The organism is Kribbella sp. VKM Ac-2568, assembly GCF_004345365.1.
Classification (GTDB): domain Bacteria; phylum Actinomycetota; class Actinomycetes; order Propionibacteriales; family Kribbellaceae; genus Kribbella; species Kribbella orskensis.
The window spans coordinates 114,164-228,579 of sequence record NZ_SLVF01000010.1; the positions used below are offsets into that span (position 1 = coordinate 114,164).

The window sequence follows — 114,416 nt, forward strand, 5'->3', positions numbered from 1 at the left end:
GCCGCGCGACGCCATGATCGTCTTCACCGGGCTGTCCGGGTCCGGCAAGTCCAGCCTGGCATTCGACACGATCTTCGCCGAGGGCCAGCGGCGCTACGTCGAGTCGCTCTCGGCGTACGCGCGCCAGTTCCTCGGCCAGATGGACAAACCGGACGTCGACTTCATCGAGGGCCTGTCGCCCGCGGTCTCGATCGACCAGAAGTCCACCTCGAAGAACCCGCGCTCGACCGTCGGCACGATCACCGAGGTCTACGACTACCTCCGGCTGCTGTTCGCCCGCGCGGGCCGGCCGCACTGTCCCGAGTGCGGCGAGCCGATCAGCCGGCAGACCCCGCAGCAGATCGTGGACCGCGTCCTCGATCTGGACGAGGGCACCCGGTTCCAGGTGCTCGCTCCGGTCATCCGCGGCCGCAAGGGGGAGTACCTCGACCTCTTCCGGCAGCTGACCGGTCAGGGCTTCTCCCGCGCCCGGGTGGACGGCGAGACCATCCAGCTGACCGAGCCGCCGAAGCTGGACAAGCAGAAGAAGCACACCATCGACGTCGTGGTCGACCGGCTCGCGGTCAAGGGTTCCGCGAAGCAGCGGCTGACCGACTCGGTGGAGACCGCGCTCAGCCTGTCCGGTGGCATCGTCACGCTCGACTTCGTGGACCTGCCGGAGGACGACCCGCACCGCGAGCGCCGGTTCTCCGAGAAGCTCTCCTGCCCGAACGACCACCCCCTGGCGATCGACGAGCTGGAGCCGCGCTCGTTCTCGTTCAACTCGCCGTACGGCGCCTGCCCGGTGTGCTCCGGGCTCGGCACCCGGATGGAGGTGGACCCGGAGCTGCTGGTCCCGGACCCGTCGAAGTCCCTCGACGAGGGTGCGATCCAGCCGTGGTCGGGGCAGAACGTCTCGCAGTACTTCGAGCGGTTGCTCGGCGCGCTGGCCAAGGACCTCAAGATCAAGACGAGCACGCCGTTCGGCGAGCTCCCGGCCAAGGCGAAGAAGTCGCTGCTGACCGGGCACGACCGCCAGGTGCACGTCTCGTACCAGAACCGCTACGGCCGCGAGCGCTCGTACTACACCACCTTCGAGGGTGTGATCCCGTACGTCGAGCGCCGGCACGCGGAGTCGTCCAGTGACACCAGCCGGGAGCGCTTCGAGGGCTACATGCGCGAGGTTCCGTGCCTCGCCTGCAACGGCGCAAGGCTGAAGCCGATCTCGCTCGCGGTCACGATGGGCGGCAAGAACATCGCCGAGGTCAGCGCGATGTCGATCGACGAGGTGCACGCGTTCCTCGCCGACATGGAGCTGAGCCCGCGGGAGAAGCAGATCGCCGAGCGGGTGGTCAAGGAGATCGGCGAGCGGCTGCGGTTCCTGCTCGACGTGGGCCTGGACTACCTGGCGCTGAATCGCCCGGCCGGCTCGCTGTCCGGCGGTGAGGCGCAGCGGATCCGGCTCGCCACGCAGATCGGCTCCGGACTGGTGGGCGTGCTCTACGTGCTGGACGAGCCGTCGATCGGTCTGCACCAGCGGGACAACCGCCGGCTGATCGACACGCTGGTCCGGCTGAAGGACCTGGGCAACACGCTGATCGTGGTCGAGCACGACGAGGACACCATCGACCACGCCGACTGGGTGGTCGACATCGGCCCCGGTGCCGGCGAGCACGGCGGCCAGGTCGTCGTCTCCGGCACGGTCGAGGACCTGCGCAACCACCCGGACTCGATCACCGGTGCCTACATCTCCGGCCGTCGCGAGATCCCGATCCCGCCGGTGCGGCGGCCGTTGACGGAGGGCCGCGAGCTCACCGTGTACGGCGCGCGCGAGCACAACCTGCAGGACATCGACGTGACGATCCCGCTCGGGGTCTTCGTCGCGGTCACCGGTGTGTCCGGCTCCGGCAAGTCGACGCTCGTGAACGACATCCTCTACACGTCGCTCGCGCGGCAGATCTACGGCGCCCGGACGATCCCCGGCCGGCACACGAAGATCTCGGGGATGGAGCTCGTCGACAAGGTGATCCACGTCGACCAGTCACCGATCGGCCGTACGCCGAGGTCGAACCCGGCGACGTACACGGGAGTCTGGGACCACGTCCGCAAGCTGTTCGCGGAGACGCCGGAGGCGAAGGTCCGGGGCTACCAGCAGGGCCGGTTCTCGTTCAACGTCAAGGGCGGCCGCTGCGAGGCCTGCTCGGGTGACGGCACGCTGAAGATCGAGATGAACTTCCTGCCCGACGTCTACGTGCCCTGCGAGGTGTGCCACGGCGCCCGGTACAACCGGGAGACGCTCGAGGTGCACTACAAGGGCAAGACGGTCGCGGACATCCTGGACATGCCGATCGAGGAGGCCGCCGACTTCTTCGCGGCGATCCCGGCGATCTCCCGGCACCTGACCACGCTGAACGAGGTCGGTCTGGGGTATGTGCGGCTCGGTCAGCCCGCACCGACCCTGTCCGGCGGTGAGGCCCAGCGGGTCAAGCTGGCGTCGGAGCTGCAGAAGCGGTCGACCGGGCGCACGGTCTACGTGCTGGACGAGCCGACCACCGGTCTGCACTTCGAGGACATCCGCAAGCTGCTGGGCGTGCTCGGCAGCCTGGTGGACAAGGGCAACTCGGTGCTGGTCATCGAGCACAACCTCGACGTGATCAAGACCGCGGACTGGATCGTCGACCTCGGCCCGGACGGCGGCCGCCGCGGTGGAACGCTCGTCGCGGAAGGCACTCCCGAGGAGGTCGCGGCGAACCCGAATTCCTACACGGGTGAGTTCCTCGCGGAGATCCTGCACGGTCGTGCCGCCAAGCCGAGCGCGAAGAAGCTCGCGGCCGCGGCGAAGTCCGGCGGCACCACGACGACCGCCCAGAAGACCGCGAACGGCACTGCCACGAAGACGGCCAACGGTGCGGCCAAGAAGGCGGCCAACGGTGCGGTGAAGAAGGTCGCGACCGGGGCTGCGAAGAAGGTGGCGACGAAGACCGCCGCCAAGAAGGCTCCGGCGAAGAAGACCGCCGCCGCCAAGCGCGTGGCGCGCTAGCGGTACAGGTTCACGCGCTAGCAGTACAGGGATCAACCGTCGGCCAGGAGCGTCATGCTCCTGGCCGGCGTTGCATTTATGGCCGATGGTGCAGTCCTGGCGAACCCTTCACCGTCTAGATTTGGGCGCGCATTGTGTTCGGTCCGGATGAAGGGGAGTACGTGTCGCGCCAGTACGACACGCAGCTGATCGAGTCGGTGGCGGTGCGCCGCAGGCGTCGGCGGGAAGCCTGGCTGTTCGGTTCGGCCCGATCGCGGAACACCCTCGACGAGGGTGTCACCAAGCTGTTCGCGAGCGCGGCGGTGGCCACCGGCGCCGTACCAGCAGCAGTACCCTCAACCGCCGACGCAGCAGGCCCGCCGCGGCAGCAGCCCGCGCAGTGGGAGCAGCCACCCGCAGGTGACGGGAGTTGGAACGCGCCGCCGCAGCAGGCGAGCTCGTGGGACAACCCGGCGCCTGACGGGGGACCGGACGCGCACGCGTACGCGTACCAGGATCCGCTGGCCGGGCCGTTGCCGGTGGCAACTGGTTCGGTCGGGCTGCAGCACGAGGACCGGACCGGGCGGCTTCCTGCGCCGGATCGGCCGGTTCGCCGCGGAGGCGGCCTACATCGCCGGCGCCTCGGGCCGGATGCAACGCGACGTGGAGAACATCGCGATCATCCGCCGCCCGATCGGAATCGGCCGGATGATCGGCGTGATCGGCGCGGTGCCGCTGAGCGGGACGTCGATCGTCACCGCGCTGCTCGCCGACGCGCTCGCCTCGCAGCGGACCGACATCGTGCTGGCTGTCGACGCGTTCCCGCGCGAGGGCAAGCTGACCCACCGGCTCGACCAGGGCTGGTCCAGAAGGGCCTGGTGATCATCGCCGAAGGCCAGCTGAACGACCCGGAGCCGGTGCGCTGGCTGCAGTCGGCGATGTCCGACCGCGGTCTCGGCTACGTCGTCCTCCCGTACGACGAGCATCTCGGCCACGCCTGGCCACTGCGTCCCGAGCAGCTCGAACCGGCCACCCGCCGGGCCGTCCTCGAGTTCGCCGCCCGCCTGGTGGAGCGCGGCCACCCACTGACTTTCCGCAATTTTCGGCATCGTGATGAACCGTTGTGCCGATCCGCTCGTTCGTCGAGGTATGGCCTGGTTTGGTCAGGTCGGGTAGAAAGCAAAGAAGCAGAGCGTTCAACTACTTTCCCAGCAGGCTCTTGGAGGTTCAGATTCATGAGCGACGAAAGAACGGCCGAACTCGCCAAGGCGATCGACACACTGCGTGACCGGCGGGCGGTGCTCCGGGGTGCCGCGGTGGCCGGTCTCGCCGGCGTCAGTGTGCCGCTCCTCGCCGGGTGCGGTGGCGGCGACGAGGCGGGCAGTACGCCGTCGAGCACCGGCTCCAGCTCGGCCCCGACCTCGGCCCCGACGTCGGCACCGTCTTCGGCGCCTTCCTCGGCCGGTACTCCGAGCAGCGGTGGCGGGGGAGCGGTGCTCGGTCCGGTGTCGGACGTCCCGGTGGGCGGCGGGATGGTCTTCCAGGACGCGAAGATCGTGGTCACCCAGCCGACAGCCGGCCAGTACAAGGGGTTCACAGCGGTCTGCACGCACGGGGGCTGCATCGTCCGGACGGTGGAGAACAACACCATCAACTGCCCGTGCCACGGCAGCAAGTACAACGCCACCGACGGCAGCGTCGTCGCCGGTCCGGCCCCGGCGCCGCTCGCGGCGGTCCCGGTGGCGGTCGACGGCTCGAACATCGTCGCGTCCGCCTGACAGACCGTCCTCTGATCGGCTGTAGGGGACCGGTCGAGGATCTGCGAAAGGCCCGGTCAGGTGGCCGGGCCTTTCGCGTTCAGCTAGGGGGACTCCGCTGGATCAGCTCTGGGTCGGGTCGACCGCGCCGACGAAGAGGAGCTTGTTCGGCGAGCCGGTGCCCGGGTCACCGACCTTGTCCGGAGTCGCCGCGCCGACCAGAGCGGTGGCCACGTCCGCCGGGGTGGCGTCGGGGTGCGCGCTCAGGTAGAGGGCGATGCCACCCGCCACGTGTGGGGTCGCCATCGACGTCCCGCTCATCTTGGCCGTCGAGTCCGGCGCTGTGATGTCGACCGACTCGACGTCGACGCCAGGCGCGAACAAGTCGACGCAGGTGCCCCAGTCGGAGAAGGTCGCCTTGGCGTCCTGGTCGTCGGTCGCGCCGACGGTGATCGCGGAGGGCTCCTTCGACGGCGAACCACCGCAGGCGTCGGAGCTGTCGTTGCCGGCAGCAACCGCGTAGGTGACACCGGAGTCGACGGAGGCCTTCACCGCGGCGTCCAGAGCCTCGTCGGCGCCACCGCCGAGGCTCATGTTCGCGACGGCCGGTTTCTTCGCGTTGGCCGTCACCCACTCGATGCCCGCGACAACACTCTCGGTCGACCCCGAACCGCTGCAGTCGAGCACCCGGACACCGAAGACCTTCGCGCCCTTGGCCAGACCGAAGTCCGTGCCCGCGATGGTGCCCGCGACGTGGCTGCCGTGGCCCATGCAGTCGACGCCGTTCTGCCCGTCGCCGACGGTGTCCGTGCCGACCGAAGCGCGGCCGCCGAAGTCGTTGTGCGCGGCATAGATCCCGGTGTCGATGACGTACACGTTGACGTTGTCGGCCGTTGCCGAGGGCTCGAACTTCTGGTCCAGCGGCAGGTCGCGCTGGTCGGTCCGGTCCAGGCCCCACGGCGGGTTGTCCTGGTTCGCGGCGAATTTCTGGTTCTGCTGGACGAACGCGACCCGCTCGTCAGCGGCCATCTTCTGGGCCTGCTCGGGCGTCATCCTCGCCGAGAATCCCTTGATGCTCGCGTTGAACTGCTTGCGCACCTTCGCGTCGTACGACGTCGCGAGGCTCTGCGTGGTGGCGCGGGTCGCCGCGGGCGAGCGATTGCCGGACAGGACGACCACGTAGCTGCCGGGGATCGCGGTCGGGCTGTCCGCGCCGCGGACGGTGGCGGTGTCGCTGGATGGGGCTGTCTGGCTGGCGTCGCTGCCGGCCGCGGTGGCGACCAGACCGGTGACGGCGAGTGCGGCCGCGGCGGTCGCACCGATCGCGGTCCTCAACCGACGTGGTGTTGTCACTGGGGACATGGGCGGAACTCCCTCGAGTCAAGCGCGGGCCCGTTGCCTCACGCTCAGGTCCTGCGCATCTACCCTGAGCTACAAGTTACGGACGGCGCCCATCCCAATCGGGGGTCAGACGTGCGGTATGACGCAAGCCGCAACACGATCTCCGCGCGATCGCAAACATGACAGCGCCGGCGCCGTGGTGACGGCCGTCCGGCGGTGCCGCGGTGGGGCTGTCGGCGGGGCGAACTAGGCTGGCTCGGTGGCTGATCCTTCCTCCTATCGCCCTGCCCCGGGGTCGATTCCCGATTCCCCTGGCGTGTACCGCTTCAGCGATGCCGCCGGGCGGGTGATCTACGTCGGCAAGGCGAAGAATCTGCGCGCCCGGCTGTCGTCGTACTTCCAGGACCTGGTCAACCTGCACCCGCGGACCCAGTCGATGGTGACGACCGCGGCGAAGGTCGACTGGACGGTGGTGGCCAACGAGGTCGAGTCTCTGCAACTGGAGTACTCCTGGATCAAGGAGTACGACCCGCGCTTCAACGTGAAGTACCGCGACGACAAGTCCTACCCGTGGCTGGCCATCACGCTGAACGAGGACTACCCGCGGGTGATGGTCGGCCGCGGCCAGAAGAAGAAGGGCGTCCGGTACTTCGGTCCGTACAGCCACGCCTGGGCGATCCGCGAGACGGTCGACCTGCTGCTCCGGGTGTTCCCGATGCGCTCGTGCAGCAAGGGCGTCTTCAACCGGCACCGCCAGATCGGCCGGCCCTGCCTGCTCGGCTACATCGGCAAGTGCGCCGCGCCGTGCACCGGCCAGGTCAGCCAGGAGGAACACCGCAAGATCGTCGACGACTTCTCGGCCTTCCTGTCCGGCCAGACCGCGACGTACGTGCGCCGCCTGGAGCGGGAGATGAAGGCGGCAGCGATCGAGCTCGAGTACGAGAAGGCCGCCAAGATCCGCGACGACCTCAGCGCGCTGGACAAGGCGCTGGCGAAGAACGCGGTGGTTCTCGGCGACGGCACCGACACGGACGTGATCGCGTTGTCGGAGGACCCGCTGGAGGTCGCGGTACAGATCTTCTACGTGCGCGGCGGGCGGATTCGCGGTCAGCGTGGCTGGATCGCCGACAAGGCGGACGGTGACGCGACGACGGCCGACCTGGTCGAGCGGTTCATCCAGCAGACGTACGCGGGGGAGACCTCGGACGCCATCCCGCGGGAGATCCTGGTGCCGACGGTGCCCGAGGGGGAGGAGGCCCTGGTCGAGTGGCTCTCCGAACTGCGCGGCTCCCGGGTCGCGATCCGGGTCCCGCAGCGGGGCGACAAGAAGGACCTGATGGCGACCGTCGAGCGCAACGCGCTGCAGACGCTGACCATGCACAAGACGAAGCGGGCCAGCGACCTGACCACCCGCAACCTGGCGCTCGAGGAGATCCAGGCGGCGCTCGATCTGCCGGAGGCGCCGCTGCGGATGGAGTGTTACGACGTCTCGAACCTGCAGGGCACCGAGGTGGTCGCCTCGATGGTCGTGTTCGAGGACGGCCTGCCGCGCAAGAGCGAGTACCGGCGGTTCGTGATCAAGGGCGTCGAGGGCCAGAACGACGTCGCGTCGATCGCCGAGGTGCTGACCCGGCGGTTCAAGCGGCTGCTGGAGGACCGCGCGGACATCCCGGAGGGGGAGGACCCGACGGCGTACCTGGTCGATCCGGAGACCGGCCGGGCGAAGAAGTTCGCCTACACGCCGGGCCTGGTCGTCGTCGACGGCGGTCCGCCGCAGGTCGCGGCGGCCCGCCAGGCGATGGACGAGCTCGGCCTCGGCGACATCCCGGTCTGCGGTCTGGCCAAGCGGCTCGAGGAGGTCTGGCTGCCCGACGACGAGGACCCGGTCATCTTCTCCCGTACTTCGGAGGGGCTGTACCTGCTGCAGCGGCTTCGCGACGAGGCGCACCGGTTCGCCATCACCCACCACCGCAACCGGCGGTCCAAGTCGATGGTCGAGAGCGTGCTGGACGATGTCGCCGGGCTCGGCGAGGTCCGCCGCAAGACGCTGCTGAAACACTTCGGCTCGTTGAAGAAGTTGCGCCAGGCGAGTGTCGACGAGGTCGCCGCGCTGCCCGGTTTCGGGCGCCGGACCGCCGAGTCCGTCGTACTGGCAGTGAACTCCGCGGCAACGAAGGCCGACACGTCCCGGGCACCGTCGGTCAACACCGCCACGGGCGAGATACTGGACGACGACGGGCCGGAGCTTGCCGGTCTGCCTGACGGGGACCTGAACGGGGAGAACTGAGAACTGATGGACGAGTCGAGCGGCAACCTCATCATCGTGTCCGGCATGTCCGGCGCGGGACGGAGTTCGGTCGCGGACGTGCTGGAGGACCTCGGCTGGTTCGTGGTGGACAACCTGCCGCCGATGTTCCTCACCACGATCGTGGAGCAGGTGGTCGGGACCGGCGCTTCGCCCCGGCTGGCGGTGGTCGTGGACGTGCGGACCGGGATGTTCTTCGACGAGCTCGGCTCGGCGATCCAGGACCTGCGGACCAAGGGGTACCGGCCGGTCACGCTGTTCCTGGAGGCCTCCGACGACGTGATCGTGCGGCGGCAGGAGAGCGTCCGGCGACCGCACCCGCTGCAGGGTGAGGGCCGGCTGCTGACCGGGATCCAGCGCGAGCGCGAGCTGCTCGGTGACATCCGGGCCGGCGCGGACATGGTGATCGACACCTCCAACCTGAACATCCACCAGCTCGCCGCGAAGATCGTGAACGCCTTCGGCGAGGAGGAGAACGCCGAGCTGCGCGCGACCGTGGTCTCCTTCGGGTTCAAGTACGGCATCCCGGTGGACGCCGACGTGGTGGCGGACATGCGCTTCGTGCCGAACCCGTACTGGCAGCCCGATCTGCGCCCGATGACGGGCCAGGACAAACCTGTGTCAGACTTCGTGCTCGGTCATCCGCTGGCCCAGCAGTTCCTGCAGAACTACGTGGACGTGCTGGACACCCTGCGGACCGGTTATCTGAACGAGGGCAAGCGGTTCGTCACGGTCGCGATCGGCTGCACCGGTGGGAAGCACCGGAGCGTCGCGATGGCCGAGGAGATCGCTCGCAGGCTGCGGGAGAAGGGGTCACCCACCTTGGTCGTGCACAGGGATCTGGGGCGGGAGTGACGGCGTAGTGTCACGGTCCCCCCGCGTTGTCGCACTGGGTGGCGGGCACGGCCTCGCCGCCTCCCTGTCCGCGCTCCGGCAGGTCACCGACCAGCTGACCGCGGTCGTGACGGTCGCCGACAACGGCGGCTCGTCCGGCCGGTTGCGCAGTGAGCTCGGCGTGCTGCCACCGGGGGACCTCCGGATGGCGCTGGCCGCGTTGTGCCGCGACGACGAGTGGGGCCGCACCTGGGCGGACGTGCTGCAACATCGCTTCCGCAGCGACGGCGCCCTGCACGACCACGCGGTGGGCAACCTGCTCATCGTGGCCCTGTGGGAGTTGCTGGGCGAGGCCGTCGACGGACTCGACTGGGTGGCCAGACTGCTCGGCGCCCAGGGCCGCGTGCTGCCGATGTCCGCCGTACCGCTTGACATCACCGCGCGCGTGCTCGGGCTGGATCCCGCGCATCCCGAGGCGATCACGGAGATCCGCGGCCAGACCGAGGTGGCGACCACCGAGGGACACGTGGTGGACGTCGCGCTCGACCCGGCCGACCCGCCGGCCTGCCCCGAGGCGCTGGTCGCGATCGCGGAGGCCGACTGGGTCGTCGTGGGTCCGGGATCGTGGTTCACCTCGGTGATCCCGAACCTGCTCGTCCCGGCCTTGTCCCGCGGCCTGCAGGAGACGAGCGCCCGCCGGCTGCTGACGTTGAACCTGGGCGAGCAGAAGGGCGAGACCGCCGGGTTCTCGCCGGAGACGCACCTCGAAGTACTGGCCGCGCATGCGCCCGACCTGCGGATCGACGTCGTACTGGCGGATGAGGGGCACGTGCCGGACCCGGCGTCGCTGCAACGTACTGCGGACTCGCTCGGCGCGCACCTGGTGATCGCCGACATCGCCGACGAGGAGCGCCACCTGCACCACGACCCCGGCAAACTCGCGAAGATCTACCGCGAGATCTTCGAGTGAGTCACTCGGGGTAAACAGGTTTCCGGTCCGCGTTGTACCCCTGCCAGGGGTTGTAGACGTTCGAGTCGAACCGGGCGAGCTCCCGGCCGTTCGCGTCGTAGTAGATCGCCCAGATGGGCTTGTCCCGCACCTCGTTGGGGGTCAGCTCGGCGTACCAGAGCAGGAAGCCGTTCTTCACCGTCGCCGGACTGACGATGCCGTCGACCTCGAAGTCGACCGCGGCGACGTTCTTCGGCACGGTTCCTTCCGCGCCGTCGCGGTCGGTCCACACCACGAAGTCCTGCTGCCACTTGAGGTCTTCGCGCAGGTAGTTGTCGCGAGGAGCGCCGGTGCCGGCGTTGTCCTGGCAGAACGCCCAGCTCTTGCGGTCGGGAGACACCAGGATCGCGCGGAACCAGGTGCCCTTCGCCTGGTTGACCGCGATCTTCCAGCCGGTGAGCGATCCCGTGCCACCCCCGGCTTTGCGACTGCCGCGCTGCCACTGCTTGTCCTGCGGCTCGCACCGCTTGATGATCTGCGCGTCGGTGAGGCTGCTGGGTGGCGGCTGGAGCGGTAGGAGCTTCCCGGTCGCCGGGGGACCGGCCGGCTGGACGCCATTGAGAGGGTTGCCGCTCCCATCCGACCAGGTGGTGACGCCGGCGACGACGGCCCCGGCGGTGATCGCCCCGGCCGCGATCACGCCTGCTCGACGCAGTCGCAGGCCGCGCCGTCCCCGGCGTACGACGTCGTCGATGGAGTGGTGCAGCGGCTGAGCGGTGTCGTCGGCAGCCCCGGCCAGCAGGTCCTTGATCTCGGTCGTCATGACAAGACCTCTTCCCGGTCGTCGACGGGCTCTTCCAGCTCTGGACGATCCAGCACTTCGCGGAGGGTGGCGAGGCCGCGTGAACTTTGGCTCTTGACGGCTCCGACACCGATGCCGAGCACGCTCGCGGTCTCCTCGAGGCTGAGGTCCGCGTAGTACCGCAGTACGACGCACGCACGTTGGCGCGGCGGTAGTTCCGCCAGCGCCTGGATCACCAGCAGGCGGTCATCGATCGTTCCGGCCGGGTCCGCGAGCGCCTGGTCGGCCGGCTGGTCGACCGGCCGGCCGACGACGTGCTCGCGGCGCCACGGTCGCTTGGCCTGGTCGAGCACGACCGACACGACGGCCTTGTGGGCATAGGTGTTCAGGCCCGCCCGGTGGTCCAGCCGGTGCCACGCCTTGTACACGCGGACCAGTGCGTCCTGGGCAGCATCCTCGGCCCGGTGCCAGTCCCCGCACATCAGATACGCCGTACGGCGCAACCGGCGTACGGCCGCGGTCGCGAACTCGGTGAAGTCCACCTCGTCCCGTCTTCGCATCGGCCGCTCCTCTCGTTTGTCGGGGAAGGAACGACGCCGGCCACCGGAAAGGTTGCTGCCGCGAATTCTGCAGCCACCCCATCACCTGCGTCAGGTCAGCCGTAACGGGGTAGGGGTGTGGGTAGTTGGACCGGTGGTGACGCGAGGGTCTTTGACAGCAGTGGGAGGATTCCCTACATGGCGATGACAGCACAGGTGAAGTCCGAGCTGACCAGCATCCAGGTCACGAAACCCTGTTGCCGCAAGGCCGAGGTGTCCTCCGTCCTGCGCTTCGCGGGCGGCCTGCACCTCGTGTCCGGCCGGATCGTGGTGGAGGCCGAGCTCGACAGCGGCGCCGCCGCCCGCCGGTTGCGCAAGGACATCGCCGAGATCTTCGGTCACCCGTCGGACGTCGTGGTGATCTCCCCGTCCGGAATCCGGAAGCAGACCAAGTACGTCGTCCGCGTCGTCCGCGACGGCGACGCCCTGGCGCGGCAGACGGGCCTCGTGGACAACCGTGGCCGCCCGGTCCGCGGTCTTCCGCCGGCGGTCGTGTCAGGTGCCTCCTGCGACGCCGTGGCGGCCTGGCGCGGGGCTTTCCTGGCGCACGGCTCGCTGACGGAGCCCGGCCGCTCCTCGTCCCTCGAGGTGACCTGTCCCGGTCCGGAGGCCGCGCTGGCCCTGGTGGGTGCGGCTCGTCGCCTTGGGATCGGCTCCAAGGCCCGTGAGGTCCGCAACGTGGACCGAGTGGTGATCCGCGACGGCGACGCGATCGGCGCGCTGCTGACCCGTCTGGGCGCGCACGAGTCCGTGCTCGCGTGGGAGGAGCGGCGGATGCGTCGCGAGGTCCGCGCCACCGCGAACCGGCTCGCGAACTTCGACGACGCCAACCTGCGCAGGTCCGCCCGCGCGGCGGTGGCGGCCGGTGCCCGGGTCGAGCGGGCCCTGGAGATCCTCGGTGACGACGTCCCGGACCACCTGCAGGTGGCGGGCAAGCTGCGGCTGGAGCACAAGCAGGCCAGCCTCGAGGAGCTCGGCCAGCTGCACGAGCCGGCCCTGACCAAGGACGCCGTCGCGGGCCGGATCCGCCGCCTGCTGGCGATGGCCGACAAGCGCGCCGCCGACCTCAACATCCCGAACACCGAGGCCAACCTCACCCCCGACATGCTCGACCCGGCCTGACCCCGGCGGAACAACGTCCGAAGTACCGAGGCCTATGGCCCATAGTCCTTCGGACGTTGCGACCGTGTGCGTGGTCTGGTCCAGTTGCTACTCGCGGGTCACGGTGGTCTGATGTGGACGGTACCAGTGGGTCGAGTGGGCTGTTGGGCTAGTGTTTCGGGCATAGCGGCAGTGCTCAAAAGCTAGTTCTGAGGAGACGCAGTCCCGTGACCGTTCGCGTAGGTATCAACGGCTTCGGCCGGATCGGCCGTAACTTCTTCCGCGCCGTGCAGGCGGCCGGTGCCGACATCGAGGTCGTCGCCGTCAACGACTTGACCGACAACCAGACCCTGGCCCACTTGCTGAAGTACGACTCGATCCTGGGACGTTTCCCCGGCGACGTGTCCGCGACCGACACCGACATCAGCGTCGGTGGCCACACCTTCAAGGCGTTCGCCGAGCGCGACCCCGCGAACCTGAAGTGGTCTGATGTGGGCGCCGACGTGGTGATCGAGTCCACCGGCTTCTTCACCGACGCCACCAAGGCCAAGACGCACGCCGACAACGGCGCCAAGAAGGTCATCATCTCCGCCCCGGCGAAGAACGAGGACCTGACCGTGGTGATGGGCGTGAACCACGAGCTGTACGACGCCGAGAAGCACACCGTGATCTCGAACGCGTCCTGCACCACCAACTGCATCGCCCCGCTCGCCAAGGTCCTGAACGACGCGTTCACGATCGAGCGGGGTCTGATGACCACGATCCACGCGTACACCCAGGACCAGAACCTGCAGGACGGCCCGCACAAGGACCTGCGCCGCGCCCGCGCCGCCGCGCTGAACATCGTGCCGACCTCGACCGGTGCCGCGAAGGCGATCGGTCTGGTGCTGCCGGAGCTGAAGGGCAAGCTGGACGGCTACGCGCTGCGCGTTCCGGTGCCGACCGGCTCGGCCACCGACCTGACCGTCACCGTCGGCCGCGAGGTCACGGTCGACGAGGTCAAGGACGCCTACAAGGCGGCGGCCGCCGAGGGCGCGCTGAAGGGCTACCTGACCTACACCGAGGACGAGATCGTCTCGACCGACATCGTCACCGACCCGGCGTCCTGCATCTTCGACTCCGGCCTGACCAAGGTGATCGGCAACCAGGTCAAGGTCGTCGGCTGGTACGACAACGAGTGGGGCTACTCGAACCGCCTCGTCGACCTGGTCAACCACGTCGGCGCCTCGCTCTGACGTCTCCCCATTCGCCTTGCGTCCGAAGAACTGTGGCCTGGAGCGCACGGTTCTTCGGACGTCAGCGCCCCGACGAAGCAGCACTGCGTTGAAGGAAGCTGAACTGTGAAGACGATCGAAGACCTCGGGGACGTGGCCGGCCTGCGGGTGCTGGTGCGCTCCGACCTGAACGTGCCGATCGACGGCGACAAGATCGGCGACGACGGCCGCATCCGGGCCAGCGTGCCGACCCTGGTGAAGCTGGCCAAGGCCGGCGCCAAGGTGATCGTGACCGCCCACCTCGGCCGCCCCAAGGGCAAGGCGAACCCCGAGTTCACTCTCGCCCCGGTGGCCAAGCGGCTCGGCGAGCTGCTGGAGCCGGAGGGCATCAGGGTGCGCTTCGCCACCGACGTGACCGGCGACAGCGCCCAGGAAGCCGTCCAGGAGCTGGACGAGGGCGAGGTGCTGCTGCTGGAGAACGTCCGATACGACCCGCGCGAGGAGAGCAAGGACGAGGCCGAGCGGACAGCGCTGGCCGAGGAGCTCGCTGGTCTGGCCGACCTGTTCGTCAGCGACGGCTTCGGCGTAGTCCACCGCAAGCAGGCCAGCGTCTACGACGTCGCCCGGCAGCTTCCGCACGCGGCCGGCGGCCTGGTGCTCGCCGAGGTCGAGGTGCTGAAGAAGCTGACCGAGGACCCGGCCCGCCCGTACGTCGTCGTACTGGGTGGCGCGAAGGTGTCCGACAAGCTCGCGGTGATCGACAACCTGCTCGCCAAGGCGGACAAGCTGCTGATCGGTGGCGGCATGGTCTTCACCTTCCTCAAGGCCCAGGGCCATGAGGTCGGCAAGAGCCTGCTCGAGGAGGACCAGCTCGACACGGTGAAGGGCTACCTGGAGACCGCCAAGGCCAAGGGCGTCGAGATCGTGCTGCCGACCGACATCGTGGTCGCGCCCGAGTTCAAGGCCGACTCTCCCGCCACGGTCGTCGCCGCGGACGCGATCCCGGCCGACCAGCTCGGCCTCGACATCGGCCCGGACTCCGGCAAGGCCTTTGCCGCCGAGATCTCGTCGGCGAAGACGGTGTTCTGGAACGGCCCGATGGGCGTCTTCGAGATGGAGGCGTTCGCGGGCGGAACCAAGGCTGTCGCGCAGGCGTTGACCGAGGTGGACGGCCTCAGTGTGGTCGGCGGTGGCGACTCCGCCGCCGCAGTACGGCAGTTGGGCTTCGCCGACGACCAGTTCGGGCACATCTCGACCGGCGGCGGCGCGTCGCTGGAATACCTCGAGGGCAAGGAACTGCCCGGACTCGCTGTTCTGGAAGAGGAGTAACAAGGAATGGCTGGCTCTGAAGTTTCGGCTGCCCGTACGCCGTTGATGGCGGGCAACTGGAAGATGAACGTCAACCACGTGGAAGCCGTGCACCTGCTGCAGAAGCTGAGCTGGACGCTGCAGGACAAGAAGCACGACTTCGAGCGGGTCGAGGTCGCGGTGCTGCCGCCGTTCACCGACATCCGCAGCGTGCAGACGCTCGTCGACGGTGACCGGATGAAAATCGTGTACGGCGCGCAGGACGTGTCGCAGCACGACGCGGGCGCCTACACCGGGGACATCTCGGCGGCCATGCTCACCAAGCTCGGCTGCACCTACGTGCTGGCCGGGCACTCCGAGCGCCGCCAGTACCACCACGAGGACGACGCCCTGGTGAACGCGAAGGCCACCAAGGCGCTCGCGGCCGGGCTGGTCCCGATCGTCTGTGTCGGCGAGGGCCTCGAGGTCCGCAAGGCCGACGGGCACGTCGAGCACTGCCTGGGCCAGGTCGACGGTGCGCTGGCCGGGCTGAAGCCGGACGACGTCCGCAAGATCGTCATCGCGTACGAACCGGTCTGGGCGATCGGCACCGGCGAGGTGGCGACCCCCGAGGACGCGCAGGAGGTCTGTGCCGCGATCCGGGGCCGGCTGGAGGAGATCTCACCCGCGGTGGCCGACTCGGTACGCATTCTTTACGGGGGGTCGGTGAAGATGAGCAGCGCAGGTGGCATCATGGCCCAGCCGGATGTCGACGGCTGCCTGGTGGGCGGAGCTAGCCTGCAGGTGGACGAGTTCGCCGGTATCTGCCGTTACCTGGACCTTCAGTTAGGCTACTCCTCGTGATTCTCGCTTTCTCGATCGTCGTGATCATCTGCAGCCTGATCCTCACGCTGCTCGTGCTGCTGCACAAAGGCCGCGGTGGCGGTCTTTCGGACCTGTTCGGTGGCGGTGTCTCGTCCAGCCTGGGCGGGTCCTCGGTCGCCGAGCGGAACCTGGACCGGATCACGATCGGCGTCGGCCTGATCTGGTTCGCTGCTATCGTCGCGCTCGGCCTGCTGTACAAGCTCGGCTGAGAGGGGAGTAGCTCCCGTGGCTGGTGGTGGCAGCGCAATTCGTGGCAGCCGGGTCGGTGCCGGACCGATGGGTGAGGCGGAGCGCGGCGACACCGCGCCCCGGCAGCGCATCGTGTTCTTCTGTGCCAACGGGCACGAGACGGCGACGGTGTTCGCGGTCGAGGCAGCCATCCCGGAGGCGTGGGACTGTCCGAGGTGTGGTCTACCGACCAGCACCGACGTCAACAACCCTCCGCCGCCGCCGAAGATCGAGCCGTACAAGACCCATCTCGCCTACGTCAAGGAACGCCGCAGCGAGCAGGAAGCGGCCGAGATCCTCGACGAGGCACTCCAGAAGCTTCGCGCACGCCGCGCTCGCGGCGAAGTGATCTTCTGAGTTCCACCAGGACGAACGCACGCCCGGGCCGGTCCGCAAGGACCACCCGGGCGTCCGCGTTCCAGCACCCTGCGTTCCGGTGCCCTGCGTTCTAGTGCTTCGTCGCTGAGGCGTTCTTCGCGAACAGTTGGTTGAGCTCGGCCTGGGGGATCTGGTCGGCCGCGAAACCCAGCGTGCCCTGGGTCAGCAACTCCTGGGCGCTGCGGCGGATGAAGCCGAGGGCTGCCCGGGCGATGCTGCCGCCCAGGCTGATCCGGGTCACGCCAATCCCGAACACGTCCGGCAGGGTCAGCGTCGAGCTGCCGAGGCCGACGACGACGTTCAGCGGCCCGTCGATCTCCTTCACCAGCGTCTCCAGCGTGCTCAGGTCGTTGACGCCGGGGACGAAGAGGCAATCGGCGCCGGCCTCGCGGAACAAGTTGGCGCGACGGATCGAGTCCGCCAGGGGAGTGGGCTGCTTCAGCAGTTGCCCGTCAGTACGGGCAGTGAGCACGAAGTCAGCTCCACCCGCCTCCCGTGCCGCCACAACTCGCTCGACCGACAGCGCCTCGTCGTACAGGTCCCGGCCGTCGAAGTCCTCGATGTTGCCGCCCGCGAGCCCGGCGTCGAGCGCCAGCCGGATGGTCGAGGCCACCTCCTCCGGACGTTCGCCGTACCCGTCCTCGAGATCGCCGTTCACCGGGACCGAACTGGCGTCCGTGATCTGCCGGATCCGCTCGAACATCACCTCCCGTGACACCGATGGCGCTCCGTCGGGCAGGGTGTGGTCGCCGGCGCCGAGGGAGAAGGCGATCCCGGCGCTGGTGGTCGCGATCGCGGGGAATCCGGCGTCGGCGAGCAGGATCGCGCTGCCGGCGTCCCAGGCGTTCGGCATCACGAAGGATCCGTCGTGCAGGTCGCGGAAGGTCGTCATACGGTCATCCTGGCAGCGAAACACTTCGGCCACCGCCGAAGCGCCTCGCGACGCCGGGCCCCACGCAAAGAAGGATCAGGTGCGGGGTGCGCGGATCTCGTGGGGGATGTCGGTGGCGGCCGCTTCGTCGAGGAGCCAGAGGGTGCGGTTCAGGCCCTTTACTCCGGCGGCGGGAATCTGCAGCGGGCCGGTGCCGGACAGGGCGAGCCGTACCGCCTTCGCCTTGTCGTCGCCGGCGACCGCGAACCACGCCTCGTGCGCGCGGTTCAGTGCTGGGAAGCTGAGCGAGATCCGGGTCGGCGGTGGCTTCGGCGCTCCGTGTACCGCGACCGAAGACCGCTCCACCTCATGCAGTGTGGGGTGCTCGGGGAACAGCGAGGCGACATGCCCGTCCGGCCCGACACCCAGCATCAGTACGTCGAACGTGGGCACGCCGTCACGATCACCGGGTCCGGCTGCCGCGGCGAGGGTCGCGGCGTATTCATCCGCGGCCGCCTCGGGACCTTGGCCGGTGTCAGCCGGCATCGGGTGCACGAGTGCGGGGTCCACGTCGACGTGCGAGAGCAACGCGTCCCAGGCCTGGGTCTCGTTGCGCTCCGGGTCGCCTTCTGGCAGGAAGCGCTCGTCGCCCCACCAGAACTCGACCCGGCGCCAGTCGATCGCGCTGCGGGCAGGGGATTCCGCCACGGCCCGGTAGACCACCGCGGCGACGCGGCCGCCCGTCAGGACGACCTGCGCCACCTTGCCGCTGCTCTGCACGTCCACCAGGCGGGTGATGAGCCTGGCCGCGACGGCGTGGGCGAGGCCCTCGGCGTCGCGGTTGACCAGGATCGACGGTGAACTCATGAGCGGCCGGCCACCCTTTTGCTCGTGCTCTTCTTGGCCGTTCCGGACTTCTTCGCGGCCGATGTCTTGGTCGCCGTCTTCTTGGCCGCCGTCTTCTTGATCGTGGTCGACTTCCGCGTGGCGGTCTTCCGCGCTGCCGCCGTCTTCTTCGCCGCGGAAGTCTTCTTCGCGACGGACTTGCGGGCAGTCTTCTTCGCGGTAGCCTTCGCCTCGAGATCCGACGAGGCAGCCTTGCCGGCGACGCCCGAAGTATGGGCTGCTGCCTTCTCGGCAGCGGTCTGCGCGGACCGCCGATCGGCTGGGCTGACAATCTTGGCCTCGGCAGGCATGTTCTCCCGCTCGACCATGCAAGCGAGCGTCTTCGCGTACACGTCGTCCGGGTCCAGCCGGCGCAGCTCCTCGCTCAGCAACTCCGACGTCACCCGCCGCTTCAGCGCCACCGGCCGATCAGGCTGTCCCGGGATGCTGAACGTCGCCACCGCACCGTCCGGCCGCGTCAGCGCGATCGGCCCGGCCGCCGTGAACATCCGTACCGCGGTGATGCCCGGGCCACGGGAGTTCTTCTGCTCGACGGGGACCCCGAGGCGGCACTGCAGCCAGGCGGCCATCAGATCCGCACTCGCGTTGCCCCGGGCGGAGACGACCTCGGCACCGGTGACCTTCATCGGGTACTGGTCCAGGGCGGCGGCCATCAGGGCTCGCCACGGCGTCAGCCGGGTCCAGGCGAAGTCGGTGTCGCCGGGCATGTAGCCCTCGGCCCGCGCGATGAAGGCCTCGCGGGCGCGGCGGGTCTCGGCGGCGTCCGTGACGCGGCGGCGGCCGAGCTGACCCAGTGGATCCTCGTGGGGCACTTTCGGTCCGCCACCCGGCCACCAGACGATCACGGGGGAGTCCGGCAGCAGTAGTGGCGTGATGACAGACTCCGGCACCTTCGCGAGCTCGCCGTGCAGGCGGAGCAGCACCGCCTCGCCGGGAATCCCTTCGCCGACGCGGACCTCCGCGTCGAGGCCACCGGTGCCGCGGCCGGGCCGCAGGATCGCCACGAGCACCCGGGACGGGTGCTCCCGGCCGGCCTCGTTCGCGGCCTTCATCGCATCGTGGTGGGACGACTCGTCGACGACCACCACGACCGTGCCGACCATTCCCATCGCCGGGGAGCCGGCGTTGCGGCGGGCCTTCAGCAACGCCGAGGCGATCTCGCTCGACGTGGTGCTGGTGAGGTCGATGATCATGGCCGCCTCCAGGCGCGTCCGTCGCGGGCGAGCATCTCGTGGGCGGAGGCAGGACCCCAGCCACCGGACCCGTACTGCTCCGGCTTGCCGTGCTCGGCCCAGTACTCGATCACCGGGTCGAGGATCTTCCAGCTCAGCTCCACCTCGGTGTGCTGCGGGAAGAGCGGCGGATCGCCGAGCAGCACGTCCAGGATCAGCCGCTCGTACGCCTCGGGGGAGGACTCCGTGAACGACCCGCCGTAGGCGAAGTCCATGTTCACGTCGCGGATCTCCATCATCGTGCCGGGCACCTTCGCGCCGAAGCGCATGGTGACGCCCTCATCCGGCTGGATCCGCATCACCAGGGCGTTCTGACCGAGCTCTTCGGTCTCCGTCTTGGTGAACGGCAGGTGCGGCGCGCGCTTGAACATCACAGCCACCTCGGTGACGCGACGGCCGAGCCGCTTGCCGGTCCGCAGGTAGAACGGGACGCCGGCCCAGCGGCGGGTGTCCACGTCCACGCGCAGGGCGGCGAACGTCTCGGTCGCCGACGACGCGGGGATGCCGTCCTCCTGCAGATAGCCCTTGACCTTCGTGCCGCCCGCCCAGCCGGCGGCGTACTGGCCGCGAGCCGTGTGCAGGTCGAGGCGCTCCGGCAGCTTGACGGCCGCCAGCACCTTCTTCTTCTCCTGGCGCAGCGACCAGGCGTCGAAGCTCACCGGCTCCTCCATCGCGGTCAGCGCGAGCAGTTGGAGCAGGTGGTTCTGGATGACGTCGCGGGCGGCGCCGATGCCGTCGTAGTACCCGGCGCGACCGCCGATGCCGATGTCCTCGGCCATCGTGATCTGCACGTGGTCGACGTAGTTGCTGTTCCAGACCGGCTCGAACATCGAGTTGGCGAACCGGACCGCCAGCATGTTCTGGACGGTCTCCTTGCCCAGGTAGTGGTCGATCCGGAAGACCGCCTCGGGCGGGAAGACCGACTCGACCACCTGGTTGAGCTCACGAGCGCTCTTCAGGTCGTGCCCGAACGGCTTCTCGATCACCACCCGGCGCCACGAGCCCGGGACCTCGTCGGTCAGGCCGTGCTCGTTCAGCTGTTCCACCACCTGGGGGAACAGCCCTGGCGGGATCGACAGGTAGAACGCGTGGTTGCCGCCCGTACCGCGGTTGACGTCAAGCTCGTCCACGGTCTCCCGGAGCCGCTTGAACGCCTCGTCGTCGGTGAGATCGCCGGGAACGAACCGGAAGCCCTCCGCCAGTTGCTGCCAGACCTCCTCGCGGAACGGCGTCCGCGCGTGCTCCTTGACCGAGTCGTGCACGATCTGGGCGAAGTCCTGGTTGGTGAAATCCCGCCGGGCGAACCCGACCAGGGCGAACCCGGGCGGCAACAGGCCCCGGTTCGCCAGGTCGTACACGGCCGGCATCAGCTTCTTGCGGGCCAGGTCGCCGGTGACTCCGAAGATCACCAGGCTGCAGGGCCCGGCGATCCGCGGCAGCCGCCGGTCCTGCGGATCCCGTAGCGGGTTCACCGGACCGGTCGGCGGGTCAGCGTATTCCGCGGTCATGTGCCGCCGTCCTCCGACTTGTCGTGGGCGCCGAGCAGCGCGATGAGCTGCTCTACACCGGCCTCGGCGTCGGTGAGGTGCAGCCGCAGTACCGGCCGGCCGCGCTCGGCCAGCACGTTCGCGTCACCGGCGGCCTGGGCCGAGATCAGCGTGCCGAAGGTGAACGGCCGGTCCGGGATCTCGACGTCGCCCGTCTCGGCGCTGGTGACCTGCAGGAAGACGCCCTGCGGGTGGCCGCCCTTGTGGTACTGGCCGGTGGAGTGCAGGAAACGCGGGCCCCAGCCGAAGGTCACCGGCCGGTCGGTCCGCTGGGCCAGGGCCGGCCGGATCGCGACCAGGTTCTCGTCGCGCTCGGAGTCCAGGTACGCCATCACAGCGACGTAGCCGTCGTCGGCAAGCTGGCTCAGCAGCGAGTCGAGCGCGCCCTGAACCGAGTCGACGCCATCGAGCAGGCCCTCGGTCGCGCGGACCTCGACGGCACCGTCGGTGAAGGCCGCCGGCTCCGGCTCGGGCTGCGCGTCCAACAGACCGCGCGCGGCCTTCTTGGCGCTCTCCACATCGGGCTGGTCGAACGGGTTGATCCCCAGCAGGTAGCCCGCGACTGCTGTGGCCGTCTCCCACAGCAGTAACTGGCCGCCGAGCGACCCGGAGGTCAGACCGGTCGGAACTTCGTTGTTCGTGGCCTTGTCCGCGAGCAGTGCGTGCACGATGTCCGGCAGGCTCTTGTGCAGCTCGGGGGCGTGCAATCCCTTCACCGCCACCGGCAGCACACCGGTTCCGTTCTTGCCGGTGCTCTCCGCGATCAGCTGCTCGGCCCAGTCGGGGAACCCGACGATGTCCGAGCCGTGCGCCGCCAGGATCGCCTTGTCCCGGCCCTCACTGGCAGCCAGTACTGCGCCCAGCACAAGCGCCGGGTTGTCCGCGGAGTCGGCCTGGAGCAACGGCGCGGCCTCGGCGGCCTGGTCGAGCAGTTCGGCGACGTCGGCTCCGGCGAGTGCCGAGGGGACGAGGCCGAAGGCGGTCAGCGCGCTGTAGCGGCCACCGACGTTCGGGTCGGCCAGGAAGGTCTTCCGGTAGCCCTCGTCCTCGGAGAGCTTCTGGAAGGGCGAGCCGGGGTCGGTGACGACGACGATCCGCGAGGAGGCGTCGATCCCGGCGTCGGTGAACGCCTTGACGAAGACCCGGCGCTGGCTGTCGGTCTCGACCGTGCCGCCGGACTTGCTGGAGACGACGACCACGGTGCGCTGCAGGTCGCCGGCCAGGGCCCGGGCGATGACGCTCGGGTTGGTGGAGTCCAGCACCACCAGGTCGACGCCCGCCGTGCGGGTGATCACCTCGGGGGCGAGGGACGAGCCACCCATGCCGCAGAGCACGATCCGGTCCAGACCCTCGGACCGGAGGTCGGCCTGCAGCGCCTCGATCTCGGCCAGCAGCGGCCGCGAGGTCTCGTGCAGGTCGACCCAGTTCAGCCGGATCGACGACTCCGGCTCGGCCTCCGGACCCCAGATGGCGGCGTCCTTGGCGGCGATCCGGGACGCGATCTTCTCCGACACCAGCCGGTCGATCGTCGCGGCCCAGTCGCCGTTCTCGGTACGGACAGCGGGAGCGGTCACTTGGCCGACCCCTGCTTCAGCGCCGCGGTCACGGTGTTCTGCAGCTCCGACCAGGACGCGTCGAACTTCGCGACGCCCTCGTCCTCGAGGATCTGCACGACCGCGTCGTAGGAGATGCCCAGCTTCTCCAGGTCCTCGATCACCTTGCGGGACTCGTCGTAGCGGTCGCGGACCGCGTCGCCGCTGACGTCGCCGTGGTCGGCGACCGCGGCGATGGTTGCCTGCGGCATCGTGTTGACCACACCCGAGGTGACCAGCTCCTCGACGTACATGGTGTCCTTGTACGCCGGGTCCTTGACCCCGGTGGAGGCCCACAGCGGGCGCTGCGGCTTGGCGCCGGCGATCTCGAGCTCGCGCCAGCGGTCGGAGGCGAAGATCTCCTCGTAGGCCTCGAAGGCCAGCCGCGCGTTGGCGATCGCGGCCTTGCCCTTCAGCGCCTTCGCCTCGTCGGTGCCGATGGCGTCCAGCCGCTTGTCGATCTCGGTGTCGAACCGGCTGACGAAGAAGGAGGCCACGCTGGCCAGCTTCGTCACGTCGTGACCGTTCTCGATCGCCTTCTCCAGGCCGGCCAGGAAGGCGGCGGCGACGGCCTTGTAGCGCTCCAGCGAGAAGATCAGCGTGACGTTCACGCTGACGCCGGCGGCCAGGGTGGCGGTGATGGCCGGCAGCCCCTCCTTGGTGGCCGGGATCTTGACGAAGACGTTCTCCCGGCCGACGGTCTTCCACAGCTCTTTGGCCTGGGCGACCGTCCGGTCGGTGTCGCGGGCCAGGCCGGGCTCGACCTCGATCGAGACCCGGCCGTCCACGCCGTCGGTGTCGTCGTACACCGGCTTGAACAGATCGGCGGCGTCACGCACGTCGTCGGTGGTGATCACCCGGATCGCCTGGTCGGTCGAGACACCCTCGCGGCCCAGCCGGCTGACCTGCTCGGCGTACGCGTCCGCGTCGGAGATCGCCTTCGCGAAGATCGTCGGGTTCGTGGTCACCCCGCTGACGTGCTGGTCCTGGATCAGCGCGGCCAGGCTGCCACTGACCAGGCGCTGCCTGGAGAGGTCGTCGAGCCAGATGGACACGCCGGCGTCGGCGAGTGCTTTCAAGCGATCGTTCATGTCCGAAGCCTCCGAAATGTTCTGTTGTGGGTTGGTTCAGTTGCGTTCGTTGGTGGCGTCGGCATCCGGGTCGGCGCTCACCGCCGGGTCGTCACCGGGACCCAGCGGACCGGCGGGCCGTCGGCCGGCCGGTACTCCGGAGCCACCGAGCTCGGCGGCCGCGGCGATGCTGTCCTTGGCGGCCTGGACGACGGCCTCGGCGGTGATGCCGAACTCCGTGTACAGCCGCTGGTAGTCGGCCGAAGCGCCGTAGTGCTCCAGGCTGACGCTGCGGCCGGCGTCACCGACGATCTCGCGCCAGGTCAGGGCGATACCGGCCTCGACCGAGACCCGGGCCCGGACCTGCGGCGGGATCACCGAGTCGCGGTACGCGTCGTCCTGCTCGTCGAACCACTCGCGCGACACCATCGACACGACCCGGGCCTTGATGCCCTGCTCGGCCAGCGTGTTGCGGGCCTCGACGGCGAGCTGGAGCTCGGAGCCGGTGGCGATCAGGACGACGTCCGGGGTGCCCTCGGTGTCGAGCAGGGTGTACCCGCCCTTGGCCACGTTCTCCGTGGTGGCGAAGCCGTCGGTACCGCGCGGGAAGGTCGGCACGTTCTGCCGGGTCAGGGCCAGGCCGGCCGGGCGGTCCTTGTGCTGGAGGATCACGGCCCAGGCGGCCGCGGTCTCGTTGGCGTCACCCGGGCGGACCACGTCGAGGCCCGGGATCGCCCGCAGCGCGGCCAGGTGCTCCACCGGCTGGTGGGTCGGGCCGTCCTCGCCGAGGCCGATCGAGTCGTGCGTCCAGACGTAGGTCACCGGCAGCTTCATCAGCGCGGCCAGCCGGACCGCCGGGCGCATGTAGTCGCTGAAGACCAGGAACGTGCCGCCGTACGGACGGGTGCCGCCGTGCAGCGCGATGCCGTTCAGGATCGAGCCCATCGCGTGCTCGCGGATGCCGAAGTGCAGCACCCGGCCGTACTCATCGCCCTGGAACTCCTTGGTGGAGAACTCGGCGGGGATGAAGGACGGCTGGCCCTTCGGGGTGGTGTTGTTCGAGCCGGCGAGGTCGGCCGAGCCGCCCCAGAGCTCGGGCATCTCGGGCGCCAGCTTCGACAGGACCTCACCGGAGGCGGCCCGGGTCGCGACGCCCTTGGCGTCCGCGTCCCAGCTCGGCAGCGCGTCCTTCCAGCCGGCCGGCAGGTCACGCTTCGCCAGCCGCGCGAACAGCGCGGCCCGCTCGGGCGATGCGGCCTTCCAGGCGTCGAATCCGGTGTTCCACTCGTCCTCGAGCACCTTGCCGCGCTCCAGCGCCTGGCGACTGTGCGCGAGCACGTCGTCGGCGACCTGGAAGGTCTGCTCCGGGTCCCAGCCGAGCACCTTCTTGGTCGCGGCCACCTCCTCGGCGCCGAGCGCGGAGCCGTGGATCTTGCCGGTGTTCTGCTTGTTCGGGGCTGGCCAGCCGATGATCGTGTGCAGCCGGATGAAGCTCGGCTTGTCGGTGACCGCCTCGGCCGCGCGGATCGCGTCGTACAGGGCCTCGACGTTCTCCTCGTACCCGGTGCCGCCGTTGGTCCAGTCGACGTCCTGGACGTGCCAGCCGTACGCCGCGTAGCGGGCCGCCACGTCCTCGGAGAACGCGATGTCCGTGTCGTCCTCGATCGAGATCTTGTTGGCGTCGTAGATCACCGTGAGGTTGCCGAGCTTCTGGTGGCCGGCCAGCGAGGAGGCCTCGGAGGAGATGCCCTCCTCCAGGTCGCCGTCCGAGGCGATCACGTAGATCTGGTGGTCGAACAGGCTCTCGCCCTTCGGCGTCTCCGGGTCGAACAGGCCACGCTCGCGGCGGGCCGCCATCGCCATCCCGACCGCGTTGCCGACGCCCTGGCCGAGCGGACCGGTGGTCGTCTCGACGCCCTTGGTGTGGCCGTGCTCCGGGTGACCCGGGGTCAGGCTGCCCCAGACGCGCAGGGACTTCAGGTCGTCCAGCTCGAGGCCGAAGCCGGCCAGGTAGAGCTGGATGTACAAGGTGAGGCTGGAATGGCCCGCGGACAGCACGAACCGGTCGCGACCGGCCCAGCTCGGGTCCGCGGGGTTGTGCCGCATCACCTTCTGGAACAGTAGGTAGGCCGCCGGGGCCAGGCTCATCGCGGTACCGGGGTGGCCGTTCCCGACCTTCTCCACCGCGTCCATCGCGAGGACCCGCACGGTGTCGACCGCACGCTTGTCGATCTCGGTCCAGTCAAGCTTGGGGCTGGTCTTCTCCGTCACGCCGGCGGCGCTCCTCTCGATGGCTTCGAACACGTCCTGGATGGCGTCCGAGGGGCCGGCCGGACCAGCTGGTCCCACGCCGATCGCGCCCCCGCGCGTCACCGTGAGCGAGCCTACTCGCCCGGTCGCTCTCTGCCTTCCATACCTCGCAAACCCGGCGGGGCCCGCTCTTGTTCCCGGCTCGGCCCGGGCGTCCCGCACATCACATCGGTGCCCCTCCGGTCGGTGTCCATGCCTCTTGTCCCATGCCCGGATTACCGCTGTTCGACGGTCGCGTTACCAGGGCCGCACGGTTGTCCGTCGGACCGGCCCGACACCCCGGTACGGGTGGGTGCGTGGGGCTCCTACGGGGCGTCGTAGACTGTCGAACCGTCAGCGCCGGTCCCCGGCGTCAACCCACTCAGTTCGAGGTGTTCGTGACGGCCGTCGATCCGCGTCCAGCCGCGACGACGTCGTACCCGGCGCCGCTCCCGGCAGACCCATCCCTCGAGGTGACCGGTCCGTCGGTGCGCGACGTGATCAAGGCGTACGTCGGTCTGACCAAGCCGCGCATCATCGAGCTCCTGCTGATCACCACCGTGCCGGTGATGTTCCTGGCCGCGGGCGGCGTGCCCGGGCTCGGCGTGGTCGCGGCGACCCTGGTCGGCGGGATCCTCGCCGCCGGCAGCGCGAACACGATCAACTGCGTGCTCGACCGTGACATCGACGAGCAGATGCGCCGGACCCGGCGCCGCCCGCTGCCCCGGCACGCGGTCAGCCCGCGCTCGGCGACGATCTTCGGCATCGCGCTCGGCGTGCTGGCCACGCTCGAGCTCGGCCTGCTGGTCAACTGGCTGTCGTCGTTCCTGGCGCTGGCCGCGAACGCGTTCTACGTCTTCGGCTACACCATGGTGCTGAAGCGCCGGACCGTGCAGAACATCGTCTGGGGCGGGATCGCCGGCTGCTTCCCGACCCTGATCGGCTGGACCTCGGTGACGGGCGAGCTGGCCTGGACCCCGCTGGTGCTCTTCGGCGTGGTGTTCTTCTGGACGCCGCCGCACACCTGGGCGCTGGCGATGCGGTACCGCGAGGACTACGCCTCGGTGGACGTGCCGATGCTCCCCGTGGTCGCCACCCCGGTCGCCACGGCCCGGCAGATCCTGGCCTACAGCATCGTCATGGTGATCACCTCGATCGCCCTCTGGCCGGTCGGCGGCACCGGCTGGGTCTACCCGCTGGCGGCCGTGATCCTGGGCGTCGTCTTCCTCCGCGAGGCCTTCGCCCTGCTGGCCCGGGCGAACACCGGCGCCGAGGGCGCGGCCCTGCGCCCGATGCGCCTGTTCCACTTCTCCAACATCTACCTGGCGCTGCTCTTCATCGCCGCGGCGATCGACCCGCTGCTGCGCTGACCCGCTCCCGGATCCGTTGCCTGATCGGGCACGATTTTGGTTGCCTCCGACGCCTGAACGGCGACGGTTCGTTGCCCAACGCATCGAAGCCCGCCAGCACTGAGGGTGCGTGAGACCGCACAAACCGTTGCGGTACAAGGATTTCGCCGTCGGTACACGGGTGGTGGCGGGGAGTCCTCCCGTTGACCTCAGCGACTCAGAGTGTTGCGATGAGGTGTCCGTGGGGGACGGCTCCACCCTGGGGGGACGGGGAACGAGGGGGTAATAGTGGGGGTAAGAACAGCACGTCTGGCCGCGTTGTCGGCGGTTGCGTTGATCGGTTCGGTTCTGGTGGTCACCGGTCCGGCGGAGGCGACCGGCAAGCACGGCAGCAGCCTGAAACCTGTCGTCACCAACCTGGTCTCGCCGCGCGGCGTCGCGACGTACGGCGGGAAGATCGTCTACAGCGTCGGGGACGGCTCCGTGTACGAGGCCTGGGCGAACGGCAAGCGGATCCGCAAGCTCGGGCAGGTGCCGGGCGGCTTCGCACCGGCCATCGACACCAACAAGTGGGGTACGACGTACGCACTGACCGGTGCGGGAGGTGAACCAGGTCAGCCGCTCCCGCCAGGCGGCGCGACGCTCTACCGGCTGCGGCCGGGCAAGTCGCCGGTGAAGGTCGCGGACATCGGCAAGTACCAGCTGACTGATCCGGATCCGTACAACCTGGCCGACAGCCCGACCGAGTCGAATCCGTTCGGCGTCGCGGCGCTGCGGGACGGCACGATTCTGGTGAGCGATGCCGCGAACAACGACCTGCTCAGGGTCTGGCCGAACGGTCACATCAAGACGGTGGCGCGGTTGAAGCCGCGGACGGTCAAGGTCCCGACCGGCTTGCCGCCCGGCTCCCCGCCGGCCGGTAGCTCGATCCCGAGCGAGGCGGTCGCGACGTCCGTCACGGTCGGCTCGGACGGCTACTGGTACGTCGGCGAGCTACGGGGCTTCCCGGCGACGCCCGGCACGTCCCAGATCTGGCGGATCAAGCCCGGCTCGTACGGCGCTGTGTGCGACCCCGCCAAGCCGTACAAGGGCAAGTGCCAGCGGTACGCCGACGGGTACACCTCGATCGTCGACCTGGCCGGTGGACCGCGCGGCACGCTGGCGGTCGTCGAGCTGGCGAAGATCAGCTGGCTCAAGTTCGAGCTGGGTGGTGGGACTCCGGTGCTCGGCTCGCTGTACCTGCAGTACCCGGGCAAGCACCACAAGGCCGGCTACAAGAAGGAACTGGCCAAGAACATGCTGCTCCTGCCCGGCGGGACAGCGATCAGCAGGTCGGGTGACATCTACGTCTCCTCGCCGCTCTTCGGTCCAGGCGCCATCTACAAGGTGAAGCACTGAGACCACCCGGAGCGTCCGGCTTTCTCACCGGGCCGGGCGCTCCGGGTCTTTCAGGTGGCCGGCGTGCCGCGTTCGCCGTACACGGCGGTGACCAGGGCGATCAGCACCGCGGCGAAGAACATGTGGATGAGCACCAGCACCCAGGGCAGCCCCGTGAAGTACTGCGTTAAGCCCACCGCGCCCTGCAGCAACTCCATCGCCAGCAGCCAGGCGGCGAGCTTCCGCAAGGTGCGGGAGGTCGCGGTGACCCGGGTGGCGATCACCAGCGCGATGGTGATGCCCAGCAGGCCGAACACGATGTCCGCGTGCAACTGGCTGATCACCGTCTCGTTCAGCCCGTTCCGCCCGGTCTCCGGATCGCCTGAGTGCGGACCGGAGCCGGTGACCAGCGTGCCGAGGGCAACAGTCAGCCAGACCGCGACCACGGCGGCGGTCGCCAGCGCCCGGACCACCGGAGGAGTGTGCGGGTACGGGCTCGTCCGCGACCGGCGCATCATCGACACGTTCAGCGTGATGATGATCGGTGACACCAGGAAATGCGCGGAGACGATCCATGGGTTCAGCCCGGTGAGCACGCTGATCCCGCCGATCACCGCCTGCAGCGGGATACCCAGCGCGGCGGCGGTCGCCAGCCGACGCAGGTCGGTCCGCTTCGGCCGGTACCGCATCACCACCAGCCAGGTGATGATCGCGATCACCGCGACCACGAAGCCGAGCAGCCGGTTGCCGAACTCGATCGCCCCGTGGATGCCGAGCGCGCTGTGCGGCACGTAGGAGGAGTCGGTGCACTGCGGCCAGGTCGGGCAGCCCAGCCCCGAGCCGGTCAGCCGGACCAGACCGCCGGTCACCACGATGCCGATGTTCGCCACCACCGAGGCCCAGCCCCAGCGGCGGACGACGTCCAGGCTCGGCTCTGGAACCAGTCGCCAGAATCCAGTGACGGGCTCGGTCTCGCGGGTCGGGCTCTCCAAGGTCACCGGCACACTCTAGAGAAGGGTCTGCTCAGTCCCAGCGGAAGGTCCGGGACACCAGGTATCCCAGGACCCCCGCCCAGAGCGTGAGGGACAAAGCGGCGGCCCATGGCACGACCCCTTCCAGGGTCGAGTTCGCCAGCCCGTTGGCCAGCGCGGCACTCGGCAGCAGCCGTACTACGCCCTGCATGCCCTCGGGATATTCCTCGACCGGCGTCAAGACCGCTCCGCCCACCAGGAGCAGCAGGTAAAGCAGGTTGGCCGCGGCCAGGGTCGCCTCGGCCCGTAGTACTCCGGCCATCAGCAGGCCGAGCGAGGCGAAGGCGGCGGTGCCGCACAGCACCATCAGGATCACGCCGAAGACAGCGGCAGCCCCACCGACCGGATTCCAGCCGAGGGCGAACCCGGCGCCGATCAGCACGGCCAGCTGGATGAGCTGGATCGCGAGCACCGAGCCGATCTTCCCGGCGAGCAAGCCGGTGCGGGACAGGGGAGAGGCGCCCAGTCGCTTGATCACGCCGTACCGCCGCTCGAAGCCGGTAGCGATCGCCAGCGAGGTGAACGAGCTCGACAACACGGCCAGCGCGAGCACGCGGGGGACCGCCAGGTCCACGGCAGGCCCGTCGCCGAGCGGGAGCCGATCACCCAAACCCGTGCCGCCGAGAAGGAACAGCAGGCCCAGGGGGATCACCAGTGCGAGCAGCAACTGCTCCCCGTTGCGGAGGAGCAGCCGGAACTCCATCACCGCGTGGGAGAGCACCTTCCGCGGCCAAGGAGCCGAGCCCGGCCGCGGGGCGTACGTAGTACTCATCTCTTCTCCCGGGCGGGCGGCGCGGTCAGCGCCAGGTAGACGTCCTCGAGCGACTTGGCGCCGTGCTCGGTCAGTACGTCGGGGCTGCCGGAGGCGATCACCTTGCCGGCGGACACCACGTGCACCTGGTCCGACAACTGCTCGGCCTCGTCCATCGCGTGGGTGGTGAGCACCACGGTGACCCCGTCGTCGCGCAGATCGCGGATCAACTGCCAGATCTCCCGGCGGCCGTGCGGGTCCAGCCCGGTGGTGGGCTCGTCCAGGAACGCGACCTCCGGACGGCCGACGATCGCCAGCGCCAGCGACAGCCGCTGCTTCTGCCCACCCGACAGCCTGCGGTACGGCGTCCGTCCGCAGGTGCCGAGGTCGAGCCGCTCGACCAGGGGAGCTAGTTCCAGCGGGTGCGAGTGGAGCGAGGCGACGTAGCGGAGCATCTCCAGGGCGCGGACGCCGGACCAGGCGCCGCCTTCCTGCAGCATCACCCCGATCCGGGGCATCAGCGCGTCGTGGTCCGCGATCGGGTCCAGCCCGAGCACCCGGACCTGGCCCGAGTCGGGCCGCCGGAACCCCTCGCAGGTCTCCACCGTGGTGGTCTTGCCTGCCCCGTTGGGGCCGAGCACGGACGTCACTGTTCCGCCGGTTACGGTGAGAGTGAGGCCGTCGACCGCGGTCTTCTCGCCGTACCGGACAACGAGGTTGTCGATCTCCACCGCGACTGGCACGTACAGAGTGTAGGAAACGCCCCGGCGTGACGCTCCTCACGGTCGCCCCTGGACTCAGGCGGGGGGCCGCGAAGCGGTTAGGGGAGCCTTATTTGAAGGGTCCGGGGAATTAGGTGACACTGATGTTGTGAAAACTCCTGCGCAGAGCAGCCCTGTGCCTTCGGGCACCGCTGTCGCGCGGGACGAGTCCACCCGGGACCGGGTCGCCCGCTCGATCCTGACCAACGGGCCGTCCAGCGCCGCGGTGCTGGCCGAGCGGCTCGAGCTCACGCCGGCGGCGGTCCGCCGGCACCTCGACCACCTGCTCGAAGAGGGCCTGGTCGAGAGCCGCGAGGAGCGCGTCTACGGCCCCCGCGGCCGTGGGCGTCCCGCCAAGGTCTTCGTGCTGACCGACACCGGCCGGCACGCGTTCCACCAGGCTTACGACGACCTGGCCGCCACGGCACTGCGCTTCATCGCGGAGGCCGGCGGCGACGACGCCGTCGTGGCGTTCGCCCGGCAACGGGTGGGCGAGCTGGAGAAGCGGTACCGGGCGCTGCTGGACCTGGCGCCCGAGGGCAAGGAGGCGGAGGTGCTCGCCCAGGCGCTGACCGCGGACGGTTACGCCGCCTCTACCCTGCAAGCCGGTGCCGGCGAGCAGTTGTGCCAGCACCACTGTCCGGTCGCGCACGTGGCCGAGCAGTTCCCCCAGTTGTGCGAGGCCGAGACCGAGGTGTTCTCGCGGTTGCTCGGCAAGCACGTCCAGAGACTGGCCACCATCGCCCACGGCGACGGTGTCTGCACGACGCACATTCCCGGCCCCCAGCCGGTTTCCCCTGTATCCGACAGCGAATCTGCGAGGACTGCACGATGACGCAAACCGCTCACCCTGAGCTCGAAGGGCTCGGCACGTACAAGTTCGGCTGGTCCGACAGTGACGCTGCCGGTTCCGTCGCGAAGCGCGGCCTCAGCACCGAGGTGGTGCGGGGCATCTCGACGCTGAAGAACGAGCCGGAGTGGATGCTGGACCTGCGGCTCAAGGGCCTGAAGCTCTTCGACCGCAAGCCGATGCCGTCGTGGGGCGCCGACCTGTCCGGGATCGACTTCGACAACATCAAGTACTTCGTCCGCTCCACCGAGAAGCAGGCGACCAGCTGGGACGAGCTGCCCGCGGACATCAAGAACACCTACGACAAGCTCGGCATCCCCGAGGCGGAGAAGCAGCGCCTGGTCGCCGGCGTCGCCGCGCAGTACGAGTCGGAGGTCGTCTACCACCAGATCCGCGAGGACCTGGAGGAGCAGGGCGTCATCTTCCTCGACACCGACACCGGCCTGAGGGAGCACCCGGAGCTCTTCCAGGAGTACTTCGGCTCCGTCATCCCGGTCGGCGACAACAAGTTCGCCGCGCTGAACACGGCGGTCTGGTCCGGCGGATCGTTCATCTACGTGCCCAAGGGCGTCAAGGTGGACATCCCGCTGCAGGCCTACTTCCGGATCAACACCGAGAACATGGGCCAGTTCGAGCGGACCCTGATCATCGTCGACGAGGATGCCTACGTGCACTACGTCGAGGGCTGTACCGCGCCGATCTACAAGTCGGACTCGCTGCACTCCGCCGTGGTCGAGATCATCGTGAAGAAGGGCGCTCGCTGCCGCTACACGACGATCCAGAACTGGTCGAACAACGTCTACAACCTGGTCACCAAGCGCGCCACCTGCGAGGAGGGCGCGACGATGGAGTGGATCGACGGCAACATCGGCTCCAAGGTGACGATGAAGTACCCGGCCGTCTACCTGATGGGCGAGCACGCCAAGGGCGAGACCCTGTCGGTCGCGTTCGCGGGCGAGGGCCAGCACCAGGACGCCGGCTCCAAGATGGTGCACAACGCGCCGTACACCTCCAGCTCGATCATCTCGAAGTCGGTCGCCCGTGGCGGCGGCCGGACGTCGTACCGGGGGCTCGTCGAGGTCGCGCCGGGCAGTCACCACAGCAAGTCCACGGTGCGCTGTGACGCGCTGCTGATCGACACGATCAGCCGTTCGGACACCTACCCGTACGTCGACGTCCGCGAGGACGACGTGGCGATGGGGCACGAGGCGACCGTGTCCAAGGTCAGCGATGACCAGCTCTTCTACCTGATGAGCCGGGGCATGGCCGAGGACGAGGCGATGGCGATGATCGTCCGCGGCTTCATCGAGCCGATCGCCCGCGAGCTCCCGATGGAGTACGCGCTGGAACTGAACCGACTCATCGAGCTGCAGATGGAAGGGGCCGTCGGCTGATGTCAGCCACCGAAACCCTGGTCGCCACCGGCAATCAGGGCCACTCTCACGGGCCAGGATCGCCGGTGCCGCTGCAGGCGCGGAACGAGCGCACCACGTCGTACGACGTGGCCGACTTCCCGGTGCCCAACGGGCGCGAGGAGGAGTGGCGCTTCACCCCGGTGAAGGCGCTCAAGGCCCTCTTCGCGGACGAGGCCGGCACCGAGACCGTCAAGCCCGATGTGCAGGCACCTGTCGGCGTCGTGGTCGAGACTGTGGCACCCGATGCGGTCAAGGCCGGCAAGCCGCAGGACCGGATCGCCGCGGTCGCGTGGAACCACGCTGAGAAGGCCACCGCGGTGCGGATCCCGGCCGAGGCCGAGCTGTCCGAAGCGATCCACGTGAACATCGCCGGGCTGGGCGGGCGCGGCTTCGGCCACCTGGTGATCGAGGCCGGCCGGCACAGCCGCGGCACGGTGATCGTCGACCACACCGGCGCCGGTGAGCTGGCCTCGAACGTCGAGATCGTCGTGGGCGACGGGGCCGAGCTGCGGGTCGTATCGATCCAGCAGGGCGATACCGACTCGATCCACGTGGCGCAGCACGACGCCGTGGTCGGTCGCGACGCGAAGCTGAACCACGTCGCCGTCACCCTCGGCGGCAAGGTCGTCCGGCTCTCCACCAACGTCCGGTACTCCGGGCCTGGCGGCGACGCGGAACTCCTCGGCGTGTACTTCGCCGAGTCGGGTCAGCACCACGAGAACCGGCTCTTCGTCGACCACGAGGCGATCAACTGCAAGAGCAACGTGCTCTACAAGGGCGCGCTGGCCGGTGACCACGCCCGCTCGGTGTGGATCGGCGACGTACTGATCCGCGCGGCGGCCGAGGGCACCAACACCTTCGAGCTGAACCGGAACCTGGTCCTGACCGATGGGGCACGGGCCGACTCGGTGCCGAACCTGGAGATCGAGACCGGCGAGATCGAGGGCGCCGGGCATGCCTCGGCGACCGGCCGGTTCGACGACGAACAGCTGTTCTACCTGCAGGCCCGCGGCATCCCCGAGGACGAGGCGCGGCGCCTGGTGGTGTCCGGCTTCTTCAACGACATCATCGGCAAGATCGGTGTCCCCGAGGTCGCCGAGCACCTGCACGAGGTGATCGAGCAGAAGCTGGCCAGGACAGCGGCCCTCACAGAGGCAACCAACGTCTGATGAGCGACAGTTTCGAGCGCGCCTGCGCACTGGCCGACGTACCGGACGAAGGCGTGATCGCGGCCGAGGTCGGCGGTGTGGAGGTGGCGATCGTGAAGAGCTGCGGGCAGGTCTTCGCGGTGCGGGACGAGTGCTCGCACGCCCAGATCCAGCTGTCCGAGGGCGACGTCGGCGACTGCGAGATCGAGTGCTGGCTGCACGGCTCCCGGTTCGACCTGCGCACGGGCGTGCCGACCAGCCTGCCCGCGTACGACCCGGTCCCGGTCTACCCGGTGCGCCTCGATGGTGACGACGTGCTCGTCGACGTCAAGAACCCCCTGAACAGTGCTAATTAGAACTTCCTGATCAACCAGACGGAGATAGAAGAACCTCATGGCGACACTCGAGATCCACGACCTGCACGTGTCGGTCGACACCGAGAACGGCCCCAAGGAGATCCTGCGCGGCGTCGACCTGACCATCGCCGGTGGTCAGACGCACGCGATCATGGGCCCGAACGGTTCCGGCAAGTCCACGCTGGCTTACTCGATCGCCGGCCACCCGAAGTACAACGTCACCAGCGGTTCGGTGACGCTGGACGGCGAGGACGTGCTCGACATGAAGGTCGACGAGCGCGCCCGGGCCGGCCTGTTCCTGGCCATGCAGTACCCGGTCGAGGTGCCCGGCGTGTCCGTGTCGAACTTCCTCCGCACCGCCAAGACCGCGATCGACGGCGAGGCGCCGAAGCTGCGCACCTGGGTGAAGGACGTCAACAAGGCGCTGTCCGACCTGGACATGGACCCCGACTTCGGCACCCGGAACGTGAACGAGGGCTTCTCCGGTGGTGAGAAGAAGCGGCACGAGATCGTCCAGCTGGAGTTGCTCGACCCGAAGATCGCGATCCTCGACGAGACCGACTCCGGCCTCGACATCGACGCGCTGAAGATCGTCTCCACCGGCGTCAACCGGTTCGCGGAGAAGGGTGACAAGGGTGTTCTGCTGATCACCCACTACACCCGGATCCTGCGCTACATCAAGCCGGACTTCGTGCACGTGTTCGTCGACGGCCGGGTCGCCGAAGAAGGCGGTCACGAGCTCGCCGACGAGTTGGAGGACAACGGCTACGAGCGCTTCCTGAAGACAGGCGCGAAGGCATGACCGGCGCCCGGACCTTCAGCAGTCCCCTGCAGCCTTCTTTCGAGAGTCCGTTGGACTGGCACACGGTCCGGGCGGACTTCCCCATCCTGTCGCGTGAACTCTCAGGCGGTTACCCGCTGATCTACCTGGACTCGGCCAACTCGTCGCAGAAGCCGCGCCAGGTGGTGCAGGCGATCGAGGAGCACTACCTCATCCACAACGCCAACGTGGCACGCGCGATGCACCAGCTCGGCGCGGAGGCGACTGCTGCGTACGAGGGCGGCCGGGACAAGGTCGCGGCCTTCATCGGCGCGCCGAACCGGGACGAGATCGTCTTCACCAAGAACGCCTCCGAGGCGCTCAACCTGGCCGCGCACACGCTCGGCGCTGCACTGAAGCCGGGGGACGAGGTGCTCATCACGGAGATGGAGCACCACAGCAACATCGTCCCGTGGCAGCTCGCCTGTGAGCGCACCGGCGCGACGCTGCGCTGGTTCGGTGTCACCGACGAGGGCCGGCTCGACCTGAGCAACATCGAGGAGCTCATCAACGAGCACACCAAGGTCGTCTCACTGACCTGGGTCTCGAACGCGCTCGGCACGATCAACCCGATCACCGACATCGCGGCCAAGGCGCACGCCGTCGGCGCGACCGTCGTGGTCGACGCCTCGCAGGCGGTGCCGCAGTTCCCGGTCGACGTGTCGACGCTGGGCGCGGACCTGCTGGCGTTCACCGGGCACAAGGCTGTCGGCCCGACCGGCATCGGCGTGCTCTGGGGCCGGTACGAACTGCTCGCTCAGCTGCCGCCGTTCCTTGGCGGAGGAGAGATGATCGAGGTCGTGCGGATGACCGGTTCGACCTACGCGCCGCCGCCGGCCCGCTTCGAGGCCGGGACGCCGCCGATCGCCCAGGCGGTCGGACTCGGTGCGGCGCTGGACTACCTGGCCGGCATCGGGATGGACAAGATCGCGGCGCACGAGCAGGCCATCACGGCCTACGCGCTGGAGGGCCTGAAGACCGTGCCGGGGCTGACCATCCTCGGTCCGACCGAAGCCGTCGAGCGGGGCGGCGCCGTCAGCTTCGAGCTGGACGGGGTGCACCCGCACGACGTGGCGACCGTGCTGGACACGCGCGGGATCGCAGTACGGGCCGGGCATCACTGTGCGCGGCCGGTGCACGAGCGGTTCGGCGTACAGTCCTCGACACGGGCGTCGTTCTACCTGTACACGACGCCCGAGGAGATCGACGCGCTCGTCGACGGCCTGGGCTGCGTCCGTTCATTCTTCAAGGTGGCTTGACGTCTTATGCAGCTGGACTCGCTGTACCAGGAGATCATCCTGGATCACTACCGCACCCCGCACCACGCGGGGCTGGCGGACCCGTACGACGTGGAGGTGCACCACGTGAACCCGTCCTGCGGGGACGAGGTCACCCTTCGCGTGGAGCTCGACGGCGACACCGTGACCGGCGTGACGCACCAGAGCGTCGGCTGCTCGATCAGCCAGGCGGCCACCTCGGTGATGAGCGACCTGGTGATCGGCAAGCCGGTCGCCGAGGGCATGGCGACGTACGAGAAGTTCCTGGAACTGATGCAGGGCCGGGGGAATGTCGAACCGGACGAAGAGGTTCTGGAAGACGGCGTCGCCTTCGCGGGTGTCGCGCAGTTCCCGGCTCGGGTGAAGTGCGCCCTGCTGGGGTGGTCGGCCTGGCGCGATGCCACCGCCCAAGCGCTGGCCAAGGCTGAGACATCGGCGAAGAAAGAAGGAGTGAGCAATGTCTGACCAGACCGAAGAGAAGATCGAGCTGCCCGAGGTCGACCTCGAAGCGGCCGCCAAGCCGGCTGGTTCGACGGTTGCCGTCGAGGACGTCACCGAGGCGCTGAAGGATGTCGTCGACCCCGAGCTCGGCATCAACGTGGTGGACCTGGGCCTGATCTACGGCGTGACCGTGGACGACACCACCACCGCGATCATCGACATGACGCTGACGTCGGCGGCCTGCCCGCTGACCGACGTGATCGAGGACCAGACCCGGATGGCGCTGGACGGCCTGGTGAACGACTTCCGGATCAACTGGGTCTGGATGCCGCCGTGGGGCCCGGAGAAGATCACCGACGACGGTCGTGACCAGCTCCGCGCGCTGGGGTTCAACGTTTAGGTTCCAGCGACTGCGGCAACTGGTGTTGTGATAGCCCGGGTCAGGTGGCCCGGGCTTTCGCATGCCCGCTGTGGTGCGGTGGTGGGTTAGCGTCGGCAGGTGACCCGAATCGTCTCCGTCGCCCCCGCCCGGCTCGAACGCTGGCTGGCCGGCTTCACCGAGCGCCACGGCGTCACCTCGTACGACGTGACGCCGTCGCGGCTGACCGCCGCCGCGGAGGACGGCTCGCGCGCCGACATCGACGTACCGTTCGGGCCGCTCGAAGACCTCACCCCCGCAGGCCTGGTCGCGCACGTGCTGGCCGACCGCCGCCTGGGGCTTCTTCTGGTACGTCGGGGAGGCTACGGCGCGGGTGTGTTCGAAGGCTCCGCGCTGGTGGCCTCCAAGGTCGGCTCGCGCCACGTCCAGGGGACTACCAAGGCCGGCGGCTGGTCGCAGCAGCGGTTTGCGCGCCGCCGGGACAACCAGGCCCGCGAGGCGTTCGCCGCGGCCACTGAGGTCGCCGTACGGATCCTCGCGCCGGCGCGGCTCGACGTACTGGTGTGCGGGGGAGACCGCAAGGCGATCGACACCGTGCTCGAGGACCCACGGCTGAAGGAACTCCTGCCGCTGGTCCGGCCACCCTTCCTGGGGGTGGCCGACCCCAAGCAGAAGGTGCTCGAGCAGGCCGGCGTGGACGCCCGCGCGGTGCGGATCCAACTGACCGACCCGCCGGAGCAGTAGGCCAGACGGGTCAGTAGGCCGGGCGGCTCAGCTCTCGCCGTGGAGCGCGCGGAAGGCGTCCAGTTGTTCGCCATAGAACTCGCGGTCCTCGGTCAGCTTCGCCCGGGTGAACAGCTGCGCGTCCTGCTGCTGGGTCCGGATCCCGAGCTCGGTCCAGAAGCCTTCGTCCGGCACCACGTCGGCGCCCTCGGGCAGGAACTTCAGCGCCTCGTCCATCGCGTCCCGGGCGAACTCCCAGTTGAGCTCCACCTTCTGGCGGTTCTGTCCGGGCTGCCCCGTGTACTCGAGGTCCGCGTCGAGCGCCCGCCGCGCCCAGACCGAGGCGAGCTGTACCCAGGCGCCGGCGTCCAGCAGCAGCGAGTTGCCCAGGCCGAACCGTACGCCGACCCGCCGGGCCTCTTCCTCGGTCCGCTTCAGGACCTCGAGCTCGCCGGCTCCCGAGCTGACCGTCCAGGCATCATCGCCCTCGGTCACCGTGAGCGCCGACGGCTCAGTGGCGTCAGGTGCATCGTCCGCGGCGGCCAGCACGCTCAGGTAGATCTCCGCCTCGGCCAGGGTCCTTGCGGTCAGCATCAATTCGCTCCTGTGTCCCGGTAGCTGTCTCTGACGACGAGCAGTCGCTCCAACCGGAACCTACCGGGTTCGGCGTCCCGGACGTCACGGCCCTCGTCGGTCCAGAACGCGTCGTCGGGCACCGTGAGCGTGCCGGACGGGATGAACTTGACCACTTCCTCGACGGCCGCCCGGGCGATGCTCAGCACGTAGGCCGCCTCAGCCTGATCGTCCGGCACCGAACCGGCCGCGCCGTCGGCGACCTGCATCCACTGTCCGGCGTCGAGCAGCTCTGACGGTTCCGGTCCGCCGAAGTTCGGGAACGGCGCGAAGGTCTCGCGCTCCGGCATGCCGAACAGGTACTCGCGCTCCGCCTCGCAGCCCGGGCAGACGCCGGAGTAGCTGATCACCAGCTCGCCGTCCTCGTCCGTCAGGCCCTGCTCCCACGCAGTCTCGGTCGAGCCGCAGTCCGGGCAGGGATGGAGCTCGAGGTAGAGCACCGCCTCGTCATCGGTCCGCGCGATGGCGTACTTCGGGTCGTACTCGCTCACTGAACCGCCAATCCACTGCCGGTCTTCGCCGTGGCGGCGCGTGCGATCGGTTGCCTGGCGCCGTCGCCGGCCTGGGGCCCGGTGGTCTGGCGGCCCGGCCGGGAGTGGTCCAGGTCCGTCAGGGTCGAGGCCGGGATGCCCTTGTCCTCCAGGGCTTTCACCACGGTGCCGGAGAAGCGGCCGTTGTGGTTGCCCTCGGCGTACAGCTTACGCAGGTTGACCTTGCCCTCGGACAGCAGCGCCAGCTGCGGGTGCAGGGTCGCGAAGGCCCGGGCGAATCCGTCCTCGGCGCCGTTGGTCCTGCCGGTCATCGTGCCGTTCGGCATCGCGCGGTACGTCTCCTCGTCGCCGTTCTCGCGGTGCATGGTCAGCGCGACCACGACGCCTTCCTTGCGGGCCTGGGCGAGTGCCTCGACCATCGGCCGGTACGGTTGGCGAACCTCGCGGCCCTGGTCGTCGGTGGTCAGCTCGTGGCCGGTGACGCGTACCTCCTGCGACTTCTTGGTGGCCGCCGCGAGTCTGGCCGGGTCCCAGCCCTCGAAGGGCGGCAGTCCCGCCTCCTGCCGCGCCTGGATCTCCTGGAACTCGTGCCGGAACATGCTCAGCGTGGCGATGCCGGTGGCCGCCCGGGGGATCGACTTCTCCTGGTCGACCTTCGGCTGGTTGTGCCGGTCGAACTTCATCCGCCGGACGTCGACGTGGAAGTCGACCAGCACCTCGACGATCACCTCGTTGCCGGACTCGGCCACGCTGGTCTCGTCGCGGTTGCCGGCGGTGTCGGAGTCCTTCGCCGTCACCTGATCGCCGGTGGACATGCCCACCTTGATGTCGGAGTTGGCCTCTTTGCCGCCGATGGTCCGGCTCGTCGGCAGTACTTCGGTGCTCTCCGTCGCGGTCTGGGTCTGGTCCTGCTCACGGGCGATCTTGCCCTGCTGGAAACGCTTGTCCGGGTCGTGCAGCAGTCTCAGCCCGGACACCTCGGCGCGGATCCGCATCGACACCGCCCGCGACCCGTGGCCCGGCACCGGAAGGGGTGGCGTCCAGGGACTGCCCGCGCCGTCCGAACGCTCGAAGGCGGCTCGCCGCGACGCCGCCGACAGCTGCTTGCGGATCGACGGCTTGTGCAGCTCGACCCCGGCCGCGGTGAGGAACTTCCGGTCGGCCAGCCCGGCGCAGGCGCTCTTGACCAGCACGTCCTGATCCTTCAGGTCCTTGTCCTCCAAGGCCTTCTGGACGTCGATCCGCTCGCCGTCCTGCAGTAGCTCGATGCCGCGCAGGAGGTAGGTGTTCGGCAGGGTCACCGGGCGGTGGTCCCGGGCGATGTCCGGGACCGGCGGCGGATTGATATCCGCCGTCGGGACCAGCAGGGTCAGCGTGCCGGTCGCCTCCCGGCGGTGCGGCGGTTGCTTGTCCTTCTCCTGGTTCCGCACCCGGTCCGTGGCCCGCTGCACGATGCCCTTGGTCGCGTCGCCCTCCGCGGGCAGTTCGTCCACATCGATGATCAGCCGTACCTTCCGCTGGACCCGCGTGGTGTCCTCCCACAGGGCGCGGCTCATCGCGGTGTTCTGGCTGACGCTGGTGCCGGTCGTCGAGGTGGTGAGCTCGGTGTTCAGGCCCAGCGAGCCCGTTCCGGCGTCCGTCAGGTCGCCTCCGAGATTGCCGCTGTACCCGACGGTCGTGGTGTTGCTGCGGCCTTCTTCGATGTAGTCGTAGCCCTGGATGATGTTGAAGGCGTTCTCGGTCTGCTTCTTCTCGGCCGGCTCCTGCCCGTCCGGCGTCGGCTCAGTGGCCTGCTCAGGGGCCGCCTTCGCCGCTGCCTTCGCCGGCGCATCCGGATCGGCGTCGATCGTCGGCGGGCCCTCGTAGACGAGCCGCGCCCGGACCCGCAGGTTCCGCGCGGTGGCCACGGCCGGCGTACCGGGGGCGTTCAGCGGTTGCGCGGCGAACGGGTAGTCCATCGTGAACCCAGCCGGGTCGAGGAGTTCGTCCATGTGCCCGCGATACCGCAGGTCGGCCAGCTCACTGCGCAGGGCGGCGGTGACGGCCGGGTCCTGGAGGGCATCGGGAACGCGCTCGCCGATCGCGGCCAGCACCTCGCGGTGCGGGTCGGTCTCGTTGCCCTCGCTGTCCACGAACTCGTGCTCGTCGACCACGGCGGCGCCCATGGTCGTGTCGTAGTGCTGGTGCGTGGTGACCTCGGTGCGGCGGGCCGTCACCGTCTCGGCGTCGGCCGCGACCTGGTCGAACTTGGCCGGCGTGGAGGCGGGCTTGTCCAGCGCCGCGGTCTCCCGCAGCTTGGCCATCAGCCGCTCGTCGGTGTGCGACACCGCGAGCTCGCCGGTCGCCCCGACCTTCTCGGCCTGGTAGCGCCGCAGCATCATCACCGCCGTACTGCGGTCCAGGCTGAGGTTGCCGTCTAGCAGCCGCTCGGTGGCGTCGGTCACCTTCGACAGCGGCAGGTCCAGCTTCTTCTGGCCGTACAGCTTGAGGGCGTCGCGCTCCGGCATCGTCATCAGGATCGCGCCGTTGTCCAGCTCGACCTTCTCCGGCTCGGCCAGCCCGGCGGCCTTGATCTCCGCGTCCAGGATCAGGTCGCCGACGAACTGGTAGTGCTGCCCGTCCTTGATGTTCAGCCGCTCGACGCCGTTGATGGCGGTCTGGGTGCTCGAGGACGAGCGGCTCCCGGATCGGCTGAGGCCGGCCGAGCCGTTCCAGCCGTCACCGTCTGCCTCGGCCATCCCGCTGCCGCCGCCGATGCCGGCGCTGTTGCCGGTCGAGCTGGAGGCGGTGAAGCTGGAGCTGCCGAGCGTCAGGTTGATGTCGCCGATCACCGGGTGGCCGCTGCCGACGTACCGGAGGTTCTCGACCCGGGCCCGCAGGCTCACGCTCGCCTGCCGCGGCGCGAGGCCGCGCTGGGCAATCGCCTCCGTCAGGTTGGACGGCGAGCCGCTGACGGCGAACCTGGTCCCGTACTCCGAGGTGAGCATCTCGCGGTGCGCGCTCAAATTCCGTACCGACATGAACGCGGCGAGGTGGTGCAGCGCGGCGGAGTCGGCGCGGGCCGCGGCCGGCAGGGCCGCGGTGAGCCGGCTCACCGCGTTGCCGGTGTCGAGGTGCTGCCAGGTGGTGGTCTGCAGCAGCGCGGGATTCACCCGGCCGGCGATCGCCACGCCCTGTTCCTCGCCGCGGTCGCAGAACTCGCTGTCGATCGTCAGCCGGGAGCTGCCCTCGACCTCGACGATCGGGTCGGAGTCGCGGTCGGCGTGGATCTCGCGGACAGTGATCGTGTGCGGGACCTCGAAGTCCGCGAGCGGCGCGGTGCTCTCGGTCAGGGTCACACCGTTGACGGTGCTGCCGCTAGCCCAGCCGAAGTACCGGCCGAGCGCCGACCGGCCGTAGCTCGGACCGACGTCGGGCGTGCTGCCCGCGTGGCCCTGGCCGGGCTTGTTGCTGAACCCGAACCGGGCCGACCAGGGGAGGCCTTTCGACCGGCCGCGCGACCGGACGGTCGTGTTCGAGCCGATGTGCAGGTTCGTCGCGGTCTGGGACTTGTTGATTCCGAGCAGCCGGTGCCGCTTGGTGTGCTGGGTGATGTCGACCCGGTAGCTGCGCTCCTGCGGCGGGCGGCCGGTGTGGTGCTTGGTCAGCGCGAACACGATGCCGCCCTGGGCAGCCTGGTCGTACCCGGTCTCGAGCCGGTGCCGGGACAGGTGCTGGCCGACCCGTTCGAGGTTCTTCAACTGACTCGCGACGAGCGCCGGATCCTTGCCGACGAGCTCGCTCATCCGCGGCCGGAACTTGGCGTCCAGCGGCGGCACCATGCCCTCGTCGCTGAGGTGCCGGACGAACGCCTTGAAAGCCGGGTCGGCACCCTTGAAGTCCTGGACCAGCGCCGGTCCCGCGCCGCGGAGCTGGCCCGGGCCGGAGCCCATCCAGGTCGGCAGGCCGATCTTCTCCGTGGTGGGCTGCGCGTCGCCCCGGAGCAGGACCCGGCCGTCCATCCCGGTCTGCGGCTGTCCGTCCGGACCACGGACCAGCGCCTTCTCGGGCACCGGCAGGCCGTACCGGAAGGCGTCGTTCTCGGGTAGGCGCAGGACGGCGTCCCCCTCGCCCTCGACCGGGAAGGACTCGTCCTTGTCGATCTTGTGGATGGTGAGCTTGTGGACCAGCCGGATCTTCATCCCGACGGTCTGCTCGGTCCGCTGCACGCTGGGGTGGATCGCCACGTCGCTGGTGCTGAGGCTGTCCTTGCGGGACACGCTGCGCCCGGCCTTGACGTTGGGCCCGAAGTCCCACTGGCTCGAGCCGAGGTCCTGCGTCGCCGTACCGGGGTAGCCGACGTTGGCCGAGAACGAGCCGGAGCTGCCGAACGACTGGCTGCCGGAGGCGCCGGAGAAGCCGACCCGGAGCCGCTCGATCTTGTGCTCGGCCGAGCTGTCGCTGAGCAGCTCGGCGGACTCCGTCACCACCGTGGTCTCGAGCTGGGCATAGGCGACCGGCCGGCCCTGGTGGGTGATCAGCCGGCCGATGCCACCCGGCCGGGTCGCTTCGTCGAGTCGGCTCGGCCCGTCCTCCATCACCAGCCCTCGGAGTTGATCGTGCCCGACCCGGTCCAGGCCGCCGAGTCTCGCGCGCAGACCGGCGACCGCCTTGTCGGACAGGTCGTTGAGGCCGTCGACCCGGGACACGACGTACTCCGGGAGCCGCTCCTCCCGCTTGTCGGTGACGCCGGACGTGTCGAGCCGAACGGTGTCCTTCGGCGGCGGCACGGTGTACGAGTGGCCGATGCCGATCTCGAGCCGGTCGTTGTCGTGCAGCTCACCGGAGTCGACGACGCGAGGGTCGGACCACTCCTCGATGGCCGACGTCCGCATCTGCACGGACCAGCTCGGGGTGTCCGACCGGTACCGCAGGATCTCCCCGTTGAGCACCTCCACGCCACCGCCTAGCCCGTACTCCGTGGCGGTGCCAGACACCGAGTGACTCTGCCCGACGGCGAACTCCAGCCCGGGCGAGACGACCTGCGAGACGGCCTTCAGCGCGCTCGAGTCGGGCAGCACGGCGGTCGCCGTCTTGAGGCTCGCGCCTCCGCTGTAGCCGACGGTCTCCGTGGCCGTGGTCGAGAGGTTGTAGCCGCCCTGGTCGATCTGACCGAGCTGACCCTCGTCGAAGTCGACCGGCGAGTCCAGCACCTCCCGCAGTTCGCCAGGCTTCAGGCGGAGCTTGAACTGGGTGAGCTCGGAAGCGTCCGCACGGGCGTCGTTGCCGACAGTCAGCACGACGCCGTCCGGGGACAGCAGCCCGCGGGTCTCGGCCCGGAGCCGGCGGTGCAGGACCTCAGGGGTGAAGAGGTTCGGGTTGCCCTGGGCGATCAGCGGCTTGTTGAGCTCCTCGGTCAGCGCGGTGAGGTGAGGGAGCCGGCCCGACGTCAATGCAGTCTGCAGGACGTCGGGCGACGGCAGGGTCGCCTTGACGCCCTCGCTGTACGCCTTGACGCGCTCGCCGGCCGTCTGGGCGAGTGCGGCCACGTCCGGGCCTGGCTGCTCGCCAGTCGCCTCCAGCTCGTCGAGTCGAGTCAGCAGAGCCTGGTACGCCCCTTGAGCTTCGTTGGCCTGCTTCGCAGCAGCCTCGCAGCTCTCGGCGATGATCGTGTGGCGCCCGGCCTTGACGGTGGCCAGGTCCGCCGTCACCCGCAGCTTGCGCCCTCGCTCGGGCGCCGCGGAGTCCTTGCGGCCCTCTTCGGTCTCGGCCTCCTCGATTGTCTTCGTCGCCAGCTCTGAGGCGGCTGTCGCACTCGTCCGTCGCGCACCGGCCCGCTCTTCGAGGTCGGCTGCTGCCTTCTGGAGCCCTTCCAGCTGCGCGACGACCTGCCCGCGCAGATGCGCCGGGGTGTTCGCTGCGACCGGCGACGCGGTCGGCTCAGGTGCCATGACGTGGCGAGCCTCCGGCGTCCACGGGAACGCCGGAACGGGCTGTCGCTTCTTCTGCAGCGCCGCGGACAATCCGTGCAGGTCCTGCTCGATCTCGGCTGTCCGCTGCGCGTCCGGAGTGGGGTTGAGCTGCTCCTCCCGCCAGTTCCGGCTCAGCATCCGCCACTCGTCGTACTGCGCTGTGGTGGCGTCGCCGCGGCCGCGGATGGTGTCGAAGGCCGACCTGAACCGCCCGACGAGGTTCTTCGGAGCCGCCTCGCCTGCCTCGACCTTCAGCAGGGTGCGGCTGACCTGGTTGGTCCAGACCCGGGCCAACTGGGCGTCCGCGAGGCGCGGGGAGAGTTGGATGACGTGCGGGTCGGACATGCTGCCCGCGCGGAGTGTCGTCTGCGCCAGCAGGCCCTTCGGCGGTTCGGCCACCCGTACCCGGAAGTGTTGCGCTCCGTGGTTCGCGGTGGTGACCACTCCGACCTGCGGACGGCCGACGACCTGCATGGGTGCGACCAGTCCGCCGGAGATGTCACCCGGCTGGACGCGGAGGAGCCCGGCGAGTGCCTCGGGCTCGCTGAGGTTCTGCTCGGTTGCGGCTCGGCCGCCGGCGACCAGGCCGGCTGCGGCCGGAGTACCGACTGTGTGCTGGCCCTTCGCCCTGTGCTTGCCGCCGACAACCTTGCGGTGGCGGCGCCGTACCGGAGTGGCGGCGGCGCGGTTGAGGTGGGTGAGGACCTGCGCCTCGCGCTCGATCTCAACCGCGGCCAGCCGGGTGGTGGCTACCAGTGGCGGCCGCTGCTGAGCCCGCTCGGCGGCACGCTCAGTCGCCAGGCGCCGAGCCGCGGAGGCGGTGGTGAGCTCGTTGCCCTCGAGCACTCCGCGCAGCATCGTCTGCGCCTCGGCTTGCGTCTGCGCCGGCAACTCCGGTACGTCGAGCAGCCGGTCCAGCGCGACGGTGGCGCCGTCGACGGGGGAGTTGCCGCCGCGGGCCTCGTCGATCTCGGCACCGAGCAGCGCGACCGCTTCGGCCAGCAGACGCTCGTCGGCCAGTTGCTGCGACGAGGGCTCCGACAGCCGCGTGTCCAGCCGCTCCATCGCCTCGCGGGAGAGCATGTCGCCACGGGAGTTGGTCAGCCGGACCCGGCCGTCCGCCAGGGCCAGGGCGTCCGGCGCGACGACGCCGAGCGCGACATCCAGAACAGCCCGCGCCCGCGCCTGCGCGCGAGCAGCAACCGCCGGATCCACGGCGGGTTCTACCGGCGTACTCACTCGCCGCGCCCTGGGTGAGCCGCCATCGCACGGCTCACCATCGCCCGGCTCGGCAGGCCCTGAGGCGTACGGCCCCAGGCGTTGGGGGCTGAGTCGTCTTGTTCGGCAACCGGCTGCCCTCGATCCTCATCCGATCAGTCTGACGGCATTGTGACCGCAAAGTAACGTTCTGGGTTCCATTGGGCAACCAACTAACGATCTCGATCCGGATTCGGTTGCTCATTGACATTTCATCCACCCGCAACCCGGCCGTCGCCGATTGTTGCCTACTGCACCGATCGGATGGACTCGTCGCGCACCCCGGGACCGGCCGTGTCAGGCTTGCTTCGCCCAGGGAGCAACGTCCTCGAAGAGGGTGATCCGGCCGCGGCCGGCAGACCCGGAAACAGAGTCAGTCGGTGGCCCGATGAACCAGCAGCTGTCCCCGTCCGAGTGGACCGTGTCCGAGGCGAGGAGCCTGACCGCCCAGTTGCGCCAGGTGGCGACCACGGCCGCGGAGTACGACGGCCTGGAGCTGTTCACCGCCCTCTGCGACTACCTGGACCAGTTGTACGGCGGGCCCGGGTTCGACGCCTTGCTGCCCGAACCGGACGAGGTGGCGATGGCCGGGTTGATCCAGGGGATCCGTGGTCGCGCCGCGACGGGATCAGTCGTGCTCGAGGACCACGGAGTACCGGTGGATCTTTCAACTACGGAAGGCGATCCGGCGTACGACACGTTGGTGCGGCTGGATCAGCCGGTGAACGCGGCGGTGACGCTGGCCCAGGGCCGGCGTCTCGCGGCGGAGCTGGGGGAGTCCGAGGGGTGGCAGCGCGAGCTCGGCCGGGCGCTCCAGGGGCTGTACACCTATCTAGACCAGTTGTATGGCGGATCGGGGGCCTTCACCGAGCTGCTGACCCCCGAGGAGCGGGTCCTGGTCGCCGGGCGGACACCGAAGCGATAACGGGTGGACCTGACGGCGCGGATGGCACCCCGTGGCCATTACGGTAGGGCCCGTGAGTTTCTCGTCCTCCACGCGCCCCTCGGCCGCCGGCGCCCGCGGTTCAGCCAAGGCCCCGGGCTCGAACCGACTTCCCGCCAGCCGTGAACGCCGCCCCGCGCTGGCCGCCCTCGCGGTCATCCTGATCCTGCTCGGCGCCGCCGGCTCGGCCTTGATCGCGTTGCGCAGCGGCGACCGGCAGGACTTCGTCGCGATCGACGCACAGAGCCTGCCGCCCGGTCACAAGATCACCAAGGGCGATCTGGCCCGCGGTGACCTGGCCGGCGCGACGGGCCAGCTGGTGCTGTGGTCCGACATCGACCAGGTCGTCGATCACTACACGACTTCCTGGCTCTACAAGGGGCAGTTCGTCACGCCGGAGAGCGTCACGAAGGACACGAAGCCACTGATCCCGGCGGCCGGCGCCCTCGTGGGTGTCAGCTTGGAGGCTGGACGGGCCCCGTCCGAACCGATCGCCCCGGGCGACATCGTGCAGGTGGTCCAGGTGCCGGCCGCGAACCAGGCCGGTGGTGTGTCCTCGGTGCTGGTCGCCGCGGCCGAGGTGACCAGCAGCGTGGGGGCGATCACCGACTCGAAGACGAGTGCGAACACCACGCTGAACGTGACGATCCTGGTGTCGACGACCAAGTCCAGGGCGGTGGCGGCGGCCGCCGCGGCGAAGACGCTGGTCCTCGTGAAGTTGTCCCCGGCAACGGAGCCGGACGTGCCCCGCACCGACGGAGCCGGTTGATGGCACTGGTCGCATTGGCGAGCGCGAAGGGCTCGCCCGGGGTGACGACTGCCAGTCTCGTGCTCGGCGCGCTCTGGCCGCGGCCGGTGCTGCTGGCCGAGTGCGACCCGGCCGGCAGCGACGTGGCGATCCGGATGACCGCGCCCGGTGGCCAGCCGCTGAACTCCGACCGCGGGCTGGTCAGCCTGGCCGCCGCGGGCCGCAAAGGTCTCGGCGACGACGTGATCATGGCGCACAGCCAGCAGCTCGACGGCGGCCTCGACGTGATGATCGGCGTCCGCTCGCCCGAGCAGATCGGTGGCATGGGAGGGCTCTGGGAGCCGCTCGGGATCTCGTTCAACCAGATGTTCAGCGCCGACGTGATCGCCGACTGCGGCCGGATCGGTCCCGCGTCGCCGCAGGTGCCCGTAGTACAGGCGGCCCGTCTGGTCGTGCTGGTCTGTACCGCGACCGGCTCGTCCGTCGCGCACCTGCGCGAGCGGTTGTCGTCGCTTGTCCACCACGTGGACGCGCAGCTCGGCGTGGTCGTGGTCGCGGACCCCAAGCGACGCGACGGTGTGAAGCAGGTGTGGTCGGTGCTCGACGCGATGTCCGTGCGCGTCCAGCACCGTTGGCATCTCGCCTACGACCCGGCCGGCGCCGCGTTCTTCGACGGCCGCGGCCAGGGCCGCCTGGACCGTACTCCATTGATCCGCACGGCTACCGACATCGCCGCGGAGATGGCGTCGCTCGTCGCGATGCCGACCCAGCACGACTTCGACATGGCCCAGGCCGCCTTCCCGCTCGGAGACACCCCGTACAGCCCGCAAGCGGACTGGGAGGGTGGTCAGTGATCACGGATCAGGAGCTGGTCCGCAAGCTCCGGGTACAGGTCGCCGAGCGGCTGAACGAGCAGCGCCGTCGCGACCAGGTGAACGGCGTACCGCCGATGAGCGCGGAGGACGAGCGGGAGTACGCCCGCTCCCTGATCGTCCAGGTGCTCGAGGATCACGCCCGGTACGAGCTGGCCGAGGGGCGCACGCCGCCCACTCCTGAGGACGACGCGCAGATCGCCGGCGCGATCCACTCCGCGTTGTTCGGCGTCGGCCGGTTGCAGCCGCTGATCGACGACCCCGAGGTCGAGAACATCGACATCAACGGGTGCGACCAGGTCTTCGTCCAGTACGGCGACGGCCGCGAGGAGCACCCCGGCCCGGTGGCCGACAACGACGAGGAACTGGTCGAGCTGATCCAGGTGCTCGCCGCACACGCGGGGCTGACCAGCCGCCCGTTCGACTCGGCCAACCCGCAGCTGGACCTCCGGCTGCCGGACGGCTCGCGTCTGTCCGCCGTCATGGGCGTCACCGCGCGGCCCGCGGTCTCGATCCGTCGCGCTCGGCTGGGCCGCGTCTTCCTGCAGGATCTGGTTGTCAACGGCACCATGTCCGCGGACATCGCCTCCTTCCTGCGGGCGGCGGTCGCGGCCCGCAAGAACGTGATGATCGCGGGCGCCACCAACTCCGGCAAGACGACGCTGCTGCGCGCGCTCGCGAACGAGATCCAGCCGCACGAGCGCCTGATCACGGTCGAGCGCTCGCTCGAGCTCGGCCTGGGGGAGTTCAAGGAGCTGCACCCGAACGTGGTCGCGTTCGAGGAGCGGCTGCCGAACTCCGAGGGCGTCGGCGAGGTCAGCATGGCCGATCTGGTCCGCCGCTCGCTGCGGATGAACCCGAGCCGGGTCATCGTCGGTGAGGTGCTCGGCGACGAGATCGTCACGATGCTGAACGCGATGAGCCAGGGCAACGACGGCTCGCTGTCGACGATCCACTCGAACAGCTCGATGGAGGTGTTCAACCGGATCAGCACCTACGCGATCCAGGCGTCGGAGCGGTTGCCGATGGAGGCGACCCAGATGCTGATCGCGGGCGCGCTGGACTTCGTCGTGTTCGTCCGCAAGCACAACGACTACCAGCACGGCGGCACCCTCAGCCGGTACATCGAGAGCATCCGCGAGGTGACCGGCTGGGACGGCCGGGTGCTGTCCGGCGAGGTGTTCGCCCCGGGAGCCGACGGCCGCGCCGCCGCGCACGCGCCGATCGCCTGCATGGACGAGCTCGAACACTTCGGCTACCAGCCGCTGGTGCACGGACGTTGGGCGTGAGGTGAGGCGATGAACGACCGGACCCTGATGGCGTTGCTGTGCGGAGCCGTGGTCGGTGGCGGACTGCTGCTCCTGGTCATCGCCATCCGCGGCACCGCGCCGAAGGAGGCGACGCCGTCGCTGTTCAAGCGCAGCAGCAGTGTGGAGAGCCGCAAGCAGTTGATCCGGCTGGGCACCGGTCTCGGTGTCGGCCTGATCGTGCTGGTGGTGACCCGCTGGCTCGTGCTGGCGGCCGCGCTCGGTCTGCTCGCCGCGCTGGCCGACCGCTTCTTCGGCGGCACCGGTGAGGAGCGCCGCGCGATCGAACGGCTGGAGGCACTGGCCACCTGGACCGAGGCGCTGCGCGACACCATCGCCGGCGCGGTCGGCCTCGAGCAGGCGATCCCCGCGACCGCCGTCAACGCCGCTCCGGCGATCAAGCCCGGCCTGAACCTGCTGGTCGACCGGCTGCGCATCCGCGAACCGTTGCCCTCGGCACTGATGCGCTTCGCGGACGACCTGGACGACCCCTCCGCGGACCTGATCGTCGCCGCCCTGGTGCTGAACGCCCGGCTGCGGGGACCCGGCCTGCGCGAGGTCCTCAGCGCCCTGGCCGACTCCGCCCGCGAAGAGCTCGACGTACGCCGGAAGGTCGCCGCCGAGCGCAGGTCGACCCGTCGCAGCGTCCAGGTCGTCGTGGCGATCACCCTGCTGGTGGCCGCCGCGCTGATCCTCTTCAACCCGACCTACGTCGCGCCGTACACGAGTTTCATCGGGCAGTTCGTGCTGTTCATCGTCATCGCCCTGTACGCCGTGGGGCTGGTCTGGCTGCGCAAGCTCGCGAAGATCGAGGTCCCGGACCGGTTCCTGATCCGCAGCAACGACAAGCGGGCCGCCCGGGCCGGCGACGACCGGATGGAGGTGGTGGGCGGATGACCTGGGCATTCATCGCAGGTGGCCTGGTCGGACTGGGTGTGTACGTGCTGGTCCGGATGTTCATCAGGCCCTCGGCCAACGTGCTGTCGACGATCGCGCGGATCGACGCGGGTCGCTCCGGCTACACCAGCAGGGCCACCGCGAGCGCCGCGGGCGAGCGGGTACTGGGCGGCGTCGACCGCGCCCGGGAGACGCTCGGCCGGCGGTTCGAGGCGGAGGCCAACGCGCGCGGCTGGGCCTTCGGGCGCTTGCGCCGCGACCTCGCGGTGATGAACCAGCCGTTCGCGGCGATGCTCGCGACCAAGGTGTTCTTCGCCCTGGGCGCGCTGGTCTTCATCCCGTTCGTGCTGTTCCTGTTCGCGTTCATCGGCTTCCCCGCGCCGGGCGCGACGCCGGCGATCGTGACACTGGCCGCGATGGCCTTCGCGTTCTTCCTGCCCGACCTGGCCTTGCGGCAGGAGGCGGAGGCGCGGCGGCGCGACTTCCGGCACGTGGTCGGCAGCTTCCTGGACCTGGTCGCGATGAACCTGGCCGGCGGCCGCGGTCTGCCCGAGGCGCTGATGACGGCCTCTACGATCGGCGACCACTGGGCGATGGCCCGGATCCGGCAGGCGCTGGCCAACGCGCGGCTGATCGGCATCACGCCGTGGGACGCGATGGCGCGGCTGGGGGAGGACCTCGGCGTCGACGAACTGCGTGACCTCGCCTCGGCGCTGGCGCTGGCCGGTGACGAGGGTGCGAAGATCCGCGCGTCGCTGCTCGCGCGAGCGGCCTCGCTGCGGCGCAAGGAGCTCGCCGACGTGGAAGGCAAGGCAGGGGAACGTTCCCAATCCATGCTGGTCGCCCAGCTGGTCATGTGTGCTGCGTTCATGCTCTTCCTCGGTTACCCTGCGGGCGCGGCGATCCTGAGCAGCTAGCGTTTGCGGGCCGTCGGGAAACAAGGGATCCATCAAGTATTTCTGTCCGTCGTACCGGGCATACTGAGCCTGAATCGGGCTCAGTGACCGAAGACTGGGAAGGCAAACCGGATGAACGTGGAAACGCAGTTCGTGCGCGCGATGGTCGGCTACGCGCTGGCGCGGGCCCACAACCAGCGGGCCAAGGCGCGCGGCGGCCGCAACGAGCTCGGTGCCTCCGCGCTGGAGTGGGCCATCATCTCGGCCATTCTCGTCGCCGCCGCACTGGCGATCGGCCTGGTGGTCCGGGGCGTGATCGACAAGCGCACGGGCGAGATCCAGAACGGCTGATTCGTTGTCGCAGCGACGCCCACCGCAGCGACGTACCGCGCAGGGGAACCCGTCACGACGGAGACCTGCGCAGCAGCGGCCTTCGCGGCAAGGGTTCTGGCTGCGGAAGCGGTCGGAGCGGGGGGCCACCTCGCTCGAGCTGGCGATCCTCGCGCCGTCGATCCTGGCGCTGATCTTCATCTCGATCCAGACCGCGCTGTGGCTGTACGGACGGTCGGTGGCGTTGAACGCCGCGCAGGAAGGCGTCTCGCGACTGAGGCTCGTCCAGCCGCCGCTGTACACCACGGCGATCGGTGAAGGGGTCCGGGCCGACATCGAGGCGTACGCGCAGCAGCTCGGCGGCAACAGCCTCGGCAACGCGAAGGTGGCGATGCCGGCCTACAACAACCCTGAAGGCATGGTGTCGTTCACCGTCACCGGCGACACCGTCTCGCTGGTCCCGGGCCTGAAGCTGACAGTGAGCCGGACCGCCACGGGCCCGATCGAAGAATTCGAAGCCGACGACAAATGAGTGAGGCATGACCATCCTGGGGAAGCGCTACTCGCGCGCCGAGCGCGGTCCGCGGCTTCGCCGTGTCCGTGGGGAGCGGGGGACGATGGCGTTGGAGATGGTGATTCTCGCGCCCATCCTGCTGATCCTGTTCATGTTCCTGCTGGCGTGTGGGCGCTACTTCCAGACCTCATCGCTGCTGGAGAACGCGGCCCGCGACGGCGCCCGGTCCGCCAGCCAGACCCGTTCGCTCGCCGCCGCGCAAGGCCAGGTGGACGAGGCGGTCACGCGCACGATGGACCAGGCGGTGAAGTCCTGCAAGGACAGCGCCGGCGGCACCATCACCACCGCCTTCGCCGCGGGGTCGCCGCTCTCCGTCGAGGTCACCTGCACGATCAACTACCGCGACCTCGGGCTGCTCGGTATTGGTGGCGACACCACGATCACCAAGAAGTTCAGCTCGTCGGTCGACCCGTATCGGGGGGTGCGCGATGGCAGCCAACCCTGACCCCCGCCGGGGACTGCTAGGCCGGGTCCGGGAGTTCGTCCGGGTGGATGCTCCCGGCAACCATCGCGGCGCGCTCAGTCCCGCCGTCGCGATCCTCGCGGTGATGATCTTCACCCTGGCCGGCCTCGTGATCGACGGCGGCCGCCAACTCGGCGCCAAGTCCCGCGCGGTCGGCTACGCCCAGGAGGCCGCCCGCGTCGGGGCCGCCACGATCCAACTCAACTCCGACGAGGCCAAGATCGACGTCGCCAAGGCCGGTACGGCGATCGCCGCGTTCTGCGCCCAGGTGAGCTCCAACGACCCCGCGGTCACCAAGTGCGCCGCCACCAAGGTGACCGACGAACTGGTCGACATCTCGGTGGAGATCAACAACAAGACCACCTTCCTCGGCATGGTCGGCAAGCCGAGCCTGCTGGCGAAGGGCACCGGCCAGGCGCATGCGGAGCAAGGGGTGAAGAAGGCGGACGACAGCCCGAAGATCCCGCCGATCGTCGTCGGCACCACCAACGACCTCCCCGGCGTTCCCGTGACGGACACCGCCGTCCCGCCGACGCTCGACATCCCGTGCCCCGAATGGACGATCGGCTCGCCCACCCCGGTCTGGACGATCTCGTTCCCCCTCCCGCCAACCTGCACCCCGAGCATCACCCCGAGCCCGGACCCCACGGACACCACTCCGGGGACCCCAGGGACGCCGGGCACCCCGGACACGCCGTCGACCGGCGGCGGCGCACCGAGTGGCGCGGGCCTGCCGAAGAACTCCGTCCCACCGGGTCTGGGCTGATGCGCCCGTTCCCGTCGCACTCAGAAGGAGCAGCACTCGTGCGAGACCCAGGCTCTCTCGGCCGAAGCGCCCGTGGCGCCCGCGCCCGTCGCCGCGGCGTACAGGCGTCGGCTGTTGTCGTCGCTGCGGCGATCCTCCTGACAGCCTGCGGCGGACCTGAACAGAACAAGGGCGGGTTGCCTGTCGGCGTTGACGATGGCGGCTCCGCGAGCCCGTCCGGCGCACCGACGGCAACCACGTCGGCGACCACCGCAGTACCGACCGAGCCGACCACGACGGCGGTTCCGCGGAGGGCGGCGCAGGTGACCGTGGTTCCGGGGAACTTCGGCGACAACCCTGCCGTCCAAGGCCTCGTGAAAAACTACCCGGTCTACTTCAGCGCGCTGGTCGCCCGGGACTCGAACATCATCAAGGACTCGTTCCCGGCGTTCTTCTACGCCGACACGTCGCTGGGGATCAACGAGGCCAAGGCGAACGGCTGGGTGATGAAGCCACCCGGCAGCGTCGTTGTCGTCGGCATCCAACAGCAGCCGTACGGCGTGACGCGGGTGAAGACCTGCCGCTCGCAGAGTACGCAGTACTGGAACCCGAAGGCGAAGGCGTGGACCCTCGTCACGCCGAAGGGGTCGCCCCAGGCCCTGGACATGATCGAGACCGGGCTGGGCTGGACGATGTACCGGGTGGCCCCGACGGGCAAGATCAACTGCTCGAGGGTGCGATATCCGGCCTAGGTCAGAACACGAATCGTGATTCAAAGGGAGTGGTCAGGGCACCATTTGGCGGGCATGATGCCCCTGGTCGAAGGTAACCTGCGGGTACGACGAGACTACGGAGTGAGGATGCGCAACCGGGTAGGTCGTGGGCTGATCGCGCTCAGTGCTGTGTTCGCGCTGCTGATGGCAGTGCCCGCCTCGACCGCGATGGCCGCGGATGGTGAGACCACGCAGGTCGGCAATCGTTCTTGCAGCATGTACGTCAACTCGACCGGCTTCGGGGCGTACTGCAGCTCCGGACACGAGTACGCCGGTACCGGCGTACCCATCCCGACCTGGCGTCAGCGCCTCAACGGCAACATCTTCATCCCGTGCCGGGACTTCCCGGTCCCGGCCGGTATCGAGCTGCCGGCGCCGCCCGAAGGCAAGACCTGGGTGTTGCGCCTGACCCTGGTCGACTACAACCTGAACCGGAACGACGGCGGCAACAAGGTGCACGTCGAGCAGACGATCGTGCCTGTCTCCGAAGCCGAGCAGGAGCAGTGCCCGAACAAGGGCTACATGGACGTGTTCTGGCGGCATTTCAACAACACCTACCCGGCGCCGGCTCTCCAGGTGAAGCCGACCTACACGCCGCGGGTGAACGTGCCGGCGTACTTCTCCCTCACGCGCGACAGCTCGTTCATGCAGAGGAACGAGATCGGCAACAATCCGTACAGCGCCTACTGGTACGGCAACCGCAACCTGACGATGCGGGCGATGGTCAGCAGGATGACGGTGGATCCCGGGGACGGTACGCCGCCGTTCACCTGCCTGATGGGCACCGGACGGGCCGACGCCGACTACGACGGCTACGACGAGACAGCTGATCCGTTCCACCAGCTGAGCACGTGCAAGCACAAGTACACGCGGTCGAGTGCGAACCAGCCCGACGGCATGTACACGGTGAAGCTCACCATCACGTGGGAGGTCTCCTACTGGGTGGGTCCGCCGCGCTGGCAGACCCTCGGTGAGGCCGACGTCCACGCGGTGCAGCGGCTGCCAGTGCAGGAAGTGCAGGCTATCGGTGGGTAAGGGTGGGGCGATGGAGGGACGACGATGGTGAAGACCAGTGATCCGCTGCGGTCCGCGCGGTTGCCGCAGCGGAAGGGCGGTGGCGCGGCCGACCGGCTCAAGGGTTTCGTGTCGCTGCTGGCGATCTTCGCGATCGTCGGCGGGGTGCCGTATGTCCTGCTCAACTTCTTCGGCACGCCGTGGCCGGACCAGATGCCGACCCGCGACGTGCTGTTCAGCGAGCTCAGCATCGAGACCGTGCTCGGCATCATCGGTTTCTTCATCTGGGTCGCCTGGCTGCACTTCGTCATCTGCCTGATCGCCGAGGCGGTCGCGGAGGCCCGCGGCCACGGGTTGTCGCCACGCATCCCGCTCGGCGGTGGTTCGCAGACACTGGCTCGCCGGCTCGTCTCCGGTGTCGTCCTGATCGCGGGTGCCGCGAGTGTCACGCTCCCGGTCGCGAACGCGGTCACCACCAGCGTCGCCACGCCGACCTCGGTGAGTGTGGCCCAGGGCAACGACAACAGCTCCCGCGACACGTTCCTCCAGACCGAGCCGCGGAGCAAGGTCGTCATCGGGGGCAGCACGACCACCACGCACACCGGCGTACGGACCAACAACGACCAGGCCGGTCAGGTGGTCAAGTACACCGAGGTGCGGCCGCCGCACGGGCGGAACTACGACTGCCTGTGGGACATCGCCGAGCGGTACCTGGGCGAGGGGCGTCGGTACAAGGAGATCTACGACCTCAACAAGAACAAGCTGCAGCCGGACGGCCGCCGGCTGACCAACCCCGACCTGATCATGCCGGGTTGGCAGGTCCGCCTGCCTGCTGACGCCAAGGGGCCGGGGGTGCACACGGTCCGCGTCGCGATCGACCCGGGCACCACGAAGACCTCTCCCACGACGACGAAGTCCTCGGCGACGCCCAAGGCCCTCCCGAAGGCGACCGAGAACCGGACCGCGGAGCAGGGCGGCGGCACCGAGGAGGGCAGCCGCTGGTTCGAGGAGCAGGGCGTCGAGAAGCCGTCGTCGATCGCTATCGGCAGTGCCGCGAACGACCCGACCGCCAAGCACGCCAAGCCGGGCGACCCGGGCGTGGACTCGGTCGCCCCGCACAACCCCGGTACTACGGAGTCGCAGCCGGGTGATCCCGCCGCGGGCGGCACCAAGGTGCCCGAGGTTCTTCCGGTCTCGGCCGACGGCGGAATCAACGTGACAGAGGCCGGGATCTACGGCTTCGGCGCCACTCTGCTGGCTGCGGGACTCGCGCTGGCGCTGAAGCGGCGTCGCGGCTGGGCCCAGGGTCCTGGTCCGAAGGCGGCCGGTCATCGCCAGACCGAGGTCGGCCTGCGCCTCGCGGCAGACGTACCGACGGCTGAGTTCGTCGACAACGCGCTGCGGCAGCTCGGAGCGATCATGGTCGAGCAGGATCGCTCGATGCCGACGGTCGTCGCCGCGCTGGTGAGCGACCGGGCCCTGACGCTCGTGCTGGAGCCGGGGGAGTCGCACGCTCCGCCGCCACCGCCGTGGCAGGTGATCGCCGGCGGCAGCCGCTGGGTCCTTCGCCGGGCCTATGCCCCGGAGGGCGAGGTCAACGCGCCCGCGCCGTACCCGACGCTCGTCACGCTCGGGCAGAACGCGGACGGTGCGACGGTGCTCGTCGACCTGGACACCGCGGACGGCATCGTCAGCTTCGGTGGCGTCACCAACGCCTCGCGGGACGTCGTCGGCTCGCTGGCCGTCGAGCTCGCCACGAACCTGTGGTCCGAAGGCGCTCACGTCAGCATGGTGGGTTTCGGCGACGACCTGTCCTCGCTGGCGCCGAGCCGGCTGAGCTACTGGGTGAAGCTCGAAGACGCCCTGCACGAGGTGACCCGGCGTACGGACGCGCAGGTGCAGGCCTGTGGCCGGCGCGACGCCGACTCGGTCGCCGAGGCCCGGATGGTGTTCCCGGACCCGATGCTGTGGGGTGCGGAGATCATCTTCGTGTCGGCCCCGCCGTCGCAGGAGGAGGAAGAGCGGCTCGCCCGGCTGGCCTCCGACCCGAAGCGTTGCGTCGCGGTGGTCGTCGTCGGCGACGTGATGAGCTCGCCGTGGCGCTTCGTAGTGGACGAGAAGAACCAGGCGGTCTGCCGGCTGCTCGGTCTCGAGGTCGAGGCCCACAGCATCAACCCGGCCCAGTTCGCCGACCTGATCGGGCTGTTCGAGCTGGCCGAGACGGAGGCGTTGGACAAGCGCCGGGCGGAGCAGGACATGCCGGCGTACGAGTTCTCGTCGATGGACCTCAGCCAGCCGGCGCCGGTCGAGGTCGATCTGCTCGGCCCGGTCGAGGTCGACGCGCGCGGCGCGATCGACGACGGCCGGATCTCGCTGTCGACCGAGATCGTCGCGTTCCTGGCCGGCCAGGACTACGGCGTCCACCCGAACGTGCTGGCCGGGGCGATCTGGCCGCGCGGCATCAGCGAGGAACTGCGCAACGCGGCGCTGGAGCACACCCGCAACTGGGTCGGCGTGGACGCGATGTACTCCGACGAGTCCGGCCGGTGGATGCTGAACCGCAGCATCGTCCGGGTCGACTGGGACGTGTTCCGCACGCTGGCCAAGCAGGCGTCGATGATGGACGACCCACGTGGTCCGCTGTCGACGGCGCTGAGCCTGGTGCACGGCCAGTCCTGGTCCAACCTGCCGGCCGGGCGCTACTCCTGGCTCGCTGCCTCCGGGATCGAGCGGAAGATGGCCGAGGCGGTCGTGGACGCGTCGCTGCGGCTGGCGGAGGCGAGCCTGCGCCACAACGACGGCAACATGGCCCGTACGGCGCTGCAGACCGGGCTGAGCTTCTCCCCGGCCTCTGAGGACCTGTGGCGGGCCACCCTACGACTGGCTGCCCACTTCGGCGTCGCCACTGACGTCACTAACGTGGCGGCCCAGATGTACGCAGCCCTCACCAAGCACGGCGGCCCCCGCGGCCCCGAGGCGGAGACCGACGCCCTCGTCGACGAACTCCTCCCCGGCTACCACCGCCCAGCCGCCGTAGCCTGACCCACACCACGAAGCGCCCGGGGATGCATCTCCCGGGCGCTTCGCCGTCAGTACAGGTCGACTCTCAGTAATCTCAGAGGGTTCTGGCTGACCAGGTGTCGCAGCTGGTCATGTCGCCTGAGTCGAGGCCGGTCTTGAACCACCTCATGCGCTGCTCGGCGGTGCCGTGGCTGAAGCTCTCGGGGTTCACCTGCCCCTGCGTCTTCTCCTGGATCCGGTCGTCACCGACCGCCGCCGCCGCGTCGAGACCGCGGCTGATGTCGTCCTCGGTCAGACCGGTGATGAAGGTCTTGCCGCTCTTGTCCGGGACCGTCGTGGCGTGGTTGGTCCAGATGCCGGCCAGGCAGTCGGCCTGTAGCTCTGACCGCACCGAGTCGGAGGTAGGGCCTTCACGGCTCTTGATCCGGCCGAGGATGCCGTACAGGTTCTGGATGTGGTGCCCGTACTCGTGCGCCACGACGTACGCTTCCGCGAAGTCGCCGCCCTTGGCGCCCAGGTCGGTCTGCAGCGTCTCGAAGAAGCCCAACTCCAGATAGACGCGCTTGTCCGGTGGGCAGTAGAACGGCCCGACCGCGGCGGTCGCGGGGCCGCAACCGGTGTTGACCGAGTTGCTGAAGACGCGCATGGGCGCCCGGGTGTACTTCTTGCCGCGTCGAGGCAGTTCGGCGGCCCAGAAGCTCTCGATCGAGTTCTGGTAGAAGACGAACCGGCAGTCCTTGTTCGCGGCGAGGTCCTTGCCGGTCTCGCAGGAGCTCAGGTTGCCCGGGGCCGTGTTCTGAGCGGCCGGCTCGTCGCTGCCGCCTCCGCCCGGCAGGCCGCCGTTCAGCAGCAGGATGACCACCAGCAGGATGATGCCGCCGATGCCGCCGCCCACCGGGATCATCCCGCCGGGGAGCAGTCCACCGCCGCCGCCACCGCTGCCACGGGTGTCCTCGACACCGCTGGTGTCCAAGTCGGCGTCTGGGTTGAATTTCACAGCACATACACTAGACCGCGGTGCGGGTACAGGCCGTCTTGTGACGTGGCGTCGCCGACCCGCCTTTTTTGTTGCTCGACCCGCCGACCCTGAGGACCCTGCTCCGCCATGATCACTGTCTCCAACCTCGAGGTACGCGTCGGTGCCAGGCAACTGCTCGCGCCCGCATCCTTCCGGGTCGGTCCCGGGGACAAGGTCGGTCTGGTGGGCCGGAACGGCGCCGGCAAGACGACCCTGACCAAGATCCTGGCCGGTGAAGGGCTGCCCGCGTCCGGCTCGGTCACCTCGTCGGGCGAGATCGGCTACCTCCCGCAGGACCCCCGCACCGGCGACCTCGAAATGCTGGCCCGGGACCGGATCCTGGCCGCCCGGGGCCTGGACGAGGTGGTCCGGCGGATGCGCAACGCCGAGAAGTCGATGGCCAGTGCTGACGAGAAGACCCGCGAGAAGGGCATGCGCCGGTACGAGCGGGCCGAATCGGATCTGCACGCCGCCGGTGGCTACGCGGCCGAGTCCGAGGCGGCCCGGATCGCGGCCAACCTCGGCCTGCCCGATCGGGTGCTGGGGCAACCACTGGGCACCCTGTCCGGTGGTCAGCGGCGCCGGGTCGAGCTGGCCCGGATCCTGTTCGCGCAGGCGGAGACGCTGCTGCTGGACGAGCCGACCAACCACCTGGACGCCGACTCGATCGTCTGGCTGCGGGACTTCCTCAAGGGCTATCCCGGTGGCGTGATCATGATCAGCCACGACGTGAGCCTGCTGGAGGAGACCGTCACCCGGGTCTTCCACCTGGACGCGAACCGGGCCGAGATCGACGTGTACAACGTCGGCTGGAAGGCGTACCTGACGCAGCGCGAGACCGACGAGCGGCGCCGCAAGCGCGAGCGCGCGAACGCGGAGAAGAAGGCGTCGCAACTGGTCGACCAGGCGAACAAGATGCGCGCCAAGGCGACCAAGGCGACCGCCGCCCAGCAGATGCTGAAGCGCGCCGAGAAGCTGATGGCGTCCCTCGAGGACGAGCGTGCCTCGGATCGCGTGGCGAAGATCGCGTTCCCGACGCCTGCGCCTTGTGGCAAGACGCCGCTGATGGCCAAGGAGCTGTCGAAGTCCTATGGCTCGCTGGAGATCTTCACCGACGTGGACCTGGCGATCGACCGCGGCTCGCGGGTGGTGGTACTGGGCCTGAACGGTGCCGGCAAGACCACGCTGCTGCGGGTGTTGTCGGGGATCGAGAAGTCGGACACCGGCGAGGTGATCGACGGGCACGGGCTCAAGCTCGGGTACTACGCGCAGGAGCACGAGACGCTCGACGTGAACCGGACCGTGCTGGAGAACATGAAGACGGCCGCTCCGGACCTGAACGAGACCCAGGCCCGGTCGGTGCTCGGGTCGTTCCTGTTCACCGGGGACGACGCGGACAAGCCGGCCCGGGTGCTCTCCGGTGGCGAGAAGACGCGGCTCGCGCTGGCGACGCTGGTCGTCTCCGCCGCGAACGTGTTGCTCCTTGACGAGCCGACCAACAACCTGGACCCCGCTTCCCGCACCGAGGTGCTGAACGCGATCCGCTCGTACGCCGGTGCGATCGTGCTGGTGACCCACGACGAGGGCGCGGTGGAGGCGCTGGAACCCGAGCGGGTGCTGCTGCTCCCGGACGGTGTCGAGGACCTGTGGACCAACGACTACGCCGACCTCGTCTCGCTCGCCTGAGGGCTTTTCCACAGGTGACGATGGCCGCACGGAAAGTGGTGGCCGGTCGCGTATGTTCACTGGCATGACGGATCTTGGACTGCGGTTGACGGTGGACGGGCCGGTGGCCCGGGTGGTGCTGGACCGGCCGGAGGTGCGCAACGCGCAGACTCCCGCGATGTGGCGAGCGCTGGCCGACTTCGGTACGGCGTTGCCTGCCGAGGTGCGGGTGGTCGTGGTGTCGGGGGAGGGGCCCTCGTTCTCCGCCGGCCTGGATCGCAAGCTGATCATGGGCGAGCCGGTGGACGGTGAGGAGCCGCTGCTCACCTTGGGCGCGAAGCCCGCGCCGGAGGTACACGAGACCATCGCGGGGTTCCAGGCCGGGTTCTCCTGGCTCCGGCGGCCGGAGATCGTGAGCATCGCGGCCGTCCAGGGACACGCTGTGGGAGCCGGGTTCCAGTTGGCGTTGGCGTGCGACCTGCGGGTGGTCACGCCGGACGCGAAGTTCAGCATGCGGGAGCCCGCGCTGGGGCTGGTGCCGGACCTGGGTGGGACGCAGCCGCTGGTGCAACTCGTGGGGTACTCACGAGCGTTGGAGATCTGCGCGACGTCGCGTTGGGTCGAGGCGGACGAGGCACTGCAGTTGGGGTTGGCCAACATCGTGGTGCCGGCCGAGGAGTTGGCGGACACGGTGAAGGACCTGTCCGAGGCTCTGCTCACGCCGTTGGCGGGCGCTGTCCGGGAGACGAAGGCGCTGCTGCTCGGGGCGGCGGACCGCTCTTACGAGGAGCAGTTGAAGGCCGAGCGGGAGGCTCAGACACGGCGGCTGAGCGAACTGCTGGCGGCCTTCGGGTAGGCCATCTTCAGACCTTTTGTAAGCCTCCTGGACCGCGGTCCGGCCGGCTTTGTCGAGGGGTGGCGGGAAGAAATGGCTGACCTCAAGTGTTGTCAAGGTTCACGAGTTGATTGCGGGGAGGGGACTGGATGTCTTCAGGGATGCGGATGGGCGGCGGTAGTGGCGGCGCCATGAGTTGGCGACGGCAGGACGCGTCGGTAGTCGATCGGAAGCTGGCCAAAGGCACGCTGAAGCGGATCCTCCGGTTCGCCAAGCCGTTCAAGTGGCACATCTCGATCTTCTTGCTGCTGGTGGTGATCTCGGCGTTCCTGGTGATCGCCTCGCCGCTGCTGTTCAAGAAGATCGTCGACGACGGGATCTCGAAGGGGAACGCCGGTCTGGTGACCGCGCTGGCCCTGGTCGTGGCCCTGCTCGCGGTGGTCGAGGCAGCACTGGGACTGATGCAGCGCTGGTTCTCCGCGCGGATCGGTGAGGGCCTGATCTACGACCTGCGGACCAAGGTGTTCGCGCACGTCCAGCAGATGCCGGTCGCGTTCTTCACCCGCACCCAGACGGGTGCCCTCGTCTCCCGCCTCAACAACGACGTCATCGGCGCGCAGCAGGCTTTCACCTCGACTCTCTCGGGCGTCGTCTCGAACGTCATCAGCCTGATCCTCGTGGTCGGGGCGATGCTGCTGCTCAGCTGGCAGTTGACCGTGGTCGCGATCCTGCTGCTTCCGGTGTTCCTGCTTCCCGCGCGGTATCTGGGCCGGCGGCTCGCCGCGATGACCCGCGAGCAGATGCAACTCAACGCCGACATGTCCACCGCGATGACCGAGCGGTTCAGCGTCGGCGGCGCGCTGCTGGTGACTCTCTTCGGTGCCCCGGAGATCGAGAACCGCGAATTCGGCGAGCGCTCCGGCCGGGTCCGCGACCTGGGCATCCGGATCGCGATGCTGGGCCGAGTGTTCTTCACTGCGCTCACCTTGGTCGCCGCCCTGGCGACTGCCCTCGTGTACGGCGTCGGTGGCAACCTGGCCGTCCGGGAGACCTTGACAATCGGAACTCTGCTCGCGCTGGTCGCGTTGCTCGGCCGGCTGTACGGTCCGCTGACCGCGCTCTCCAACGTGCGTGTCGACGTGATGACCGCGCTGGTCTCCTTCGAGCGGGTCTTCGAGGTGCTCGACCTGGAGCCGATGATCAAGGACGCTCCCGACGCCCGCGACCTTCCGCAGAACGCTTCCACCGTGACGTTCGACCACGTGTCGTTCGCGTACCCCACCGCTGAGCAGGTCTCGCTGGCGAGCCTGGAGTCGGTGGCGGTGCTGGACAAGCGAGTCTCCTCCCAGGTGCTCGAGGACATCACCTTCTCCGTGGAACCGGGCCAGATGGTTGCCCTCGTCGGCCCTTCCGGGGCCGGCAAGACCACCATCACGAACCTGGTCGCCCGGCTCTACGACGTCACGGGTGGCGGCGTACGGATCGGTGGTCAGGACGTCCGCGAGGTGACCCTGCAGTCGCTGCACGACACGATCGGGTACGTCACGCAGGACGCGCACATGTTCCACGACACGATCCGGGCGAACCTGGCCTACGCCAAGCCGGGCGCCACGGACGAAGAGATGATCGAGGCGCTCCGCTCCGCACAGGTGTGGGACCTGGTCTCCTCCTTGCCGGACGGCCTCGAGACCGTCGTGGGCGACCGCGGCCACCGCCTCTCCGGCGGAGAACGCCAGCGCCTGGCCATCGCCCGGCTGCTCCTGAAGGCGCCGCGCATCGTCGTACTGGACGAGGCGACGGCCCACTTGGACTCGGAGTCCGAGGTCGCGGTACAGCGGGCACTCGACACCGCCCTCGAAGGTCGCACCTCGCTGGTCATCGCGCACCGCCTCTCGACGGTCCGGAGCGCCGACCAGATCCTGGTGGTTGACCACGGCAATATCGTCGAGCGGGGCACCCACGACCAGCTCCTCGCCCTCGGCGGCGAGTACGCGGACCTCTACCACACCCAGTTCAAGGAGTCCGGCACAGCCGCAGGCGTCTAGCGCTGCGGCTGTGTGCGCATAGACACCGCCTATCACGGGCACCTGTTTCCTAGGCGTAGCTTGGTACTGATGTGAGGGGAGGCCCCGCCATGCTGAAGTTCGCCCTGGTCCTGGGCGCCGGCTACGGCGCCTTCAAGCTCGCCTACCACTCCGAAGACGGCACCCACTACGGCAAAGTAGGCGAACAAGGCCTCCGAGCCACCCTCTCCCTCCTCTTCGCCGCCCTAGCCGCCGGCATCACCTACGCCTTCCTGATCCTCAACTAACCCGCCCCTGGGCGCGGCCAAGCCCGCCCAGACAACCGGGTAAGTCGGGCGGGGCGGCGGGCACCAGGTACCGACGTGGTCCTGCGAACTTGCTCGCGTGCTCGGCCAGGCAGCCGGGTCGACCGGCGGCGGTCCGTGCCGGGCGCCGACGTGGTTCTGCGGGCTTGCTCGCGTGGTCGGGCAGGCAGGTGGGGGCTCCGGGCAACGACTTGTACTTGGCGCTTCCGGCGGGCTTGGTGGCGGTTCAGGGGGAGGGAGTGGGTGCGCTTACCTGTCGGCTTTTTGGTCGTCGTGTTCGAGGAGGTGGAGGATGGGGACGCCTAGGTGGCGGCGGGCTGAGTTGGTCCAGTCGAGGTGGAAGAACTCGGCGACGATGTGCGGTCGGGTGAGGATGATGACCTCCTGGCCGCCGACCTTCGACACCGTCGCGGTGAGGGCGTCGATCGGGCGGTCGTGGGAGATCCCGCCCTCGGCCTGCTGACCGAGATCGCGCAGCCTCTGGATGCTCCGCCCGGTGCAGTCCTTCGCCTCGCTGTCGATCGCCTTCTGCGCCTCGGCGAGATCCTCGCGCTGGTCGACGATCCCCGGTCCGTACAGGTCCGCGGTACCGAGTGCGCTGATCGATGCCTCGACGCCGGCTTCGGCGTTGTGGCACGGCACGACCACGTGGTACTTGACCTGCTCCGGCATGTCCTGGTGTAGCTCGACGACGCGCTTGGCGTCGGGTTCGGTCAGTTCCTGCTCCACGAGCAGTACGACGTCATACATCTCGGTACCTCCGGTTCCTACCAGTCGGTATGCCTCCATCATGCCCCCGCGACGGGCAGAATGGCGGCATGCAGCTACCCGTGATGCCTCCGGTCAAGCCGATGCTGGCCAAGCCGGTCAAACAGATCCCGGAGGGGAACGTCAGCTTCGAGCCGAAATGGGACGGCTTCCGCTCCATCATCTTCCGCGACGGCGACGATGTGGAGATCGGCAGCCGCAACGAGAAGCCGATGACGCGCTACTTCCCCGAACTGGTCGAGGCGATCAAGGCCAACCTTCCCGAGCGCTGTGTGATCGATGGCGAGATCGTGCTGGTAGGCGAAACCGGCGATCGGCTCGACTTCGAGATGCTGCAGCAGCGGATCCACCCCGCCGCGTCGCGGGTGAAAATGCTCTCCGAGACGGTCCCGGCACGCTTCGTCGCGTTCGATCTGCTCGCGCTCGGAGACACGGACTACACGGATCGCCCGTTCTCGGAGCGCCGGGCCGCCCTGGAGAAGGCGCTGGCCCCGGCGAAGGCACCGATCCACCTCACCCGCACGACGACAGACAACGCCACCGCGACCGAGTGGTTCCACCAGTTCGAGGGTGCCGGGCTGGACGGGGTGATCGCCAAGCCGCTGGACGGGTTGTACGAGCCGGACAAGCGGACCATGTTCAAGATCAAGCACGAGCGCACTGCCGACTGCGTGGTCGCGGGATACCGCCTGCACAAGAGCGGCCCGAACCGGATCGGCTCGTTGCTGCTCGGTCTGTACAACTCCGAGGGTGTGCTCGCCAGCGTCGGCGTGATCGGCGCGTTCCCGCTGGCGCGCCGCGAGGAACTCTTCGAGGAGATGCAGGAACTGGTCACCGACTTCGACGACCACCCGTGGGCCTGGGCGAAACAGGAGGAGGGCAACCGCACCCCCCGCAACGCCGAAGGCAGCCGCTGGCAGGCAGGCAAGGACCTGTCCTTCATCCCTCTCCGCCCCGAGCGCGTCGTGGAGGTCCGCTACGACCACATGGAAGGTGTCCGCTTCCGCCACACCGCCCAGTTCGTCCGCTGGCGCGAGGACCGCACCCCCGAGTCCTGCACCTACGAACAACTCGAGGAACCGGTCAAGTTCGACCTCGCAGACGTCCTCTCCGACAAATCCTGACCACTCGCTCCTTGGAGGGGATGGCCCCGGCGGCAATCCCTACGCCGCTTCGGCTCTCGCGGTGGGTCGTGTCAGGCGGTCGCCCCGGTGCCTGCCGTGATGCTGCGTCCTGGTACGTCGGACGCCCGGGCCGCGGTGGTACGGCGTACGTGTGGGTTGATGACTGGCTGTGCTGGACAGTGGACCTGGGGGGAGCTGACAATCCAGGCATGACATCGACGCGGCTCGAGTTCGGACGCCCGTCGGATGCCGAACGGGATCGGGCGCTGGCGATCCTCCGGGACGGCGCCGGCTCCGGGCGTCTCTCGCACGACACCTTCGTCCGCCGGATGAACTTCGTACTCCGCGCGCAGAGCCGCCGTGAACTCGCAGACGTAACCAACGACCTCCCGCGAGACGAACCACGCGTCGTCCAGCTCTTCCGTCAGCTGGTGGCCCGCCTTCCGCGCCTGACCACGCGAGCCCCAGCGGTGCAGCTCCCGGGCCTGGTCCTGCCGCCGCCCGGTTCACCCACGGTACGAATCGGCCGCGGCCCCGGCGCAACCCTCCGCCTGGCGGACCTCTCCGTCTCCCGCTTCCACGCCGAGCTCCGCCACATCGACGACGGCTGGCTGGTCCGGGACCTGGGTTCCATGAACGGCACCCACCTCAACGGCCTCCGCCTCACCACCCCCACCCAAGTCCGCCCCGGCGACCACCTCCGCTTCGGCTCAGTCACTTACATCCTGACCGTTCCTCACTAGGCCCAGCCTGGAGAGCGCCTCAGGTTCTCTAGAGCTCCCTGTCGGCACCCTTGTCCCGGGACTGCGACGGTGCAGAACTCGGGTGCCCAGTACGGGTTCGTGGGCTGGACGGGCTTCCCGCTGCAGCTGCGGCTAGGCCCGGACCGTCCACCTGGCGGTCCGGGCCTTGTCCTGTGCTCCAGCCGTCCGTCGGTGGGCGAGGGGAGTCGTACTGGTCAGGGGATCAGGACGACCTTGCCGACGGTCTCGCGGTTCTCCAGGGCTCGGTGGGCGTCGGCGGCCTTCGCCAGTGGGAAGCGGGTGACCAGTGGCGCCCAACGACCCTCCACCGATTCCTGGAGGGCTGCTGTCTCCAGTGCGCGGAGCTTGCGCATCAGTTTGGGGCCGATCGCCCAGGTCGCGGTGAGACCGCGGTTCATCAGGTCCTCGGTCGTCACCTGGACAGGACCGCCACCCGACCAGCCGAACAGCAGGATCCGGCCGCCGACTCCCAGCAGTTCGAACGCCTTCTGCCCGTTCTCTCCGCCGACGCCGTCCAGTACTACGGTGAGCCCCCGCTCGGCCAGGTGCTCCTTGACCTGCTCGGGCCAGTCGCCTGTGGTGTAGTCGATCGCGTACTGCGCGCCGAGGTCCCGCACCTGCCTGACTTTCTCCGGGCCACCGGCAAGTCCGATGACAGTGGCTCCGACGTTGCGAGCGCTCTGGACGAAGAGGCTGCCCATCCCACCTGCGGCAGCAGTCACCAGTACTACGTCGTCCTCTCCGAGCGCGGCTTGTTCCAGAATGCCCGCGGCGGTTCTGCCTGTTCCGATGGTGGCCACCGCTGTCGGCCCGTCGAGGTGGTCCGGGATCTCGTGGAGGGACTCCACCTTCGCCACGGCCTGCTCGGCGTACCCGCCGGGGACCGGGCCGAGGTGCACCACGACGCGCTTGCCGAGCCACGTCTTATCCACGTCGGGTCCCACGGCGTCGACCGTGCCGGCGACCTCGCGGCCGGGGATCGTGGGCAACTCCGGGGGAGCGACCGGTCCGCCGCCTGCAGTACCGGCGCGGAGAGCGGTGTCCAGCAGATGCACCCCGGCGGCCTCCACCGCGATCCGCACCTGCCCGGCGCCGGGGACAGGGTCGGGAACCTGTTCGTACGACAGGTTCTCGGCGGAACCGAACTCGTGCAACCGCACCGCGTGCATCAGACCTCCTGCTTGATCACCGTGGCTGTAGGATGCTCGTCACGCTAGGACCTCAACTTCTGTTGAGGTCAAACCTGGCGTGAGCCATCCCCACTTCCTTACGTTGTGTACTAAAGTGCGGACGGGAGGGAGTTTGCCGTGGCGAAGATCTTGAAAGGTGCGACAGCGCAGGAGACGCACAGCGCGATCCTGGACCTGATCCGGTCGAGCGGTGTGGTGACCCGGGTCGACCTGGCGGACCGGTCGGGGCTGACCGGCGCCTCGATCTCCCGGGTGGTGAAGCAGTTGCTGGCCGACGGGCTGATCATCGAGACCGGGCTGGGCGACCCCACGGGCGGCAAACGGGCCACCCTGCTGCAGTTCAACCCGCGCGCCCGGCACGCCGTGGGCATCTCGATCGACACCCCGAGCACCACCTACGTCGTCACGGACATGAACGGCCGGGTGATCGAGCAGTTGTCCGCCAAGGGCATCGGCCGCGACACCCCGGTGACCGTGATCAAACGGCTGACCGCCGAGCTCGAGGACCTGATCGTCAAGACCAGCATCGAGCCCGCGACGCTCGTCGGGGTCGGCGTCGCGCTGGCCGGCCGACAGGGCGGGGGCGACCGGTTGCTGCGGGCGAACGCGAGCAAATACGCCTGGGAGCCGTTCGCCGTCCGCGACACCCTGAGCGCCGCGATCGACCACCCGATCGTGGTGGAGAACGACTCGACCTGCGCGGCGATCGGCGAGTTCTGGGCCGGCCGGATCCCGTCGGCCAACGACTTCGCCACCGTCTACATGGCGGCGGGTTTCGGGCTCGGTCTGGTCACCAACGGCGACGTCTACCGCGGCTCCTCGTCGAACGTCGGGGAGATCGGGCACATGGTTCTCGACGTGAACGGCCCGGACTGCTGGTGCGGCGGCCGCGGCTGCCTGGAGGGCCTGGCCGCGCCCGCACGGGTGGTGAGCCTGGCGGAGCAGGACAAGTCGCTGACAGCCGATCTCGGGCTGCGCGGTAGGCGTTCGGCGATCCGATCCGACTTCGCGAGGATCGCCCGGGCGGCGGCGTCCGGGGAGCCGAGGTGTCTGGCCCTGATCGAGGAGTCGGCGACCTACTTGGCCAAGGCGCTGCTCTCGATCACCAACCTGCTGGACCTGGATCAGATCATCCTGGCCGGGCCGGGATTCAGCGAGGCGGGCGAGATCTATGTCCGGGTGGCGTCCGCGGAGATCAACCGCCTGTCGTTCGTCCGGGCGATGCATCCGACCCGGGTGGAGCTGTCCAAGCTCGGCCCCAGCGCCGCGGCCCTCGGCGCAGCCTCACTCGTCCTGCACAGCCAACTGACCCCCCACCAGACCTCCAACCGAGGAGCCCTCAGCGGTTGATGGTCCACCGCTGAGGGCCGGTGTGGGCTAGGACTTGAGGAAGTCGCGGAGCCAGAGTGCGCTGTTCTTGAGCTTGCGTTCCTGCGTGCTGTAGTCGACGTGGATCAGCCCGAACCGCCGGCTGAACCCCCACGACCACTCGAAGTTGTCGATCAGCGTCCAGGCGAAGTAGCCCTTCAGCGGAAGGCCTTCCTCGACGACCTGCCGGGTGACCTCGAGGTGCTGTTCGAGGTACTGCTGCCGCTCGGCGTCCTCGATCCGTCCGTCCGCGGTCACCTCGTCCGGGTACGCGGACCCGTTCTCCGTGACGTACAGGGGCAACGCCGGCGCGAGGTCGTTGATCATCTTCAGCGTGTCCCGCAGCCCGCCGGGCTCGATCGGCCAGCCCATCTGCGTCTTCTCCAGCCCGGTGTCGACGGTGACGAGATTCTCGCTGCCCGGCAGGGTGCTCGGCGTCCCCGGCGCGGAGATCGGCCCGTCCGGCGCGGCCACGGTCTGCGGGCAGTAGTAGTTCACCCCGATGAAGTCCAGCGGCGCCGAGATCACCAGCAGATCAGCGTCGTACTGCGCGAACCACTCCGTCATCCCGGTGTCTTCCAGCACATCCGCCGGGTACTTCCCGAGCAGCAGTGGATCCAGGAACATCCGGTTCCGGAGGCCGTCGGCGCGGCGGGCGGCATCGCGATCTGCCTCGGACTCCGACGCCGCGTGTACAGGCGCCGGATTGAGCGCGATCCCGACGGTCGTCTCGGGCGAGCTGATCGCCTGGAGCGCCAGCCCGTGCCCGAGCATCAGGTGATGCACGGCCTTCAGCGCGTCGGCGCCCTCGGTCCGTCCGGGAGCGTGTTCTCCGTTCCCGTAGCCGAGGAAGGCCGAGCACCACGGCTCGTTCAGCGTCATCCAGTGCTTGACCACGTCGGAGAGCGCGGAGTGAGTGATCGCCGCGTAGTCCCGGAACCGCTCGGCTGTGTCGCGGACGAGCCACCCGCCGGCGTCCTCCAGCGGCTGCGGCAGATCCCAGTGATAGAGCGTCGCGTACGGCGTGACGCCGTTCTCCAGGCACGTCTCGGCCAGGCGACGGTAGAAGTCGAGTCCGGCCGGGTTGGGGGCACCGCTGCCCGTCGGGATCACCCGCGGCCACGCGATGGAGAACCGGTACGCCTTCAACCCGAGGTCGGCGAGCAGCCGGATGTCCTCGGCGTACCGGTGGTAGTGGTCGTCGGCGACATCACCGGTCTCGCCGTCCGCGATCCGGCCCGGCGTGTGCGCGAAGGTGTCCCAGATACTCGGCCCGCGGCCGTCCTCGGAGACCGCTCCCTCGACCTGGTACGACGCGGTGGCCGCGCCCCAGACGAATCCGTCCGGAAAGTTCGTCATGGTGTCTCCTCCAGCCAGTACTGCTTGTCGGGCATCAGTTCGGCGAGCCGGTCCGACAGGTCGGCCGGGATCTCCGTCTCCAGGGACGCGATCAGCTGGTCCACCCGCGCGGGCTTGCTGAAACCGATCACCGTGGCGCTGATGCGGGGGTCGTTCACGGAGTGCTGCAGGGCGGCTGTGACCAGGTCGATGCCGTGGTCGCTGCACACCTTGTCCATCTCCGCGACCGCTTCGAGCAGAGCCGCCGGTGCCTCGCGGTAGCCGTACTTGGCCAAGCCACCGGACGGGTTCGCCAGGATGCCGCCGCCGTAGATGGCGGCGTTTACCACCGCGATCCCCTCGGAGACCGCTCTCTCGATCAGCGCGCCGGCAGTGTGGTCGACCAGGCTCCACCGGTTGTGCACGAGCACGACCTCGAAGCCGCCGAGGTCGAGGTACCGGGACAGCTCCTTCGTGTTGCCGCCGGCCAGGCCGACGTGCCCGATCTCGCCCTCGTCGCGGAGCTTCATCAGGGTGTCGACCGCGTCCCGCATGCTGTCGAAGTCGTGGAACTCGGGATCGTGCAGATACACCAGCGGCAGCTGGTCGAGCCCGAGCCGCTGCTTGCTCTCGGCAACGCTCGCGCGGACCCGGGCGCCGGAGTAGTCCTTGCCGTCGGCGTCCACCTTGGTGGCGACCAGGAAGTCGTCCGGCAGACCACCGTGCTCGGCGATCGCCTGGCCGATCCGGAGCTCGCTCTCACCGTCGCCGTACCCGTTGGAGGTGTCGATCCACCGCAGCGGGCTGTCCAGCACCCGCCGTACGACGGCGACCGCCTCGGCCCGGGTGACGTCGTACCCGAAGACCTCGGGCATGCCGGCCAGCAGCGCGCCGCCAGCGCAGACGGCGGACACCGTCAGGCCGGTGGAACCCAGCGGCCGGAGCCAGTCGTCGGTGAACGGACTCGTCATGCGCACCCCTCGCTGTCGCCCTGCTGCCGCTGTGGTGCGACGCTCATACGGTAGGCCTGGCGGAGAAGGCGAACCCGTCCGGGTCGACGTACACGGTGGTGCCGTCGGGGGCGGTGGCCTCGGTCAGGTCCGACGGCGGGTCGCCGGCGAGCTCGGCGTACGCGAAACCGGCGACGTCGAGCTGCGGCGCGCGGGACGACTTCTCCGCGTTGTAGGTGAAGACCTCGAGCACGGTGTCGCCGGACTTGAGGTAGCCGATGCTGAAACCGCGGGGGTCGTGCGGCTGCTCGATCGTGCCGATGAAGGAGAAGCCGAAGTTGTCCCGGTAGTACTTCTCCGTGGTCGGGCGGTCCTCGATCGTGACTGCGACGTGGTCGAACCGCGGCCGTCCGGGAACGCCGAGTGCGCGCTCCGCGGCCACCCCGTCCGGGTCCAGCACCTCGGCGTACTGCAGGTCGCCCTGGATCATCTCCAGCAGGGTGCCGTCCGGGTCGTAGAAGAAGCAGATCCGGACCTTGCCCTCGGCGTCGAGTGGGTCCAGCTTGAACTCCACTCCGCCCGCCTTGAGCACGTTGGCGCGCTCGTCGAGCCGGTCGACCTTGAAGCCGATGTGCCGGAAGCCCTTCTGCAGGTCGTCACCCACCCAGGTGCTCTGGTCCCGGCCCGCAGCGACCGCCCGGAGCTCGATGGTCGCCGTCACCGCGTCCAGGAGAGCGCTCTGCGGCGTCGCCTCGCCGATCAGCCGGAGCTCGAGGAACTTCGTGTAGTACTCGACCGAGCGCTGCACGTCGGTGCAGTTGACGACGACGTTCTTGATGGGCATGGATTCTCCGTTTCACTCAGGGAAGCGGGGGTCAGCTCTTGACGGCGCCGAGCATCATCCCGGCGACGAACTGCCGCTGCATCCGGACGTAGACCACGACGACCGGGATGACGGACAGGGTGAGGCCGGCGGTGAGGGCCGGCCAGTCGGTCGAGTACTGGCCCATCAGGCTGAAGAGGACGGGCTGGAGTGGGAGCGAGTCGGTGTTGCGCAGCACGGTGTTCGCGATCAGGAACTCGTTCCAGGTCTGCAGGAACTGGAAGATCACCACCGTGGCGATTCCGGGCCGGGTCAGCGGCAGGATCACCCGGCGGAAGATGGTGAACTCGCTCCCGCCGTCGACCCGGGCCGCCTCGATCAACTCGTCCGGCAACGTCTGGAAGAACGCCCGCATCAGGAACATCGCGAACGGCGCCGAGCCCGAGATGTACAGGATCAGCAGACCGACCTGGGTGTCCAGCAGCCCGAACGCCTTGAGCTGCAGGTAGAGCGGGATGATCAGCGCCGTCGACGGCATCATCAGTGTCAGCAGCAACAACACGAACAGCGTGTTGCGGAACGGGAAGTCCAGCTTCGCGAAGGCATAGCCGCTCAGGGTGGCGAAGACGAGCACGCCGATCACCGTGACCGAGGTGATCCAGACGCTGTTCCAGAAGTGCAGCGGGAACTGGATCGACGTCCACGCGGTCGAGTACCCGGCGAAGGTGAACTTCCGCGGGAAGAACGTGCCGCCGAAGATCGTGTTCGCCTCGCGCATCGAGGTGAGCAGCATCCACACGAACGGGAAGGCCATCAACACGCAGAACGGCAGCAGCACGAAAGTCGCGAAGCTCTTGCCGAGCGGGAACCTGAACGGTTTGTGGCCCACCGGCTCGGTCGGCGTCGCAGTACGGATGGTCTCAGTTGTAGTCATCGGTCCGCCCTCCTGGTCAGCCAGAGCTGGACGATGACGGCGATCGTGCAGAGCACCATCGTCACCACGCTGAACGCGCTGGCGTAGCCGAGCTGCGGGATCGACCCGGAGGTGGACCCGAACGCCAGCGAGTACAGATAAGTGCCCAGTACTTCGCTGCCGTGGTTCGGGCCGCCACCCGTCATCACGAAGATGATGTCGAACGCCTTGAACCCGTTGAGCAGCCCGAGACTGACCACCAGCCCGGTCACCACCCTCAGGCTCGGCACAGTGACGTTCCAGAACTGCTGGGACTTGTTCGCGCCGTCCACCTCGGCTGCCTCGTACAGGCTCGGATCGATGCCCTGGATGCCGGCGAAGAAGATCAGCATGTTGAAACCGAGGCCGCCCCAGATCGACACCACGATGATGGCCGGCAGCACCGTCTTCTGGTCGGCCAGCCAGGGATGCTGCAGAGAGTCCAGCCCGATGCCGCCGAGGATCTGGTTGAGGGTGCCGATGTTCGGGTCGTAGATCAGCTTCCAGAGCACGCCGGACACGACGAACGAGACGATCCCGGGGATGAACAGGATCGTCCGCACCACCACGCCGACGTGCTTCCAGACCGAGTTGACCAGCACCGCGATGAACAGGCCGAGGAAGGTCAGCACCACGGTGGTGACGGCGGTGTAGACCAGCGTCACGATCATCGCCCGGCGCGCCACCGGGTCGCCGAGCATCCGTCTGTAGTTCTCGAAGCCGACGAACCGCGGCGCCCCGAAGCCGCCCCAGGCAGTCAGGCTCAGGTACGCCGTGTAGACGATCGGCCAGAGCACGAAGCCCACGAACAACGCGAACGTGGGCAGGACGAACAGGTACCCCGCCACCCGCTGCGACTTCCGCAGCGGCGACCCGAAGCGGTGCGGCCTGGTGCTCCGGGGCGCCGGTGCGGGGGAGCTCGGGCGAGCGGTCAAGGTGGTCGCCACCGAATCAGCCGCCCTTCGCGTTCAGCACGGCCTGCTGCATCTCCTTCGCGACGGCCTCGGGCTGCCCGGTACCGTCGAAGATCTTCGACAGCGGGTCGCCGGCCGCGACCGAGCCCGGCCCGAAGGGGATGTGCGGGCACCCGTCGCCGTCGAGCAGCCACGAGGTCATCTGCTTCATCACCGGCAGCTCGATCCGGCCCGCGGCGCTCTTCGTGGCGGGCATCGAGTTCGAGTCGTTCATGGTGGGGGAGTACTGGTCCGCGGAGTACAGGAACTTCAGGAACTCCAGCGCGGCGTCCTTGTTCTTGCTCGTCTCCGAAACCGCCCAGCCGGCGCCGGCCTGGTTCGCGCACCAGTGCCGCTTGCCCGCCGCGATGGCCGGCGTCTTCATCACCTTGTAGCTCTTCGCGAAGGCCGCGGGGGCGTCCTTGGACAGGCCCTGCGGGGTCCACGAGCCGTTGAACAGCATCGCGGACTTACCGGTGTAGAAGATCTGCGGAACCTGGTCGCCGCTGGTGCCCGTGGTGCCGGGCTGGAAGACGCCGCCCTTGACGATCTTCTGGTTCAGCTCGAGCGCCTGGACGACCTTGGGGTCCTCGTAGGTCAGGCCGTCCTGGAGCTGGTCGAGCTTGAGGTAGAAGGTCGGGTCGTCGGCGACCTGGGTGAGTAGCGGCAGGAAGAAGTCCAGCGAGCTGGTCGTCGGATTGCAGCTGAGCGCCACCGGGTGCTTGCCGATGGCACGGATCTTCGCGGCCGCCGCGATCAGGTCGTCCCAGGTCTCGATCTCGTCCTCGCCGACACCGGCCTGCTTGAGCATCGCGGGGTTGTAGAACAGGCCGAACGTCTGGGCCATCCAGCCGACCGCGTACTGCTTGCCGTCCAGGGTGTACTCCTGGTTGGCGGAGTCGAAGAAGTCCTTCAGGAAGTCCTCACCGAGATCCTTCTTCAGGTCGGCCGAGATGCCGCCGGTGCCGTAGGTCAGCGCGCGCGTGTGCGGCGCGAAGATCTCCGGTACGTCGCCGCCCGCGACCGCGGCCTGCAGCGCCGGCAGGTACTGGTCGGGGGTGCCGAAGATCCGGTTCTCGATCTTGACGTTGCTGTTGGCCGCCTCGAACTTCTCGATCAGTTTGGGGAACTGATCCTCCTGGTCGCTGTACCAGGACCACATCCGGACGACGGCCTTGCCGCCGCTCGTCGTACCTCCACCGCTGTCGCTGCCGCCGCACGCCGCGAGCACCGGGCCGAGCCCGAGAGCGGCGGCCCCGCCGAGCGCTCCCTTGAGCAGGCTGCGCCGTCGGAACGGTGTGGCGGACAGGGTTGGGACTTGCCGATCACCCATGCTGACTCCTCGGTCATTCCAGCCGGCTGCGGACCCCCGATAACAACTTCCTAACTGAAAGTAAGAAAGCGGTCCAAGGTCACAGCGTTGTTTCCCTGTTGTTTCCATGCCCTGTCTCACTCCTCCGCGGCCGCTGGGGTCGGCGGGCTCGTAGGGTGTGGGGGTGCCGATTCGTCTGAGTGAGCGCCGCCCGGAGGTCAGTCCGGATCGGTTGCTGTCGGAGTGCGTGCCGCCGCCGCGGTTCTCCGACGTGCGATTCGGGACGTACCGGCCGGATCCCTCGGAGCCGAGCCAGTCGGAGGCCCTCGCGGTACTGCGGGAGCGCGGCGCGGTGCTCGCCGAGCCCCGGCGAGAGCGATCTCTGTGGTCCCGCCTGCGCGGCTCGCGTCCCGAGCCCACCGGGAAGCCCGGTCTCTACATGGACGGCGGGTTCGGCGTGGGCAAGACGCACCTGCTGGCGTCTTTGTGGCACGAGTCGACCGGGCCGAAGATGTACTGCACCTTCGTCGAGCTGACGAACCTGGTCGGCGCGTTGGGGATGCGCGCGGCGGTCGAGGCACTCTCGGCGTACCGGTTGATCTGCATCGACGAGTTCGAGCTCGACGATCCCGGCGACACCGTGCTGATCTCGCGGCTGCTCGGGCAGTTGGTGGATGCCGGCGTCCAGTTGGCGGCGACCTCGAACACCCTGCCCGACAAGCTCGGCGAAGGGCGGTTCCAGGCGATCGACTTCCTCCGCGAGATCCAGGGCCTCGCCGCGCACTTCGACGTACGGCGGATCGACGGGCCGGACTACCGCCATCGAGGGCTGCCGGTTGCTCCGGAGCCGTTGGCCGACGAACGGGTCGAACAGGTGACCGCGGAACGGCCCGGTGCCTCGTGTGATCACTTCGTGGATCTCTACCGGCATCTCGCGGAGTTGCACCCGAGCAAGTACGGCGCGCTGCTGGATGGGGTCGAGGCAGTCGGGATCACCGACATCCGCGAGCTGACCGACGAGAACGTCGCTCTCCGGCTGGTGGTCCTTGCGGACCGGATGTACGACCGGGACATCCCGCTGCTGGCCGGGGGAGTGCCGCTCGACCGGATGTTCTCGCCCGACATGCTGAAGGGCGGCTACCGGAAGAAGTACCTGCGCGCTGTCTCGCGCCTGATCGCACTGGCTCGCGAAGGGGCCGGCCAGCCGAACTGAGTGTTCTTACTCAAGACCGCTGGACCTCGGGGATGGTTCGCTGGCCGGGTGACGAACCAGACGCACAGAGTTGCGCCCAGCGCGGCGGTCGGGCTCTTCGGCCTCGGCCTCGCGTTGCTCGGGGTCGGCCGCTTCGTGCAGTTGAACGACAACTCCGGCTTCGGCGGCGAGGAATGGATCATGCCGTTGGGCGTGCTAGCGCTGCTCGCGGCCCTTGCCAGTCTGGTTGTTGCGGCACAGGACTCCAGGGCTCGACTCTGGCTCGGTGCTGTTCTCGCGGCACTGGTCGCGCTCCTGGTGTGGCAGACGACCACCAACCCCGGGTTCCGGTTCATCTGGGCGGGCAGCGAGGGGGAGCTGGTCATGCTCCAGGTCGGCCTCGGCCTGCTGGCGCTCGTCCTGCTCGCCACCGGCTTCCAGCCGAGGAGTTCGAGAGAAGTCGGTCGCGCGGGACGGGGCAGCGGCGCGGGAGGGGCCGGCCGCTGGATGGTGCGCGGTGCGGTTTCCCTGTGCTGCTGTGCGCTGATCACGTATGTCGCGGCCATGGCCGGCATCGCGCATTTCGAGGCAGTCGAGTGCACGGACCCCGATGAGATGTGCGAGCTCGCCGGTCTCCAAGGGCTCGTGTGGGGTGTGATCGCCCTGCCCGCCAGCCTCGTCGTCGCGCTGGTGATCGAGTTGGTGCTGCGGAGGCGCCGGCGACAGCGCGTGTCGTAGTGCCGGCGAACCTACCCCGATCGGGGACCCGGATGCGGCAGGATGGGGGGATGGCGAAGCACAAGGGGTCGGACGAGGCGCGGTCGGGGAAGCTGCTGGACGAGCTGCGGGTGCCGCCCGGACCGGTCGACCTGAGCAAGTGGGACAGCCGCGCGACCACCGGATTCTCCGGCTCGAAGGACGAGGGCAAGGTCGCCCTCGACGAGCTCGGGCCCAAGATCTCGGACTACCAGGAACGCCTGTACGCCGAGGGGCGCACGGACGGTCAGCGGAGCATCCTCCTGGTTCTGCAGGGCATGGACACGTCCGGCAAGGGCGGCGTCATCCGGCACGGCGCCGGACTGATGGATCCCCAAGGTCTGCGGATCACCTCGTTCAAGGCGCCGACTCCGGCCGAGAAGCGGCGCGGGTTCCTCTGGCGGATCAAGCAGGCTCTGCCCGAGGCGGGCTACATCGGGATCTTCGACCGCTCGCACTACGAGGACGTGCTGATCGCCCGGGTCCGCAACCTGGTCGCGCCGCCGGTGTGGAACCGCCGGTACGGGCAGATCAACGAGTTCGAGGCCGAGCTCGGCGAGTCGGGCATCACCGTGGTGAAGTGCTTCCTGCACATCTCCTCCGACGAGCAGAAGGCCCGCCTCGAGGCCCGGCTGGACGACCCGACCAAGCACTGGAAGTACAACCCCGGGGACGTCGACGAGCGTGAACTCTGGCCCGCCTACGGCGAGGCCTACCAAGCCGCCCTGGAGAACTGCAACACTCCCGAGGCCCCGTGGTACGTCATCCCCAGCGACCGCAAGTGGTACCGCAACTGGGCTGTCACCACCCTGCTCCTGGAGACCCTCCAGAACCTCGACCCGCAATGGCCCAAGGCGGACTTCGACGTGGACGGCGAAAAGGCCCGCCTCGCCGCCACCTGACCCTGTTCCTGCCGAGGTCGCACGGCCACCAGCCGCCGGTACGCCGTGCCGGGGTGGCCGCGGCGGTCAGTCGTCGGGGTCGATGTCGTGGGCGCGGAGTTTCTGGCGCAGGCGGGTGATCTCCTCGTGGAGGCGTTCGTTCTCGTCGAGGATGGTGTTGAGCTCGCCGACGAGGTGGCGTCTGCGGTCGTGAGTGACCCACGTGCCGCTGTGCTGGGCGCCTTCGGTGAGGAAGCCCTGGACGGCGGCCTCGGCGCGCTTGCGCTGCTCGATCGTCTGCATCAGTTGACGCTTGAGGTGTGACAGATCCGTACCGCCTTTGACGATCGCCTGTGCTGCGAGGCCGCCGCCTTCTTGGAGCAGGCCGAGGAGCAGATGCTCGGTGCCGATGCGGTCACTGCCGAGTTGGAGCGACACCTTGTGGCTCAGCTCCAGCACCTTCTTCGCCCGCGGCGTGAACGGCACGAACCCTGACGACTCGTCCTGCCCCCGCCCGACGGTCTGCTCGACGAAGGTTCGCACCGCCGGCGCACTGACCCCGCAGCCGGCCAGCACCTGCGCGGCAACCCCCGTGTTCTCCTCGAGCAGACCGAGCAGCAGATGCTCAGTGCCGATGTACTGATGGTAGAGGTCCCTCGCCTGCTCCTGTGCCAGTGCGACGACCTGCCTGGCCGCGTCGCTGAACTTCTCGTACATGACGGTCTCCTCCCAGGTAGGCCCTTCCAGCGCGAAGGACGCCAACGACGCGAAGGCGAGCGGGCTGATCAGCCGAGCCCGCAACAGTTCGGCGACTGCCGAGGGTGAGGCCTCGCCGGACCGGATCCGATCCAGCAGGTCGTCGAACTCCTCGACCGGTTCCAGCCGCAGGTCGCACCGGTTCACCGCGACCAGCTGCAACGTCACCGCGACGCTGACCCGGCGGTTCCAGCAGCTGAAGGGACGTCCTCGAACCAGCCCTGACAGGAGCGCCGCCCCCGCGTCGACCACGTCGTCCAGCTTCGCGACCTCCCGCAGTACGGCGTCGACCACGTCCAGTTCCGTACGCCGGATCGCCGCGGCCGGGTCGCACTCGAGCACCCGGGCCGCGACGGCCAGTACGTCGTACAGGTCGAGGTGTTTCATCAGTCGTCTTCGCGGAGCCGGCGCAGCGACCGCTCGTGCCGCGCGAGGTTCTCCTCCAGCAGCCGGCTGAATCGCTGGTCGCCGCGGCGCTGGTCGACCAGCGCCGCGATCGCCTCGCGCGCCACGTCGGACACCGAACGTCCCTCGACCTCCGCCACCGTCTGCAGCCGTTCGGCCAGCTCCGGATCCAGCCGCAGAAGGATGTTCTTCGTCCCCACGTCCTTGGCCATAGATATCAAGCTATCACGCTAGCTTCCGCGCCTGAGGTGACAGCGGGGGAGAACGCGAGAACCCCGCCGGGTCGCGTGCCGGCGGGGTTCTGCGGGTTGGTGGAGCTGGTCAGGCGGTGCGGACCAGTTCCGGGCGGAGCAGGGTGGGCCGCGGGGCTGGGGCCAGGGTGAGGAGGTCCAGGCCGGCTACGCCGTAGCGGAGCAGGACCAGGCGGGCCACCTCGGCGCTAACACCGAGCGGGCGCGACACCGCGACCGCTCCGGCCTTGCGAGCCGTCTGCTCGGCCCTGTCCGGCAAGACGCCCGGCGCCAGGAAGAACGAGCCGACAGCGACGTGACGACGCCCCTCGAGCCTCCACTGTAGAACGGCTTCGGCCGGGCTCGGCGACGCCGCGGTCGTGAACGCGGCAGTCACCGGTAGCTTGTGCCGCTGACCCCAGAGCCGCGCGAGCCGGGTGACGGCTGCGTTCGCCTGGGTGTCGCTGGAGCCGGCGCACGCGAGCACCAGCGCGTCCAGTTCGCGAACTCGCCCATCCTTGAGCTCGGCCCGCATCCGGCGGTCGAGCACGTCGAGCAGGGAGTCGTCGTACCCGAGGACGTCGGAGGCGATGATCCGCAGGTCCGGGAAGCGGCTGCGCGCCTCGTCGACCACGGCCGGTACGTCGACCCGGGCGTGGAAGGCGGACGACAGCAGCAGCGGGAGGATGACGATCTCCTCGACGCCTTCCGAGCTGAGCTTGTCGATCACCTGGTACGGCGTGGGCGGGCAGTGGTCGAGGAAGGAGGCTTCGATCCGCAGGTCGTCACGCATCTCGCGCAGGCAGCTGACCAGCGAGTGGACGGTGGCGGCCGAACGCGGATCGCGGCTGCCGTGGGCGAGGATCACGAGCGCTGGAGCAGTCACAGCAGTTCCCCTTCTTCGTCGTCGATCATGCCCGCCGCCAGCGTCCACCCGTCGTGGGCGTCGATCAGCAGGAACGATCCGGTGATGTTGTTGCTGGAGTACGGATCGGCGGCCAGCGGTGCGGCGATCTTCAGTTGCACCTTGCCGATGTCGTTCAGACCGAGCCCGGTGGCGTCGATGACTCCGAGCGTGTCCAGGTCCAGGGCGCCGTTGATCTTGGTGACGATGGCCTGGGCGGTAGTGGTGGTGTGCTTGATCAGCAGCCGTGCGCCGACCGCGAGCGGGCGGTCCGACAGCCAGCACACGGTGGCCGACAGCTCCCGGCGGGTGCCGGGGGAGGAGTCGGCCGCGACGATGACCGAGCCGCGGGCGACGTCGAGGTTGTCCGCGAGCCGGACCGTGACCGCCTCACCGGCGACCGCGGACGGCCGCTCGGCGACCGCGGTACCGGTCGCGCTGATGACGGCCCGGTCGATTCCCGCCACCGACGTACGGCGGCCCGCGGGCAGGACGATCACGTCGTCCCCGACCGAAACGGTGCCAGAGGCAACCGTCCCGGTGTAGCCGCGGTAGTCGCGGTACTCGTCGTCTGTCTGCGGGCGGATCACGTACTGCACCGGGAAGCGCAGCGGCCGGGCCGAGATGTCGTCGCGACCGGTCGCGTTCTCCAGGTACTCCAGCAGCGTCGGCCCGTCGTACCAGGAGGTGGCCGCGGAGCGCTCCACGACGTTGTCGCCGACCAGCGCGGAGACCGGGATCGCCTGGACATCAGCGATCCCGAGTTGGTCAGCGAGCTGGGAGACGTCCTTGCCGATGCCCTTGAAGACGGCCTCGTCGTAGCCGACCAGGTCGATCTTGTTCACCGCCAGGACCACGTGCGGCACCCGGAGGAGACCGGCGACGGCGAGGTGCCGCCGGGTCTGCTCCAGTACTCCGTGCCGCGCGTCGACCAGGATGATCACGACGTCCGCGGTGGACGCCCCGGTCACCGTGTTCCGGGTGTACTGCACGTGGCCCGGGCAGTCGGCCAGGATGAACGAGCGCTTGTCGGTCGCGAAGTACCGGTAGGCGACGTCGATCGTGATGCCTTGCTCGCGTTCGGCGCGCAGGCCGTCGGTCAGCAAAGCGAAGTCGAAGTCACCGGACCCACGGCTCGAGGAGACGTGCTGAACGTGCGCGATCTGATCGGCGAGGATCGCCTTGCAGTCGTGCAGCAACCGGCCCACCAGGGTGGACTTGCCGTCGTCGACGGAACCGGCGGTGGCCAGGCGGAGAAGCGTGCTCATCAGAAGTACCCCTCTCGCTTGCGGTCTTCCATCGCTGCCTCGCTGACCCGGTCGTCCGCCCGGGTCGCGCCTCGCTCGGTGAGTTCGCTGGCAGCCACCTCGACGACGACCTCGGCCGCCGACGACGCAGTGCTGGCGACCGCTCCCGTGCAGGACATGTCGCCGACGGTCCGGTAGCGAACCGTCCGGCTCGTCACCGTCTCGCCCTCGCGCGGCTGCGAGTAGGGGCCGACGGCAAGCAACATGCCGTCGCGCTCGAACACGTCCCGCTCGTGCGCGTAGTAGATGCTCGGGAGAGCGATCTCCTCGCGCTCGATGTAGTTCCAGACGTCCAGCTCGGTCCAGTTCGACAGCGGGAAGACCCGGACGTGCTCGCCCGGCTTGTGCTTGCCGTTGTAGAGCGACCACAGCTCAGGGCGCTGGTTGCGAGGGTCCCACTGGCCGAACTCGTCCCGCAGGCTGAAGATCCGCTCCTTGGCGCGAGCGCGTTCCTCGTCGCGGCGACCGCCGCCGAACACCGCGTCGAACCGGTGCCCGTTGATCGCGTCAAGCAACGGAACGGTCTGCAGCGGATTGCGCGTCCCATCGGAACGCTCTCGCAGCCGCCCGTCGGCGAGGTAGTCCTCGACCTTGGCGACCTCCAGCCGCAGTCCGAGGGCGGCGACGGTGGCGTCGCGGTAGTCGAGCACTTCCTGGAAGTTGTGACCCGTGTCCACGTGCAGCAGCGTGAACGGCACCGTCGCCGGCGCGAACGCCTTCCGCGCCAGGTGCAGCATCACGATGGAGTCCTTGCCACCGGAGAACAGGATCACCGGACGCTCGAACTCGGCCGCCACCTCGCGGAAGACGAAGATCGACTCGCTCTCCAGCGCATCCAGCTCGGTCACGATCGACGTGGGCGAGGAATTGGTCACAGTGCTCATGTGTGCAACCCGCATTCGATCTTGCCCTGGCCGGCCCAGCGCCCGCTGCGCGGGTCCTCGCCGGGAGCCACCTGCTTGGTGCACGGCTGGCACCCGATCGACGGGTAGCCGTCGTACTGCAGCAGGTTCACCAGCACCCCGTTGTCGGCGATGTAGGTGTCCAGGTCCGCCTGGGTCCAGGGGGCGATCGGGTTCAGCTTCACCATGTCGCGCTTCTCGTCGTACTCGACGACCTGGGTGTTCGCCCGCGTCGGCGCCTCCTCGCGGCGTACGCCGGTGACCCAGGCCTTGTAGCCGGACAGCACCCGGTTCAGCGGCTCGACCTTGCGCAGCGCGCAGCACTTGTCGGGCTCACGAGCGAACAGATCCTTGCCGTACTCCGCGTCCTGCTCGGCGACGGTCTGCTTCGGGGTGGCGTTGATCAGGTTGATCGGCAGTGTGGCAGCGACGGCGTCGCGGGTGCCGATCGTCTCGGCGAAGTGGTAGCCCGTGTCGAGGAAGAGGACGTCGACCCCGGGAGCCGCCTCGGCCGCCAGGTGGGGGAGTGCCCCGTCTGCCATCGATGCGGTCACCACCAGCTCGTCGCCGAAGGTCTCCCGCGCCCACGCCAGCACTTCCAGCGCCGAGGCGTCGGCTAGTCGTTCGTTCGCCTCTTCGGCGACGGTCTTCAGATCCGTACTCATTCCACCGTCACCCGCAGTCCGATCATCTTCAGCTGGAACACCCGTGCACAGGGCCGGCACTCCCACGCGCCATGCCCTTCCTCAGAAGGACGAAGGTCCTCATCTCCGCAGTAAGGGCAGTACAACGGTGCAGCGCGCTCGCTCACTGAAGTGCTCCTTCCTCGGCACGGACGACCCACTGGGCGAACCGCTCGCCCTCGGACCGCTCTTTCAGGTAGTTCTGGGTGACGCGCTCGACGTAGTCGGCCAGCCCGTCGGAGGTGACCTTGTGGCCGCGCAGTTTGCGGCCGAAGCCGGCGTCCAGGCCGAGCCCGCCACCGAGGTGGACCTGGTACCCCGGTACCTGGTTGCCGTCGGCATCGAGGACCAGCTGACCCTTCAGGCCGATGTCCGCGACCTGGATCCGGGCGCAGGAGTTCGGGCAGCCGTTGACGTTGACGGTGATCGGCACGTCGAGCTCGGGGATGCGCTGCTCGAGCTCGTCGATCAGCTGGGCCGCGCGGGCCTTCGTCTCGACGATCGCCAGCTTGCAGAACTCGATGCCGGTGCAGGCCATCGTGTTGCGCCGCCAGGCCGACGGCCGTGCCTGGAAACCGAGGTCGTTGAGCTGCTGGACCAGCGACTCGACCCGGGACTCCTCGACGTCGAGCACGATCAGCTTCTGTTGCGCGGTGGTCCGGATCCGGTCCGAGCCGTGCGCGGCGACCACGTCGGCCACCTTCGCCAGCGTGCTGCCGGCCACCCGGCCGACGACGGGAGCCACGCCCACGTAGTACCGGCCGTCCTTCTGCTTGTGGACGCCGACGTGGTCGCCCTGTACGGCGGGGATCTCGGGCGCGGGTCCGTCGATCAGCTTGCGCTTCAGGTACTCGTCCTCCAGCACCTGGCGGAACTTCTCGATGCCCCAGTCGGCCACCAGGTACTTCAGCCGGGCGCGGTTCCGGAGGCGGCGGTACCCGTAGTCCCGGAAGATGCTGACGACGCCCTTCCAGGCCAGGTGCACCTCGTCGAGCGGGATCCAGGCGCCGACGCGCTGGGCCAGCATCGGCGTGGTGGACAACCCGCCGCCGACCCAGAGGTCGAACCCGGGACCGTGCTCGGGGTGGACCACCCCGACGAAGCTGATGTCGTTCACCTCCGGCACCACGTCGTGGGACGGGTGGCCGGTCATCGCGGTCTTGAACTTCCGCGGCAGGTTGGAGAACTCGTTGCTGCCGATGTACTTCTCGACGATGTCGTCGATGGCCGGCGTCGGGTCGATGATCTCGTCCGCGGCGATCCCGGCCACCGGGCTGGAGATGATGACGCGCGGTACGTCGCCACAGGCCTCGGTGGTGTAGAGCCCGACGGCCTCCAGCTTCTGCCAGATCGCAGGCACGTCCTCCACCCGGATCCAGTGCAGCTGGATGTTCTGCCGGTCGGTGATGTCCGCGGTGTCGCGCGCGTAGGTGCTGGACACCTCGGCGATCACCCGCAGTTGCTCGGCGCTCAGCTGGCCCCCCTCGATCCGGACCCGGAGCATGAAGTACCTGTCGTCCAGCTCCTCCGGCTCCAGCGTCGCGGTCTTGCCGCCGTCGATGCCGGGCTTGCGCTGGGTGTAGAGCCCCCACCAGCGGAACCGGCCGCGCAGGTCGGCTGGGTCGATCGAGTCGAACCCCCGGTGGGCATAGACGTTCTCGATCCGGGCCCGGACGTTCAGGCCGTCGTCGTTCTTCTTGTTCTCTTCGTTCTTGTTGAGCGGCTCGCGGTAGCCGAGCGCCCACTGCCCTTCACCCTTGCCCTTGCGGGGGCGGGCGGGCTTGCGGGGAACGGAGGTGACGCCAGTCATCGGGGGCGTGTCCTTGTCCTCGAGACAGGTGCGTCCGCGTGAGGCGAGCTCGAAGCGTCGTCGATTCGATCTGGTCTGCGCGGTGCGCACCCAGCGGTGATCAGGTGATCAAGGGGCCGTCGTGCGGCCCGGCGGGGTGGCTGTCAGAACATCGAAGGACAACAGATGGCGCTGCGCATGCGACCGAGGTCGACGTGAATCCGACCTACGAGATGTGTCGAGCGGGCAGCGAGCATGGTGATAAGACTCAGCGCGATCGGCCGACAAATCAACTCCCATTCCTACATCGTGAGACGTGATCTCATGATGTGGCTATGTCCAGCAGTCTGCTGCAGATTGATTCGCGCTCATTCGGGCATCCCGAACGACCACGTCCTGTCGCTCGGTACAGGCGTTCCCCGAGTCCTGAGCGAGCCCCTTGTCTCAGCTACCTCGGCTGCGGATAGCCGCCGCGTGCGGCATCTGCTGCGGCGACCACCTCGTTCTCCCCGAGTGGCGACGCAGGGGCTGCGTGGGGGTTACCTGGCCGGGTGGTCGGTTCGCCAGTTTTTGATCATTTGGTTGAGGTCTTCTCGGATGAATGCGAAGAAGTCGGCGGCTTCGGCGAGGCGGTGGCCTACAGGGGTTTCGGGACCGAAGAGATCGGCGCCGGAGCGGGTGCTGGATTCCCATTCGCCGAGGGCGTCGTTGCGGCGTTCGAGGATGGCGGCGAAGACGTCTTCGCGGATGCGGTAGTGGTCCTTGCGGGAGCCGGGCAGGCGTTCGCGGGTGATGAAGGAGACCTGGAGGAGTTGGCGGACGGCGCCGGAGACGGCGGGCTGGCTGATCTGGAGGGATTCGGCGAGCTCCGCGGCGGTCATCGTGCCGGTGGGGCTGACGAGCATCCGGCCCATCACGCGGGCTGACATCGACGGGACGCCGCTGTTCGCGAGGACGCCGGCGAAGCGTTCGACGAACTGGCTGATCTCGGCAGGGGACGGATCCGGTGACATGACAGAACACTACAGGAATCAGATCTATCGCAACTATCACAGAGTTCTGATAGTTTGAATTTCATGACCTTCTCATCCGTTGCCGAAGCGCCGACGCTGACCGGCGCTCGTCGCTTCGGCGTCCTGTCCGCGCTCTGCCTGGCTGTGCTCGTGCTCGGCCTGGACACCACCGTGCTGAACGTCGCTCTGCCCACCCTGGCCGCCGACCTCGACGCCTCCACCAGCCAGCTGCAGTGGATGGCCAACTCCTACAACCTCGTACTCGCGGCCCTGCTGCTGCCCGCGGGCATGCTTGGCGACCGCTACGGGCGGCGCAAGATCATCGCGATCGCGCTCACCCTGTTCGGGGCCGCGTCGCTGGCGTGTGCGCTGTCCGACTCGGCCGGCACGCTGATCGCCTCCCGCGCCGCGCTCGGCATCGGCGCGGCGATGATCGTCCCGGTCGCGCTCTCCCTGATCACCGTGCTGTTCCGGACGCCGGAGGAGCGCAAGAAGGCGATCGGCTTCTTCGTCGTTGCCAACAGCATCGGTATGCCGCTGGGCCCGATCGTCGGCGGCCTGCTGCTCGACCACGCCGGCTGGCAGTGGATCTTCTACCTCAACGTGCCGATTGCGCTCATCGCGGCGGTCGCTGTCAGCCTGCTGGTCCCGGAGTCCCGCAGCGCCAGCCGCCCGAGCATCGACTGGCCCGGGATCGCGCTCTCCAGCGCTGGTCTGGCCTCTCTCGTGTACGGCGTGACGAAGGCAGGCGAGAGATCCTGGACGGATAGCACCACCCTCACCTTCCTGGCCCTGGCGGTCGTGCTGCTCGCCGCCTTCCTGGTCTGGCAGCGGATCCTCACGAGCCGGCCGACCGGTGAACCGCTGATCGAGCTCAGGCTGTTCAGCGAGCGGGTGTTCACCGGCAGCGCCCTGCTGCTCACCGTCGCGGTGTTCGCGATCTTCGGCCTGCTGTTCACCATGCCGCAGTACTTCCAGGGCATCGACGGGTCCGACGCGTTGCTCACCGGGTTGAAGTTGCTGCCGTTCATCGGCGGGATGACGCTCGGCGCGAAGCTGGCCGATCCGGTCGAGGCGAGGGCAGGAACCAGATTCGTCGTGACGATCGGGTTCGTCGTGATGGCGATCGGGTTCGCCCTCGGCGCGTTCACCGACCTGGACACCGGCTACGGCTACACCGCGATCTGGTTCGTGGTGGTCGGCTTCGGCCTCGGCTGCTCGATGCCGCAGGCAATGAACGCGGGCCTGGGAGTGCTCGACCCGGATCGCGCCGGGTCAGGCTCCGCGCTGCTCCAGACGTTCCGCCAGGTCGGCGGCACGGTCGGGGTCGCAGTACTGGGGACCGTGCTGAACTCGGTCTACCGCAGCAACGTCGACACGGAGGGGTTGCCGGCGCAGGCCGCGGACGCGGTCGACAAGGGCGTCGGCGGCGGCCTTGCGGTCGCGGATAAGACCGGCTCGGCGGATCTGCTCGACTCGGTCCGGGACGCGTTCCTGACCAGCCTGAACACCACGATGTGGGTGTCCGCCGGGATCGCGGTCGTCGGCGCCGCGCTGGCCGCGGTACTGATGCCGAAGCGGGCCGCGAAGGCTTCAGAGGAGGCCCTGATGGGGATCCCGCAGGACCGCTGAACGACGAAGCGCCCGCTCCCACGACTCGTGGGGGCGGGCGCTTCGCGTGCGATCAGTTCAAGTCGAGACCCGGGTACAGCGGGTGTTTGTCGAGCATCTCGGCGGAGGCGGCGTGGACCTTGTCGGCGACACCGTCGGCGAGGACGTACTTTGCCTTCGACGCGGCGCCGGCCGACGTCGTCGTCGGGGTGACGCTGGAGAGCACCTCGACCATCAGCTCGGCAACGCGGTCGAACTCGTCGGCGCCGAAGCCGCGGGTGGTCAGCGCCGGGGTGCCGATCCGGACGCCCGAGGTGTACCAGGCGCCGTTCGGGTCGCGGGGGATCGCGTTCCGGTTGGTGACGATGCCCGCGTCCAGCAGCGCCGACTCGGCCTGCCGGCCGGTGATGCCGTACGACGAGACGTCCAGCAGCACGAGGTGGTTCTCGGTGCCATCGGTGACGAGCTTGACGCCACGCTTCATCAGGCCCTCCGCCAGAGTCACCGCGTTGTCCGCGACGTTCTGCGCGTAGGTCTGGAAGGACGGCTGGCGCGCCTCGGCCAGAGCGACCGCCTTCGCTGCCATCACCTGGCCGAGCGGGCCACCGAGCACCATCGGGCACCCGCGGTCGACGGCGTCGGCGTACTCCGGCTGGCACAGCACCATGCCGCCGCGCGGGCCGCGGAGCGACTTGTGCGTGGTGGTCGTGGTGACGTGGGCGTAGGGGACCGGGTCGAAGTTGCCGGTGAAGACCTTGCCCGCGACGAGCCCCGCGAAGTGCGCCATGTCGACCATCAGCGTGGCGCCGACCTCGTCCGCGATCTCCCGCATCTTGGCGAAGTCGATCTTGCGCGGGTAGGCGGAGTAGCCGGCGATCAGGATCAGCGGCTTGAACGCGCGGGCCTGCTCGGCGACCTGGTCGTAGTCCAGCAGACCGGTCTCCGGGTTGGTGCCGTACGAGCTCTGGTGGAACATTTTGCCGGAGATGTTCGGCCGGAAACCGTGCGTCAGGTGACCGCCGGCGTCCAGCGACATGCCGAGCATCTTCTGGTCGCCGAGCGCCTTGCGGAGCTTGGTCCAGTCCTCGTCGGACAGGTCGTTGACGTGCTTCGCGCCGGCCTCGGCGAGCGCCGGGGACTCGATCCGCTGGGCCAGGATCGCCCAGAACGCGACCAGGTTGGCGTCGATGCCGGAGTGCGGCTGGACGTAGGCGTGCGGCGCGTCGAAGAGCGCCTTCGCGTGATCCGCCGCGGCCTGCTCGACGGTGTCGATGTTCTGGCAGCCGGCGTAGAAGCGGTGCCCGATGGTGCCCTCGGCGTACTTGTCCGACAGCCAGTTGCCCATCGTCAGCAAGGTGGCGGGGGACGCGTAGTTCTCACTCGCGATCAGCTTCAGCGAGGAACGCTGGTCGGCCAACTCGGCCTTGATCGCGCCGGCGATGGTGGGTTCCACCGCGCCGATCACCTCGAGCGCGTTGCGGTACGCGGCCGATGCGGCGGCGGCGTCGAAGGGTTGAGTCATCGTTGTCTCTCCTGAGGTCGCACAGGGTTTTCCTGTTACAGGGTCGTGGCACCCAGGCGCACGGTGCCGACGTCTTCTCGCTCCCCGGTGGTTGTCCACCTCACGCGCCAGTCGCGACGTTGTTCACCCTAGCGTGTCCGCCGGCCGGGTCCGGTGACGCGTCCGAGGGTTCGGAGTCCTGTCGGGCAGCCCGACGCGTGCAAGCGGTTACAGGATGCGATCGACGATGGAAGTGAAGGGAGTTGTGCGCGGTAACGTGCCGAACACCCCGCCCCAGTCGTCGCCCAGGCGGGATGCCACGAACGCGTCCGCGACCTCGGGCGTGGAGTAGCGGACGAGCAACGAGGCCTGCAGACAGACAGCCATCCGGGCCGCGAGCCGCCGCGCCCCGGCCTCCGCATCACTGAGGTCGGCCAACGACTCCAGTACTCCGGTGATCGCCGCGTCCAGCCGGTGGTCGGCACCCCGGGCGGCTCCGACCTCGGTCAGCCAGGCGTCCAGGGACTCCGGGCGCCGGAGCGCGCGGAGTACGTCGAGGGCGTTGACCGTGCCGGAGCCTTCCCAGATCGAGTTCAGCGGGGACTCGCGGAACAGCAAGGGGAGGCCGGACTCCTCGACGTATCCGTTGCCGCCCAGGCACTCCAGAGCCTCGGCCACGGTCATCGAGGTGCGCTTGCAGACCCAGAACTTCGCCAGCGGCAAGGCGATCCGGCGGAACGCCGCTGCCTGCTCGTCACCTGCCAGCGAGGCGTCCACCGCGGCGGCGAGGCGCATCGAGAGAGCGGTTGCCGCCTCGCTCTCGAGGGCGAGATCGGCCAGCACGTTCTGCATCGCCGGCTTGTCCCGCAGCAGTCCGCCGAAGGCGCTCCGGTAGGACGTGTGCCAGGTCGCCTCGACCAGTGCGCGGCGCATCAACGCGGACGACCCGAGCACGCAGTCGAGCCGGGTTGCCGCCACCATCTCGATGATGGTCCGCACGCCTGCGCCCTCGTCCCCGAGCCGGTAGCCGATCGTGCCGTGGAACTCGACCTCGCTGGAGGCGTTGGAGCGATTGCCGAGCTTCTCCTTCAACCGCTGCAGGGCGAACGCGTTCCGGTTGCCGTCAGCAAGGACGCGCGGTACGACGAAGCAGGTCAGCCCGTCCGGCGCCTGGGCGAGCACGAGGAACACGTCGACCTGCGGGGCCGAGCAGAACCACTTGTGCCCGTTCAGCAGATATTCGCCGTCGCTGCCGGAAGGCGTCGCGGTGGTGAGGTTGGCGCGGACGTCCGAGCCGCCCTGCTTCTCGGTCATGCCCATGCCCGCGAGCGCCCCGGCCTTGTCGCCCGCGCGCAGCCGGCGAGCGTCGTACGAGGTGGCGGCGAGGCTGGGGATCCATTCGGCCGCGAGTTCTTCGGACGCCCTGAGCGCTGGGACCGCGGCGTATGTCATGGAGATCGGGCAGCCGTGACCGGGCTCGACCTGGGACCAGAGGTAGAAGCCCGCGGCGCGGGTCAGGTGGGGTGCTGGGCGATCGCTGGTCCAAGGGGCCGCCTGGAGCCCGAAGCCGACGGCCTTCTCCATCAGCCAGTGCCACGACGGGTGGAACTCGACCTCGTCGATGCGGTTGCCGTAGCGGTCGTGGGTCCGCAGTACGGGTGGGTTCTGATTGGCCGGGAGCGCGTGCGAGAGCGCTTCCTGTGTTCCCGCGAGATCTCCGATCGCGGTCAGGCCGGGATCGTCGTCGAGAGCGGCAAACGGACGCAGAGCGTCACCGAGTGCCCGGTCCCGCGTGAAGAAGTTCACCCCTTGGAGTGGGGGAGCCTGGTTCGTTACCGCGAAAGGGTCCGCCATGTCAGTACGGTAAGCGGTATGGCACGCTCTGGGTCCGAGACCTCCGTCTCACTGGCATGGGCCCGTCGAATCCCCGGGACGGTCTGGAAGCTGATCACCCAGACCGTCGGCACCTGTTTGCGCTACCGGGTCACCGGACTGGCCGCGGAGGCGGCGTTCTTCGCGATCCTCTCGCTGCCGCCGCTGATCTTCGGGCTGGCCGGCAGTATCGGTTTCATCGCCAGCCGGTACTTCGAGGTCGAGACGATCGAGGACATCAAGATCCAGATCGCCGACCTGGCGGCCCGGGCGCTGACCGACGACTCGGTCAAGAACGTGATCGTGCCGACCCTGGACCAGGTGCTCGACGGTGGTCGCCCGGACGTGATCTCGATCGGTTTCGTGCTGGCCCTGTGGTCCGGCAGTCGCGCGCTCAACGTCTTCGTGGACACCATCACGATCATGTACGGGATGGGCGGCAAGCGCGGCATCATCGGCACCCGCGCCCTGTCCTTCAGCCTGTACTGCGCCGCGCTGGTGATCGGCGTCATCGTGCTTCCGCTGGTGCTGGCCGGTCCGGACGCGGTGAACGCCTTGCTGCCGCAGCGGGTCGACTTCCTGAACCAGCTCTACTGGCCCGTCGTGACGATCCTGTCGGCGGGCTTCCTGAACACCCTGTACCACCTCTCGGTGCCGGTCCGGACGCCGTGGGTGTCCGACCTACCGGGGTCCTTCCTCGCGCTGTCGATCTGGATCCTCGGCAGCTTCGTGCTGCGGTGGATCCTGCAGAGCACCGTCGGCGGGACCTCGATCTACGGGCCGCTGGCGGCGCCGATCGCGGTGCTGATGTGGCTCTACATGACGGCGATCGCAGTGCTGATCGGGGCCGCGCTGAACGCCGTGGTGGACCGGCTGTGGCCGCACAAGTCGCGGAAGGATCATCGCGAGGAGGCGCCCGAGCCCACGATGAAGGCGGAGACGGAGCTGCAGCACGGGGACCTGGTCACCCCGGCCCAGCAGCGTCCCGAGATCAAGATGGCCGAGGCAGTGGAGGCCCTTGCCGCGCCGATAGAGCAAGACCCCCCGGGCTCCGCTCCGGAAGGACCTGCTCCGGAGGCGCCGGATACACCCGCTCCACTTGTACCGCCTGCACTCGTGCCGCCTCCCTCCGCGCCGCCTCCCTCCGCGCCGCCTCCCTCCGCGCCGCCTCCTTCCGCGCCGGCGCCCGTAGTACCGGTGGTCGGGGCGGAGGGCGACGGCAAGGCCGACGGGAAGGCCGATGGGAAGGCGGAGCGGAAGCCGGCGTCGGTCGGAAAACCCAGTGCGCCCGCCAAGCCTGACGACCTACGCTGATCGCGTCGCGACAGACCGTCCCAGCAGCCCGCGGGACGGCACCAAATGGAAGGAGATGATGCCGCCATGTATGCGCAACAGGCCGATCCGGCCGTCATCTCCAGCACTGTCCGTCCGCTGACCTGATCCCGCGGCCGGACCTCCCGAAAGGTTCGCCGCAAGATGTCAGCACAACTGCAAGCCCTCGGTCTCGACACCGTCACGACCGACTACCTGAACTCGCTTCCCGGTTCGGCCGAGCTGGTGCCGGGGCGCGTGGTCCGCGTGGACAAGGGGATGTCCACGGTTCTCACCGAGGACGGTCCGGTCCGGGCCACCTGGTCCGGGGGAGTCCTCGCGGCGATCGCCGCCGATTCGCAGGCGACCCCGTGCACCGGGGACTGGGTCCTGCTGCGCGACTGGCCGGACGAGCGGATCACCGTCGAGGCCGTGGCACCACGCCGTACGGCGATCGTCCGGGCTGATGTCGGCGGCACCTCGCAGGGCCAGGTGCTCGCGTCCAACATGGACGTGATCGCGATCGTCGTCGGACTCGTACCGGAGCCGAACATCGGCCGGATCGAGCGGTTCCTCGCGCTGGCCTGGGAGAGCGGCGCGCGGCCGGTCGTAGTACTGACCAAGGCCGACCTTGTCGTCGACGCCGATTCCTTTGCGGAGGACGTGGCGACGGCAGCGCCCGGTGCCGACGTACTGGTCTGCAGTGCGACCACAGGCGACGGTCTGGAGGCCGTGAGGGCGCTCCTGGACGACAACGCCACCATGGCCCTGTTGGGAGCCAGTGGGGCGGGCAAGTCGTCACTGGTGAATGCTCTGGCCGGCGTGGAACTCCTGGACGTGCAAGCGATCCGCGAGGACGGCAAGGGACGGCATACGTCGGTACGGCGTGAGCTGATCGTGCTGCCGGCCGGTGGAGTGGTCATAGACACGCCCGGGCTGAGGGGAGTCGGTCTGCAGGAGTCCGGCGACGGCATGGCCGCGGCATTCCCGGACGTGACGGGTCTGGCCGAGCAGTGCAAGTTCAAGGACTGCGTGCACCTCACGGAGCCCGGCTGCGCAGTACGGGCGGCTCTGGAGGACGGCAGCCTGTCCGTACGCCGGTACGAGAGCTGGCAGAAGCTGCAGCGCGAGGCGGCGTACATGGCCCGGCGTTCCGACCTCCGGCTGCGCAGTGAGGCCAGGAAGAACTGGGCCCGCCAGACCAAGGAGAACCGCCGGGACCTCAAGCCGCGGCACTGAGGACTGCCGCGACCAACGCCGGGTGGTGGATGGAAGACTCGGGGCATGGATCGTTCTGTGCTGGTGACCGGGGCTTCGCGGGGCATCGGCGCGGCAGTGGCTCGGGCCTTTGCCGCCGCCGGTGATCGGGTCGCCGTCCACTACGGGGCGTCTGAGGCGGATGCCCAAGCCGTGCTGGAAGACCTGCCGGGCGCGGGGCATGTGCTGGCGCAGGCCGATCTCGCCGATCCGGCGGCGATCCTCGAGATGGTCGACGGTGCCGCCACGGCGCTCGGCAGCATCGACGTACTGGTGAACAACGCGGGGGTCTATCACCCGCACCCGATCCGCAAGACGTCGTACGACGAATGGCAGCAGGCGTGGGCCGGCACGCTCGGGGTGAACCTGGTCGGCGCGGCCAACGTCACCTGGTGCGCGGTCCGCCACATGAGCCGCGGCGGCCGGATCGTCAACGTGTCGTCGCGCGGCGCGTTCCGTGGCGAGCCGAACCAGCCCGCGTACGGCGCGAGCAAGGCGGGCCTGGTGTCGTTCAGCCAGTCACTGGCGCGAGCGCTCGGGCCGGAGGGGATCGCCGTGACGACGATCGCGCCCGGCTGGACCACAACCGACATGGCAGCCGAGGCGCTCTCCGGTGAGGGGTACGACCGCCGCCGACTGGAAAGCCCGTTGGAACGGGTGGCATCACCCGCTGAGGTGGCCGCGGCTGTTGTCTACCTCGCGTCGCCCGAGGCCGAGTTCGCCACCGGCACGGTTCTCGACTTCAACGGCGGATCTCACCTGCGCATGTGACGGTGGGAGAACTCCTCAGCGGTGATCCCCATCAGCACCATGTCCTGATAGGCGCCATCGAGGAACTCGTGGTCGCGCAGTACGCCCTCGTGGGTGAAGCCGAGGCTCTCGTGCAGCGCGATCGAGGCCTGGTTGTAGCCGTAGATCCCGGCCTCGGCCTTGTGGTACCGCCGCTCCGCGAACATGAAGCGCAGCAGGATCACCAGCGCGTCGCTGGCATAACCCCGGCGATGGAAGTTCCGCCCGATCGCGATCCCGAAACTGAACCGCCCAGCGCGCCGCGACGTCCCGTTCGTCGACAACGCCCCCACGAGCGTGTCGTTGTCCAGAGCCTCGATCGCCAACTGGAACTCGTCGTTCTCCGGCTTGCGCAGCGACTGCTCCTCAGCCCACTGCACATACCCAGCGTCCGACCGAGCCACATGCACCATGTCCGCGTTCCGCTGCACCTCGCTGTCCTGGTCGAACCGCTTGAACTCCTCCCAGTCCTCCGGCTCAACCCCCCGCAACCGAACCCGCTCCCCAACCCAAACAGACCCCATCCCCCGATCCAACCACCCCACCCCCACCCATCCACGCAATAACCACCCGAGCCGCCGCACAACCCAAGCAACAAACACCACCCAGAGCCGAAAGCCGACCGAGGGCCTCATCCATAGCAACCCGCAGTAGTGAACCACCAGCCGAAGCAGGACCAGTGGGGCACAACCTCAGCCAGAGCAGCCAGCCGACCGACAACACCAGCCAAAGCAGAAGCTTGGGCGCGACATCAGCCAGAGCAGAACCGTGGGCACAACCTCAGCCAGAGGGGAAAGCCGGGCGACGGCATCAGCCAGAGGGGATAGCCGGACGACGACACCAGCCACAGACAAGGGGGTGCGGGTGGCGAAGCCCCCGCTCCGCGGGGCGAAGCCCCGCACAAATGACGAAAGCGGCCAGGCCCACGCTGTTCGTGGGCACAGACCGCCTACCGGTTTCGTGGACGATACTGGGATCGAACCAGTGACCTCTTCCGTGTCAGGGAAGCGCGCTACCGCTGCGCCAATCGTCCTAGATCAAAAGGGTTTTCGAGGTGGAGACGGGATTCGAACCCGTGTACACGGCTTTGCAGGCCGTTGCCTCGCCTCTCGGCCACTCCACCACAGAGTCTCAGCCTACCGACCTGTTCCGAGCGGACGACCGGGTTCGAACCGGCGACCTCAACCTTGGCAAGGTTGCGCTCTACCAACTGAGCTACGTCCGCATCGCTGCCAGTCGCAGTCCGAACTTCCGGCCTGCTTGGTGCGAGAGCAGAACAGTAGCGCACTTTCCCGGGCTGTGAAAACTCGGTATCCGGGGTGTCGCACGAACCCTTCCGCAGGCGGGAAAAGTGCCACAGACGTCACATCAGCACCACCAGCAAACCTGCGTGTCGAACCCGCTCGAACCATCCGCGATCTAGTAATGCGAATGCCTCTGATTCCCGGGTTTTCCGACCATCGCGGCACCTTGTGTCTAGATCGATCCGGCCGGCAGCGCGCTACTTCTCGAGGATCGTGAGCTCTGCCTGCTCCAGGTAGTCGGCGTCGCCTAGCATTTCGATCTCGGCGATCCGGCCTTCGGAGATCGTGAACGTGAAAACCACCTGTGGTACGCCGCGATGCGCCCACACAGCACCTGCGAGTCCGTCGACCAGTGCGAGCCTCGCCGCCTGGGCTCGACCCGAGAAGTGCTCGGCGACCGCCGCGGCGCCACGAACGAGCGATGCCGCACCCCGGGCTGCAACCGCCTCGTCCGCCCGCACAACCACCTCGGGATCGAGCACCTCCAGCAATGCCTCGAAATCTCCACTGCGCGAGGCCGCCAGGAACGCGCTGACGATCTCCCGCTGCCTGCTGGAATCGGCCTCGGGAATGTCCGGATTTCCCTGCACGCGCCGGCGAGCCCGGCTCGCCAACTGCCGCGCGGCCGCGGGGGAGCGCCCGACGATCGGCGCGATGTCGTCGAACGGCATCGCGAACATGTCGTGCAGGACGAACGCGAGCCGCTCGGCCGGCGTGAGCGTCTCCAGTACTACGAGCAGCGCGAGCCCCACAGAGTCCGCCTGGACCGCTTCGAGCTCGGGGTCCGGTACTTCGTGGTCGGCGAGCACGGGGGAGTGCTCCCCGACGGCCTGCTCGGGGCGCGACCGGCGCAGGCGGAGCATGTCCAGGCAGATCCGCCCGACGACGGTGGTCAGCCAGCCGCCGAGGTTGTCGATCGAAGCCGGATCGGACCGGCTGAGCCGGATCCACGATTCCTGGACCGCATCCTCGGCCTCCTGCTGCGATCCGAGCATCCGGTAGGCCACTGCCCGCAGGTGGTCCCGGTTCTCCTCGAAACGAGCCGCGAGCCAGTCGTCTTCGCGCATGGCAATCACTCTTTCATCCGGCGACGGTCACACCTTCGGTTCGGCGTCCGTCATGGGGGTGACGGAGCGAACCCCGCAGATGTGACACTGCAGGACCACACCCCGAGGAGAGCACTCGTGACAGACCCCGCGCCCCGGAGCCTCGAGGCTCGCCGGCAGGACACCCTGAAGCGCCTGGAGACCGACGTCGACGCCTGGGTGTCGACCGCCTCAGCCGACGGTACGCCGTACTTGATGCCCCTGTCGTTTCTCTGGGAGAACGGCACCCTCCTGCTCTCCACGGCCAAGAACAACCCCACAAGTCGCAACCTCCAGGCCAACCCCATGGTGCACCTGTCCATCGGCGAGACCCGAGACGTAGTCCTCATCACCGGCACCGCCGAAGTCCTCAAACCCGAAGCCCTGACTCTGGAGACCGGAGACACCTTCGCGACCAAGACCGGCTTCGACCCCAGAGCACTGAAGAGCCCATACCTGTACTTCCGCGTGACCCCAGACCGAATCCAAGCCTGGCGCGAGGTCAACGAACTCCCCAACCGAGACCTGATGCTCAACAGCACCTGGCTCACCTGACAGCCGAAACACCAGCCAGCGAAGCAGCCGGCAAGCCACAAGCCGCGCCCGCATCCAGCCACAACAACCCGCCACCGACGAGCCCGCCACCCGCTCGTCCCGCCGGCGCCCCCGACCCCGCGCAGTGGTAGAGACCTCGGACAGGTGCTGGGCACCTGGGACAGGTTGTGGGGACCTCGGACAGGTTCTGGGACCACGACCTCGTACGGGTTGTGGGGACCTCGGACAGGTTGTGGGGACCGGGGACAAGCCATTTCGTGTCCAAGGTCCCGACTTCCTGTCCGAGCCCGCACCTTGTGCACGTAACCGGGGGGCGGGGTCAGCCACAGTGGAAACCGTGCGGGCACGGGGCGTCAGTCGCAGCAGAGGCCGTGGTCACAACCTCAGCCAGACGAGAGAGCCGGGAGACGGCATGAGCCAGAGGGGAGAGCCGGGAGACAACATGAGCCAGAGAGGAAAGCCGGGAGGCGGCACCAGCCACAGACAAGGGGGTGCGGGTGGCGAAGCCCCCGCTCTGCGGGCGAAGCCCCGCACAAATGACGAAAGCGGCCAGGCCCACGCTGTTCGTGGGCACAGACCGCCTACCGGTTTCGTGGACGATACTGGGATCGAACCAGTGACCTCTTCCGTGTCAGGGAAGCGCGCTACCGCTGCGCCAATCGTCCTAGATCAAAAGGGTTTTCGAGGTGGAGACGGGATTCGAACCCGTGTACACGGCTTTGCAGGCCGTTGCCTCGCCTCTCGGCCACTCCACCAAGTGAGAAAGCTGGCCTGCCGAACCCTCTCCGAGCGGACGACCGGGTTCGAACCGGCGACCTCAACCTTGGCAAGGTTGCGCTCTACCAACTGAGCTACGTCCGCGTTGCGACCGGGTTTTCGTTCCCCTCGGCGCGAGAAGAACATTAGCCCATCCTCGCTGGAGTTCAAAAACGGGGGTCACCTTCCGGCCCACCGATGGTCATCGGCCGGTCACACAACGCCTGCGCCACAGGGCCTCCGGGGAGCGAGGTGGGCCTGCGGCGACGGATCTGCGGGGTGGCGGCATAGGGTGTCTCCCGGTTGGAAGGAGTACTGATGATCATCTGGCTGAACGGCGCCCTGCGGGACGAGTCGGCTGCCATCTCGCCGCTGGACCACGGGCTGACCACCGGTGACGGGGTCTTCGAGACGCTGAAGATCGTGGACGGGCAACCGTTCGCGGTGAGCAAGCACCTCGACCGGCTGGTCGTCTCGGCGACCGGGCTGGGACTGCCGGCGCCGGACCTGGCGCAGGTGCGTGACGCGATCGCCACTGTTGTAAAGGCGGACCCGGACATCGCGTTCGGCCGGCTGCGGATCACGTACACCGGCGGGGTCTCACCGCTGTCCTCCGATCGCGGCACGGTCGGGCCGACGCTGATCGTCGCGTCCCAGGCGATCGAGAAGCCCGCATCGAGCTCGGCGATCGTGACGGTCCCGTGGGTCCGCAACGAGCGAAGCGCCGTCGCCGGTCTGAAGACGACCTCGTACGCCGAGAACGTCCGCGCGCTCGCGTATGCCAAGGCGCGCGGCGGGAGCGAGGCGATCTTCGCAAACACCGTCGGCAACCTCTGCGAGGGGACCGGCTCGAACGTCTTCTGCGTCTTCGACGGCGAACTGGTCACCCCGACCCTCGAGTCGGGCGCCCTCGCCGGAGTCACCCGGAATCTGGTCATCGCCTGGTTCGGCGCGGTCGAGCGTGATGTGCCGCTGAGCCGCTTGGCCGAGGCGGATGAGATCTTCCTTACGTCCACCACCCGCGACGTCCAGGCCATCCACCGGGCCGACGACCGCGACCTGGCCGCCCCGGGCGAAGTCACCGCAGCCGTCGCCAAGGTCTTCGCGGCACGCTCCGCCGAAGACCTCGACCCGTAACCACCGAAGCGACCGCACCACGAGCACCCCACGCGGCAGAGCGCAGTACGAGATCACCCCGCGGCACGTAGTACGGGAGCAGTACGCCGAGCGGTGGGGGCGCTCGGCGTACCTGGTCGGCTACTCGCCGGCGGACTTGCGGCGTTCGCGGTAGGCGGCGACGTGCAAGCGGTTGCCGCAGGTCCGGGCGTCGCAGTACCGCTTGGACCGGTTGCGCGACAGGTCGATCAGCGCGTCGTCGCAGTCCGGTGCCTCGCAGCGGCGCAGGCGCTCGCGCTCACCGGCCGAGATCACCTGGGCGAGCGCGATCCCGCACTCGACGGTGATCCGGCAGGTCAGCGAGGCGCCGTCCCGGGAGTAGTGGATGTGCCACGGGTGCCCGTCGTGGTTGGTGAGCCGTGGCGTGGTGGTCCCGCGGGCGACGATCGCGTTGATCATCGCGGCGGCGTCGGCGTCGGAGTCGGTGGTGAAGACCGGGGCGAACAGCGGCCGCAGGTCGCGGACGTCCTGCAGATCGGTGTCCGTCAGGTTCCCGACCGCGCTGAACTCCCGCTCGTGGACGAATTTCTCCAGGTCCTCGAGCGTCTCCATGGTGTCGACCTGGCTACTGGGTCCGGGCAGGGTGTTGACGAGTCGGACCAGCGTGGCGAGCGCGTGCTCGGTGTCGTGCGAGAAAGTCACAGTGATGTCTCCAACGCGACGGGGTCTCCGTCTTGCAGACAGAGTAGCCCGGCCCGATTCGTACGTCGCGGATCAATGCGCTATGGTTTCACCCGCACGGCAACACAGTGCAACATCGAGAACAACAGATCCGGGCGATTGGCGCAGTGGTAGCGCGCTTCGTTCACACCGAAGAGGTCACTGGTTCGAACCCAGTATCGCCCACAGCAGGAAGCAGCAGGTCAGAGCGGGAACCCGGCACCAGCCGAGTCCCCGCTCTCGTCATTTCAGCCCTCGTCAGGCAGCGAAAGTCAGCGAGAGCGTCCAAGACCCTCTCCTGGGAGCCTCCTTGGACGTGGGTGTAGATCGCCAGCGTGGTTGTCGGGCGCTCGTGTGCCATCACCCGCTGTACGTCGGGAGCCGGCACACCCGAGGTGATCAGCCACGAGGCGTATGAGTGGCGGAGGTCGTGGAACCTGAGCCCGCCCTCGCCGTGTCTCGCGATTGCCTTGACTGCCTGAACAGCGGTCGAGAACACCTCGGACATGTCGCCGGTCGGCGTCGGCCAGGTCGCCCGGAACTTCTCACCCTCCTCGGTGACCGCGCCGAGCAACTCAGCCCGAACAAGAGCTGGCCGCCAGATGCGCGCCCTGAACAACGTCTTTCGGAGCGGTGTCCCGGCTTCGTTAATGAAGACCTCACCGGCCGGGCCGGTGCCGTACTCATCCCGATGACGCTTCAGCAGGGTCACTCACCATGGACGGCAGCGGAACGACGCGGCGCCCGGCACGCGACTTCGGGTAATGCTTCGACGTCACATGCCCGCTGACTTCAATGGCAACGCGCTCTACTCGCAAAGTGCCGGCACTGAGGTCGATCGATTCCCAACGGAGTCCGATGCACTCTCCCCAGCGAAGCCCCGTTCCGCCAGCCAGTGCGACCAAACGCCGATGACGGGGGATTGGCGGGTAGGGTTGCTCTGTGAAGGCCTCCCGGCTGATGGTCTGCCGGTCGCCTGCTTGCTGTCGCTTCTTCGGCAGCCTGACCCCAGCCGCCGCATTGATCGCGATCAGCCCGTCCCGAATGGCTGCCTTCAGTTCGGCGCCGAACAGCCGGTGGCATTCGGTCACAGTCGCGGGGGATTGGTGTGCGGAGAGCTGTGTAACCACTTCTGCACTGACGAATGATCGATAGCGGCCAGCGGAGCGTTAGCCCACCGAGGCAGGAAATGCGTGCGCAGCAGGGAGAGGTCTCGTGCCCTGGTGGTGAGCTCGACGTTGTGCGAGTCGAGCCATTCGGCCGCACACCTGGCGATGATCTGCGCTGAGAAATGGTTACTCTGTCATCTTTACGAAACCTTCCTGGACTAGCTGTGTCGTCCTGGCCATGGCGTTCCTGTCGACGACGATGTCCGGGAGCAGGTCCTCGTTTCCCCAGCCGTGTGCCTTCGCGGTGGCACCGCAAAGTTCGACTTTCACGCCGCTCCCCATGAGATTGGCGAGCAGGTCCTTGTAGGGGTTACCCGAGGCGATGCCACGCTCGGCGTTGTATGCGTCGTCGTGCAGAGTGGCGTGACCGGCGTTGGTATGGAAGACGGCAATGACGTCCGATGTGGCCTGCCATTCGGCGACATCGTCGCGGGTAAGTCCGAGGTGGAAGAGCGACGCGGGCAGGTCGCCCTCGAAAGCCAACGCCCCGATGCTGTAAACGACTCTGACATCAGACAGTTCGACAGGCACATCAATGTGCAATGGCTTCGCTGCAGCTTTCATTTCATTTCCTTCCGAGGGGGCGAAGAAAGCCACCCGGCACCGGCCGAGTCCCCCGCTCTCGCTGTTTCAACCTTCGTCCGCCTACTGACGGGCCATGGCGACCTTCAGGTCGGTCTCGTTGTCGGGGATGAGGTCTTCGCCGGAGAGGTCGATCGTCACCCGCTTGAGGGTGCCGGTGAAGGCGAAGTCATCGTGGTAGAAGTCCGGGGCGACGCGGCTGCCGCCGTCGTGACCGCAGGTTAGGCCCTCGGAGCTGAAGATGTTCGGGACCGTGTGCGGCATGTCGACCGCTCCGACGAGCTTGTCGTTGATGTACAGCTGGCCGATCGCGGGTACGCCCTTTCCGACCGTGAAGTCGGGTTTCCCGGTGGGTTCGAACTCGTAGCGCAGGGATGCTTCGCCGGCGTGCACGTCCTCGTCCGAGCTGATAGTGAAGAAGTCGCGGCCGAGGAAGTTGTAGACGAAGTGCAGCCGGTTGTCCTTCACGAAGAGGGAGTAGCCACCTACCCGGCCACCGTGGGCGACGAGGACGCCCTCGGCGCCAGTCTCGGGGATCTGCACGTCGGCCGTGATGGTGAAGGGCCGGTTGTAGACCTTGGGCGCTGCGGAGAACGGCGTCGGCGACCCGCCGGGGTAGTACACGAAGCGGTCACGTGGCTTGGCGATGGTGGGACGTTCGACGTTGATCCGTTGCAGCATCGAGCCATCGATCGGCATCACGTTGTACTTGCCCGCCTCGGCCCACCAGCGACCGATCATCTCGACCACCTTGTCGCGGTGGTCGGCCGCCACGTTCCTGGTCTCCGAGTAGTCGGTGGTGAGGTCGTACAGCTCCCAGCTGTTTGCCTCGATGTCGGCGAGCACCTTTGCGTCGATCGGGCTGCCGTATTGGCGTCCCTTCTGAGCGGCCTCGGTAAAGCTCGGGCCGGGCCAGGGACAGACCGCTCGCCAGCCGTCGTGGTAGATGGACCGGTGACCGAACATCTCGTAGTACTGCGTGTGGTGCCGGGTCGGGGCCTCGGCCTCGTTGAACGTGTGGGCGAAGCTCACGCCTTCGATCGGTGCCTGCGTGACGCCGCGAATCGTGGCCGGCGGCGTGATCCCGAGGGCGTCGAGCACGGTCGGCACCAGGTCGATGATGTGCCCGTACTGGGTGCGGATCTCACCGCGGGCGGTGATCTTGTCGGGCCACGAGATGATGCACGGGTCGGTGGTGCCGCCCCGGTACGTCTCCCGCTTCCAGCGCCGGAACGGCGTGTTGCCGGCGTTGGTCCATCCCCAGGCGTAGTGGTTGAAGACGTTAGGGCCGCCCAGCTCGTCGATTCGCCGCAGGTTCTCCTCCATCGACTCCGGAACGTTGTTGAAGAACATCATCTCGTTGAGCGATCCGACCGGTCCGCCCTCCGAGCTCGCGCCGTTGTCGGAGATGAGCAGGAACAAGGTGTTGTCGAGTTCGCCGATCTCCTCCAGGAAACTGACGACCCGGCCGAACTCGTGATCGGTGTAGCTCAGGAACCCGGCGTACACCTCCATCATCCGCGCGAACACCTTCCGGGAATCCTCCGAAAGCGTCTCCCACTCGGGAACGTCGGGGTCGTGCGCGGACAACTCGGTCCCGGCCGGGAGGATGCCCATGGCCAGCTGGCGCTCATGGACCACCCGGCGGTACTCGTCCCAGCCGCCGTCGAACTTGCCCTTGTACTTGTCGGCCCACTCCTTGGAGACGTGGTGCGGCGCGTGGCCGGCTCCGGTGCAGTAGTGCAGGTAGAACGGCTTGTCCGGCGCGTTGACGTGGGCGTCCTGGATGAACTCGATCGCCCTGTCGGCCAGGTCGGCGCTCAGGTGGTAGCCGTCCTCCGGTTGGGCGGGCTGCTCGATCGAGTGGTTGTCGTACACGAGCTCGGGGTACCACTGGTTCGTGTCGCCGCCCAGGAAGCCGTAGAAGCGCTCGAACCCTCGGCCGAGCGGCCAACGCTCGTAGGGCCCAGCCGGCGTTTCGTGCTCCGGCGGCGACAAGTGCCACTTGCCGACCAGGAACGTGTTGTACCCGTGCGGCAGGAGCATCTCGCTCAACATGCCCTTGTCGAACGGCAGGATGGCGTTGTAGCCCGGATAACCGGTGGACGTCTCCGCGATCGTGGCCAGCCCCAGGGAATGGTGGTTCCGCCCGGTCAGGATGGCACCGCGCGAGGGCGAGCACAGGGCCGTCGTGTGCATGTTGGTGTAGCGGAGCCCGTTGTCGGCGAACCGGTCCAGGACAGGAGTCTCGACCAGACCGCCGAAACTCGACAACTGCCCGAACCCGACGTCGTCGAGCACGAACATCAACACGTTGGGTGCCCCCTCGGTTGCCCGCGGCGGCGTCGGCCAGGCGGGGCTCGACTCATCCGCCGTCCGCCCGATCACACCCGGAAACGGCTGCCCATCGCTGTAGGTGACTATGTCGCTCATCCGCTGACCCCTCCCGATCCGAGACAAACCGATGTGTGCGCCGAACGGCAGCCCCGTGATCTCGACCCGGGTACCCGAAATGGTTCGACCAGGCCAGCTGCACCCTCACACGCGGCCAACAGTTCCAGCCTCGATCGGCCACGTCGTCATCCCGAGTGGGTGAGCCCCCCGCTCTCCTGTAGGCAGGCCTGGACCTACGGATCAGCTGGGTCGGGCGGGGGCTACTGAGCGTGGTCGGGGTCGTTGGGTGGCTGGCTCCACAGGGTCAGGAGGAGGGGGTTCACCTGGTCGGGGCGTTGTTGGTGGGGGCAGCCGACCCGTCACCGTCATCCCACAGCGTCATATGTATCGGCAGCATGGTCTCGATCGTAGGTAGGGCTGAGATCAGTAGAACTGGCGGAGGTTGGGCCAGAGTTGGGACCAGGGGGATTTGGGGGAGGCGCAGAGGACCAGGGACGTGCCCTGTTCCTCGTTGTCGACTCCCTTACGGTTGTCGACGGTGCCTACCTGGTTGCAATCGTTGAAGTTGTTCTCGTAGCCGGGGTTGCGTTCGAGTTCGACCAGAAGCACCGGGCCGGTCTGGGTGTCGGCGGGGCGGGACCAGTCGTAGAAGCTCATGTGGCCGGAGGCGGGGGCCGGGAGGCCGTGAGCGGCGCCGTACTTCACCAGGGCACCTGCTTCGCCGTAGTTGCCGGCGAAGATGACTGCGCGGGATCGCTGGTCCTCGGGGATCTGCTGCCAGGCCTGGGCGACGTCGTCGACGAGTTCGGGCCAGCCGATCTGTTCGCCTTGCTCCTGGTTGACGGGGAGGACGAAGTTGACGGCCGATGCGGGGAGCACCGGCAAGGTGAAGAGCGCCGAGGTGAGGGCGGTGAGGACAAGCCCGACGGCGAGCAAGGTACGTCGGCCGGTAGTCGTCACCCAGTCGACCGTGGGCTGGCAGCCCGCTGCGACGAGTACCAGCAGCACCGGCAGGGCGTAGTACGACTTGCCGCCCAGGGCCAGTACCAGGACGCAGAGCACCGGGTACGTCAGGGCGACGGGTTTGGCCCACCGCAGGGCCGGGGTGCGCCAGAGGCGGAGGAAACCGGCGATCCAGACGGGCACCAGAAACGGTGACAACTGCAGGATCTGCAGGGGGATGAACATGATCCGGTTCTCGGTGCCGTCGTCCTCGCTGATCCCACCGGCGACGGTGAGCTGAGGCCAGTCGTGCGCGGCCTGCCACCACAGGTTCGGGGCGGCGATCGCCGCGGCCACCAGAACGCCCGCGGCCAGCCACCAGCTCCGCAGTACGGACCGAGGCCCCAGGATCAGTACTGCGATCAGGAGCGCGGCGAGTGGCAGTACGACGAGGTACTTGTTCTGCAAGGCGATGCCGGTCGCCAGGCCGAGGGCGATCCACCAGCGGCCGTCGCCGGTGCGGAGAAGCTTGATCGCGAACAGGCTGATGACCATCCAGGCGAGCAGGTCGTAGGTCGCGGTCGACGCCATGTGCCCGACCCCCAGCACGAACCCCGACACCGCGGCACAGATCGCGGCCAGGATCTGCGCGCGCCGCTCGCTGCCGAATTCCCGGGCGATCAGGGCGACCACCACGACGGTGGCGGCGCCGGTGATCGTGGAGATCACCCGCAGGCCCATCGGAGTACTGCCGAAGATCTCCGTCGAGATCCTGGCCAGCAGGGGAGTCAGCGGCGGTTGGTCGACGTACCCCCAGGCCAGGTGGTCGCCGGCGACGAGGAAGTACAACTCGTCCCGATGGAACCCGTAGCGACCGGAGAGGGCGGTGAGCACAGCGGCGAGGGCAACAGCCACGGCAGCCACAGGAGCAGCAGCGAACGCGGGGACCGCCGGGCGAGTCAGACTCATGCGCGAATGCTGGCAGTACCACAGGGTCCTCGGACAGCTTTTGCCCGCGACTCGTCCGGAACCAGCCAGCACCGGGCTGAGAGCGTTTCACGGAACTAGCCAATACCCGGCGAAGAGCGTTTCACTGGGGACAAGTTGGTGCGGATACTGAGAGGGGTCATGGATCAGGTCGCAGTGGGTCGCGAGTCGTTCATTCGGCAGGAGTGGACGGACTGCTTCCTCGCGCTGTCGGCCGCCGACCGCAGCAGTCCGCTCAAGGCCGAGGACCTGGAGCGACTGGGCTCTGCGGCGCACCTGCTCGGGCGGGAGGCGGAGAGCCTCGATGCTTGGACCCGGGCGTACGGCGCGTCGCTGGAGGCGGGTGATTCCGCGCTGGCCGCCAGGTGTGCGTTGTGGCTCGGATTCCAGCTGTTCAACGCCGGAGAGCATGCTCGCGGCGGCGGGTGGCTGGCACGGGCTCAACGGCTGGTGGACGGCCTGGACTGCGTCGAGGGCGGGTACGTGCTCGCCGCCACAGCGCAGCAGTCGATGGGGCTGGGCGACCCGGCCGCGGGGTACAGCATGTCGCTGGAAGCGGCGCAGGTCGGGCAGCGGTTCGAGGATCCCACCTTGGTCGCCCTGGCGACGCTTGGTCAGGCACAGGCCAGCTGGATGCTCGGCGAGCCCAGCAGGGCGATCGCGCTGCTGGACGAGGTGATGGTCGCGGTCACAGCTGACGAAGTGGCTCCGGTCATCGCGGGGCTCGCGTACTGCGCGGTGATCTGGGCTTGTCAGGAGGCCTTCGACATCCAGCGGGCGCAGGAGTGGACGGCTGCGCTCAGCCAGTGGTGCGAGCTGCGACCGGACGTGGTCCCGTACCGCGGGCAGTGCCTCGTGCATCGCGCCGAGTTGCTGCAGTTCCACGGTGCCTGGGCCGATGCGATCGAGCAGGCGCAGCGTGCTTCGGAGCGGCTGTCGGATCCGCCCGGTCAGGACGCCGTCGGTATGGCGCACTACGTGCTCGCCGAGTTGCACCGCCTCCGGGGCGAGTGGACCGAGGCCGAGGATCTCTACCGCCTGGCGAACAAGTGTGGTCGGCAACCACATCCCGGACTGGCTCTGCTCCGGCTCGCCCAAGGACGACAGGATGCGGCGGCGACGGGGATCAGGCGAGCGATCGACGAGGCAGCGGACCAGTTGGAGCGGGCGCGGTTGCTTCCCGCGGCCGTGGAGATTCTGCTGGCCGGTGGTGACGCCGCAGCCGGACGCGTATTCGCCGACGAGTTCGCGGGGATCGCCGCTGTGGTGGACAAGCCGTTCCTGCACGCCGTCTCCGCGCAGTGCGCCGGCGCGGTTCTCCTTGCTGAAGGCAACGGTCGGGAAGCGCTCACCCATCTGCGGACGGCCTTGACGGGCTGGCAACAACTCGACGCACCGTACAACGCGGCTCGGGTCCGGGTCCTCCTCGCGCTGGCCTGCCGCGAGCTCGGTGACGACGAAGGCTCGGAGCTCGAGCTGGACGCGGCCCGGGAGATCTTCCAGCAGCTAGGTGCGGATCCGTCGGGCCTGCCGGCCGTTGATCCCGGTCATTACGGGCTGAGCGCGCGGGAGATCGAAGTACTGGGGCTGCTCGCGACCGGTGCCACCAACCGCGCGATCGCCGCCAAACTGGTGATCAGCGAGAAGACCGTCGCCCGGCACGTCAGCAACATCTTCGCCAAGCTCGACCTCACCTCGCGGGCCGCGGCGACGGCGTACGCGTACGAGCACGACCTGGTCTGACCGCGGTGGGCAGGATTACCCATGTCCGCCAGAGCGAATTTGGGTAGTTCGGTCGACGCGGCAGGTGGCGGTTCGCTCCTACGGTCGGTGTCATCCGCACAAGGGGGAGACACCATGAGCAACCAATCGGGCGAGCGAGAGCACGTCGACACCGTCGTGATCGGGGCCGGGCAGACCGGACTCGCGCTCGGCTACCACCTGGCCCGGCGCGGCCAGAACTTCGTCATCCTGGACGAGAACAGGCGGGTCGGGGACGGCTGGCGCCGACGCTACGACTCGCTGCGCCTGTACACGCCGGCCAAGTACGACGCGTTGCCCGGCGGGCGATTCCCTGCGAAGCCGTTCGAGTTCCCCACCGGCACACAGGTGGCGGACTACCTGGAGGGGTACGTCGCGGAGCACCGGCTGCCGGTGCGACCGCGCGTGTATGTGGACGGCGTTCGCAGGGACGCCGGTCGGTTCGTGGTGTCCGCGGGGGAGCAGGAGTTCGAGGCGGGCCAGGTTGTCGTGGCGACCGGTGGCCAGCACCTGCCGTACACGCCGGACTTCGCCGCGGAGCTGGATCCGGGCATCCGGCAGCTCCACTCGTCGGAGTACCGGAATCCGTCGCAGCTGCTGCCCTGCGGCGTTCTCCTGGTCGGCGCGAGCCACTCCGGCGCGGACCTCGCCAACGAGATCGCCCGTGCCGGCCACCGCACCACGTTGTGCGGGCCGTCCCGGGGGGAGATCCCGTTCAAGCTCGAGGGAAAGCCGGCACACCAGATCATGAAGGTGCTCTGGTTCGCCGCCAACCACGTGCTGACCGAGCGGACCCCGATCGGCCGGAAGATGCAGCCCGAAGTACGCAACGAGGGTGGTCCGTTGCTGCGGGTGAAGTCCGCGGATCTGGCCGCGGCGGGTGTGGAGCGCATCGAGGGCAAGATGGTCGGCGTCCGGGACGGGCTGCCGCTGATGGCCGACGGCAAGGTCCTGGACGTGGAGAACGTGATCTGGTGCACCGGTTTCCGGCGGGACTTCAGCTGGATCGAGGGACCAGTTGTGGGCGAGGACGGCTGGCCCGCCCAGCGACGCGGCGTCTCCAGGACGATCCCGGGCCTGTACTTCATGGGCCTGCTCTTCCAGTACGCGTTCGCGTCGATGCTGACCGGAGGCGCCGGCCGCGACGCGAAGTACGTCGCCGACCAGATCGCCGCCAGGACGGCCGACGCGAAGACAACCGCTAGGAAGACAGCCGCCGTGTAGGCCGTCATGAGGCGATCAACTCGGGGTCCTTGCCGCGGTCGAGCAGCATCGCTCGCCCGGCAAGGGTCTCGTCCTCGACGAACCTCACCACCGCGGACGTGAGGGTCTCCAGCGGCACCAGCTCGGGCCCTCGCTCGGCCTCCGGGAGCGCGGCCTGCTCCGCCAGGCCCCGCTCAGTCGCGACCCAGTCCGGTACGACGCAGTTGACCCGGACGTTGTGCGACTCCTGCAGACAGCCAAGGGTCGCGGTGAGCCGAATCAGGGCGGCCTTGGACGCGCTGTACTCCGGCGACACGTGCGGCCCGAACCCCACACCCGCTGTGGAACCCAGGTTGATGATCGCGCCGCCACCGGCCGCACGCATGCCGTCAAGCGCCAGTTGTGTTGCCAGCATCGGCGCACGCAGATTGAGCTCCAGCGAGGCAGTCCAGCGATCGACATCGGCTTCGGGAAAGCATGGTCTCAGCACAGCCCCGCCGCCCGCGTTGTTCACCAGGATCTGCGGTCGGCACGCCATCAGCTCGGCCAGGGCGTCGTCATCGCACAGATCCAGGTGCACGCGCCGCGCGGCAGCGCCGATGGAGTCGGCCGTCTGAGCCAGTCCGGCCTCGTCGATATCCGCCAGCACGACGTCGGCGCCATCCGCCGCGAGGCGTTGAGCGATGGCGCGGCCGGTTCCCACCGCGGCCCCGGTGACCACTGCGACCTTGCCGTCGATCCGCATCGTCGACCACCTCCAGGGTCCGTTGACCACACCCAACAGGAGCCCTCCGACAAAAACCCTCAGACCACAACCATCTGCCGAACAACCGCACTCGCTCGGATGGACGGTTGATATAGGTCAACATGCCGGAACCTCCTCTTGCCCTCAGGGGAGCGGGCTGGGACGGTATATCAACCTGTCCCCGCCAGGAAGGCGATCGCCCGTGGCCCTGCTCTACGAACGGATCAGCACGCACGTGCTCGAGGAAATCCGCCGCGGCGCCCTCGGACCCGGTGACCGGGTGTCGTCCGAGATGGAGCTCGCCGCGCAGTTCGAGGTCAGCCGGATCACCTCCAAGCGCGCCCTCGAGGTACTGCGGGAGGCCGGGCTGATCGAGCGGATCCGGGGCAAGGGCTCGTTCGTGGTCCAGCACCTCCCCGATCTGGACGGGGTGACCGCGCCGCTGAAGGGGTCCCTCCGCCCGGCCCGGCGGAGCCAGCTGCCCGGGTCGATCGCGCTCGTCATACCGGATGTGTCGGAGGCGTACGGGCTGGAGTTGCTCTGTGCGATCGAGGAGCGCTGCGCCGAGCAAGGCGCGAACCTGATCGTACGGCGGACGCGGGGCCGGCAGAGCGACGAGGAACAGGCGGTGACGTCCCTGGTGGGATCCGCCGAAGTGGACGGCCTGATCGTCTTCCCGGTGCACGGCGACTTCTACAACGCGAGCCTGCTTCGGCAGGTGCTCGACGGATATCCGGTGGTCCTGGTCGACCGGCACCTGTCGGGGATCCCGGTGTCGGCTGTACACACGGACAACGTCGCGGCCTCCCGGGCGCTGACCGAGCGGCTGCTCGAGCTCGGGCACCGGCACATCGCGTTCGTCTCGCCACCGCCGCTCAACACGTCGAGCATCGAGGACCGGTTGGAGGGATTCCGGGCGGCGTTCGCCGAGCGCGAGCCGGGGAACTACCAGGCGCACCAGTTGACGGAGCTCCGCAGTACGCTGCCCGGCTCGTTCACCCCGGAGAGCGTTCTCAGCGATCTCGAGAAGATCCGGGCGTTCCGGGATCGCGTTCCCGAGGTGACCGCGTTCGTCGCCTGCGAGTACAACCTGGCCAGGATGCTGGACCGGGCGCTCGGCCGGCCGCGGGACCAGGTGATCAGCTGCTTCGACTCGCCGGGCGACCCGATCGCGGGGCCGCCGTACCTGCATGTCCGGCAGAACCAGCGCGAGATGGGCCGCCAGGCGGTCGACCTGCTGCTCGCCCAGCTCCGCGGCGAGTCGGTGCCGAAGCTCTCGATCGTCCCGTTCGAGGTCGTCGATCCCGCCCCGGTCGATGCCCACCGCAACTGATCACGCCAACCTCATCACCGCGACCGATCACCCCATCGGGCGGCCGATTCCTGACTTTCGGCAGTACGCGGTGGAGCGCCGGTCTGTGTAGCGTCGTGCTGTGAACTGGCAGCGTGCGGGCGACCTCGGACTGTGGAGTTCGCTCGCCCTGCTCGTGATCATCGAGAGCGGTGCCCGCAGCGATCCCTACTGGATGCAGGCGATTTTCCTGGCCGTCCTCGCGGCGGCTGTCCTGCTGCGCCGCTCGTGGCCGATCATCGGGCTGAGCCTGGTGATCGCGACCCAGGTGGTGATCATCGCGGTCAGCCTGGGCACCACCAACGGGGTCCAGATCGCGCTGATCCCCGCGATCTCCGCGCTGAGCTATCTGTCCGGTCGCCGCGAGACGCAACTGCGGCACTTCGTGCTGATGGCGAGCGGTGAGCTCGTCGGGCTGCTCGTGCTGGCATTCCTTGTCCATCCTGAGGTCTCGGCCGGCGAGGCGATCCTCAATTGGCTGGTCATCCTGTTGCTGTCGCTGTTGCTCGTCGTGATGCCGTGGCTGGTCGGCCGGTACCGCGCCCAGCAGGCGTTGCTCGCCTCGGCCGGCTGGGATCGCGCGGAACGGATCGAGCGTCAGCACCGGCTCGAGATCGATCAGGAGAGACTCAGGGAGCGCTCCCGGATCGCCGAGGACATGCACGACTCGGTCGGTCACGAACTCAGCCTGATCGCCTTGCGCGCGGCCGCGTTGGAGGTCGACACGGACCTCCCCGAGCGACACCGCCATGCGGCCACGGAACTGCGTGAGGCCGCGGCCACGGCGACCGAACGCCTCGGCGAGATCATCGGCGTACTGCGGGACGGCGACGCCGAGGCGCCGGTGATTCCGAGCCAGGAGACGGTGGGGGAGTTGGTCGATCGGGCCGCCGCGTCCGGGCTGGCAGTACGGCTCGTCCAGGAAGGCAGCGGCGAACTCTCGCCGATGGTGGACCGCGCGATCCACCGCGTCGTCCAGGAGTCCCTGACCAACGCCAGCAAGCATGCGCCTGGCGGCGAGGTCACCGTGACGGTCTCCTACCTCGACGATCACGTGCTGGTGCGGATCGTCGACACGGGCGCGACCCGACCGCTGCCCACCGCGATCCCGTCCACCGGGCGAGGACTTGCCGGGCTGACCGAGCGGGTCCGCCTCGTCGGTGGCACCTTGACGGCCCGACCACGAGCTACCGATGGCGGTGGCTTCGAGGTGTCCGCGCGGATCCCGCGGACCGGCGGCCGCCCGGAGCCCGAAGTACCGGTCGAGTCGGCCACCGCGGACGAACGAGCCACCGTACGCCGGAACGCGCGGCGCGGGTTGATCACCGTGATCGCGGCACCGGTGCTGCTCGGCGCGGTGGTCGGAGTGGTTGCCCTCGGCTACTACCTGCTGGTCGGCTACAACTCGATCCTGCGGCCG

General features: G+C 68.7%; 100 protein-coding genes, 7 tRNA genes and 1 riboswitch (2 of these 108 running past the window's edge). Of the genes, 57 read left to right on the plus strand and 50 right to left on the minus strand.

Annotated features, from left to right (window positions below; genetic code table 11):
• The 3 genes from uvrA to EV648_RS27940 all read left to right on the plus strand — a co-directional run.
• Positions 1–3,019 carry the 3' portion of an excinuclease ABC subunit UvrA gene (uvrA, locus tag EV648_RS27930; protein ID WP_132298006.1) on the plus strand. The gene continues 65 nt to the left of window position 1, outside the view, so only the last 3,019 of its 3,084 coding nucleotides appear in the window; its start codon lies beyond the left edge, outside the window; the stop codon is at positions 3,017–3,019.
• A gap of 630 nt (positions 3,020–3,649) precedes the next feature.
• The gene (locus tag EV648_RS27935) at positions 3,650–3,880 is read left to right on the plus strand and encodes a hypothetical protein (protein ID WP_132298008.1); all 231 of its coding nucleotides are present in this window, start codon (positions 3,650–3,652) and stop codon (positions 3,878–3,880) included.
• 353 nt (positions 3,881–4,233) lie between these two features.
• The gene (locus tag EV648_RS27940; protein WP_132298010.1) at positions 4,234–4,776 is read left to right on the plus strand and encodes a Rieske (2Fe-2S) protein; all 543 of its coding nucleotides are present in this window, start codon (positions 4,234–4,236) and stop codon (positions 4,774–4,776) included.
• Positions 4,777–4,878: 102 nt separating this feature from the next.
• Here the strand turns inward: EV648_RS27940 and EV648_RS27945 are convergent, their stop codons facing one another.
• Positions 4,879–6,117, minus strand: coding sequence for a S8 family peptidase (locus EV648_RS27945; RefSeq protein ID WP_132298012.1), 1,239 nt, complete (start codon positions 6,115–6,117; stop codon positions 4,879–4,881).
• Positions 6,118–6,355: 238 nt separating this feature from the next.
• On the opposite strand from EV648_RS27945, the gene uvrC reads away from it, so the two are divergent.
• The 3 genes from uvrC to yvcK are packed head-to-tail and all read left to right on the plus strand — an operon-like array spanning position 6,356 to position 10,205.
• Positions 6,356–8,383, plus strand: a complete 2,028-nt coding sequence (gene uvrC, locus EV648_RS27950) for an excinuclease ABC subunit UvrC (RefSeq protein WP_132298014.1) — start codon at positions 6,356–6,358, stop codon at positions 8,381–8,383.
• A 6-nt stretch (positions 8,384–8,389) separates the two neighbouring features.
• Entirely contained in the window at positions 8,390–9,256 is an 867-nt protein-coding gene (rapZ, locus tag EV648_RS27955; protein ID WP_132298016.1) for an RNase adapter RapZ, read from the plus strand.
• A gap of 7 nt (positions 9,257–9,263) precedes the next feature.
• Positions 9,264–10,205, plus strand: a complete 942-nt coding sequence (gene yvcK / locus EV648_RS27960; protein ID WP_132298018.1) for a uridine diphosphate-N-acetylglucosamine-binding protein YvcK — start codon at positions 9,264–9,266, stop codon at positions 10,203–10,205.
• Between the two features lies 1 nt (position 10,206).
• Here the strand turns inward: yvcK and EV648_RS27965 are convergent, their stop codons facing one another.
• Together EV648_RS27965 and EV648_RS27970 are read right to left on the minus strand one after the other, a co-directional pair.
• Complete coding sequence (locus tag EV648_RS27965) at positions 10,207–11,007, minus strand: hypothetical protein (protein WP_132298020.1); 801 nt, start codon at positions 11,005–11,007, stop codon at positions 10,207–10,209.
• A complete protein-coding gene (locus EV648_RS27970) occupies positions 11,004–11,546 on the minus strand; it encodes a SigE family RNA polymerase sigma factor (RefSeq protein ID WP_132298022.1) in 543 nt (180 codons plus the stop codon). The genes EV648_RS27965 and EV648_RS27970 overlap by 4 nt, the downstream gene beginning before the upstream one ends.
• A gap of 177 nt (positions 11,547–11,723) precedes the next feature.
• Between EV648_RS27970 and whiA the strand changes: the two genes are divergently transcribed.
• The 6 genes from whiA to EV648_RS28000 all read left to right on the plus strand — a co-directional run bounded on the left by whiA (position 11,724) and on the right by EV648_RS28000 (position 16,657).
• Positions 11,724–12,707: a DNA-binding protein WhiA gene (gene whiA, locus EV648_RS27975; protein WP_132191256.1), complete on the plus strand. Its 984-nt coding sequence runs from the start codon at positions 11,724–11,726 to the stop codon at positions 12,705–12,707.
• Positions 12,708–12,913: 206 nt separating this feature from the next.
• Entirely contained in the window at positions 12,914–13,921 is a 1,008-nt protein-coding gene (gap, locus tag EV648_RS27980) for a type I glyceraldehyde-3-phosphate dehydrogenase (RefSeq protein WP_132298024.1), read from the plus strand.
• A 105-nt stretch (positions 13,922–14,026) separates the two neighbouring features.
• The gene (gene pgk, locus EV648_RS27985; RefSeq protein WP_132298026.1) at positions 14,027–15,229 is read left to right on the plus strand and encodes a phosphoglycerate kinase; all 1,203 of its coding nucleotides are present in this window, start codon (positions 14,027–14,029) and stop codon (positions 15,227–15,229) included.
• A gap of 6 nt (positions 15,230–15,235) precedes the next feature.
• Positions 15,236–16,051, plus strand: coding sequence for a triose-phosphate isomerase (gene tpiA, locus EV648_RS27990; protein WP_132298028.1), 816 nt, complete (start codon positions 15,236–15,238; stop codon positions 16,049–16,051).
• A complete protein-coding gene (secG, locus tag EV648_RS27995; RefSeq protein WP_132298030.1) occupies positions 16,048–16,281 on the plus strand; it encodes a preprotein translocase subunit SecG in 234 nt (77 codons plus the stop codon). Before tpiA ends, secG begins: the two co-directional genes overlap by 4 nt.
• Before the next feature lie 16 nt (positions 16,282–16,297).
• Positions 16,298–16,657 (plus strand): RNA polymerase-binding protein RbpA, encoded by a 360-nt coding sequence (locus EV648_RS28000; protein ID WP_132191251.1) that lies wholly within the window; start codon positions 16,298–16,300, stop codon positions 16,655–16,657.
• Between the two features lie 91 nt (positions 16,658–16,748).
• On the opposite strand, the gene EV648_RS28005 is transcribed toward EV648_RS28000, so the two are convergent.
• The 7 genes from EV648_RS28005 to tkt all read right to left on the minus strand — a co-directional run bounded on the left by EV648_RS28005 (position 16,749) and on the right by tkt (position 26,167).
• Complete coding sequence (locus EV648_RS28005) at positions 16,749–17,570, minus strand: isocitrate lyase/phosphoenolpyruvate mutase family protein (protein ID WP_132298032.1); 822 nt, start codon at positions 17,568–17,570, stop codon at positions 16,749–16,751.
• A gap of 75 nt (positions 17,571–17,645) precedes the next feature.
• Positions 17,646–18,416 (minus strand): 6-phosphogluconolactonase, encoded by a 771-nt coding sequence (gene pgl / locus EV648_RS28010; RefSeq protein ID WP_132298034.1) that lies wholly within the window; start codon positions 18,414–18,416, stop codon positions 17,646–17,648.
• Positions 18,413–19,648 (minus strand): glucose-6-phosphate dehydrogenase assembly protein OpcA, encoded by a 1,236-nt coding sequence (locus EV648_RS28015; protein WP_132298036.1) that lies wholly within the window; start codon positions 19,646–19,648, stop codon positions 18,413–18,415. The genes pgl and EV648_RS28015 overlap by 4 nt, the downstream gene beginning before the upstream one ends.
• Positions 19,645–21,195 (minus strand): glucose-6-phosphate dehydrogenase, encoded by a 1,551-nt coding sequence (gene zwf / locus EV648_RS28020; protein ID WP_132298038.1) that lies wholly within the window; start codon positions 21,193–21,195, stop codon positions 19,645–19,647. Before zwf ends, EV648_RS28015 begins: the two co-directional genes overlap by 4 nt.
• Positions 21,192–22,808, minus strand: a complete 1,617-nt coding sequence (locus EV648_RS28025) for a glucose-6-phosphate isomerase (RefSeq protein WP_132298040.1) — start codon at positions 22,806–22,808, stop codon at positions 21,192–21,194. The genes zwf and EV648_RS28025 overlap by 4 nt, the downstream gene beginning before the upstream one ends.
• Complete coding sequence (gene tal, locus EV648_RS28030) at positions 22,805–23,917, minus strand: transaldolase (protein ID WP_132298042.1); 1,113 nt, start codon at positions 23,915–23,917, stop codon at positions 22,805–22,807. Before tal ends, EV648_RS28025 begins: the two co-directional genes overlap by 4 nt.
• Positions 23,918–23,953: 36 nt before the next feature.
• Positions 23,954–26,167 carry a transketolase gene (tkt, locus tag EV648_RS28035; RefSeq protein ID WP_132298294.1) on the minus strand — a complete coding sequence of 738 codons (2,214 nt, stop codon included), beginning with the start codon at positions 26,165–26,167 and terminating at the stop codon, positions 23,954–23,956.
• A gap of 416 nt (positions 26,168–26,583) precedes the next feature.
• On the opposite strand from tkt, the gene EV648_RS28040 reads away from it, so the two are divergent.
• Complete coding sequence (locus tag EV648_RS28040) at positions 26,584–27,555, plus strand: heme o synthase (RefSeq protein ID WP_370452744.1); 972 nt, start codon at positions 26,584–26,586, stop codon at positions 27,553–27,555.
• A gap of 312 nt (positions 27,556–27,867) precedes the next feature.
• Entirely contained in the window at positions 27,868–28,932 is a 1,065-nt protein-coding gene (locus EV648_RS28045; protein WP_206751953.1) for a ScyD/ScyE family protein, read from the plus strand.
• A gap of 50 nt (positions 28,933–28,982) precedes the next feature.
• On the opposite strand, the gene EV648_RS28050 is transcribed toward EV648_RS28045, so the two are convergent.
• From EV648_RS28050 to EV648_RS28060, 3 genes are read right to left on the minus strand one after another with little or no spacing between them, the layout of a single operon-like run.
• Positions 28,983–29,909, minus strand: coding sequence for a heme A synthase (locus EV648_RS28050; RefSeq protein WP_132298048.1), 927 nt, complete (start codon positions 29,907–29,909; stop codon positions 28,983–28,985).
• A 25-nt stretch (positions 29,910–29,934) separates the two neighbouring features.
• Positions 29,935–30,714 carry an ABC transporter permease gene (locus EV648_RS28055; RefSeq protein ID WP_132298050.1) on the minus strand — a complete coding sequence of 260 codons (780 nt, stop codon included), beginning with the start codon at positions 30,712–30,714 and terminating at the stop codon, positions 29,935–29,937.
• Positions 30,711–31,436, minus strand: a complete 726-nt coding sequence (locus EV648_RS28060; protein WP_241995648.1) for an ABC transporter ATP-binding protein — start codon at positions 31,434–31,436, stop codon at positions 30,711–30,713. Before EV648_RS28060 ends, EV648_RS28055 begins: the two co-directional genes overlap by 4 nt.
• 127 nt (positions 31,437–31,563) lie before the next feature.
• Between EV648_RS28060 and EV648_RS28065 the strand changes: the two genes are divergently transcribed.
• The 9 genes from EV648_RS28065 (at position 31,564) to EV648_RS28105 (ending at position 38,884) form a co-directional block, all read left to right on the plus strand.
• The gene (locus EV648_RS28065; RefSeq protein ID WP_370452745.1) at positions 31,564–32,289 is read left to right on the plus strand and encodes a helix-turn-helix transcriptional regulator; all 726 of its coding nucleotides are present in this window, start codon (positions 31,564–31,566) and stop codon (positions 32,287–32,289) included.
• Positions 32,286–33,698: a Fe-S cluster assembly protein SufB gene (sufB, locus tag EV648_RS28070; protein ID WP_132298052.1), complete on the plus strand. Its 1,413-nt coding sequence runs from the start codon at positions 32,286–32,288 to the stop codon at positions 33,696–33,698. Before EV648_RS28065 ends, sufB begins: the two co-directional genes overlap by 4 nt.
• Positions 33,698–34,888, plus strand: a complete 1,191-nt coding sequence (gene sufD, locus EV648_RS28075; RefSeq protein WP_132298054.1) for a Fe-S cluster assembly protein SufD — start codon at positions 33,698–33,700, stop codon at positions 34,886–34,888. The genes sufB and sufD overlap by 1 nt, the downstream gene beginning before the upstream one ends.
• On the plus strand, positions 34,888–35,223 hold the full coding sequence (locus tag EV648_RS28080) for a non-heme iron oxygenase ferredoxin subunit (RefSeq protein WP_132191238.1): 336 nt from the start codon (positions 34,888–34,890) through the stop codon (positions 35,221–35,223). Before sufD ends, EV648_RS28080 begins: the two co-directional genes overlap by 1 nt.
• Before the next feature lie 37 nt (positions 35,224–35,260).
• A complete protein-coding gene (gene sufC, locus EV648_RS28085; protein ID WP_132298056.1) occupies positions 35,261–36,025 on the plus strand; it encodes a Fe-S cluster assembly ATPase SufC in 765 nt (254 codons plus the stop codon).
• The gene (locus EV648_RS28090; protein ID WP_132298058.1) at positions 36,022–37,302 is read left to right on the plus strand and encodes a cysteine desulfurase; all 1,281 of its coding nucleotides are present in this window, start codon (positions 36,022–36,024) and stop codon (positions 37,300–37,302) included. The genes sufC and EV648_RS28090 overlap by 4 nt, the downstream gene beginning before the upstream one ends.
• 6 nt (positions 37,303–37,308) lie before the next feature.
• Complete coding sequence (gene sufU / locus EV648_RS28095; RefSeq protein ID WP_132298060.1) at positions 37,309–37,785, plus strand: Fe-S cluster assembly sulfur transfer protein SufU; 477 nt, start codon at positions 37,309–37,311, stop codon at positions 37,783–37,785.
• Positions 37,778–38,161: a metal-sulfur cluster assembly factor gene (locus EV648_RS28100; RefSeq protein WP_132191234.1), complete on the plus strand. Its 384-nt coding sequence runs from the start codon at positions 37,778–37,780 to the stop codon at positions 38,159–38,161. Before sufU ends, EV648_RS28100 begins: the two co-directional genes overlap by 8 nt.
• A 99-nt stretch (positions 38,162–38,260) precedes the next feature.
• On the plus strand, positions 38,261–38,884 hold the full coding sequence (locus tag EV648_RS28105) for an acVLRF1 family peptidyl-tRNA hydrolase (protein WP_241995650.1): 624 nt from the start codon (positions 38,261–38,263) through the stop codon (positions 38,882–38,884).
• A gap of 27 nt (positions 38,885–38,911) precedes the next feature.
• On the opposite strand, the gene EV648_RS28110 is transcribed toward EV648_RS28105, so the two are convergent.
• Genes EV648_RS28110 through EV648_RS28120 form a run of 3 tightly spaced genes read right to left on the minus strand, consistent with a single transcriptional unit; the run spans position 38,912 to position 47,177 of the window.
• A complete protein-coding gene (locus EV648_RS28110; RefSeq protein ID WP_132298062.1) occupies positions 38,912–39,457 on the minus strand; it encodes a hypothetical protein in 546 nt (181 codons plus the stop codon).
• Positions 39,457–39,987, minus strand: coding sequence for a hypothetical protein (locus EV648_RS28115; RefSeq protein WP_132298064.1), 531 nt, complete (start codon positions 39,985–39,987; stop codon positions 39,457–39,459). The genes EV648_RS28110 and EV648_RS28115 overlap by 1 nt, the downstream gene beginning before the upstream one ends.
• Positions 39,984–47,177 carry a hypothetical protein gene (locus EV648_RS28120; protein ID WP_132298066.1) on the minus strand — a complete coding sequence of 2,398 codons (7,194 nt, stop codon included), beginning with the start codon at positions 47,175–47,177 and terminating at the stop codon, positions 39,984–39,986. Before EV648_RS28120 ends, EV648_RS28115 begins: the two co-directional genes overlap by 4 nt.
• 406 nt (positions 47,178–47,583) lie before the next feature.
• Between EV648_RS28120 and EV648_RS28125 the strand changes: the two genes are divergently transcribed.
• The 13 genes from EV648_RS28125 to EV648_RS28185 all read left to right on the plus strand — a co-directional run bounded on the left by EV648_RS28125 (position 47,584) and on the right by EV648_RS28185 (position 59,799).
• Entirely contained in the window at positions 47,584–48,120 is a 537-nt protein-coding gene (locus EV648_RS28125) for a hypothetical protein (protein ID WP_132298068.1), read from the plus strand.
• A 52-nt stretch (positions 48,121–48,172) separates the two neighbouring features.
• Positions 48,173–48,907, plus strand: a complete 735-nt coding sequence (locus EV648_RS28130) for a hypothetical protein (RefSeq protein WP_132298070.1) — start codon at positions 48,173–48,175, stop codon at positions 48,905–48,907.
• Positions 48,907–49,740, plus strand: a complete 834-nt coding sequence (locus EV648_RS28135) for a hypothetical protein (protein WP_132298072.1) — start codon at positions 48,907–48,909, stop codon at positions 49,738–49,740. Before EV648_RS28130 ends, EV648_RS28135 begins: the two co-directional genes overlap by 1 nt.
• Entirely contained in the window at positions 49,737–51,047 is a 1,311-nt protein-coding gene (locus tag EV648_RS28140; protein WP_132298074.1) for a CpaF family protein, read from the plus strand. Before EV648_RS28135 ends, EV648_RS28140 begins: the two co-directional genes overlap by 4 nt.
• A gap of 9 nt (positions 51,048–51,056) precedes the next feature.
• Entirely contained in the window at positions 51,057–51,962 is a 906-nt protein-coding gene (locus tag EV648_RS28145) for a type II secretion system F family protein (protein ID WP_132298076.1), read from the plus strand.
• A complete protein-coding gene (locus EV648_RS28150) occupies positions 51,959–52,879 on the plus strand; it encodes a type II secretion system F family protein (protein ID WP_132298078.1) in 921 nt (306 codons plus the stop codon). The genes EV648_RS28145 and EV648_RS28150 overlap by 4 nt, the downstream gene beginning before the upstream one ends.
• Before the next feature lie 111 nt (positions 52,880–52,990).
• Entirely contained in the window at positions 52,991–53,209 is a 219-nt protein-coding gene (locus EV648_RS28155) for a hypothetical protein (RefSeq protein WP_132298080.1), read from the plus strand.
• A gap of 4 nt (positions 53,210–53,213) precedes the next feature.
• Complete coding sequence (locus EV648_RS28160; protein ID WP_241995652.1) at positions 53,214–53,720, plus strand: TadE/TadG family type IV pilus assembly protein; 507 nt, start codon at positions 53,214–53,216, stop codon at positions 53,718–53,720.
• A 7-nt stretch (positions 53,721–53,727) separates the two neighbouring features.
• Entirely contained in the window at positions 53,728–54,207 is a 480-nt protein-coding gene (locus EV648_RS28165) for a TadE/TadG family type IV pilus assembly protein (RefSeq protein WP_132298082.1), read from the plus strand.
• Positions 54,191–54,991, plus strand: a complete 801-nt coding sequence (locus EV648_RS28170; protein ID WP_199234866.1) for a TadE/TadG family type IV pilus assembly protein — start codon at positions 54,191–54,193, stop codon at positions 54,989–54,991. The genes EV648_RS28165 and EV648_RS28170 overlap by 17 nt, the downstream gene beginning before the upstream one ends.
• A 38-nt stretch (positions 54,992–55,029) precedes the next feature.
• Positions 55,030–55,722 carry a hypothetical protein gene (locus tag EV648_RS28175; protein WP_241995654.1) on the plus strand — a complete coding sequence of 231 codons (693 nt, stop codon included), beginning with the start codon at positions 55,030–55,032 and terminating at the stop codon, positions 55,720–55,722.
• 108 nt (positions 55,723–55,830) lie between these two features.
• Positions 55,831–56,778 (plus strand): hypothetical protein, encoded by a 948-nt coding sequence (locus EV648_RS28180; RefSeq protein WP_132298084.1) that lies wholly within the window; start codon positions 55,831–55,833, stop codon positions 56,776–56,778.
• A gap of 24 nt (positions 56,779–56,802) precedes the next feature.
• Complete coding sequence (locus tag EV648_RS28185) at positions 56,803–59,799, plus strand: hypothetical protein (RefSeq protein WP_132298086.1); 2,997 nt, start codon at positions 56,803–56,805, stop codon at positions 59,797–59,799.
• 73 nt (positions 59,800–59,872) lie between these two features.
• On the opposite strand, the gene EV648_RS28190 is transcribed toward EV648_RS28185, so the two are convergent.
• The gene (locus tag EV648_RS28190) at positions 59,873–60,775 is read right to left on the minus strand and encodes a neutral zinc metallopeptidase (RefSeq protein ID WP_132298088.1); all 903 of its coding nucleotides are present in this window, start codon (positions 60,773–60,775) and stop codon (positions 59,873–59,875) included.
• 108 nt (positions 60,776–60,883) lie between these two features.
• On the opposite strand from EV648_RS28190, the gene abc-f reads away from it, so the two are divergent.
• The 4 genes from abc-f (at position 60,884) to EV648_RS42745 (ending at position 65,607) form a co-directional block, all read left to right on the plus strand.
• The gene (abc-f, locus tag EV648_RS28195) at positions 60,884–62,482 is read left to right on the plus strand and encodes a ribosomal protection-like ABC-F family protein (RefSeq protein WP_132191217.1); all 1,599 of its coding nucleotides are present in this window, start codon (positions 60,884–60,886) and stop codon (positions 62,480–62,482) included.
• 64 nt (positions 62,483–62,546) lie between these two features.
• The gene (locus EV648_RS28200) at positions 62,547–63,317 is read left to right on the plus strand and encodes an enoyl-CoA hydratase/isomerase family protein (RefSeq protein WP_241995655.1); all 771 of its coding nucleotides are present in this window, start codon (positions 62,547–62,549) and stop codon (positions 63,315–63,317) included.
• Positions 63,318–63,445: 128 nt separating this feature from the next.
• Positions 63,446–65,341: an ABC transporter ATP-binding protein gene (locus tag EV648_RS28205; RefSeq protein ID WP_241995656.1), complete on the plus strand. Its 1,896-nt coding sequence runs from the start codon at positions 63,446–63,448 to the stop codon at positions 65,339–65,341.
• An 89-nt stretch (positions 65,342–65,430) separates the two neighbouring features.
• Positions 65,431–65,607 carry a hypothetical protein gene (locus EV648_RS42745; protein ID WP_158294086.1) on the plus strand — a complete coding sequence of 59 codons (177 nt, stop codon included), beginning with the start codon at positions 65,431–65,433 and terminating at the stop codon, positions 65,605–65,607.
• A 267-nt stretch (positions 65,608–65,874) separates the two neighbouring features.
• On the opposite strand, the gene EV648_RS28210 is transcribed toward EV648_RS42745, so the two are convergent.
• Entirely contained in the window at positions 65,875–66,375 is a 501-nt protein-coding gene (locus EV648_RS28210) for a hypothetical protein (RefSeq protein WP_132298092.1), read from the minus strand.
• Between the two features lie 68 nt (positions 66,376–66,443).
• Here EV648_RS28210 and EV648_RS28215 point away from each other — a divergent pair, with 68 nt between their 5' ends.
• Together EV648_RS28215 and EV648_RS28220 are read left to right on the plus strand one after the other, a co-directional pair.
• Entirely contained in the window at positions 66,444–67,517 is a 1,074-nt protein-coding gene (locus EV648_RS28215) for an ATP-dependent DNA ligase (RefSeq protein ID WP_132298094.1), read from the plus strand.
• A 209-nt stretch (positions 67,518–67,726) separates the two neighbouring features.
• Positions 67,727–68,260: a DUF1707 and FHA domain-containing protein gene (locus tag EV648_RS28220; protein ID WP_132298096.1), complete on the plus strand. Its 534-nt coding sequence runs from the start codon at positions 67,727–67,729 to the stop codon at positions 68,258–68,260.
• 215 nt (positions 68,261–68,475) lie between these two features.
• Here the strand turns inward: EV648_RS28220 and EV648_RS28225 are convergent, their stop codons facing one another.
• The gene (locus EV648_RS28225) at positions 68,476–69,450 is read right to left on the minus strand and encodes a zinc-binding dehydrogenase (RefSeq protein WP_132298098.1); all 975 of its coding nucleotides are present in this window, start codon (positions 69,448–69,450) and stop codon (positions 68,476–68,478) included.
• Between the two features lie 138 nt (positions 69,451–69,588).
• Here EV648_RS28225 and EV648_RS28230 point away from each other — a divergent pair, with 138 nt between their 5' ends.
• Complete coding sequence (locus tag EV648_RS28230) at positions 69,589–70,821, plus strand: ROK family transcriptional regulator (protein ID WP_132298100.1); 1,233 nt, start codon at positions 69,589–69,591, stop codon at positions 70,819–70,821.
• Positions 70,822–70,848: 27 nt separating this feature from the next.
• On the opposite strand, the gene EV648_RS28235 is transcribed toward EV648_RS28230, so the two are convergent.
• Genes EV648_RS28235 through EV648_RS28260 form a run of 6 tightly spaced genes read right to left on the minus strand, consistent with a single transcriptional unit; the run spans position 70,849 to position 77,188 of the window.
• Complete coding sequence (locus EV648_RS28235; protein ID WP_132298102.1) at positions 70,849–72,198, minus strand: GH1 family beta-glucosidase; 1,350 nt, start codon at positions 72,196–72,198, stop codon at positions 70,849–70,851.
• The gene (locus tag EV648_RS28240) at positions 72,195–73,148 is read right to left on the minus strand and encodes an aldo/keto reductase (RefSeq protein WP_132298104.1); all 954 of its coding nucleotides are present in this window, start codon (positions 73,146–73,148) and stop codon (positions 72,195–72,197) included. The genes EV648_RS28235 and EV648_RS28240 overlap by 4 nt, the downstream gene beginning before the upstream one ends.
• Positions 73,149–73,191: 43 nt before the next feature.
• Positions 73,192–73,971 carry a VOC family protein gene (locus EV648_RS28245; RefSeq protein WP_132298106.1) on the minus strand — a complete coding sequence of 260 codons (780 nt, stop codon included), beginning with the start codon at positions 73,969–73,971 and terminating at the stop codon, positions 73,192–73,194.
• A 31-nt stretch (positions 73,972–74,002) separates the two neighbouring features.
• Positions 74,003–74,884: a carbohydrate ABC transporter permease gene (locus tag EV648_RS28250; RefSeq protein WP_132298108.1), complete on the minus strand. Its 882-nt coding sequence runs from the start codon at positions 74,882–74,884 to the stop codon at positions 74,003–74,005.
• Positions 74,881–75,849 (minus strand): carbohydrate ABC transporter permease, encoded by a 969-nt coding sequence (locus EV648_RS28255; RefSeq protein WP_132298110.1) that lies wholly within the window; start codon positions 75,847–75,849, stop codon positions 74,881–74,883. The genes EV648_RS28250 and EV648_RS28255 overlap by 4 nt, the downstream gene beginning before the upstream one ends.
• Before the next feature lie 4 nt (positions 75,850–75,853).
• Positions 75,854–77,188: an ABC transporter substrate-binding protein gene (locus tag EV648_RS28260; protein WP_132298112.1), complete on the minus strand. Its 1,335-nt coding sequence runs from the start codon at positions 77,186–77,188 to the stop codon at positions 75,854–75,856.
• Between the two features lie 163 nt (positions 77,189–77,351).
• Here EV648_RS28260 and zapE point away from each other — a divergent pair, with 163 nt between their 5' ends.
• Genes zapE through EV648_RS28275 form a run of 3 tightly spaced genes read left to right on the plus strand, consistent with a single transcriptional unit; the run spans position 77,352 to position 80,017 of the window.
• Positions 77,352–78,380: a cell division protein ZapE gene (zapE, locus tag EV648_RS28265; RefSeq protein ID WP_132298114.1), complete on the plus strand. Its 1,029-nt coding sequence runs from the start codon at positions 77,352–77,354 to the stop codon at positions 78,378–78,380.
• A gap of 48 nt (positions 78,381–78,428) precedes the next feature.
• Entirely contained in the window at positions 78,429–79,097 is a 669-nt protein-coding gene (locus EV648_RS28270; protein WP_132298116.1) for a hypothetical protein, read from the plus strand.
• Positions 79,098–79,147: 50 nt separating this feature from the next.
• Positions 79,148–80,017, plus strand: a complete 870-nt coding sequence (locus EV648_RS28275; protein ID WP_132298118.1) for a polyphosphate kinase 2 family protein — start codon at positions 79,148–79,150, stop codon at positions 80,015–80,017.
• Positions 80,018–80,083: 66 nt separating this feature from the next.
• On the opposite strand, the gene EV648_RS28280 is transcribed toward EV648_RS28275, so the two are convergent.
• The 8 genes from EV648_RS28280 to EV648_RS28315 form a co-directional block, all read right to left on the minus strand.
• Positions 80,084–81,139: a Clp protease N-terminal domain-containing protein gene (locus EV648_RS28280; protein ID WP_132298120.1), complete on the minus strand. Its 1,056-nt coding sequence runs from the start codon at positions 81,137–81,139 to the stop codon at positions 80,084–80,086.
• Complete coding sequence (locus EV648_RS28285; RefSeq protein ID WP_199234867.1) at positions 81,139–81,369, minus strand: ribbon-helix-helix protein, CopG family; 231 nt, start codon at positions 81,367–81,369, stop codon at positions 81,139–81,141. The genes EV648_RS28280 and EV648_RS28285 overlap by 1 nt, the downstream gene beginning before the upstream one ends.
• Before the next feature lie 109 nt (positions 81,370–81,478).
• Positions 81,479–82,273, minus strand: coding sequence for a sirohydrochlorin chelatase (locus EV648_RS28290; protein WP_132298122.1), 795 nt, complete (start codon positions 82,271–82,273; stop codon positions 81,479–81,481).
• A complete protein-coding gene (locus tag EV648_RS28295) occupies positions 82,270–83,559 on the minus strand; it encodes a sulfate adenylyltransferase subunit 1 (RefSeq protein ID WP_132298124.1) in 1,290 nt (429 codons plus the stop codon). The genes EV648_RS28290 and EV648_RS28295 overlap by 4 nt, the downstream gene beginning before the upstream one ends.
• Complete coding sequence (cysD, locus tag EV648_RS28300) at positions 83,559–84,482, minus strand: sulfate adenylyltransferase subunit CysD (RefSeq protein ID WP_132298126.1); 924 nt, start codon at positions 84,480–84,482, stop codon at positions 83,559–83,561. The genes EV648_RS28295 and cysD overlap by 1 nt, the downstream gene beginning before the upstream one ends.
• A complete protein-coding gene (locus EV648_RS28305; RefSeq protein WP_132298128.1) occupies positions 84,479–85,165 on the minus strand; it encodes a phosphoadenylyl-sulfate reductase in 687 nt (228 codons plus the stop codon). The genes cysD and EV648_RS28305 overlap by 4 nt, the downstream gene beginning before the upstream one ends.
• Before the next feature lie 142 nt (positions 85,166–85,307).
• On the minus strand, positions 85,308–86,993 hold the full coding sequence (locus EV648_RS28310) for a nitrite/sulfite reductase (RefSeq protein WP_132298130.1): 1,686 nt from the start codon (positions 86,991–86,993) through the stop codon (positions 85,308–85,310).
• A 518-nt stretch (positions 86,994–87,511) separates the two neighbouring features.
• Complete coding sequence (locus EV648_RS28315; protein WP_132298132.1) at positions 87,512–87,985, minus strand: GbsR/MarR family transcriptional regulator; 474 nt, start codon at positions 87,983–87,985, stop codon at positions 87,512–87,514.
• Between the two features lie 63 nt (positions 87,986–88,048).
• On the opposite strand from EV648_RS28315, the gene EV648_RS28320 reads away from it, so the two are divergent.
• On the plus strand, positions 88,049–89,617 hold the full coding sequence (locus EV648_RS28320; RefSeq protein WP_132298134.1) for an MFS transporter: 1,569 nt from the start codon (positions 88,049–88,051) through the stop codon (positions 89,615–89,617).
• A 52-nt stretch (positions 89,618–89,669) separates the two neighbouring features.
• On the opposite strand, the gene EV648_RS28325 is transcribed toward EV648_RS28320, so the two are convergent.
• Positions 89,670–91,118 carry a glycine hydroxymethyltransferase gene (locus EV648_RS28325; protein WP_132298136.1) on the minus strand — a complete coding sequence of 483 codons (1,449 nt, stop codon included), beginning with the start codon at positions 91,116–91,118 and terminating at the stop codon, positions 89,670–89,672.
• A 43-nt stretch (positions 91,119–91,161) separates the two neighbouring features.
• Positions 91,162–91,239, minus strand: a riboswitch (ZMP/ZTP riboswitch).
• Between the two features lie 86 nt (positions 91,240–91,325).
• Positions 91,326–92,951: an acyl-CoA dehydrogenase family protein gene (locus tag EV648_RS28330; protein WP_132298138.1), complete on the minus strand. Its 1,626-nt coding sequence runs from the start codon at positions 92,949–92,951 to the stop codon at positions 91,326–91,328.
• 18 nt (positions 92,952–92,969) lie between these two features.
• On the opposite strand from EV648_RS28330, the gene EV648_RS28335 reads away from it, so the two are divergent.
• The 3 genes from EV648_RS28335 (at position 92,970) to EV648_RS28345 (ending at position 96,308) form a co-directional block, all read left to right on the plus strand.
• Positions 92,970–94,283: a YihY/virulence factor BrkB family protein gene (locus EV648_RS28335; protein ID WP_132298140.1), complete on the plus strand. Its 1,314-nt coding sequence runs from the start codon at positions 92,970–92,972 to the stop codon at positions 94,281–94,283.
• A 162-nt stretch (positions 94,284–94,445) separates the two neighbouring features.
• Positions 94,446–95,519, plus strand: coding sequence for a ribosome small subunit-dependent GTPase A (gene rsgA / locus EV648_RS28340; RefSeq protein WP_132298142.1), 1,074 nt, complete (start codon positions 94,446–94,448; stop codon positions 95,517–95,519).
• Between the two features lie 45 nt (positions 95,520–95,564).
• Entirely contained in the window at positions 95,565–96,308 is a 744-nt protein-coding gene (locus EV648_RS28345) for an SDR family NAD(P)-dependent oxidoreductase (RefSeq protein ID WP_132298144.1), read from the plus strand.
• On the opposite strand, the gene EV648_RS28350 is transcribed toward EV648_RS28345, so the two are convergent.
• From EV648_RS28350 to EV648_RS28370, 5 genes are all read right to left on the minus strand, one after another.
• The gene (locus tag EV648_RS28350; RefSeq protein ID WP_199234868.1) at positions 96,293–96,817 is read right to left on the minus strand and encodes a GNAT family N-acetyltransferase; all 525 of its coding nucleotides are present in this window, start codon (positions 96,815–96,817) and stop codon (positions 96,293–96,295) included. The genes EV648_RS28345 and EV648_RS28350 overlap by 16 nt on opposite strands.
• 470 nt (positions 96,818–97,287) lie before the next feature.
• Positions 97,288–97,359, minus strand: a tRNA-Val gene (locus EV648_RS28355).
• Between the two features lie 19 nt (positions 97,360–97,378).
• Positions 97,379–97,449 (minus strand) — tRNA-Cys (locus EV648_RS28360).
• Between the two features lie 29 nt (positions 97,450–97,478).
• Positions 97,479–97,551, minus strand: a tRNA-Gly gene (locus tag EV648_RS28365).
• A gap of 276 nt (positions 97,552–97,827) precedes the next feature.
• The gene (locus EV648_RS28370) at positions 97,828–98,697 is read right to left on the minus strand and encodes a sigma-70 family RNA polymerase sigma factor (protein WP_132298148.1); all 870 of its coding nucleotides are present in this window, start codon (positions 98,695–98,697) and stop codon (positions 97,828–97,830) included.
• A 117-nt stretch (positions 98,698–98,814) separates the two neighbouring features.
• On the opposite strand from EV648_RS28370, the gene EV648_RS28375 reads away from it, so the two are divergent.
• Positions 98,815–99,270 carry a pyridoxamine 5'-phosphate oxidase family protein gene (locus EV648_RS28375; RefSeq protein WP_132298150.1) on the plus strand — a complete coding sequence of 152 codons (456 nt, stop codon included), beginning with the start codon at positions 98,815–98,817 and terminating at the stop codon, positions 99,268–99,270.
• A gap of 593 nt (positions 99,271–99,863) precedes the next feature.
• Here the strand turns inward: EV648_RS28375 and EV648_RS28380 are convergent.
• From EV648_RS28380 to EV648_RS28390, 3 genes are all read right to left on the minus strand, one after another.
• Positions 99,864–99,935, minus strand: a tRNA-Val gene (locus tag EV648_RS28380).
• A 19-nt stretch (positions 99,936–99,954) separates the two neighbouring features.
• Positions 99,955–100,025: transfer RNA gene (locus tag EV648_RS28385), tRNA-Cys, on the minus strand.
• A 33-nt stretch (positions 100,026–100,058) separates the two neighbouring features.
• Positions 100,059–100,131 (minus strand) — tRNA-Gly (locus tag EV648_RS28390).
• A gap of 213 nt (positions 100,132–100,344) precedes the next feature.
• On the opposite strand from EV648_RS28390, the gene EV648_RS28395 reads away from it, so the two are divergent.
• Positions 100,345–101,163: an aminotransferase class IV gene (locus EV648_RS28395; RefSeq protein ID WP_132298152.1), complete on the plus strand. Its 819-nt coding sequence runs from the start codon at positions 100,345–100,347 to the stop codon at positions 101,161–101,163.
• A 120-nt stretch (positions 101,164–101,283) separates the two neighbouring features.
• Here EV648_RS28395 and EV648_RS28400 read toward each other — a convergent pair whose 3' ends face one another.
• Entirely contained in the window at positions 101,284–101,844 is a 561-nt protein-coding gene (locus tag EV648_RS28400) for a CGNR zinc finger domain-containing protein (RefSeq protein WP_132298154.1), read from the minus strand.
• A 132-nt stretch (positions 101,845–101,976) separates the two neighbouring features.
• On the opposite strand from EV648_RS28400, the gene EV648_RS28405 reads away from it, so the two are divergent.
• Positions 101,977–102,048 (plus strand) — tRNA-Val (locus EV648_RS28405).
• On the opposite strand, the gene EV648_RS45305 is transcribed toward EV648_RS28405, so the two are convergent.
• From EV648_RS45305 to EV648_RS28430, 5 genes are all read right to left on the minus strand, one after another.
• Positions 102,008–102,370: a tyrosine-type recombinase/integrase gene (locus EV648_RS45305; RefSeq protein ID WP_199234884.1), complete on the minus strand. Its 363-nt coding sequence runs from the start codon at positions 102,368–102,370 to the stop codon at positions 102,008–102,010. The genes EV648_RS28405 and EV648_RS45305 overlap by 41 nt on opposite strands.
• A gap of 175 nt (positions 102,371–102,545) precedes the next feature.
• Positions 102,546–102,953 (minus strand): tyrosine-type recombinase/integrase, encoded by a 408-nt coding sequence (locus tag EV648_RS28415; protein ID WP_158294087.1) that lies wholly within the window; start codon positions 102,951–102,953, stop codon positions 102,546–102,548.
• A 204-nt stretch (positions 102,954–103,157) separates the two neighbouring features.
• Positions 103,158–103,595, minus strand: coding sequence for a DsrE family protein (locus tag EV648_RS28420; RefSeq protein WP_132298158.1), 438 nt, complete (start codon positions 103,593–103,595; stop codon positions 103,158–103,160).
• An 81-nt stretch (positions 103,596–103,676) separates the two neighbouring features.
• Entirely contained in the window at positions 103,677–106,046 is a 2,370-nt protein-coding gene (locus tag EV648_RS28425) for an arylsulfatase (protein WP_132298160.1), read from the minus strand.
• A gap of 384 nt (positions 106,047–106,430) precedes the next feature.
• Positions 106,431–107,918 carry a glycosyltransferase family 39 protein gene (locus EV648_RS28430; protein WP_132298162.1) on the minus strand — a complete coding sequence of 496 codons (1,488 nt, stop codon included), beginning with the start codon at positions 107,916–107,918 and terminating at the stop codon, positions 106,431–106,433.
• 159 nt (positions 107,919–108,077) lie between these two features.
• Between EV648_RS28430 and EV648_RS28435 the strand changes: the two genes are divergently transcribed.
• A complete protein-coding gene (locus EV648_RS28435) occupies positions 108,078–109,679 on the plus strand; it encodes a LuxR family transcriptional regulator (protein ID WP_132298164.1) in 1,602 nt (533 codons plus the stop codon).
• 114 nt (positions 109,680–109,793) lie between these two features.
• Positions 109,794–110,921, plus strand: coding sequence for an NAD(P)/FAD-dependent oxidoreductase (locus EV648_RS28440; protein ID WP_132298166.1), 1,128 nt, complete (start codon positions 109,794–109,796; stop codon positions 110,919–110,921).
• Positions 110,922–110,925: 4 nt separating this feature from the next.
• On the opposite strand, the gene EV648_RS28445 is transcribed toward EV648_RS28440, so the two are convergent.
• The gene (locus tag EV648_RS28445; protein ID WP_132298168.1) at positions 110,926–111,645 is read right to left on the minus strand and encodes an SDR family NAD(P)-dependent oxidoreductase; all 720 of its coding nucleotides are present in this window, start codon (positions 111,643–111,645) and stop codon (positions 110,926–110,928) included.
• Positions 111,646–111,847: 202 nt separating this feature from the next.
• On the opposite strand from EV648_RS28445, the gene EV648_RS28450 reads away from it, so the two are divergent.
• Both EV648_RS28450 and EV648_RS28455 read left to right on the plus strand, forming a co-directional pair.
• Positions 111,848–112,978 carry a substrate-binding domain-containing protein gene (locus EV648_RS28450; protein WP_132298169.1) on the plus strand — a complete coding sequence of 377 codons (1,131 nt, stop codon included), beginning with the start codon at positions 111,848–111,850 and terminating at the stop codon, positions 112,976–112,978.
• Positions 112,979–113,078: 100 nt separating this feature from the next.
• Positions 113,079–114,416, plus strand: partial view of a sensor histidine kinase gene (locus EV648_RS28455; protein WP_132298171.1) — the 5' portion only. Its footprint extends 255 nt past the window's final position; only the first 1,338 of its 1,593 coding nucleotides appear in the window; the start codon lies at positions 113,079–113,081; its stop codon lies off the right edge, out of view.

Excerpts from the sequence above, each read along its gene's own strand:
- EV648_RS28320 (WP_132298134.1), top strand. The coding sequence starts at position 88,049 with ATGACCTTCTCATCCGTTGCCGAAGCGCCGACGCTGACCGGCGCTCGT.
- sufU (WP_132298060.1), top strand. The coding sequence starts at position 37,309 with ATGCAGCTGGACTCGCTGTACCAGGAGATCATCCTGGATCACTACCGC.
- EV648_RS28310 (WP_132298130.1), bottom strand. The coding sequence starts at position 86,993 with ATGACTGGCGTCACCTCCGTTCCCCGCAAGCCCGCCCGCCCCCGCAAG.
- EV648_RS27965 (WP_132298020.1), bottom strand. The coding sequence starts at position 11,007 with ATGACGACCGAGATCAAGGACCTGCTGGCCGGGGCTGCCGACGACACC.
- tal (WP_132298042.1), bottom strand. The coding sequence starts at position 23,917 with ATGAACGATCGCTTGAAAGCACTCGCCGACGCCGGCGTGTCCATCTGG.
- EV648_RS28135 (WP_132298072.1), top strand. The coding sequence starts at position 48,907 with ATGGCACTGGTCGCATTGGCGAGCGCGAAGGGCTCGCCCGGGGTGACG.
- rsgA (WP_132298142.1), top strand. The coding sequence starts at position 94,446 with ATGTCAGCACAACTGCAAGCCCTCGGTCTCGACACCGTCACGACCGAC.
- cysD (WP_132298126.1), bottom strand. The coding sequence starts at position 84,482 with ATGAGCACTGTGACCAATTCCTCGCCCACGTCGATCGTGACCGAGCTG.
- EV648_RS28150 (WP_132298078.1), top strand. The coding sequence starts at position 51,959 with ATGACCTGGGCATTCATCGCAGGTGGCCTGGTCGGACTGGGTGTGTAC.
- EV648_RS28145 (WP_132298076.1), top strand. The coding sequence starts at position 51,057 with ATGAACGACCGGACCCTGATGGCGTTGCTGTGCGGAGCCGTGGTCGGT.
- whiA (WP_132191256.1), top strand. The coding sequence starts at position 11,724 with ATGGCGATGACAGCACAGGTGAAGTCCGAGCTGACCAGCATCCAGGTC.
- EV648_RS28100 (WP_132191234.1), top strand. The coding sequence starts at position 37,778 with ATGTCTGACCAGACCGAAGAGAAGATCGAGCTGCCCGAGGTCGACCTC.
- EV648_RS28420 (WP_132298158.1), bottom strand. The coding sequence starts at position 103,595 with ATGAAAGCTGCAGCGAAGCCATTGCACATTGATGTGCCTGTCGAACTG.
- EV648_RS28090 (WP_132298058.1), top strand. The coding sequence starts at position 36,022 with ATGACCGGCGCCCGGACCTTCAGCAGTCCCCTGCAGCCTTCTTTCGAG.
- EV648_RS27940 (WP_132298010.1), top strand. The coding sequence starts at position 4,234 with ATGAGCGACGAAAGAACGGCCGAACTCGCCAAGGCGATCGACACACTG.
- EV648_RS28250 (WP_132298108.1), bottom strand. The coding sequence starts at position 74,884 with ATGACTACAACTGAGACCATCCGTACTGCGACGCCGACCGAGCCGGTG.
- EV648_RS28005 (WP_132298032.1), bottom strand. The coding sequence starts at position 17,570 with ATGACGACCTTCCGCGACCTGCACGACGGATCCTTCGTGATGCCGAAC.
- tpiA (WP_132298028.1), top strand. The coding sequence starts at position 15,236 with ATGGCTGGCTCTGAAGTTTCGGCTGCCCGTACGCCGTTGATGGCGGGC.
- sufD (WP_132298054.1), top strand. The coding sequence starts at position 33,698 with ATGTCAGCCACCGAAACCCTGGTCGCCACCGGCAATCAGGGCCACTCT.
- sufC (WP_132298056.1), top strand. The coding sequence starts at position 35,261 with ATGGCGACACTCGAGATCCACGACCTGCACGTGTCGGTCGACACCGAG.
- EV648_RS28305 (WP_132298128.1), bottom strand. The coding sequence starts at position 85,165 with ATGAGTACGGATCTGAAGACCGTCGCCGAAGAGGCGAACGAACGACTA.
- EV648_RS27935 (WP_132298008.1), top strand. The coding sequence starts at position 3,650 with ATGCAACGCGACGTGGAGAACATCGCGATCATCCGCCGCCCGATCGGA.
- EV648_RS28110 (WP_132298062.1), bottom strand. The coding sequence starts at position 39,457 with ATGCTGACCGCAAGGACCCTGGCCGAGGCGGAGATCTACCTGAGCGTG.
- EV648_RS28440 (WP_132298166.1), top strand. The coding sequence starts at position 109,794 with ATGAGCAACCAATCGGGCGAGCGAGAGCACGTCGACACCGTCGTGATC.
- EV648_RS28125 (WP_132298068.1), top strand. The coding sequence starts at position 47,584 with ATGAACCAGCAGCTGTCCCCGTCCGAGTGGACCGTGTCCGAGGCGAGG.
- EV648_RS28280 (WP_132298120.1), bottom strand. The coding sequence starts at position 81,139 with ATGAAACACCTCGACCTGTACGACGTACTGGCCGTCGCGGCCCGGGTG.
- EV648_RS28245 (WP_132298106.1), bottom strand. The coding sequence starts at position 73,971 with ATGCCCATCAAGAACGTCGTCGTCAACTGCACCGACGTGCAGCGCTCG.
- EV648_RS42745 (WP_158294086.1), top strand. The coding sequence starts at position 65,431 with ATGCTGAAGTTCGCCCTGGTCCTGGGCGCCGGCTACGGCGCCTTCAAG.
- EV648_RS28275 (WP_132298118.1), top strand. The coding sequence starts at position 79,148 with ATGGCGAAGCACAAGGGGTCGGACGAGGCGCGGTCGGGGAAGCTGCTG.
- EV648_RS28345 (WP_132298144.1), top strand. The coding sequence starts at position 95,565 with ATGGATCGTTCTGTGCTGGTGACCGGGGCTTCGCGGGGCATCGGCGCG.
- pgl (WP_132298034.1), bottom strand. The coding sequence starts at position 18,416 with ATGAGTTCACCGTCGATCCTGGTCAACCGCGACGCCGAGGGCCTCGCC.
- EV648_RS27970 (WP_132298022.1), bottom strand. The coding sequence starts at position 11,546 with ATGCGAAGACGGGACGAGGTGGACTTCACCGAGTTCGCGACCGCGGCC.
- sufB (WP_132298052.1), top strand. The coding sequence starts at position 32,286 with ATGACGCAAACCGCTCACCCTGAGCTCGAAGGGCTCGGCACGTACAAG.
- zwf (WP_132298038.1), bottom strand. The coding sequence starts at position 21,195 with ATGACCGCGGAATACGCTGACCCGCCGACCGGTCCGGTGAACCCGCTA.
- EV648_RS28170 (WP_199234866.1), top strand. The coding sequence starts at position 54,191 with ATGGCAGCCAACCCTGACCCCCGCCGGGGACTGCTAGGCCGGGTCCGG.
- EV648_RS28435 (WP_132298164.1), top strand. The coding sequence starts at position 108,078 with ATGGATCAGGTCGCAGTGGGTCGCGAGTCGTTCATTCGGCAGGAGTGG.
- EV648_RS28225 (WP_132298098.1), bottom strand. The coding sequence starts at position 69,450 with ATGCACGCGGTGCGGTTGCACGAGTTCGGTTCCGCCGAGAACCTGTCG.
- EV648_RS28335 (WP_132298140.1), top strand. The coding sequence starts at position 92,970 with ATGGCACGCTCTGGGTCCGAGACCTCCGTCTCACTGGCATGGGCCCGT.
- EV648_RS28315 (WP_132298132.1), bottom strand. The coding sequence starts at position 87,985 with ATGTCACCGGATCCGTCCCCTGCCGAGATCAGCCAGTTCGTCGAACGC.
- EV648_RS28210 (WP_132298092.1), bottom strand. The coding sequence starts at position 66,375 with ATGTATGACGTCGTACTGCTCGTGGAGCAGGAACTGACCGAACCCGAC.
- EV648_RS28425 (WP_132298160.1), bottom strand. The coding sequence starts at position 106,046 with ATGAGCGACATAGTCACCTACAGCGATGGGCAGCCGTTTCCGGGTGTG.
- EV648_RS28200 (WP_241995655.1), top strand. The coding sequence starts at position 62,547 with ATGACGGATCTTGGACTGCGGTTGACGGTGGACGGGCCGGTGGCCCGG.
- EV648_RS28285 (WP_199234867.1), bottom strand. The coding sequence starts at position 81,369 with ATGGCCAAGGACGTGGGGACGAAGAACATCCTTCTGCGGCTGGATCCG.
- EV648_RS28205 (WP_241995656.1), top strand. The coding sequence starts at position 63,446 with ATGTCTTCAGGGATGCGGATGGGCGGCGGTAGTGGCGGCGCCATGAGT.
- EV648_RS28295 (WP_132298124.1), bottom strand. The coding sequence starts at position 83,559 with ATGAGCACGCTTCTCCGCCTGGCCACCGCCGGTTCCGTCGACGACGGC.
- EV648_RS28395 (WP_132298152.1), top strand. The coding sequence starts at position 100,345 with ATGATCATCTGGCTGAACGGCGCCCTGCGGGACGAGTCGGCTGCCATC.
- EV648_RS28055 (WP_132298050.1), bottom strand. The coding sequence starts at position 30,714 with ATGAGTACTACGTACGCCCCGCGGCCGGGCTCGGCTCCTTGGCCGCGG.
- EV648_RS28430 (WP_132298162.1), bottom strand. The coding sequence starts at position 107,918 with ATGAGTCTGACTCGCCCGGCGGTCCCCGCGTTCGCTGCTGCTCCTGTG.
- EV648_RS28185 (WP_132298086.1), top strand. The coding sequence starts at position 56,803 with ATGGTGAAGACCAGTGATCCGCTGCGGTCCGCGCGGTTGCCGCAGCGG.
- EV648_RS28330 (WP_132298138.1), bottom strand. The coding sequence starts at position 92,951 with ATGGCGGACCCTTTCGCGGTAACGAACCAGGCTCCCCCACTCCAAGGG.
- EV648_RS28220 (WP_132298096.1), top strand. The coding sequence starts at position 67,727 with ATGACATCGACGCGGCTCGAGTTCGGACGCCCGTCGGATGCCGAACGG.
- EV648_RS28260 (WP_132298112.1), bottom strand. The coding sequence starts at position 77,188 with ATGGGTGATCGGCAAGTCCCAACCCTGTCCGCCACACCGTTCCGACGG.
- EV648_RS28325 (WP_132298136.1), bottom strand. The coding sequence starts at position 91,118 with ATGACTCAACCCTTCGACGCCGCCGCCGCATCGGCCGCGTACCGCAAC.
- EV648_RS45305 (WP_199234884.1), bottom strand. The coding sequence starts at position 102,370 with ATGTCCGAGGTGTTCTCGACCGCTGTTCAGGCAGTCAAGGCAATCGCG.
- EV648_RS28080 (WP_132191238.1), top strand. The coding sequence starts at position 34,888 with ATGAGCGACAGTTTCGAGCGCGCCTGCGCACTGGCCGACGTACCGGAC.
- EV648_RS27945 (WP_132298012.1), bottom strand. The coding sequence starts at position 6,117 with ATGTCCCCAGTGACAACACCACGTCGGTTGAGGACCGCGATCGGTGCG.
- EV648_RS28015 (WP_132298036.1), bottom strand. The coding sequence starts at position 19,648 with ATGATCATCGACCTCACCAGCACCACGTCGAGCGAGATCGCCTCGGCG.
- EV648_RS28445 (WP_132298168.1), bottom strand. The coding sequence starts at position 111,645 with ATGCGGATCGACGGCAAGGTCGCAGTGGTCACCGGGGCCGCGGTGGGA.
- EV648_RS28370 (WP_132298148.1), bottom strand. The coding sequence starts at position 98,697 with ATGCGCGAAGACGACTGGCTCGCGGCTCGTTTCGAGGAGAACCGGGAC.
- EV648_RS28180 (WP_132298084.1), top strand. The coding sequence starts at position 55,831 with ATGCGCAACCGGGTAGGTCGTGGGCTGATCGCGCTCAGTGCTGTGTTC.
- EV648_RS28165 (WP_132298082.1), top strand. The coding sequence starts at position 53,728 with ATGACCATCCTGGGGAAGCGCTACTCGCGCGCCGAGCGCGGTCCGCGG.
- abc-f (WP_132191217.1), top strand. The coding sequence starts at position 60,884 with ATGATCACTGTCTCCAACCTCGAGGTACGCGTCGGTGCCAGGCAACTG.
- EV648_RS28215 (WP_132298094.1), top strand. The coding sequence starts at position 66,444 with ATGCAGCTACCCGTGATGCCTCCGGTCAAGCCGATGCTGGCCAAGCCG.
- EV648_RS28155 (WP_132298080.1), top strand. The coding sequence starts at position 52,991 with ATGAACGTGGAAACGCAGTTCGTGCGCGCGATGGTCGGCTACGCGCTG.
- EV648_RS28235 (WP_132298102.1), bottom strand. The coding sequence starts at position 72,198 with ATGACGAACTTTCCGGACGGATTCGTCTGGGGCGCGGCCACCGCGTCG.
- EV648_RS28240 (WP_132298104.1), bottom strand. The coding sequence starts at position 73,148 with ATGACGAGTCCGTTCACCGACGACTGGCTCCGGCCGCTGGGTTCCACC.
- rapZ (WP_132298016.1), top strand. The coding sequence starts at position 8,390 with ATGGACGAGTCGAGCGGCAACCTCATCATCGTGTCCGGCATGTCCGGC.